78 protein-coding genes and 18 pseudogenes (1 of these 96 running past the window's edge) are annotated in these 115,343 nt (G+C 58.4%); 51 read left to right on the forward strand and 45 right to left on the reverse strand.

Translation table 11 applies throughout. From position 1 onward, the window contains the following. The first annotated feature begins 114 nt into the window (after nucleotides 1–114). Nucleotides 115–700: pseudogene (locus CCGE531_RS34980) on the forward strand (GNAT family N-acetyltransferase). Here the strand turns inward: CCGE531_RS34980 and CCGE531_RS29790 are convergent. The 4 genes and pseudogenes from CCGE531_RS29790 to CCGE531_RS29810 form a co-directional block, all read right to left on the reverse strand. Further along, complete coding sequence (locus CCGE531_RS29790) at nucleotides 649–852, reverse strand: cold-shock protein (RefSeq protein ID WP_004119863.1); 204 nt, start codon at nucleotides 850–852, stop codon at nucleotides 649–651. The pseudogene CCGE531_RS34980 and the gene CCGE531_RS29790 sit on opposite strands and share 52 nt — an antisense overlap. Before the next feature lie 140 nt (nucleotides 853–992). After that, nucleotides 993–1,445 (reverse strand): annotated as a pseudogene (locus tag CCGE531_RS29795) (DUF4172 domain-containing protein); the annotation flags it as partial. Nucleotides 1,446–1,730: 285 nt separating this feature from the next. Continuing rightward, nucleotides 1,731–2,648 carry a recombinase family protein gene (locus CCGE531_RS29800; RefSeq protein WP_120670656.1) on the reverse strand — a complete coding sequence of 306 codons (918 nt, stop codon included), beginning with the start codon at nucleotides 2,646–2,648 and terminating at the stop codon, nucleotides 1,731–1,733. Between the two features lie 657 nt (nucleotides 2,649–3,305). Further along, entirely contained in the window at nucleotides 3,306–4,976 is a 1,671-nt protein-coding gene (locus CCGE531_RS29810) for a transposase (RefSeq protein WP_120669479.1), read from the reverse strand. Nucleotides 4,977–5,236: 260 nt separating this feature from the next. Here CCGE531_RS29810 and CCGE531_RS29815 point away from each other — a divergent pair, with 260 nt between their 5' ends. Beyond that, a complete protein-coding gene (locus CCGE531_RS29815; RefSeq protein ID WP_065091799.1) occupies nucleotides 5,237–5,575 on the forward strand; it encodes a hypothetical protein in 339 nt (112 codons plus the stop codon). Between the two features lie 6 nt (nucleotides 5,576–5,581). On the opposite strand, the gene CCGE531_RS34540 is transcribed toward CCGE531_RS29815, so the two are convergent. Beyond that, entirely contained in the window at nucleotides 5,582–7,336 is a 1,755-nt protein-coding gene (locus tag CCGE531_RS34540) for a transposase (RefSeq protein WP_245459588.1), read from the reverse strand. Between the two features lie 62 nt (nucleotides 7,337–7,398). On the opposite strand from CCGE531_RS34540, the gene CCGE531_RS29825 reads away from it, so the two are divergent. Continuing rightward, a complete protein-coding gene (locus CCGE531_RS29825) occupies nucleotides 7,399–8,499 on the forward strand; it encodes an RHE_PE00001 family protein (protein WP_245459589.1) in 1,101 nt (366 codons plus the stop codon). A 217-nt stretch (nucleotides 8,500–8,716) separates the two neighbouring features. Next, nucleotides 8,717–9,700: a restriction endonuclease gene (locus CCGE531_RS29830; protein ID WP_245459590.1), complete on the forward strand. Its 984-nt coding sequence runs from the start codon at nucleotides 8,717–8,719 to the stop codon at nucleotides 9,698–9,700. Nucleotides 9,701–9,757: 57 nt separating this feature from the next. On the opposite strand, the gene CCGE531_RS29835 is transcribed toward CCGE531_RS29830, so the two are convergent. Continuing rightward, nucleotides 9,758–12,268, reverse strand: a complete 2,511-nt coding sequence (locus CCGE531_RS29835) for a DEAD/DEAH box helicase (protein ID WP_120670662.1) — start codon at nucleotides 12,266–12,268, stop codon at nucleotides 9,758–9,760. 644 nt (nucleotides 12,269–12,912) lie between these two features. Between CCGE531_RS29835 and CCGE531_RS29840 the strand changes: the two genes are divergently transcribed. Genes CCGE531_RS29840 through CCGE531_RS29850 form a run of 3 tightly spaced genes read left to right on the forward strand, consistent with a single transcriptional unit; the run spans nucleotide 12,913 to nucleotide 20,017 of the window. After that, the gene (locus CCGE531_RS29840) at nucleotides 12,913–14,838 is read left to right on the forward strand and encodes a toll/interleukin-1 receptor domain-containing protein (protein ID WP_120671000.1); all 1,926 of its coding nucleotides are present in this window, start codon (nucleotides 12,913–12,915) and stop codon (nucleotides 14,836–14,838) included. Continuing rightward, on the forward strand, nucleotides 14,835–16,388 hold the full coding sequence (locus CCGE531_RS29845; protein ID WP_120670664.1) for a hypothetical protein: 1,554 nt from the start codon (nucleotides 14,835–14,837) through the stop codon (nucleotides 16,386–16,388). Before CCGE531_RS29840 ends, CCGE531_RS29845 begins: the two co-directional genes overlap by 4 nt. A 35-nt stretch (nucleotides 16,389–16,423) precedes the next feature. Continuing rightward, nucleotides 16,424–20,017, forward strand: coding sequence for an SIR2 family protein (locus CCGE531_RS29850; RefSeq protein WP_120670666.1), 3,594 nt, complete (start codon nucleotides 16,424–16,426; stop codon nucleotides 20,015–20,017). A 118-nt stretch (nucleotides 20,018–20,135) separates the two neighbouring features. Here the strand turns inward: CCGE531_RS29850 and CCGE531_RS29855 are convergent, their stop codons facing one another. From CCGE531_RS29855 to CCGE531_RS29900, 10 genes and pseudogenes are all read right to left on the reverse strand, one after another. Beyond that, nucleotides 20,136–21,947 (reverse strand): hypothetical protein, encoded by a 1,812-nt coding sequence (locus tag CCGE531_RS29855; RefSeq protein WP_120670668.1) that lies wholly within the window; start codon nucleotides 21,945–21,947, stop codon nucleotides 20,136–20,138. A 199-nt stretch (nucleotides 21,948–22,146) separates the two neighbouring features. After that, a complete protein-coding gene (locus tag CCGE531_RS29860; protein WP_120670670.1) occupies nucleotides 22,147–24,480 on the reverse strand; it encodes a S8 family peptidase in 2,334 nt (777 codons plus the stop codon). A 7-nt stretch (nucleotides 24,481–24,487) separates the two neighbouring features. Continuing rightward, nucleotides 24,488–25,462: an ATP-binding protein gene (locus CCGE531_RS29865; RefSeq protein ID WP_245459591.1), complete on the reverse strand. Its 975-nt coding sequence runs from the start codon at nucleotides 25,460–25,462 to the stop codon at nucleotides 24,488–24,490. A 422-nt stretch (nucleotides 25,463–25,884) separates the two neighbouring features. Continuing rightward, nucleotides 25,885–27,000, reverse strand: a complete 1,116-nt coding sequence (locus tag CCGE531_RS29870) for a hypothetical protein (protein ID WP_162944122.1) — start codon at nucleotides 26,998–27,000, stop codon at nucleotides 25,885–25,887. 98 nt (nucleotides 27,001–27,098) lie between these two features. After that, on the reverse strand, nucleotides 27,099–28,442 hold the full coding sequence (locus tag CCGE531_RS29875; RefSeq protein WP_245459592.1) for a phospholipase D family protein: 1,344 nt from the start codon (nucleotides 28,440–28,442) through the stop codon (nucleotides 27,099–27,101). A 260-nt stretch (nucleotides 28,443–28,702) separates the two neighbouring features. After that, a complete protein-coding gene (arsK, locus tag CCGE531_RS29880; RefSeq protein ID WP_004119907.1) occupies nucleotides 28,703–29,938 on the reverse strand; it encodes an arsenite efflux MFS transporter ArsK in 1,236 nt (411 codons plus the stop codon). Then, nucleotides 29,935–30,132 (reverse strand): annotated as a pseudogene (locus CCGE531_RS29885) (arsenical resistance protein ArsH); the annotation flags it as partial. The gene arsK and the pseudogene CCGE531_RS29885, both read right to left, overlap by 4 nt. A 458-nt stretch (nucleotides 30,133–30,590) precedes the next feature. Next, complete coding sequence (locus CCGE531_RS29890; RefSeq protein ID WP_004119909.1) at nucleotides 30,591–30,806, reverse strand: hypothetical protein; 216 nt, start codon at nucleotides 30,804–30,806, stop codon at nucleotides 30,591–30,593. A 91-nt stretch (nucleotides 30,807–30,897) separates the two neighbouring features. Then, nucleotides 30,898–31,248: a DUF3088 domain-containing protein gene (locus CCGE531_RS29895; RefSeq protein ID WP_004119910.1), complete on the reverse strand. Its 351-nt coding sequence runs from the start codon at nucleotides 31,246–31,248 to the stop codon at nucleotides 30,898–30,900. A 279-nt stretch (nucleotides 31,249–31,527) separates the two neighbouring features. Further along, entirely contained in the window at nucleotides 31,528–31,806 is a 279-nt protein-coding gene (locus CCGE531_RS29900; protein WP_004119911.1) for a hypothetical protein, read from the reverse strand. Nucleotides 31,807–32,325: 519 nt separating this feature from the next. Between CCGE531_RS29900 and CCGE531_RS29910 the strand changes: the two genes are divergently transcribed. Next, nucleotides 32,326–33,471: an ISAs1 family transposase gene (locus CCGE531_RS29910; RefSeq protein ID WP_004112765.1), complete on the forward strand. Its 1,146-nt coding sequence runs from the start codon at nucleotides 32,326–32,328 to the stop codon at nucleotides 33,469–33,471. A 3-nt stretch (nucleotides 33,472–33,474) separates the two neighbouring features. Here the strand turns inward: CCGE531_RS29910 and CCGE531_RS29915 are convergent, their stop codons facing one another. Then, entirely contained in the window at nucleotides 33,475–34,155 is a 681-nt protein-coding gene (locus tag CCGE531_RS29915) for an argininosuccinate synthase domain-containing protein (RefSeq protein ID WP_245459593.1), read from the reverse strand. A 1-nt stretch (nucleotide 34,156) separates the two neighbouring features. On the opposite strand from CCGE531_RS29915, the pseudogene CCGE531_RS29920 reads away from it, so the two are divergent. The 3 genes and pseudogenes from CCGE531_RS29920 to CCGE531_RS29930 form a co-directional block, all read left to right on the forward strand. After that, nucleotides 34,157–34,585: pseudogene (locus CCGE531_RS29920) on the forward strand (HlyD family secretion protein); the annotation flags it as partial. Between the two features lie 386 nt (nucleotides 34,586–34,971). Further along, nucleotides 34,972–36,272 (forward strand): annotated as a pseudogene (locus CCGE531_RS29925) (M10 family metallopeptidase C-terminal domain-containing protein); the annotation flags it as partial. Between the two features lie 442 nt (nucleotides 36,273–36,714). Further along, a complete protein-coding gene (locus tag CCGE531_RS29930) occupies nucleotides 36,715–37,116 on the forward strand; it encodes a twin-arginine translocation signal domain-containing protein (protein ID WP_004119921.1) in 402 nt (133 codons plus the stop codon). A gap of 431 nt (nucleotides 37,117–37,547) precedes the next feature. Here CCGE531_RS29930 and CCGE531_RS29935 read toward each other — a convergent pair whose 3' ends face one another. Then, entirely contained in the window at nucleotides 37,548–38,597 is a 1,050-nt protein-coding gene (locus tag CCGE531_RS29935; RefSeq protein ID WP_004119923.1) for a class I SAM-dependent methyltransferase, read from the reverse strand. Nucleotides 38,598–39,635: 1,038 nt separating this feature from the next. Between CCGE531_RS29935 and msuE the strand changes: the two genes are divergently transcribed. The 9 genes and pseudogenes from msuE to CCGE531_RS29990 all read left to right on the forward strand — a co-directional run bounded on the left by msuE (nucleotide 39,636) and on the right by CCGE531_RS29990 (nucleotide 48,838). Beyond that, nucleotides 39,636–40,211 (forward strand): FMN reductase, encoded by a 576-nt coding sequence (gene msuE, locus CCGE531_RS29940; protein ID WP_028755187.1) that lies wholly within the window; start codon nucleotides 39,636–39,638, stop codon nucleotides 40,209–40,211. A 31-nt stretch (nucleotides 40,212–40,242) separates the two neighbouring features. Next, entirely contained in the window at nucleotides 40,243–41,352 is a 1,110-nt protein-coding gene (sfnG, locus tag CCGE531_RS29945) for a dimethylsulfone monooxygenase SfnG (RefSeq protein ID WP_004119927.1), read from the forward strand. A gap of 122 nt (nucleotides 41,353–41,474) precedes the next feature. Continuing rightward, nucleotides 41,475–42,386, forward strand: coding sequence for an ABC transporter ATP-binding protein (locus CCGE531_RS29950; RefSeq protein WP_120670678.1), 912 nt, complete (start codon nucleotides 41,475–41,477; stop codon nucleotides 42,384–42,386). Beyond that, a complete protein-coding gene (locus CCGE531_RS29955) occupies nucleotides 42,386–43,282 on the forward strand; it encodes a branched-chain amino acid ABC transporter permease (RefSeq protein ID WP_120670680.1) in 897 nt (298 codons plus the stop codon). The genes CCGE531_RS29950 and CCGE531_RS29955 overlap by 1 nt, the downstream gene beginning before the upstream one ends. Nucleotide 43,283: 1 nt before the next feature. Beyond that, complete coding sequence (locus tag CCGE531_RS29960; RefSeq protein WP_120670682.1) at nucleotides 43,284–44,327, forward strand: branched-chain amino acid ABC transporter permease; 1,044 nt, start codon at nucleotides 43,284–43,286, stop codon at nucleotides 44,325–44,327. 96 nt (nucleotides 44,328–44,423) lie between these two features. Beyond that, nucleotides 44,424–45,758: an ABC transporter substrate-binding protein gene (locus CCGE531_RS29965; RefSeq protein WP_120670684.1), complete on the forward strand. Its 1,335-nt coding sequence runs from the start codon at nucleotides 44,424–44,426 to the stop codon at nucleotides 45,756–45,758. Nucleotides 45,759–45,847: 89 nt separating this feature from the next. After that, nucleotides 45,848–46,639 (forward strand): annotated as a pseudogene (locus CCGE531_RS29970) (ABC transporter ATP-binding protein); the annotation flags it as partial. A gap of 46 nt (nucleotides 46,640–46,685) precedes the next feature. Then, the gene (locus CCGE531_RS29975) at nucleotides 46,686–47,933 is read left to right on the forward strand and encodes an SfnB family sulfur acquisition oxidoreductase (RefSeq protein ID WP_120670686.1); all 1,248 of its coding nucleotides are present in this window, start codon (nucleotides 46,686–46,688) and stop codon (nucleotides 47,931–47,933) included. A 689-nt stretch (nucleotides 47,934–48,622) separates the two neighbouring features. Then, on the forward strand, nucleotides 48,623–48,838 hold the full coding sequence (locus CCGE531_RS29990) for a helix-turn-helix transcriptional regulator (protein WP_245459607.1): 216 nt from the start codon (nucleotides 48,623–48,625) through the stop codon (nucleotides 48,836–48,838). Between the two features lie 768 nt (nucleotides 48,839–49,606). On the opposite strand, the gene CCGE531_RS29995 is transcribed toward CCGE531_RS29990, so the two are convergent. The 3 genes from CCGE531_RS29995 to CCGE531_RS30005 all read right to left on the reverse strand — a co-directional run bounded on the left by CCGE531_RS29995 (nucleotide 49,607) and on the right by CCGE531_RS30005 (nucleotide 52,812). Continuing rightward, on the reverse strand, nucleotides 49,607–50,422 hold the full coding sequence (locus CCGE531_RS29995) for a carbohydrate ABC transporter permease (RefSeq protein WP_120670690.1): 816 nt from the start codon (nucleotides 50,420–50,422) through the stop codon (nucleotides 49,607–49,609). After that, the gene (locus tag CCGE531_RS30000) at nucleotides 50,419–51,360 is read right to left on the reverse strand and encodes a sugar ABC transporter permease (protein WP_120670692.1); all 942 of its coding nucleotides are present in this window, start codon (nucleotides 51,358–51,360) and stop codon (nucleotides 50,419–50,421) included. Before CCGE531_RS30000 ends, CCGE531_RS29995 begins: the two co-directional genes overlap by 4 nt. 111 nt (nucleotides 51,361–51,471) lie before the next feature. Continuing rightward, nucleotides 51,472–52,812, reverse strand: a complete 1,341-nt coding sequence (locus CCGE531_RS30005) for a sugar ABC transporter substrate-binding protein (RefSeq protein ID WP_120671001.1) — start codon at nucleotides 52,810–52,812, stop codon at nucleotides 51,472–51,474. A 333-nt stretch (nucleotides 52,813–53,145) separates the two neighbouring features. Between CCGE531_RS30005 and CCGE531_RS30010 the strand changes: the two genes are divergently transcribed. From CCGE531_RS30010 to ssuD, 5 genes and pseudogenes are all read left to right on the forward strand, one after another. Next, a complete protein-coding gene (locus CCGE531_RS30010) occupies nucleotides 53,146–54,342 on the forward strand; it encodes an LLM class flavin-dependent oxidoreductase (RefSeq protein ID WP_245459595.1) in 1,197 nt (398 codons plus the stop codon). A gap of 26 nt (nucleotides 54,343–54,368) precedes the next feature. After that, nucleotides 54,369–55,637, forward strand: a complete 1,269-nt coding sequence (locus CCGE531_RS30015; RefSeq protein ID WP_120670694.1) for an SfnB family sulfur acquisition oxidoreductase — start codon at nucleotides 54,369–54,371, stop codon at nucleotides 55,635–55,637. 7 nt (nucleotides 55,638–55,644) lie between these two features. Next, the gene (locus tag CCGE531_RS30020) at nucleotides 55,645–56,907 is read left to right on the forward strand and encodes an SfnB family sulfur acquisition oxidoreductase (protein WP_120670696.1); all 1,263 of its coding nucleotides are present in this window, start codon (nucleotides 55,645–55,647) and stop codon (nucleotides 56,905–56,907) included. Between the two features lie 32 nt (nucleotides 56,908–56,939). After that, nucleotides 56,940–57,344: pseudogene (locus CCGE531_RS30025) on the forward strand (ABC transporter substrate-binding protein); the annotation flags it as partial. A gap of 598 nt (nucleotides 57,345–57,942) precedes the next feature. After that, entirely contained in the window at nucleotides 57,943–59,112 is a 1,170-nt protein-coding gene (gene ssuD, locus CCGE531_RS30030; RefSeq protein ID WP_120670698.1) for an FMNH2-dependent alkanesulfonate monooxygenase, read from the forward strand. Between the two features lie 193 nt (nucleotides 59,113–59,305). Here the strand turns inward: ssuD and CCGE531_RS30035 are convergent, their stop codons facing one another. Both CCGE531_RS30035 and CCGE531_RS34545 read right to left on the reverse strand, forming a co-directional pair. Then, nucleotides 59,306–59,779 (reverse strand): hypothetical protein, encoded by a 474-nt coding sequence (locus tag CCGE531_RS30035; RefSeq protein ID WP_245459596.1) that lies wholly within the window; start codon nucleotides 59,777–59,779, stop codon nucleotides 59,306–59,308. Between the two features lie 132 nt (nucleotides 59,780–59,911). Further along, the gene (locus CCGE531_RS34545) at nucleotides 59,912–60,358 is read right to left on the reverse strand and encodes a hypothetical protein (RefSeq protein WP_162944124.1); all 447 of its coding nucleotides are present in this window, start codon (nucleotides 60,356–60,358) and stop codon (nucleotides 59,912–59,914) included. A gap of 91 nt (nucleotides 60,359–60,449) precedes the next feature. Between CCGE531_RS34545 and CCGE531_RS30040 the strand changes: the two genes are divergently transcribed. Further along, nucleotides 60,450–60,701 carry a hypothetical protein gene (locus CCGE531_RS30040; protein WP_162944116.1) on the forward strand — a complete coding sequence of 84 codons (252 nt, stop codon included), beginning with the start codon at nucleotides 60,450–60,452 and terminating at the stop codon, nucleotides 60,699–60,701. Between the two features lie 748 nt (nucleotides 60,702–61,449). Here CCGE531_RS30040 and CCGE531_RS30055 read toward each other — a convergent pair. Beyond that, a complete protein-coding gene (locus tag CCGE531_RS30055) occupies nucleotides 61,450–61,767 on the reverse strand; it encodes an integration host factor subunit beta (RefSeq protein ID WP_004119995.1) in 318 nt (105 codons plus the stop codon). A 1,855-nt stretch (nucleotides 61,768–63,622) separates the two neighbouring features. Here CCGE531_RS30055 and CCGE531_RS34680 point away from each other — a divergent pair. From CCGE531_RS34680 to CCGE531_RS34990, 4 genes and pseudogenes are all read left to right on the forward strand, one after another. Further along, a pseudogene (locus tag CCGE531_RS34680) lies at nucleotides 63,623–63,955 on the forward strand (hypothetical protein); the annotation flags it as partial. 713 nt (nucleotides 63,956–64,668) lie between these two features. Further along, entirely contained in the window at nucleotides 64,669–65,331 is a 663-nt protein-coding gene (locus CCGE531_RS30075; protein ID WP_245459597.1) for a hypothetical protein, read from the forward strand. Nucleotides 65,332–65,364: 33 nt separating this feature from the next. Next, entirely contained in the window at nucleotides 65,365–65,664 is a 300-nt protein-coding gene (locus CCGE531_RS34985) for a helix-turn-helix transcriptional regulator (RefSeq protein WP_245459598.1), read from the forward strand. Between the two features lie 199 nt (nucleotides 65,665–65,863). Next, nucleotides 65,864–66,015 (forward strand): annotated as a pseudogene (locus CCGE531_RS34990) (transposase); the annotation flags it as partial. 598 nt (nucleotides 66,016–66,613) lie between these two features. Here CCGE531_RS34990 and ligD read toward each other — a convergent pair. Further along, nucleotides 66,614–67,678: a non-homologous end-joining DNA ligase gene (gene ligD, locus CCGE531_RS30085; RefSeq protein ID WP_120670706.1), complete on the reverse strand. Its 1,065-nt coding sequence runs from the start codon at nucleotides 67,676–67,678 to the stop codon at nucleotides 66,614–66,616. Then, nucleotides 67,675–68,055, reverse strand: a pseudogene (locus CCGE531_RS30090) (Ku protein); the annotation flags it as partial. The gene ligD and the pseudogene CCGE531_RS30090, both read right to left, overlap by 4 nt. Before the next feature lie 488 nt (nucleotides 68,056–68,543). On the opposite strand from CCGE531_RS30090, the gene CCGE531_RS30100 reads away from it, so the two are divergent. Next, nucleotides 68,544–69,041, forward strand: a complete 498-nt coding sequence (locus tag CCGE531_RS30100; RefSeq protein WP_120670710.1) for a helix-turn-helix transcriptional regulator — start codon at nucleotides 68,544–68,546, stop codon at nucleotides 69,039–69,041. 293 nt (nucleotides 69,042–69,334) lie between these two features. On the opposite strand, the pseudogene CCGE531_RS30105 reads toward CCGE531_RS30100, so the two are convergent. The 8 genes and pseudogenes from CCGE531_RS30105 to CCGE531_RS30140 all read right to left on the reverse strand — a co-directional run. Continuing rightward, a pseudogene (locus CCGE531_RS30105) lies at nucleotides 69,335–70,204 on the reverse strand (hypothetical protein); the annotation flags it as partial. Beyond that, on the reverse strand, nucleotides 70,201–71,748 hold the full coding sequence (locus CCGE531_RS30110) for a hypothetical protein (protein ID WP_120670712.1): 1,548 nt from the start codon (nucleotides 71,746–71,748) through the stop codon (nucleotides 70,201–70,203). The gene CCGE531_RS30110 and the pseudogene CCGE531_RS30105, both read right to left, overlap by 4 nt. 219 nt (nucleotides 71,749–71,967) lie before the next feature. Beyond that, nucleotides 71,968–72,966 carry a polyprenyl synthetase family protein gene (locus CCGE531_RS30115; protein WP_120670714.1) on the reverse strand — a complete coding sequence of 333 codons (999 nt, stop codon included), beginning with the start codon at nucleotides 72,964–72,966 and terminating at the stop codon, nucleotides 71,968–71,970. A gap of 103 nt (nucleotides 72,967–73,069) precedes the next feature. Further along, nucleotides 73,070–74,413 (reverse strand): cytochrome P450, encoded by a 1,344-nt coding sequence (locus CCGE531_RS30120; protein WP_120670716.1) that lies wholly within the window; start codon nucleotides 74,411–74,413, stop codon nucleotides 73,070–73,072. Beyond that, the gene (locus CCGE531_RS30125) at nucleotides 74,413–75,258 is read right to left on the reverse strand and encodes an SDR family oxidoreductase (RefSeq protein ID WP_120670718.1); all 846 of its coding nucleotides are present in this window, start codon (nucleotides 75,256–75,258) and stop codon (nucleotides 74,413–74,415) included. Before CCGE531_RS30125 ends, CCGE531_RS30120 begins: the two co-directional genes overlap by 1 nt. Further along, nucleotides 75,245–75,553, reverse strand: coding sequence for a ferredoxin (locus tag CCGE531_RS30130; protein ID WP_120671003.1), 309 nt, complete (start codon nucleotides 75,551–75,553; stop codon nucleotides 75,245–75,247). Before CCGE531_RS30130 ends, CCGE531_RS30125 begins: the two co-directional genes overlap by 14 nt. A 1-nt stretch (nucleotide 75,554) precedes the next feature. Next, nucleotides 75,555–76,847 (reverse strand): cytochrome P450, encoded by a 1,293-nt coding sequence (locus CCGE531_RS30135; RefSeq protein ID WP_120671004.1) that lies wholly within the window; start codon nucleotides 76,845–76,847, stop codon nucleotides 75,555–75,557. A gap of 90 nt (nucleotides 76,848–76,937) precedes the next feature. Continuing rightward, entirely contained in the window at nucleotides 76,938–78,140 is a 1,203-nt protein-coding gene (locus CCGE531_RS30140) for a cytochrome P450 (protein ID WP_120670720.1), read from the reverse strand. Nucleotides 78,141–79,468: 1,328 nt separating this feature from the next. Between CCGE531_RS30140 and CCGE531_RS30155 the strand changes: the two genes are divergently transcribed. From CCGE531_RS30155 to CCGE531_RS35005, 8 genes and pseudogenes are all read left to right on the forward strand, one after another. Further along, entirely contained in the window at nucleotides 79,469–79,744 is a 276-nt protein-coding gene (locus CCGE531_RS30155) for a hypothetical protein (RefSeq protein WP_004120034.1), read from the forward strand. A gap of 529 nt (nucleotides 79,745–80,273) precedes the next feature. Continuing rightward, nucleotides 80,274–80,472 (forward strand): annotated as a pseudogene (locus tag CCGE531_RS35000) (aldehyde dehydrogenase family protein); the annotation flags it as partial. A gap of 708 nt (nucleotides 80,473–81,180) precedes the next feature. Further along, nucleotides 81,181–82,437 carry a nucleotide disphospho-sugar-binding domain-containing protein gene (locus tag CCGE531_RS30170; protein WP_004120036.1) on the forward strand — a complete coding sequence of 419 codons (1,257 nt, stop codon included), beginning with the start codon at nucleotides 81,181–81,183 and terminating at the stop codon, nucleotides 82,435–82,437. A gap of 317 nt (nucleotides 82,438–82,754) precedes the next feature. Further along, a complete protein-coding gene (locus CCGE531_RS30175) occupies nucleotides 82,755–83,615 on the forward strand; it encodes an alpha/beta hydrolase (protein ID WP_004120039.1) in 861 nt (286 codons plus the stop codon). Between the two features lie 835 nt (nucleotides 83,616–84,450). Next, complete coding sequence (locus CCGE531_RS30180; RefSeq protein WP_004120041.1) at nucleotides 84,451–86,640, forward strand: prolyl oligopeptidase family serine peptidase; 2,190 nt, start codon at nucleotides 84,451–84,453, stop codon at nucleotides 86,638–86,640. Nucleotides 86,641–86,949: 309 nt separating this feature from the next. Further along, complete coding sequence (locus CCGE531_RS30185; RefSeq protein WP_004120043.1) at nucleotides 86,950–87,354, forward strand: DoxX family protein; 405 nt, start codon at nucleotides 86,950–86,952, stop codon at nucleotides 87,352–87,354. A 583-nt stretch (nucleotides 87,355–87,937) separates the two neighbouring features. Next, nucleotides 87,938–88,978 (forward strand): AraC family transcriptional regulator, encoded by a 1,041-nt coding sequence (locus CCGE531_RS30190; RefSeq protein ID WP_065091956.1) that lies wholly within the window; start codon nucleotides 87,938–87,940, stop codon nucleotides 88,976–88,978. A 575-nt stretch (nucleotides 88,979–89,553) separates the two neighbouring features. After that, a pseudogene (locus CCGE531_RS35005) lies at nucleotides 89,554–89,787 on the forward strand (fatty acid hydroxylase); the annotation flags it as partial. A gap of 260 nt (nucleotides 89,788–90,047) precedes the next feature. Here the strand turns inward: CCGE531_RS35005 and CCGE531_RS30200 are convergent. Then, complete coding sequence (locus CCGE531_RS30200) at nucleotides 90,048–91,085, reverse strand: IS110 family transposase (protein ID WP_004119987.1); 1,038 nt, start codon at nucleotides 91,083–91,085, stop codon at nucleotides 90,048–90,050. 96 nt (nucleotides 91,086–91,181) lie between these two features. Between CCGE531_RS30200 and CCGE531_RS30205 the strand changes: the two are divergent. Continuing rightward, a pseudogene (locus CCGE531_RS30205) lies at nucleotides 91,182–91,808 on the forward strand (sterol desaturase family protein); the annotation flags it as partial. Nucleotides 91,809–92,025: 217 nt separating this feature from the next. On the opposite strand, the pseudogene CCGE531_RS35010 reads toward CCGE531_RS30205, so the two are convergent. Continuing rightward, a pseudogene (locus tag CCGE531_RS35010) lies at nucleotides 92,026–92,239 on the reverse strand (hypothetical protein). 495 nt (nucleotides 92,240–92,734) lie between these two features. Here CCGE531_RS35010 and CCGE531_RS30220 point away from each other — a divergent pair. The 3 genes and pseudogenes from CCGE531_RS30220 to istB form a co-directional block, all read left to right on the forward strand. Continuing rightward, nucleotides 92,735–93,709 carry a LysR family transcriptional regulator gene (locus tag CCGE531_RS30220; protein WP_065091953.1) on the forward strand — a complete coding sequence of 325 codons (975 nt, stop codon included), beginning with the start codon at nucleotides 92,735–92,737 and terminating at the stop codon, nucleotides 93,707–93,709. 281 nt (nucleotides 93,710–93,990) lie between these two features. After that, the gene (istA, locus tag CCGE531_RS30225; RefSeq protein ID WP_162944126.1) at nucleotides 93,991–95,472 is read left to right on the forward strand and encodes an IS21 family transposase; all 1,482 of its coding nucleotides are present in this window, start codon (nucleotides 93,991–93,993) and stop codon (nucleotides 95,470–95,472) included. Next, a pseudogene (gene istB / locus CCGE531_RS30230) lies at nucleotides 95,469–96,263 on the forward strand (IS21-like element helper ATPase IstB); the annotation flags it as partial. The gene istA and the pseudogene istB, both read left to right, overlap by 4 nt. 629 nt (nucleotides 96,264–96,892) lie before the next feature. On the opposite strand, the gene CCGE531_RS30235 reads toward istB, so the two are convergent. The 4 genes from CCGE531_RS30235 to CCGE531_RS34685 form a co-directional block, all read right to left on the reverse strand. Continuing rightward, nucleotides 96,893–97,303 carry a DUF4168 domain-containing protein gene (locus CCGE531_RS30235; protein ID WP_028755370.1) on the reverse strand — a complete coding sequence of 137 codons (411 nt, stop codon included), beginning with the start codon at nucleotides 97,301–97,303 and terminating at the stop codon, nucleotides 96,893–96,895. Between the two features lie 292 nt (nucleotides 97,304–97,595). After that, nucleotides 97,596–98,624 (reverse strand): LLM class flavin-dependent oxidoreductase, encoded by a 1,029-nt coding sequence (locus CCGE531_RS30240; protein ID WP_120670724.1) that lies wholly within the window; start codon nucleotides 98,622–98,624, stop codon nucleotides 97,596–97,598. Between the two features lie 212 nt (nucleotides 98,625–98,836). Beyond that, the gene (locus tag CCGE531_RS30245) at nucleotides 98,837–99,949 is read right to left on the reverse strand and encodes a histidinol-phosphate transaminase (protein WP_004120061.1); all 1,113 of its coding nucleotides are present in this window, start codon (nucleotides 99,947–99,949) and stop codon (nucleotides 98,837–98,839) included. Nucleotides 99,950–100,367: 418 nt separating this feature from the next. Then, a complete protein-coding gene (locus CCGE531_RS34685) occupies nucleotides 100,368–100,553 on the reverse strand; it encodes a hypothetical protein (RefSeq protein WP_172831088.1) in 186 nt (61 codons plus the stop codon). Between the two features lie 756 nt (nucleotides 100,554–101,309). On the opposite strand from CCGE531_RS34685, the pseudogene CCGE531_RS30255 reads away from it, so the two are divergent. The 4 genes and pseudogenes from CCGE531_RS30255 to CCGE531_RS35015 all read left to right on the forward strand — a co-directional run. Continuing rightward, nucleotides 101,310–101,720 (forward strand): annotated as a pseudogene (locus CCGE531_RS30255) (IS5-like element ISRtr4 family transposase); the annotation flags it as partial. 489 nt (nucleotides 101,721–102,209) lie between these two features. Beyond that, nucleotides 102,210–103,532, forward strand: a complete 1,323-nt coding sequence (gene ltrA / locus CCGE531_RS30260) for a group II intron reverse transcriptase/maturase (RefSeq protein ID WP_205587002.1) — start codon at nucleotides 102,210–102,212, stop codon at nucleotides 103,530–103,532. A gap of 45 nt (nucleotides 103,533–103,577) precedes the next feature. Continuing rightward, the gene (locus CCGE531_RS30265) at nucleotides 103,578–104,066 is read left to right on the forward strand and encodes an IS5 family transposase (RefSeq protein WP_281024490.1); all 489 of its coding nucleotides are present in this window, start codon (nucleotides 103,578–103,580) and stop codon (nucleotides 104,064–104,066) included. A 431-nt stretch (nucleotides 104,067–104,497) separates the two neighbouring features. Beyond that, nucleotides 104,498–105,450: pseudogene (locus tag CCGE531_RS35015) on the forward strand (IS630 family transposase); the annotation flags it as partial. A 331-nt stretch (nucleotides 105,451–105,781) separates the two neighbouring features. On the opposite strand, the gene CCGE531_RS30285 reads toward CCGE531_RS35015, so the two are convergent. Further along, nucleotides 105,782–106,888, reverse strand: a complete 1,107-nt coding sequence (locus CCGE531_RS30285) for an IS110 family transposase (RefSeq protein ID WP_162944130.1) — start codon at nucleotides 106,886–106,888, stop codon at nucleotides 105,782–105,784. A 314-nt stretch (nucleotides 106,889–107,202) separates the two neighbouring features. On the opposite strand from CCGE531_RS30285, the gene CCGE531_RS30290 reads away from it, so the two are divergent. After that, nucleotides 107,203–108,627: an IS701 family transposase gene (locus tag CCGE531_RS30290; RefSeq protein ID WP_065091965.1), complete on the forward strand. Its 1,425-nt coding sequence runs from the start codon at nucleotides 107,203–107,205 to the stop codon at nucleotides 108,625–108,627. Nucleotides 108,628–108,765: 138 nt separating this feature from the next. Then, nucleotides 108,766–109,332: a hypothetical protein gene (locus CCGE531_RS30295; protein WP_120671006.1), complete on the forward strand. Its 567-nt coding sequence runs from the start codon at nucleotides 108,766–108,768 to the stop codon at nucleotides 109,330–109,332. Between the two features lie 264 nt (nucleotides 109,333–109,596). Here CCGE531_RS30295 and CCGE531_RS30300 read toward each other — a convergent pair whose 3' ends face one another. The 3 genes from CCGE531_RS30300 to CCGE531_RS30315 all read right to left on the reverse strand — a co-directional run bounded on the left by CCGE531_RS30300 (nucleotide 109,597) and on the right by CCGE531_RS30315 (nucleotide 112,621). Beyond that, the gene (locus tag CCGE531_RS30300; RefSeq protein WP_120670731.1) at nucleotides 109,597–110,586 is read right to left on the reverse strand and encodes a LysR family transcriptional regulator; all 990 of its coding nucleotides are present in this window, start codon (nucleotides 110,584–110,586) and stop codon (nucleotides 109,597–109,599) included. A gap of 113 nt (nucleotides 110,587–110,699) precedes the next feature. Beyond that, a complete protein-coding gene (locus CCGE531_RS30305; protein WP_004112689.1) occupies nucleotides 110,700–111,290 on the reverse strand; it encodes a NodA family N-acyltransferase in 591 nt (196 codons plus the stop codon). 575 nt (nucleotides 111,291–111,865) lie between these two features. Further along, nucleotides 111,866–112,621 (reverse strand): aquaporin, encoded by a 756-nt coding sequence (locus CCGE531_RS30315; protein WP_004112693.1) that lies wholly within the window; start codon nucleotides 112,619–112,621, stop codon nucleotides 111,866–111,868. Nucleotides 112,622–113,294: 673 nt separating this feature from the next. Between CCGE531_RS30315 and CCGE531_RS30320 the strand changes: the two genes are divergently transcribed. Both CCGE531_RS30320 and CCGE531_RS30325 read left to right on the forward strand, forming a co-directional pair. Then, on the forward strand, nucleotides 113,295–113,753 hold the full coding sequence (locus CCGE531_RS30320) for a phasin (protein WP_120670733.1): 459 nt from the start codon (nucleotides 113,295–113,297) through the stop codon (nucleotides 113,751–113,753). 626 nt (nucleotides 113,754–114,379) lie between these two features. Further along, nucleotides 114,380–114,685, forward strand: coding sequence for a DUF982 domain-containing protein (locus tag CCGE531_RS30325; protein ID WP_004112697.1), 306 nt, complete (start codon nucleotides 114,380–114,382; stop codon nucleotides 114,683–114,685). A 623-nt stretch (nucleotides 114,686–115,308) separates the two neighbouring features. On the opposite strand, the gene CCGE531_RS30330 is transcribed toward CCGE531_RS30325, so the two are convergent. Then, nucleotides 115,309–115,343: the 3' end of an ROK family transcriptional regulator gene (locus CCGE531_RS30330; protein ID WP_004112704.1), read on the reverse strand. Its footprint extends 1,219 nt past the window's final position; only the last 35 of its 1,254 coding nucleotides appear in the window; the start codon falls outside the window, past its right edge — the gene reads right to left on this strand; it ends in the stop codon at nucleotides 115,309–115,311.

The raw sequence follows: 115,343 nt of genomic DNA on the forward strand, positions 1-115,343 counted from the left end.
GCTGCAAAAAGCTGATGCTGTTTGGAGACCGCAGCAAGGTGAGATCCTGGCTTGTGGTCTCCCGAGTATCGCCGATAAGCTATCAATCTAAAGTGGGGTCGCTGAAAACAGCATATTCGAAGGGCCGTAGCCTCGGATGCAAAGAGCTGTGTAGCCTTCTGAACGAAATCATCCGGACATCCGCGCCGGCGGAACAACGGCGCTGGAGACGCTGCTTTCGGCCGCGGGGTTCGCGGAGTGGTTTATTGATCGCAAGTTACGATCGGCTGCTTGTCGGCTGTCAGTTGTTAAGCCTGTACGGCGATCCACCGTTTTGTCGACATCCCTACATTTGCACGCGCGAACCCAAAGATATCCAGCGTCGACAGCTCTTTTTACCGCAACTCGGACAACAGCCGAAGAACTCGTGTTCGAAATTCATCAATGCGACCGTACGTGCCGATAACATCATGAGTCTTGCTATTGCACCAAGATGGGGTTTGAGGGCTATGCTAGTCTCATAGACGTTCCGCTTCTGGATGTGACACCCTTCGACCGGGCCAAGAAGTTGGGCGCTGCGCCTTTGGCACAGGCCGAGATCTCGCAATTTAAGAGCAGGTGGCCCCGAGGCGCTTTTGAGCCCGTTGCCGCCGCTCCGGTCAATTGGCCTCAGAGCGGTCTGACGTTTTCCGCCTTTAACTTGCCGGTCTTCCGATCCTGACCGAGATCGTAGGAAACGGACTGTCCCTCTCTGAGATAATCGCCATATTGCAGGGCGGTGACATGCACGAAAACGTCGCCTCCTCCGCTTTCCGGCGTGATGAAACCAAAGCCTTTATCGGCGTTGAAGAACTTAACCTTGCCAGTTGGCATAACAATCCTCGTGTCTTCGCAGTTTAGGCAGCAAACTAACGACCAGCCACAGCAAGAATCAAGCCAGTCTGCTTCCGCCGAGTGATGTCGCGCTCTTTGGATAGAGTGGACGAAAGGCCGTGCCCCAGCCGTTGTTTCTATCACTCTGGCTCCGGCAGGTTTAAGGTGTAACGCGTATGTCGGCGTTCACCGCTGCGGTTCATTGCCCCCTTCTCCACCATATCATGAAGGTCTCGAGTCGCCGTTGCCCGGGAAGCCCCTGTGATCGAGATGTAATTTTCCGCGCTCAGGCCACCTTTGAAGCCTTCAATCCCTTCGCGGAACATGCGGGAGATCGCCTTGGCGATTGTTGAACTGGTCGCGGAACCGTTCATAGAACTTTGCCTTGCGGATATAAAACGCAACGCGCGTGAGAGTCGTCTGCTGCGCATCGAGAATGGTTTGCAAGAAGTAGAGTAGATGAGCCTTTCGATTATATCGAGCTTACGCTGATTTGTTTCGAGCTCTCCGTAATAAGCCTTGCGGCTCCTTTTGATCGTATATGCAAGCGAGATCAGGCTCGGTTGCCCGATGTTTTGCGCGAGCGACTTTTGAGGGCCGAACAAGCAGCCCAGCAGGTCGCCGCGCTGAAGAAAGATCGTGACGAGCCGGCATACCATCATGCGGGTTCGAGACGAGAAACCACCTCGGTCGTTGGCAGAAGGAACAATGATGACCGGCTACACCATTGAACCGGACGGGCGTCAGGTGGAGGAGGAAATCCACCTTGGCGGGGTTGGCCGAACAGGTCGTGGCAAGCACGGATTGGAAGGAGATCTCCGCCGGGAAAGGAAGCTCGCGGGGCAAAAAGCGCGGGCGCTCCCTTATGAATCAGCTACTCAAGGACGAACTAACCCGAAGCGATGTGCCTCGTCCAACAGCGCCCTAACGGAAGAGGGCTGCCACCTCCTGCCACCACGCGCCGGCCGTTCCCCCATCTGATCCAGTTGCGCGGCAATGTCGCGCAGCGACAAACTGGGGTCGGCGATGGTGATCGCGGCGACCAACTTCATCAAATGATCTTCGGGCGCGCGGCGCGGTGAGCGGGCCAGCAGCTCTGGCTCTGCAAGCTTCTCACGAACCATCCGATGCACCGCGCGGCGTAATCGTTCGACCGTCCAGTGATGACCGCGACGGTTAAGGACGCGCACGACGTTGTCCCAACTATGCTGTGGCCTGAGCTGCCTCACGGTCGGCAGCCAGGTCTGTGCCGACGAAATCAGTTCGTCGAGATAAAGTTTCTCGCGTGCTTTCGACACCGCCTTGATCGCCTCCGGTCGGCGCTCGCGCAGACCGGGATGTCCGGGAAGCTTCCCTCTGGCTTTCGCAGCCTTGATGCCAGCTTTGGTTCGTTCGGCGATCAGGGCGCGCTCAAGCTGGGCGACGGCGCCGAGCACCTGCAAGGAAAACATTCCCTGCGGCGTGGACGTATCGATCGGATCGCGCAGCGAGCGGAAATGAACTCCGCGCTTTTCGAGGTCTTCAATCACGTGAAGCAGATGGCTGACTGATCGGGCCAAGCGATCGAGACGAACGACGACTAGCACGTCGCCAGAGGTGAGATCCTTCAGCACTTTGGTGAGCACCGGTCTTGTGCGGGATAACCCGGATCCGTGCTCCTGATGAATGCGATCGCAGCCGGCGGCGCGCAACTCATCGACCTGGGCATCGTTGAGCTGATCGTCAGTCGAAACCCGGGCGTATCCGATCAGCCGGGGCCGCGGAGAGGGGGAGCTGGCGATTGCAACCTGGGGCATTCGTTCTGGCTCTTTTTTGATGGCCTTTGTACAGATAATGAATGCATGAGAAAATGGGGATTTGCAAGCGTGTTTTATGACAAAAATGGGAGGCGATAGAGAGCGTTCTATGACGTGAGGCAGGCATCGACCCATCGCCGCCCGAGAACGCACGTCAGCGGGCATCTATGGCGAAAACGCAGGGAAATCGGCTATTTCGGAAGAGGTCGCTCCGGCTCCGGCTTTTTGATGAGGTTCTGACGCCGAGAGGCGGTCGGGGAGGGGAAGAGCTCGACCGGTTCAGCACGCGTTATTTCCGCTCAATCAGGCAGAATTTCCAGCGACCCAAAATGAAAAGCCCTCAAGGGGCCCGGATTTGCGGCTTTTCCGCCAATTCTCACGGACAAATACGCTATCTCTTGCCGCCAAAAACCATCACCTATCGATACGCAGTACTTATCGGAAGTGAGGCATGGCCTGGAGCATCCTACCCAGTGCCAGACGCTAACTATGAGATAGCGTCCGTTTAACGAATCATTTACCATGAATTCAATGCGTTACGATTTGGTCACTTTGCCCCTGAACAGCCTGCTGCGGGTACGTGGGGCAGATTTGGTGGCGGTGCCGGTTCATTGGGCAACGGTGGTGGCGCAGTCGAGCCGAAGCGGCCCCGGGTGTTCAAGCCCGAGCGAGAATGATCGCTGACAGGGGCGGAACCGGTTGGCCGATGTTGCCAATACCAAGCCGGTCACCGAGATAGTGGTAAAAGGACAGCCCAAGCTTCTGGCAGGTCTTCATAAGACCAAGCATGACGTCGCGCGCAACACGGCCGTCGCGGCTCATCGTGCCGCCGGAGATTTTTCGCTTCGTGACAAAACTCCGCAGATCATTTTCGGATGCATTGGTGTGCAGCGGAATCTCGGGATGATCGAGCACCTTCAGCAGCTCGGTCTTCCTTCGATGCAGCCGCTCAAGCAGCTTGTCGAGTGCCTCATAACCGGTGCGCAGGCTGAAGATTCGGTCAAACCGTCGTCGGAAGGCCGGAACGGCCCGCGGTGAAGGGTTCTGCTTGTAGGCTTTCAGCGCCTTGTAGAAACGCCAGACGAGATCGCGGGCCATGGTGAGCGACCGCTCCTCTTTTGCGGTTCCTGGCATCAGCTTTTGCAGAAGACGTTCGGCATGAACCCAGCACAGCGCGTGATTGCCGACGCGGAACTGGCCGGCGTCGTCGGACACGATCACCGTGTTGCCCATCAGGCCGTGGTGACGGATAGAACCCCACAGGCCGGCCTCGGCATGCGTGCCGATCTCCTGCCGGTCGAAGATGTCGATACCCTTGTCGGCCAGATGCGCCATGAACGGCACCTGGTTGCAGAAGCGCTGCGGTTCAAGAGCGCGAAGTCCGGCAGTAATGGCCGCATCCGCACGGCGTTCTTTCAGATAATCGAACGCGGCATCGTTGAGCACATAATCCTGGTAATTGCCGCGCAGTAGCGACAGGAAATTCAGGCGGGACTTCGATTTTGTGGTGCGAAAGACAGTAAAATTCGGGCCGCCGATGTGTGTGGCGTAACAGTTATTATGGCAATGTCGGGCGCCGGTGTCGTCGACGGTGACATAAGACGACGACACCAGACCGGCATGCAGCACCGCCGCGTCCTCGGCAACAAAGCCATCCAGCTGCTGGGTCAAAAGCCGGACGATCTGGCGTTTTGAGATGTCGAGACCAATGTCATTGAGCAATGTCGTCAGACGCGCGGTCGTTACCTGCCCTTGTGCATGGAGCATCAGGCAAAGCCGCCTGAGGTTGGTGCCATAGCCGCCGATGATCCCCGCCGGCAAGGGTGCCAGCACCGTCTTTCCATCCGGCGTTACCCAGCATTCGCGACGGTAATGCACGAGCTCCGCCTTGAGCACCAGGTCGCGAACATAGACGCTTTTGTATCCTTTGAAGCGCGACCCGGCCGGAGCATCGACGCGCAGGATCTCCTGTCGGCTCACCCGCTTGACATCCAACTTTGGGCCGCGTGGTTTCTTCTTTGTCTGGGCTTTGACAGCGGATTTGGCATCCGTCGCCTTGTCCATACCGGAGGAGCGAAACGGCGGGCGCGGCGGCAGGTTTTTCAATCGCGCGATCTCGTCGCGCAGCAACTGGTTGTCGAGTTTCAGGCGGGTGTTCTCGAGCCGAAGGGCGGCGTTTTCCTCGCGCAGCTGGACGGTCTCGGCCTCAAGCTTCGCAAGCCGGGCTTCCGCCTGCTGCGACCGCTCCAACAGACCGGACACAAGACTGCGCAACGCATTCAGCGACAGCGTGTCGGCATGCTCGGGGGAGGGGAGCCGTTTCGTCATGACAGAATCGAATCATGATTTGCCCCGGCAGGAGAATCCCCAGGCCATAAATCAATTCTCAAAACGCCGGGTTATGCACACTTCTATGCTCGCTCACCGAAACGCTGCCACCGATTTTGCCCCACGTACCTGCTGCGGGTAAAAGGGGCTGATTTGTGGGCGCTGCTGAAGCGCTGGGCAATTGTGCCGTTGATGCTCTTCTACCATAATCGGTGTCGGAGCATAAGACGCGATCAGGATGAGAGACGGGGAGCAGCACAATGGGCGGGATCGATATCGAGGGGCTCGACGAAGCAACGCTGATGGAACTGCATGGACGCATCGTCGAGCGGCTCCACTTCCTGCATCAGCAAAAGACCGCGGCTGCCCTGCAAGAGATCAAGATCGGCAGCGGCGTAACGTTCGAAGGGCCGGATGGAAGAGCGATCAGGGGCATCGTCATCCGACGCAATCGCAAGACGGTGACGGTTCATACCGACGATGAGAAGCACTGGAATGTCTCGCCGTCATTGCTGACGCTTGTGGGCCGCCATGGTCTCGATGGAGAGGCGTCCAAAGACGGCCGTGTCGTGCCGTTTACGAAGCCCGGCACCAGATAGCAGCACTCAGGCTTTTGCGGCGACAAGGCCTGCCAGCGGCGGGATGGCCTGGCCGCAGTGCGACGCGATCATGGCAGGCGATGACGCTGGGATGCCGAACCGGTCGCCGAGATAGTGGTAAAAGGACAGTCCGAGCTTTTGGCAGGTCTTCATCAGACCGAGCATGGTGTCGCGCGCAACACGGCCGTCCCGGCTCATCGTACCGCCGGAGATTTTTCGCTTGGTGACGAAACTGCGCAGATCATTCTCTGACGCGTTGGTGTGTAACGGGATTTCTGGTCGCTCGAGCACGCGCAGCAGTTCGGCTTTGCGGCGGTGCAACCGCACCAGCAATGCGTCGAGGGCATCATAGCCGGTACGCAGGGTAAAGATCCTGTCGAACCGTCGTCGGAAGCCCGGGATTGCCTGTGATAAAGGCTTTTGTTTCCAGACCTTCAGCATCTTGTAGAATCGCCAGACGAGATCGCGGATAAGCGCGACCGATCGCGCCTCCTTTGGCTTTGCCGGCATCAGCTTTTGCAGAAGGCGCTCGCTATGGACCCAGCACAGGGCATGATTGCCAACCCGGAACTGTCCGGCATCGTCGGAGACAATCACCATGTCGCCCAGAAGACCGTGATGGCGGATGGAACCCCAGAGACCGGCTTCGGCCAGGACCCCGATCCCCTGCCTGTCGAAAATATCGATGCCCTTGCCGGCCAAATATTCCAGGAATGGTACCTGATTGCAGAAGCCTTGCAGCTCGAAAGTGCGCAGTCTGGCAACGAGGCCTGGATCGCCACGGCGCTCTTCCAGATAGTCGAACGCTGCGTCATTGAGGACATAGTCCTGGTAGTTGCCGCGCAGCAGCGACAGGAAGTTCAGTCGCGATTTCGATTTCGTCGTTCGGAAGACGGTAAAATGCTCACCCCCGATTTGGGTGGTGTAAAAATTATCATGAGCATGGCGGGCACCGGTGTCGTCGACCGTGACATAAGTGGACGACACCAGGCCGGCATGCAGCACCGCCGCGTCCTCGGCAACAAACCCATCCAGCTCTTTGGTCAGAAGGCGAACGACCTGGCGTTTCGAGATCTCGATGCCGATATCATTTAGCAACGTCATCAGCCGCCCCGTCGTCACTTGCCCCTGCGCGTGCAACATCAGGCAGAGCCGCCGGAGGTTCGGTCCGTAGCCGCCCATAATTCCCGTCGGCAACGGTGCGATCACCGTCTTCCCATCAGGTGTGATCCAGCACTCGCGGCGATAATGCACGAGCTCGGCCGACAGCACCAATTCCCGCACGAAACAACCTTTATAGCCTTTGAACCGCGAACCGGCCGGAATGGTTGCACGTAAAATCTCTTCCCGGCTGACCCGCTTCACATCGAGCTTCGGGCCGCGCGGCTTCTTCTTGCTCGCCTGTTTGTCGCCGGATTTGATATCAGTTGCCTTGTCCATGCCGGACGGGCGAAACGGCGGTCGCGGCGGCAAGCTCTTCAGTCGGGCGATCTCGTCGCGCAGCAGTTGGTTTTCGACCTTCAGGCGGGTGTTTTCCAGGCGGAGCTCCGCGTTTTCTGCGCGAAGGGCTACGTTCTCGGATTCAAGTTTCGCGAGGCGAACTTCAGCCTGTTCAGCTCGTTCCAGCAGACCAGTCACCAAACTTCGCAACGCCTTCAGTGAAAGCGTATCGGCATGCTCAGGTGAGGGGAGCCGTCTCTTTGCCATGTCGAGACTGAATCTGATTTGCTCCGCCCGCGGAATCCCAACGCTGGAAATCAACTCGCAGACCAAGCCCTTATGCACACTTCTCTATGCCCTTCGGAGAGAGCCCGCCAACCAAAATGCCCCACTTACTGCTGCGGCCAATTTCGGACGCCGCATCTTCTCTGTCACGTCTCGACGAGCGCATCGCCCGATCAATGGTCGGTCCGGGCTGGATCGAGCGAGCCCATTTTAGCGACGCGTGCGCCTCGTTGTGGATCGATGGCGAGCTCGTCCATCTCGAGGACCTGGTGCTCCACGACGCCCACCTCGACGTCCGTGCCCCGACCCATGAGCTGACCATCGCCATCGACGTGCTGCGCAGCCGCCGGCGGATCGCCGGGCAGCCCGCCGCCTGGGCACTGAGCCCTGAGGGGATCAGGATACTCCGCAGTCATGGAGACGATATGACACCTGGGACTGGTGCGCGAGGCAGCGCCGAGGTCGCCTCTGGGCAACCGGCCGCGATTGCGCCGAGCGAGGAGGGGCCGGACATTTCCGATCCACTCGCTGTTGAGATTGCCGCGATGGACGCGGTCTTGGCCAGGTCGGATGCGGCGCTGACAAAGGCAAGGGCGCCGGGGCCAATTGCCGCCCTCGAAAAGGATGCGCTGGTCTACGATCTTGACTGGGACGAGGACGAGCGGCTGGAGGAATGGCGGGTCGTGGTGGACGGGACCGAAGGCCTGCCGCCGGTATTGCGCGCGGCGCTGTTGCTCGATGCCTGGAACGAGCTGCAGGTCCTGCAGCATGCCTCGTGGCTTGGCCGCCTGCTCGCCGCGGAGACGCTGCGGGAAGAGGGTCTGACGACGACGGCGCATCTGGCCGCGGTCAATCTCGGTCTCAAATCGATTGCCGTCGAGCGTCGCCGGCATCGCACGCGCGACACCCGGCTGCTGGCGATCGTCAACGGGATCATTGCGGCCGCCGAATTCGGGCTCAGGGAGCACGACCGGCTGGCGCTGGCGCGGACGATGCTGGAGCGGCGCCTGGTCGGCCGGCGCTCATCCTCAAATCTGCCGGGTCTGATCGAGCTCGTTATGTCGCGGCCACTGGTCTCGGCCGGGATGGTTGCCGAAACGCTCGGGGTGACGCCGCGGGCGGCGCTCCGGATCGTTGAGGAACTAGGTTTGCGCGAGATGACCGGGAGGGGGAGGTTTCGTGCCTGGGGGGTGATATAATGCCCACGCCCCTTTTTGCGGCGGTAGTGGGTCCGCGAGATCCTGGTGCCAAGCGTGCATGTCGCACCTTTGCTGGGCAGAAGCGACTTGTTGTTAAATTGACGCCAACACTTTCAAATTCGGCTTTCTCAACCCTCAAGTCAGGCTCTACGGGTATCACCAAATCCGTTTGGTGATTAGGTATGGAAATATTGGAAAGAGCACACGGTTGGGGCGATTGTTGAGAAAACTAAGTGCAGAGGAGTGCGATGCACTCGATCTCGAGCTCACTAAACTGCGGGCGGACGAAAGCCTCGATCCGCAAGAGTCGGAATTGGTCCTGGGCCGCGTGTTGGAGCCGCTTTTTGGGATCGAAGGCTACGAGGTTGAGCATACTGGCGGATTGAACGATCAGGGAATCGATTTCCGCGCCTCTCGTACGGCGGATGAGGCCAGTTCGACACCCGCCGAGACCATCGGAGTTCAGGCCAAGTTTTACAGGAAGACTGTTCGCCGCGTGGGGATGGCGGATCTGCAGAAGTTGATCGGCGCTGCGTTGTTGCAGGATCTCACTCGCGTCGTGCTGGTGAGCAACGGCGAATTTCCGCGGGAGGCGCATGCCGCAGTCGAGAAAAGCTTGCCGCTTCGGATCGAATTGCTCGACATTGGCGGACTGCGTGCCTGGATCAGTCGCCTGCGCGAAGAGAAGGTCGATGTGGAGACTGAGGTTCGGATCATGCTGCGCGATCTCAGCAGCGGGCTGGCGCGATTGATCGCGAAGAGTCCGGATGCCCTGGATCATCTCGAATGGCGCATGGTCGAGCAGGTCGTCGCAGAGGTGTTCGAAGGGTTGGGTTTTGTTGTGACGCTTACGCCCGGGTCGAAGGATGGTGGAAAGGATGTCATCCTGACGTGCACGGTGAAGGGTAAGCTCGCTGAGTATTACGTGGAGATCAAACATTGGCGTTCATCCACGAAGGTCGGATCGACGGCCGTGGAAAAGCTCTTGAAGATCATCGTCGAAGAAAAGAAAGACGGTGGCCTCTTCCTGTCGACATACGGTTTCACGTCGAATGCGTTCGAGCAGCTCACGACTATTGACAAGCAGAAGCTGAAATTTGGCGATCAGGAGAAGATCGTCACCTTTTGCCAAACCTACGTTAAGGCCAAGGCTGGACTATGGTCGCCGCCGGAGAACCTCACCGAGATGCTTTTCGCGTGATGTCAAAATGCGGCGGGCACGCCGCCGCCAAAAATCCGCGGGAGAGGGCGGGAATGCTCACCTGAATTCAGTCAAATAGATCGCCTTGATGCCGTCCGGCGTTAGGCCAGTACGCCGCAATTCAGCTTCGCAGCGCTCCTGAAGGACCTCCCTGTCTCCAGGTTGCCCTATCAGATAGACATAGAGGTTGCGAACGGCCCCGACGAGCTTTGTCACCTCCTCCAATTTGAGGGCATACGTTCCCTGGGGGCTCGCTTTCAGATCGGCTACGGGTTCAGGAAGCGCCGAAACCCGCAAAGACTGCCTCTGGGGATAGCATCGCCTGAACCATTGCTCGGCTTCCAGGAGCTGAGCATGGTCGTTCTTGTAGAGCGGGTTGTCCTTTTCCTTGTCGCTTTTGGCTTCTATGACGAAGTCGAACAAACCGCTCGTTCTCCACAAGACGTCAGGGCCTGTTTTGTGCACCGCTTCCGGCCGCTCGGCGTCGAATCCAAGATATGCTCCAAGGTTCTTTAACGCTTCCTCATATTGGAATGGGGAGGCGTCGGGCACCAGCGCCGAGACCGCTTCGTTATAAGCAGGAATGAGCGATCCACGACGTTGATATTCGAGGATTCGGCTAACAATCGCGATCGATTGCGGTCCTGCCATTGGTCGTGGAATGTAGGCGGGTCGGATGCGAGGTGGGATATGATTGTTGTTTGTGGAAAAAGCTGAGGTCTGAAGTCGCTGACCCTTGTGGTTATCATTCATCTGGAAGGCAATGCGAGCAGCCAACGAAGAAAGCCACGCTCTTCTCTGGCCATCCTGGGCTAGGTCTGTTGAAGAAATCAGCTGTTCGAGTTCTTGAATTGCGCTTTCATACTGTCCCACTCTTTCCAATCGGAAAGCTCTGCGCTCAGCACCGGCGACCTTCAGCGAGAGTTCGTCAATTCCCGGCGGCCGGGTGGCGGCTGCGAGCTCTGACGCATGGTAGGCGACCCAATCTGGATCCCTGTTCAAACACTTGAGCATGGTTTCGCCAATTTCCTGATAGCTGGTGACTGCCTCGCTCACTTCTTGTCCCACGTTGAGCTGCACCCGGCTGCTTGCGGTCAAATGCTCAAGGTTCTTCTTGCGTCCGATCCATGCGACCAAGTCGCTTCCCGTCAGGACGACCACGCAGAAATCGCCGCCACCCCGGGAGCCGCGCCCTATGCCCTGCTCGATCCGCTGCGCCAACAACGAGTTAACCGCAGAATCAGCAAGAACATTCGTCCGGAACATATCGTAATCGGTTGTGCCCTGTGGCAGGCCGTCCATGATCAGCAGGCGGCAAGACTGGCCGGCCAAATCTATGCCGTCATACCGGTTAGCAAGAACGATCGGACCCTTGAACGATCCGGCCTGCATATCCTTTATGCGTTGGCTTACCGCTTCGCTGGTCTCCGGGTATTCTGCAGTATCCCACCATTCTTTGGCAACGGTTCCAGACGGCGCCAAAATCGCGACACCGGCGTAACCGGCGATCCATTTCGCGATCTGTTTTACCATCGGCGTGATCGCGACATTGCCGAGCGGCATCAACTCAGGCACCAAGATCATACGCTCGCCTACACCCGCGAGCGATGAGGACTGAATTGGTCTGCCAACCGCAGCAGGAGAGGCACCAAATGTGCGAACAATCTCGCTGTCGTCAGAAATCGTAGCAGACATATAGATCCGCCGTTTAGCATCATCGAACGTCGGAATAAGATCAACCGGCGGAAAGGTGGGGGTGATCGTCACCGATTTGCGGCTGAAGAGGCAGTGGCACATCGCCAGATTGTCGCGCAGGAGAGGCCATATGTAGGGATCGACGCTCTCGACATGGTGTGAAAGAAATTCCCGAACTTCCGGGACCTTGGACAACCAGGCCCAGCTCGGAACCTCGATCACGCCGAAGTCTTTCCCCCTGGTGATGTCCGCAAAGGCGCCGCCTCGTCCGACTTCGTCGAACGCGCCCCTGAAGCGATCTGCCAACTCCTGATAAAACTTGAGGTGGTCTTTCGATGTGATCGTAAGGCTGAATGCTTTACGAACCGAGGAAAGTGCGACGTGCGCGTCGTCCAAGATGATGCCGCCGACTTTCACCGCCGGCTTGGCGGAACCCCGAACACCAAACTTGCTTCGGCCACTGAAAAGGCTCTCGTAGGCTCCTACAAGAACGGCGTTACCATCCAGAAACTCGGAGGCTAAAGGTTGCCCCTTCGTGTATGGCACCGCGCGGATTCCATATTCAGTGGCTTTGGCGATAACCTGTTCGACGAGCTGGGTCGTTGGCGCGAGATAGAGGACGGGTTCACCGAGTTCATTCATGGTTGATTGTGCCATGAGAAGCGCAACCAGGGTCTTTCCTCCGCCCGTATGCAGTTTTACGACGACATCCTTGTCGTTCTTTCGGGACGGATACCAAGCATCGAGGGCCTCGGCCTGGCTAACATAGAGATCATTGATCCCGACGGCTTTCGGGAGGGAATGAAAGATATCTCGCGGGGCGATGGGCTTCGGTTTTGCCTTGTCCTCGCGAAGCTTTTTGAAATCGACCACCTTGTATCCCCCAATTATGAACAGTCCATCTTTCTAAGATGTAAGCGCAAGGCGGAGGATTTGAGAATACTGACTCGTAATAAAACTCACCGACTTGATTTTGCGCCGGGCGTTCCTGGTGCCCCAATGAAGTCGCCGGACCGGAGAGACGGATCTGCCCTAAGGACCCGCGCGACGGAGCTCCTTGTCTCAAAAGCTTCGCCATCAAAACTCGTAAGAAACCGCTCGCTTCGGATAACAACAATGCCTGTGGGATTGAGGCGAGATGATGCTCGTTACGAGTGTCTCGGCCTTTGATTGGGTCGAAGAGGATGGTTTGGTGCGCGGTAGCCGTTCTACGGGGCACTATTCGCTCCGAGATTTTGTCACCGCCAATCCCAGCTACAGCACGGCAGTGTCTGCTACCTAGGGACAGGTGGGGGCCCTACCTGCCGATCCGTCCTCGTAGTGGGAACCGGGCGGGCTCAGTTTTCGGGAGCTTGTGTGTTCGGTTCCACGAGGGGCTCAGAGGAGAGCGACTCTGGCGAAACGGAACTGCAGTCAGCGCTTTCACGCGATCAGAGTTGTTGGTAACCGCTCTACAACTGAGAAGACATCTATTGATGCCTTGACGCCTAGTATTGTCGCGACCCATCATCCGACAAATGAAGTATGATTTCTCAACACTTTCTCCGGATGACTTCGAGAACCTGAGTCGCGATCTTGTGGGCGCCGAAACCGGCGTTCGGTTCGAAGCCTTCACCGTTGGCGCAGATGACGGTATGGATGGACGCCACGCCAAAGCCGATGGTTCGATCATCCTCCAGGCCAAGCACTATCTCCGATCTGGCTTCTCGAAACTCAAGTCAAAGATGCGAGAAGAACGTATTTCAATCGACGAACTGGCCCCGCAACGATACATTCTGACGACGTCCGTACCGCTTACCCCGGCAAACAAGGCCACGCTGTCGGAAATCATCGGACCAAGCCTAGTCGGACCCGGCGACATATTCGGCGCGGACGACCTCAACGGCTTGCTCAGATCCTATCCTGAGATCGTGAAGGCTCACGAAGGGCTCTGGGCACACAGCACCCCAGTGCTCGAAGAGGTCGTCACCAACGCGGTGCGCAAGGCAATGGCGCCGGCGGAGGTTCCCAAAACGCTCGCTCGCCTAATGCCGCCACCCGGGGCAGCGACCGATGCTCAGATCGAGCCCGTAAAGCGCGATACGATCTTCATAATCAAGGCGTCACCCATCGACGACGAGTTCACGCTATGGCTTGCTCCAAAGCTTGAGGCCGAGGGCTACCAGGTCTTTGCCGACGTGCTCACCCTCATGCCTGGCGAACGTTGGCGACGGGAGATAACCAGTGCGCTGCGCCATCGCGCGGTCAAGGTCCTGCTTCTCTGCCGTGATTCCAGTCTTGAGGATAGCAGCATCCAGGACGACCTCGACATTGCTATAGAAACGGGAAAGGAACTCGGTGATCAGCGGTTTGTCATTCCGCTACGCATGGAGACGTTTCGGAAGATCAAAGGTCTCGGTGACACTGTCGCGGTCGATTTCGTTCGAAATTGGGGAGAAGGCCTGCTCAAGCTCATCGATACCCTGCAACGGCAAAAAGTCCAGCGCAGCATCGACACGATGATAAACCCCAACTGGGAGATCTATCGCCGGCGTGGCGCCGTGCCGATCATCGAAATTCCTGAGCGACTGACCTCAAACTGGCTTCGGGTCGCCGAGGTGCCAGATTTCATCCGATACTTCGAATGCTCGGGATCGATCAACAAAGGGCGCCTCCAGGGAGCGATCGACAGCTATGGACATCCTTGCGCATTGGTCGGGGGATCAGGTTTTCTGGCATTCGGTGGCGTGCCGGAAATCGAAATGGCATTCGAAGCCGTCGGCCGCTTCAAGCTGAAACATGAAATTCCGCTCGTGGAATTCACGGAGGGCGGCTTTCAGCGACTGCGAATTGACCGCCAGACGGCCTCCAACCTCATTGTAGCGATGCTCAAGAAGGCCTGGTTCAACTACTGCAAACGCAACGGGTTCATTGAACACGGATATTCGAATGGCATCGGCTTCCACGCGTCACCAGAACAGGCGCCGACGGGCAAGCGAATTCCGTGGGGCAACCAGGCCGAAAAGAAGCGGTCATCGATGCTGCGCAATTCCGCTAAGGGCCATATCTGGCAATTCGGTGTGACTGCCATGCCAGCGTTCTGGCCGTTCTGGCACTTCAAGCTGAAGTCGAGGGTGCTGTTTGCGCAAGATAACGACACCCCAGCCGGCCTTGTTGTCGACGATCCCAAGAAGCTCCACCGCTTGAGGCGATCGGTCTGTAAGGGATGGCGCAACAAGCAGTGGTACGGGCGGCTTCTCGCGTTTTTAGAATTGCTTTCCGGAGAGTCGGCTTTTGTGCGCCTCCCTCTTTCCGAGACGGAAACCTTCGTTCTCGAGGCATCGCCGATGCTGTTTTCATCTCCGGTCAGTACCGTTCTTCCAAACGACCTAGATGACGACGACGAGGAACTGGATGATAGCACTCTCGGCCGACCTGACAACGATGAGGAGGTCGGCGAATGAAATTTCTGGAACGATCGCTTGAGGTCGATCATATCCATGAGCCGGAACTTGAGTTTGCCTTCGGTCAGAAGAGCGCCCATCCAAAAGACGGCCTCCACCTTTACGGACCCCATCTCAAGGGGAAAAAGGCGAAAGAAATCCGCGTCGGTGTCATCGGCACAAGTGAAGGCATCGGTCACTTCCGGACGTGGAGCCGGGACCTCCAATCCATTGTCAAGGTACCCCCGCCCGGGAAGGGCGAAAAGGCGAACCGGCTGCACCTCGCGAACTTCCCGGGATTGGAAGAGACCTTTGGAATTTTCTACGACCCAGACGAGCTCAGCGCACTATCGATCCCGCTCGCGGATATCGATCGCGCGACGCGGGTGACAAACCAGCACGAAGCAGTGGACAAGGTCGCGAAGCTTTATATCGAGCGTGTAAACAAACATCTCCACAACGAGGAGCGCGCGGTAGACATCTGGGTGCTGGTGCTTCCTGAGATCGTCTACGAAAGGTGCCGACCAAATTCCAAGCGCACTGGTCTGCCAACGGAGAAAGGGGATTTCGCCAAGAAGCAGAAGAAGCGCGAAAGCCTGCCGCTCTTGGCAGGTATTATCGATCAAAGTGGTGAGACCATTTTTGACGACGTTCCGGATTTTCATCGGCGCATCAAAGCTGATTTCTTGAACATCGCGCCGACGCAGCTCATTCGAGAAACCACGCTTGCGCCAGGCGCGTTTCTTAATACGGCAGGTTTCCCGACCCGCAAGACGCAGGATCGTGCCACGGTTGCCTGGAATCTCGGCACTGGCCTGTACTATAAAACACAGCCGCGCCCACCCTGGCGGTTATCGACGATCCGGCCCGGCGTTTGCTACCTCGGCATGGTCTACAAGAGCCTGCCCAATGATCCCGATGGCCACGCGTGCTGCGCGGCGCAAATGTTTCTCAACGAGGGCGACGGCGTCGTTTTCCGTGGCGCAAACGGCCCCTGGAAGACCGGGGACTACGACTATCATTTGAAGGCTCCCGCAGCCAAAGATCTCCTGAAGCTCGTTCTTGACAGCTATGTCGGCACCCACGGTGAGGCGCCCAAGGAGCTCTTCATTCATGGCCAGACCTACTTCAACGATGAGGAGTGGAACGCGTTTGCCGATGCGGCGCCGAAGGGGACAAATGTTGTAGGCGTGCGAATCCGCCCAACGGGTGGCGAAACGAAGCTCTTCCGCGATGGAGACTATCCTGTGCTGCGCGGCACAGCCTTGATCCTCGACGCGCAGACCGCCTACATCTGGACGACAGGATACGTTCCGCAGCTTGATACCTACATCGGTCCGGAAACTCCAAATCCGCTACATGTCACCGTAACGCGCAGCAAGGACGCCAAACCCGAGATTCGTGACGTCCTGTCCGACATCATGGGACTGACCAAGATCAACTACAATTCTTGCAACTTCAACGATGGCCTTCCAGTCACGGTGCGGTTCGCTCGTATGGTCGGCGATGTCCTTACGATGGGATCGGCGGTCAAAGGCGAGAAGAAACAGCCCTTTAAATTTTACATATAGTCCCAACTCAACTTGAAAGAGCCTGTCAGAGTGCCATGAGACTTCATCACCTCGGTCCCGATTTCCCAGAAGCGCTCGTCGACGAACTGCTCGAAGGCAATGTCGTATTTCTCTGCGGTGCAGGGGTCAGCGCGCCGCAACTGCCAAATTTTCGTGACCTCGTTCTCAACGTCTATAATCGATTGGGCGAAGAGCGCACGCCTGCCGAAGACCATGCTTTCCAGGCGTCTCGCTATGAAGAAGTTTTGGGTGCCCTGTCACGGCGCCTTGTACGATCAGAGGATGTTATAGACGCTGCGGCCGCAGAACTGCAGGTTCCCGCAAATCCTGATACCACGCATCACGACGTTATCCTTCGGCTATCACGTGATCAGGTTGGAAGGCCGATTATCGTCACCACGAACTTTGACACGCTGTTCGAGCGGTCACTCATGGTTTCGCATTCGGCAGCTTTCGCGACGCAGGAGAGCGCGGCGGGACAGGATATACCCGCTCCGGGAAGCGCGAGGTTCACGGGTGTCGTCCACATCCACGGCCGGCTGACTGACGATGAGCTCGATCTTTCGAAAACAGAACTGGTACTGACCAGCGCTCAGTATGGGGAGGCATATCTGCGAGCCGGCTGGGCCGCTCGCTTCCTTTTCGATCTCATGCGTTGTCGCACCTTGGTTTTGGTGGGCTATACTGCGAACGATGCTCCGGTGCGCTACATTCTGAACGTTCTGGAAGGTGACAGGGAGCGTTTTGCCGATCTCAGGCGCGTATATGCGCTCAGCTCATCAAATGGCGACCCCCAAGCCGCGGGCGCCCCGTGGCAGGCTCTGGCGGTGGAGCCGCTCCTATTCGAACCAGAACGCGGCAATCCATACGGCCCACTATGGTCAAGTCTTGAAGGCCTGGCCAACCTCGTGGAGAATCCCGATGTTCGTCGTCGTGAGATGATCGCCGCCATCGTCTCGGGCCCCGTATCCGAAACTACGGACCACGATATTCGCACCCTCAAATGGGCGCTGGGCGCCAGGGCCGACCTTTTCGAGCACTTCATTACGCGATGCGAAGATGCTGCATGGTTCGACACACTTGCCGTGGAGATCCGAGCTTTCGGCGAACGCGCGCGAGCCTGGATGCTTGCCCGATGGTTCGCAAGAGGATGGGATGACAGGGTCAGATACCTAACCGCCATTAAACATCTGGGGAGGGGATCACAGGAGCTCTCCGATGCCCTATTTCGCGAACTCGATCAAAACCGTCCACAGGATGCGACATGGGAGAAAGCCTGGCGCTTGCTCGCCGAAGCGGCCGCGGCGGCATCACACGACAGTTTGCGCGACTATCAGCTGCGTCACCGGCTGAACCGAGGACCGATCGTGGAGTCTGACCTCGGACACTTGGTCAATGCCATCGGACCGCACCTGACAATCGAGGCGCCGTTTCGCGATGAGGATCCTTCTGAGCACCCAAATCAGCTCTCGGATATTGCTCGTTTTTCGATGGAGAGCGAGCATCAGGAGTTCTTGCGGGATGTTTTGGCGTCCCCCGCCGGCAACGCGGAAAACATCCTGCGGCTGCTCGAGCGGGGTTCGCAGCGACTTTCTTGCCAGCTCCGGACTGCGCGCGATGCTGAACTGATCGGGCAGGGACGCGATGTTACAGATTTTGGTGTACCGTCTGTTGTCAATCATCAGCAAAATCAGCATCGCCGCGGGTTTGTTCCGCTCACCGTGTTGATCACATCCGCGTTGCCCATGGCCGCTCAAGGCAATTTGGAGGGGACGAAAAGGGTGGTCGAGGGATGGCGGGCGGAACCGTTCAACTTGACCACTCGGCTTTGGATGCACGCACTTACTCATCAAGGTCTTTTCACCGCCGACGAGGCGATTGACGCGCTAGCAGCCAGTAGTGAGGTGGGCTTCTGGTCCTTCGCGCTGGAGTTCGTCGCCATTGTTCGCGCTCGCATTGCTCAGGCAAGCGGGGAGGCCGTCGAACGTCTTGTTCGGCGCCTCCTTGTCGAGGGACCACAACGATATGCCGACCGGGAACAGAGTGCTGACGGCATCGACTGGCAGGACCGTGCACGTGACCGCGATGTTTGGGTTCGATTGACCGCTATCAGTGAGCATGTAGTTCTCCCGCAGGAGGCGGAAACCCTGCTGCATGAAATCCGCGAGCGGCGCACATACCTGTCGCGTGAAATCGACGAGCGGGATCTGTTCCGCACTTGGAGCTCGGGAGTTAGGGCTGTTCGCGGGCGCACGGCGCAAATCGTGTCGGCACAGCCAAGCGAACGCCTCACGATCGCCGATCGGCTCGAGGAAAGCAGCGACATTGAAGATCGAGAGGGCTGGGGAGAATATTGTCGAGAGGATCCGGTCGGAGCGTATGCTGCGCTCCGTTCTCGTCCCCTCGAAATTGGCGTCGTTGCACGTTGGGCGACGTGGCTCGAGATCGTTCCCAATCGCGGGAATATGACAAGCTCCGAGTGGCTGCGTGTCATACAGGAAGCGGTCGACCTTCTCGGAGAGGCAGATGATGAGATCGTCAACGCGCTTGTCGGTCCCCTGGCTCGAATGACAGAAAACGCCCGGCACCTTCAACTCGCTCTCCCCGCGAACTGGTGGGATCGCCTGTGGCAAGCTGCTGAGGGCGAGCCCGAGGTTGATTGGGGCGATGATGTCGAAACCTATGACCGCGTCATCAACTCGACTGGTGGATCACTTGCGGAAGCACTGCTTCAAGGAATCAGCTCTCAAAGGGAAAACGGAGGTGACGTGAACGCCGCGGACCTTCAACGTCTGCAGTGCATGATCGTGTCGACGACCTATTCCGGCGAAATGGCACGTGCAGCGTGCGTCCGGTACCTGTCCTTCGTTTTCAGCGTTTCGAACGAAATTACTCTCAACCATCTGAGAGCCTTCATTGCCGCGGACAATGATGAGGGTAGGCGACTGCGCGGGGTCTTGGTCGAATACAATAGCTTTGTTGCGGATGCTGAAATCAGTTTTGCCGATCTCATTCTGCAGGGAGTTCGAGAGAGCCGGCAAAAGGATGTCTCGGCGGCCAATGCCGCCTCGCATCTTGTCCGAGCGGTGGTAGCGTCCTTTGACGAACCAAATGTGGCCAGGGGTATCTCGCCGCAACAGGCGCGGCAGACGCTTCGGGAGGCTGCCGCGGACATACGCGTCGGAGCCGTGAAAATCATGACAAACTGGCTTGAGGAAAATCCCGACGAGGACCGAGCTTCCGCTTGGACTGACTTATATGGCCCAACGTTCCAGGCGATCTGGCCGCGCGATCGCAGCTATCTTTCAAATGGCGTGAGCAAGGAAGTATTCTCATTAGCAACGGCGGCCGGCGCAGCGTTTGACGCTGCGGTTGAGGCCCTTTTACCGTATGTCTCGACGTTCGAGGGTGACTGGCTCAGCCTTCATGATCTCGAACGCAATAACGCCGAGCTCGCCACGCGCTTCCCAGCCGCTGCCCTCAGATTGGTGTGGGCTGCATGCGGGCCGCCCTGCAAGGGCCGCACATCGGATATGACCACCATTCTGGATGCTATCGCCGCGGCCAATCCGGCTCTGGCCGTCGATCGCAGGGTGCATAAGCTTCGGCTTTTGGCCGTCAGTCATTGAGGTATCTTCCGGCTCCCGAGGGGAAGAATTCAAGCATCGCCCCCGGCATTTCTGCCGGGGGCGATGCTGTGATGGGTAGTCTAGTCGGTTGGCGGCGAGCCTCGGCAGATCACGTCGGCTAAGGCCTGCAGACAGTCACCCGGAAAAAGCTACCGGCGGCAAATTCCTCACTTGCCGATCTTAATGCGCTCAAATCGTTTAGCCCATCCCGATCCGTCAAAACGATCACTTCCTCATAAGTCTCAAGCAGCTCAGTAACCGGAGCTTCCAACGCGTTTATGTCGCCTTGGATGCTACGCAGCCGCTCGACCGCCTGCTCGACCGAAATTGCGGTGTGGACACGTCGATCGATGGGAAAGATTTCAGAGGCGTGCGGCGCCACCGCAATCGCGGCCAGCGCGGAGCTGAATCGAGGATCGCTGAGAACTGGAGCCATGGAACGCGAAACATCGACCGCGACAGCACTTTTCGCCCGGGTTGTCCCTCCAATCTCGAGCGCCGCCCGCACTGGCCATCCAATCACCTTTCGAACCAAGCCTCGAAATTCCTCCCTGGCTTTCCGGTTGAGGGCAGTCAGGTGCTCGACGGTAACGCAACGAGCCTTCGCGCTGAGCGGGACGCAGTCTAGAATGTCGCCGATCGGGCCGTAGTTGACCAGAACGATCGGCGCATTCGGGTGAGCGGCCGCATAGTCGGTCATTACTTCCGAAAACGACTTCTTCGCGGTGCGTTTATAGTGCTTCACCTCGACCACCAGAGCGCAGTGCTCGGCGCCCGGATCGCGTGACCAAAGTCCGAAATCCGGCTGGACATTGCCAGTTCGGCCAGCGCCGACTGGATTTGCAATTGGGGAGCGACGCTCCGTTATCATATCGATCGGTGGTCGAGCCGACGTGACAGTGGCAAGTCGAGACTCTCGGAACTCGAAGGCGATCCTACCTTGGTCGTGATATATCTCTAAATCGTGCTCATTCGCAGCCGCAGCCATTTCTGTGAATACCCAGACAGCATAGATCTCGTGGCGCTTCTGCCAGACCGGCAATGACAAAAACCGGTCGAGATCGTTCAAGGAGACGCTTGCATTCAGCTTGCGAGTTGGCAGACCCTCGAACGCATTTTGGAGAACGCGGGCGATCCTGCTTCTGCTTTCAGGCGCGATCGCCTTTGCCAGCGCCAGGCCTGCGACAGCTGTCCCCAGCCAGTTGTCCGTATCGAGGAAGGCAAGTTGGTTGACTGAAAAAGCATCACTGCCCTTCAACGTTCGCCAATCGAATTGCGACCGCAACACAGCTCGGTTCTGACTAAACGCCACCAATCCCTCATGAACTGTGGCGACCAGTGCGGCCAATTCTCGGAATCCTGGGTCCTGTTGTTCTAATAGCACCGATATTGGAAGGGGATTGATTTGGCCCGATCGGTAGTCGACGAGCCACCGATCGACGTCGGCAATTCCGAGCTCAGCAGATTCTCGCGCCGCCTTGTTGGCGAGGTTTCCTAGTTGCGGATATGCTTCCCAGGCAAGCCAAACAACGCCAAAGTCTTCATGTCCCAATGCCGGAACATTGATCTCACCGGGAACGCCGTCCCACATCCGCACGAAATCTTCAAAGTCAGACAGCTCGAAGTGCTTTTCGCTAATCCCAATCCGCCATTGGTCCCGCCCGTATTTTGCGCCGGCTGTTGTGAAAAACCGTAGGATTTCACGGTACATTTCTGAGAAAGGCTGGAGGGCACGAAAGAACACCTGGATCAGCTGATCTGTCGTCACTTTCGCGAGCGCGTCCCCGAGATCAGTTCCTATCGGGTCCAGCATCTTGCAGACCGCCCCGGCGAACTCTTTGTCGCGGCCGTCAATGTCGAGGGCTCCGCATTTGACCAGCTGCGACCATGCGTCAGCGGCAGAGCGGTTAATTTGTATAGATTGAGACATTTGACGTTCCATATACCGTTTGGGCATGACTGGTGAGAGGACCGCATAACGCCACAACGTGCGGTTACCTCACGACGCCATAGTGCGACACGAATGCTCAACTATTTTCAAAACGCTGGCTATGCGTCCGTCAAAAGCTGAAACGCTCTATTCGGCCATTCAGTCCGTTTCGCAGGAGTCTACTATTTCAGATGTTCTGTTATGCTCGAATGCGCTGACGCAGGCGCTCGTATAGCCGGACTTCAGCCTTCTGAAGCAGCTCTACGACAACGGCAAACGGCTGGCGATCCACATGGGTCGCCCAACCACTCTCGCAGCGCACGACGAGGTAGTAGCTGTCGCCGTATTGCTCGATTCCGCGCTTGAACGTGATGCTGGCGCGTTGGACTGAGCACTTCTCTCTTACCTTCGGTCCAGGCTCGAGCTTGCAGTTGAAGCGGTTCTCCATTTCGGGAAAGGGGCCTTCAACCTCCGCTCTCTTGCGATAGTGCTCGAAGATGAAATTCGGCTCGCACCCGCGCACCAGCCGAAAGCTCATCCCGACGCCAGCATAATCGTTCCGGGTATGGCGGACGGGAGGGTCATAGGCGAGCGTTACGCGAATTGTGCGCTCGGTGTTTCCTTCCTGAAAGACCTCAGGGATTGGGATGCGATAGACAGCGAAATGATCGAGCGGAAGCTCATCTTCCGTATACAATGTCACACGGGCATCATCAGAAAAACCGGCGCGCTCAAGGTCGATGAGACCGTGGCCGCAAACCGAACGCACCGCCTCGCTTCCCAGCACTTGAAGGCGCTCGCTTGCTTCCTGCGGGACCTCTGCAGAATTTATCAGCAGTGCACGGACCAGGTTCGCAGAAGCGTCGGGAAAGCGAGCAAGAATTTGGCCGGCACTGAACCCGACGCGGGGCGCCGAGTAGGATGTGCCGGATCCGGCCGTGAAAAGACGGTTGAGATAGTTGTGGTTCAGGGTGAGTACGCCAGCACTTGGCCGATCCTCGCCGCCTCGAAGGCGGGCGACGACGGCGTCAAAGATTAATGTCCCACCAACGTCGACAAGGTCCGGTTTGGTGCCACCACCAAGACCTGGCCCCACCCGCGAAAACGGAGAAGGTTCGTTCGCGCGGGTGATCGGGCGCACTCGCACATCGTCCACCATATTGGCGTCTAGGCCCTCGCCCTGCGCAATCGAACCGACCGTGATTACATTCATGGCGCCGGCGGGCTCAAGAAGGCGATTGTTTGCCTCGAGCAAGTAGCTCGGATACTCGGTGACGCCTTGCTCTACGCGGTTACCGGCGCGGGGCCCACGGTTTCCAGCCGAAACGATAATAACGACATTGCGCTCTCGCGCGAGTTCGTCGAGTGTCGCGGCCCAAGTCCCGACCTTGCCACCGTCGAAAACCCGCTTCTTGTCGCCGAGCGAGATGACAAAAATCCGGCAACCAAATTCTTCGTTGAGCCGTGTAATTGCCTCGCGCATCTGGGAAGGGACGAGGCGCCGGTCGTCAAAGCTGCCTGCATCGTTCGTGACTTTCGCTGCACAAATCCTGGAACCACGACGAAGTTCACCCGTCGCCAATTGCGCCCGCAGATCTCCGAAGGCGGCGATACCGGCAACCCGTGTTCCATGCCCCCACACATCGGCCGTGCCGAGATTTTCGGGGACCGCGATGCTGCCGGCTACGATCCCATCAAGGAAGGGATGAGCATTGAGGCCGCTATCGATGATGCCTATAACAGGGGCCGCCTGATCGACCGCATTGAGGGGAGGGGTCTCCGCAAGGACCATGTCCATCGCCTCGGCGGTGACAAGGTCGGGGCTTGGCGGAAGGTCCACCGAAGCCACTTCCTCAATGGTCAGCAACGTCCGGACGAGCTCTCCGCTCAAGCGGGCGCGGAGCATCGAGATAGAGGGACCGATATACTGGTCGAAAACCTCGCCCCCACGAGCCTCGATGTAGCGAACGATGTCGTCGAGCTTGCGTTCGCGAAGACGTCGCTCACCGAGATCCCATACCTCGATATCGACGAGATAGGCTTGCACATCCTGGAAATCGGCCGTTTCGACAAAGCCGTCCTCGCGGAAACGAATTCCTATGCGGTCACGCGGCTCGACCGACCCGATCGTTTCGATACCGCCGATGAAATTGTTATAGGGGGCGTTCTTTTGGCCCGCAGGCGCGCCACGCTGGTAGGCATCCAGTCGGGTTCTGAACTCAGTCATCTCGTCATTGGATGCGAACAACACGAGCGTTCGATCGGCGTCGCTGGACAGCACGGTAAGACCGAGCTGCTCCCAGTCTGCCTCCTGCAGTGCTCCTGTCATCTGGACGCGAAGGATCAGCGCTGGATCGACGAATTCCGGCTTGCGTCGCCGGCGTTGCTCATCTCGGGCTGCGTTTAGCTCATCTCTTAGCTTTGCGCTGTGTCGGGGACCATCCCTATCGGGCGGCGGGCCACCCCCGCCGTGCTTGCGACGTTCAAATCGTTCGGGAAGTCGGACGAGTTCGAGATGGTCGTACTGGGCCACGGCGGCCTCAGATCATCGGTGCAAGACGGGCTTGTCCGGCACGCCGCCGCGCCTCGTCCTGAAGTGCGCGGTTGAAGTCCCGCTCCTGGACTTGCTTGCGACGCTCTATGATCATCGCCTTGATCGCCTGAGTGCAGACGCGCTCAATTTCGGCGAAGGAGTATCCCGCAAGCGCAGCCGAATGCCTGGCAGGCTCGAACGCGAGGGGAACATTCTTGAACTTTAACTTCAGGAATCTTCCGATCATCGCAGCGTCGGGTTTGTCAAACCAGAGGACCTCATCGAAACGCCGCCAGATAGCTGCGTCGAGAGATCGGTCGAGGTTTGTCGCTGCAATCAGGAAGCCCTTAGGCTGCATGTTGTCGATGAAGAGCAGCAGGCTGTTGACGACGCGGCGAAGCTCGTTGTGTTCGCCACTGTCGTCGCGGGTTCTCGCAAGGGCGTCAAATTCATCGAAAAACAGGACGCAAGGCTGCTTGCGAGCGAACTCGAACGTCTTTCGGATATTGGTCGCCGTCTCACCGAGGTAGGAAGAGATAAGGCGATCAAGCTTCACCCGGAACAGCGGGAGTCCCAGCTCGGCGGCAAAAATTTCCGCGCAAAGCGTTTTTCCACAACCTGGCGGTCCGCAGAAAAGCATTTTCGAGCGAACCTTGAGACCGTGCTGGCGAATCTCGTTTGCGCGACGGAATTCTTTGACCAAGCCTAGAAGGACCCTGACGTTCGCGGCGCTCAGAACGATGTCGTTGCGATTGTGCTCGGGTTCAATGCGTTCGACGAAATCTGCGGCGGCTTCGGGGAATGGGATGAGGGGGGCAAGAGCTTTCGGAGCAGATGGGGTCCGCTGAGGACCGGCCTCGAGCGTTTTCCGCAATGTCCGTGCCAAGGCGCGGTTGTTCTTTTTCTCTTCCTCGTCGATGATCTGCTCGGCAACGGCGCGAAAATCCTCATCGCGCCCGTAGCTAGCCAGCAATTTTTTCATCAACTCGCCCCGTGCCATCTGTTGTCCGTCTATTCCCTTGTGCTCGAATCACAGCTCGATATCATCTTTTCAGGATGATGTTACCACCTGATTTAGACAATAACCTTGGTACGGATTTAGTTTTGTCGCCAGCGAATTCAGCTTGTCCGAAGGGATTGTCCACGTCGTTCAACAAGGTCGAGGGCAGCCTTTCCGTTTTTCGTAACCGGCTCGATTTGATGAGCGAAACGCCCGGAGGGGGCGCAGCCAATCCCGCGGCCCCTTCGGACCACTATGTTGCCGTTCCTGCGGCTGCTTTTTCCCAGCCTTAGCGTGACGCGAATTCCCGCTTTCCCGCGCGTGCGCGTCGCTATGCTGAACGCTCCGATACGCTCCACTTTGGTTCGCGGCGCAGCGCGATAGTGGCAATGTCAGCGTGCGAGCTATCTCCTGTGCAGGATCCTTCCCTCCGCCTCTGTGGTCCAATCACGGATCGGATCCGAACTCTCGCCTTTGAAGCTTGGCGGGGGACGTCGTCCGGCGAGAGCTAACTGCTTAAACGTCAATTCTGCCAAAGCCTCGGCATCCCTCCTGGGCCACCATTCGCGCAGGACGTTCTCAATGTCGTTCTTCAAGCTCTCTTCTTCACGAACTAGCGAGAAAAGGACCCGAGCTATGTTGGCGAGACGTTCATCGCCCGTCGCAAATAGGAAACGACGCGAACTGTCCCCGGTTAGGGCATCCTGCACCCGCTTCAAAAAATCACTAAGATGCGTCATGTCCCAAGCAGCATTTTTGATGCCGGCAATAGCCCGGTCGCGGGCAGGGGAACGAAGTTGCTTGAAGAGGTCCGCTTTTCGGGCGATCGGGCCAAGAAACATCATCCCATAGAGAAGGCCAGGCCCCGCCACGAAATAATCCTTCTCCATCCATTCGAGCAACGATACGGCCCGCTCTGTCGGTGTCAGGTCAGCAAGCTCCAGATCGCCCACTTTCAGAGCAACCAGGTAATTACGTCGCCATCGGCTCAGCGGCGCGGCAAGGTCAAGTTCCAGTAGCTCACCCGGATTGAACGAACGAAGCTTTGATGTTCGCCCCATCGCGAGCTCAATCCACGCGTCGGCTTGACCTTGATCGGCGCCTCTGAAGTGCGAAAGTTCGAGATTTGCAATTTCATTGCCGCTCATGTGGGCAAGTTCGTGAAAGGAAACGGAAGGCTCAATTTCTATGTCCATGGCCTGGGCGTATGCCATCAGGTCGACCGCTAACTGCGCCGTCTTCTCGAAGGGATGGAGCTCGCGCCCGCTCGCAACCCGTGCCATACGCGAGACGATGTTCCGATCAGGAAGAAGCACAAATGAGCAACCGGACAGTTTTTCGAATTTCATTGCACCCACGTTGAGCATGCCCACGGAAGGGGGGATGTAGCCGGCAACGAGCGCCTTGGAAGCGTCCAATCGAGCGGCGATAATATTGACTTCCTCAAGAGGAAATCGAGCATCCACATAGATTTCTACATGATCAGCTGACGCGTCCACTGCCTGATCGTTCCTCACCAATGGCCGAAAGTCCGGTTACAGTCCCAACGGAGATAGCTTGATCAAACAACACGGTTCACGGAAATAAGTTATTGAATTACATTATAGAGCAGATGAACCTAGCCCACGTGAACTGTGACGTCGTAGCCGAGCGATCGAAGCGCCTTGCTTGTTCTCCCATTGCGCGGAGGATACCTGTCCGGCAGAGCCCAGCCAACGATTTCGCCGAGAGCGCTCACGCCAATCAGCTCGATTTTCCTTTTTGGGTCAACAATCGCGTTCCATAGCCGGAGCGGTACGTCCTCAATTCGTCCATCATAGAGAACGTAGTTCAAAGTCTCCAATGCGGAGACGCCCCCGCGATTTGGTGCCTTGTAGATATGCCTCGCCAAAGCATCAACTTTCTCCGGTATGTCATATGGGCGTCCGCTTTTTAGCCCGATGAGGCGGTTCGGTGCTCTACGAGCAAACTCCCGTGTTGCATGGATTTTACCAAGCACCTGAATGAACTCGTCCTCCGTCAAACGTTGAAGACGGTCTTCCGCAAATGCCCGCCGCAGGGCTGGGGCCGTCTTGTTCAGCATTCGGTTTTCGTCCGAACTGTCAGGCCGCTTCTGCCACCACTGTATTGCTGTCTCAACCGCAGTATCTGGGTCAGATCTGTTTCTTTCAAAATGCGTCTCGAAATCTGCCCTCCTGCCGTCGAACGTATTTTGGTAATAATGAGCGTGGAGAAACTGATCGGCATGGGCTCCCAATGGCGCGGTTGCGCTCACCCAAGAGGGCCTCTTGCCATCGACAGAAATTTTGACCGAGATGTCTCGTATGATTTGGAGAGTGCTGTTCCACTCGTCCAAAAACGCTTGTCTTCTCTTCTCACCCGCTGATTTCGTGCTTGATCGCGCTAACCCAGGAAAATGGGGAACAAGCGTGGTCGCGACGAATGCCTCGTCCGCCTCCTTCTGAGTGATCTTGCGCCGGGTCAGTTCCTTGTTCCTGGCTAACAACAGATCAAACAGTTCCTGAGTTAGTGGCGCGGCGTGCGTTTCGATCTCTGTGAAAAATTGCTCGAGTTGGAGATCGTGTCCGCCATCGACGAGCTCGTCCTCGGTGAGAAAAACCCCTGCCTCAACGTTATTCCACCATGCACTTTGGGTTAGGTTCGCAGACCCTATGTATGCGCCGGCGCCGCGCCACCAGATCACCTTTGGATGGAAGTGGCGCACGAGTTTGCAGACGTATCGCCCTGACCGTCGGGCAAGAAAACGTTCGAGGACGGGAATGCTTACAGGTACTTGTTCGTCAAAGCGTCCCCAGAAGCGTAGAGGTAATTTGTTATTCCAACACCAATCAAAGAGAAGGTCGCTTTCGGTCGCGTAAGCGACTGCGGCATCAACTCGTTCAGTATCTTTGGCGGCATTTAACAGGATGTTTCGTAGATAGTTGCCATTGATACCGTTCAAGAGCAATTCCAAAGTCATTTCTCCCCGATGTCACGCACTGAGGTCTACACTCTTAGAAGTTGTCCAGTCAAACGACTATCCATTGTCGAGGCTTTCCACTGAGATCAATATCTTAGTTATTCGCGCGATAAGAACGACAGTTCGATTCCCATCAAGGCGTGCGAGGTTGGCGATATGGCGATCCTTGCGGCACCGTCGAGGACATCTCGAGATCTGTTGAGCGGACTGTCTTCGATCCTTCGCAAAGGCTGTTGAAAAGATCAGGTCTCGGCACGGTTAAGAGCGAGATGCGAAGGGTCAGGCAGGTGCGCCAGCCGGCTGATTGCGACGAACGCAAATACGGCAATCGCGCCGACAGTGGCGGCAACCGTTAGTGACCAGAACACCCCGACGTTCGTCATCAGGAATGCCAGGATAAAGGGCGCCGTCGACGAGACCACCAGACGGATGGCCAATACCTGTCCCTGTCGTTGGCCGTAACCCTCACTGCCGAAGAGCGCCAACGGCAAGGTTCCCTGCACGATGCTGCTCAAGCCCGAGCCGAGGCCAAAGACCACGGCGAACACCAGTGCGCCTGGCACGGAGGGGGCGGTGACAATCAGGATGACCAGCGCGGCCGGCAACAGCACGGCGGAGATCAGCGCCAGCACCAGCTGCGGTAGGCCGCCTCCGAAGACCATGTTGATGAACCGGCTCAGCACCTGCGACGGGCCGAACAGCGTGCCTACCATGAGCGCCATCGCTCCGAGCCCAAGTCCCGACAGAACCGGGACCATGTGGACGAGGAGCGCGGCATTGACAAAGCTCTCCAGCGCAAAGCCTGTTACCATTAGCATGAAGGCTGGCGAGCGGATCGACGGAGAGAGACTTGGCTCGACATGCTTTGCAGGCTCGGCCGATGCACGCTTGCGGCTTCTGGTGACGCTGGACGACAGCCACGCATGGATCGGCAGGCAGACAGCGACATTGAGCGCAGCGAAGACCAGATAGACATTCTGCCACGACATATGCGCGTTGAGCGCCGTCGTGATCGGCCAGAAGATCGTCGAGGCGAAGCCGGCGATCAGCGTCAGGTAGGTAATGCTGCGCTGGGCGACCTTTGGTCTGATCTGAACGAGAAGCGCGAAGGCCGCACCGTACTGCACGAGATTGGAAGCCGTCTCAAGCGCGATCAGGGCGGCGACGAAGGCAATCTTGCCAGAGGCAAACGCACAAGCCACAAGGGCGGCGGCGGCAATCGCCGAGCCGGCTGTCATGACGCGACCGGCACCAAAGCGGTCGATCCACTTGCCCATGGCTGGGGCCGCCAAGCCGCCGATCAGGAGACCGGCCGACAACGCGCCAAAAATCCATTTCGACGACCATTTCAGATCCCGCGCTATGCCCGGTGCGAGGATGCTGAAGCTGTAATAGAGCGATCCGTACCCGATGATCTGCGTGAGACCGAGGGCAAGGATAGCCGCGACGGGCGGTCGTTCGGTGCTGATCATCGTCATATGGATTTGAGGCTCACGCGCTGTTCGAGTTTTTCGGCCTCCTCTTTCCGCTCGCTGTAGCGGTCTGTCAGGTAGCCGGACGCATCACGCGTCAGCCAGGTGAACTTTGCCAGCTCCTCGCAGACATCGACGACACGGTCATAATAGGAGGATGGCTTCATCCGGCCCTTGGCATCGAATTCCTGGAAAGCCTTTCGAGTGCTGCGGCAACCTCCCGCTCGCCCCAACCGGCGTCGACCGCCTTGCTGACAAGGCGAAGGACAGATGCAGCGCGTACTGGCACCAAAGGTGCCGGTCCGGATCTGAACTCTCACAGCGAGGAGGTTGAATATAGTCATCTCTGAAATGTCGCGATTATCTTTCTCCGCGTCAAGTGATGGCCGCCTTGCCACCAGGATATGCGCACAGTTGAACTTGGATATCCGCCACACCGGTAGTGCTTTCCTACAACCCCTGATCAACCTAATTATGCGCGATTTGCAAGTCATTTACTGTCGCTGCAAGACCATTGGTATGGATGGAGGGGGCTGCGTATGCCAGCCTCGGGCTCAGGTCTAAGTGATTTGCCAGCAGGTTCCTCTTTAACCGATTGGCTATCTTCCGAGACCTCATCGCGAGCAGGGGCCATGGCCCCACCCACGCCTCAGAGCATCTATTTCCGCAACAATGCTTGGTTGGCTTTGTCCAGGCAGACGGCGGCGAATGCCAACAGGATCGTGCAAATCGATGAATAGATGGTGCTACGGAACACGTCGGCCATGCCCACATCGATCCTCAGAAATTCAAGTGTGGCGCCGATCATAAAGAAGATTGCGCCAAGGCCGAGCACCAAGACTGCGGCATTCAAGGTCAGGCGTACCAGTCTCATCCGTTCATGTCCTCTCCCTTTAGGCGTCACGACACCGAAGTGGTGATTCTGTCCGGCTTTTGAGAACGAGTGAAGAACCGCTTTTCACTGGTTATGGATGTGGGAGCGGAAAGCAGTGCCGATCCGATAGCGCGGCAAGGATCTTGTCTTTCTCTGCGATGAAGATGCGCCCCTCATAAACCCCTGTTTGATGAGGCGAGCTGTCTCCCTCCGCTAGTACCAGCAAGGGCAAGGACTGGTTTTGCTCTCCAACAAGGGCGATGACGCTTTGTCTGGGTCTCGGCCATTCTATGCGCTCGACATTAAGCTTCATCGCCAAATCCGGGAACGAGGCCAGCACCCCCTCCAGAAGGGCGCAGTGCCAGCAATAAAACTGCTGACCTGGATAGGCAGAATCGTCAAAGCCCGGGCGCAGCAAGAACAGTCGGTCGCGGTTCGCCATTTCATTTCCTTTCCGATTTCAGTGCATTGTAGAGCGCGGGCTTGCCAATCTTCAAGTGCGCGGCAGCCTCTTGCACGGCCCGCAAAACGTCCGTTTGTCGGACAGGCTTTTTCCAGTTCGCCACACCTCCGCAACGAAATTGAAAGATTAGGCAAAGGTGCGGTATGGGTCAATTTAGGCCGAATAGGCTGTCCGAAATATCTCCTCTGTTCGAAAGCCTGCCAAGATAATTTATGACCAGGTCATTTTGCCCCGTACGGACAGTTATTGGACTGCGTGTCAGTTTCTGCAGTCGCTGCCAGTGATCAAGTCCCTGATCGGAAACATATCTTCGCCGTAGTGGTGAAGCCGGGTGTGATGCCGTCGGCATAACCACCGCACCCTTAAAGGCTCATCGTATTGATCATGATGGGCATCGACCGCTTCGATCCCGCAAACCTCGCATATTTGCTTTTCTAGCTCGCCTGCCTTCACCGCTCGCTGCACAGCAAGGTGAGCATCGTATTTGCCTGGATTGGCACGGCGCCAATTCGCTTGGCGGGTATCGGTTTTCAGCATCACAGCATCCTGCTTGTCTATCCCTGCATCACCTATGAAACGAGGTGCCGTGAATAGGCATAGCACGGCGTAAATCGTTCTTCATTTGTTTTCCCATCGGTGCCACGTGATTTCACAGGCACGTCCTTCGGACCAGGCTCTATTCCGCCGCAGCCTTGCTGCAGCTCCACGGAACCCCTGACGGGTTGGTGTTCCCACAGGTGGCGGTCCGTAATGTATTTAGGCGTGCTGGCTATGATGGACCGAGGTAGAAAGCGCGTGTTGTCGACTATGTAGCTGACGCTTCCGCTGACGCCCTCGAGTGCGGATGCTATGGCCCGATCGCACATCCTGTGAATAGTACTGCCCCATGCACCTGAAACCGCCTCCTGGGACCAGGCTTGCTCCAGCCCTTGCTTCAACACGATTGATCCGACGTCAAGGGAAGCGGTTTCGATGCACGGCTCTGAACTCGGGTTAACGTTTCTTCCCTGAACGGTTTGGGTGTGATTCGAGAGTGTCGGTGATTTGGAGGCCGACATGTTTGAAGACGATCGCCCGCGGCTGCGGGTTTTGCTGGACCATTTTAGTCTCGTTGAGGATGAGCGGGAGCAATGGCGGGTCGCCCATCCGTTACCCGAGGTGCTTCTTCTGGTCGTTTGCGGGACGATCGGCGCATGCGACGATTTTGACGAGATCGTCGAATGGGGAGAGGATAACCTGGCGTTTTTACGTCGGTTTCTTCCCTATCACCATGGCATACCGGGTTCGCGCTGGCTGCGCATTCTGCTCAACCGGATCGATCCGGACCTGTTTTCGAACTGCTTCATATCCTGGGCGGCGACGCTTCGACCCGATGCTCCGGCGCTGGTGGCGATTGACGGAAAGACCTCGCGCGGCAGTCATGACCGGGCCAACGGCCGGGCGGCGCTGCATCTCGTCTCGGCTTTCGCCACCCGTGAACGGCTGGTTCTCGGACAAGAGGCAGTGGCAACGACAAGCTGTGAGCAGGACACCATCCCCTTGCTGCTGGAACGGCTGGCCGAAAAGGATCGCCTGAAAGGCGCGCTCGTGACCATCGACGCCATTGCCTGCAATGCCAAAACCGCCCAGGCGGTGCTCGATGCAGGCGCTGATTACCTCCTGGCGGCCAAGGCCAATCAGCCCGGCCTGATGGGTGAGATCGAGCGCTTCTTTGCCGACGCTCCGGCAAACCTCACCTCAACCGTGACCGAAGTCGACAAGGGCCATGGCCGGGTCGAAGAGCGGCGGGTCACCGTCTCCACTCAAATCGACTGGCTCTCCGGCGACAGGCGCTTTCCCGGCGAATACCGCTTCCCGTCCATCGCCACCATCGTCAAGGTGCAAGCACAAGTCTATGAAAAGTCCAGGCAAAGCAGCCAGGTCCGCTTCTATATCTCCTCGCGGTCGATGACCGCGCTCCAGTTCGCCGAGGCCATACGTGGCCATTGGGCCATCGAGAACTCCCTCCATTGGGTACTCGACGTCACCTTCAACGAGGATGCCGCCCGATCTCGAACCGGGCATGGACCAGCCAACATGGCCGTCGTCCGACACTTCGCCATCAACATGGTTCGAAGCCATAACGACAAGCGCAGTATCAAACTCAGACGAAACAAAGCAGGCAGAAACCCACAATACATGGCCGAAATCATCCGAGCATAACTGTTAACCCGGATTCAGAGCCGTGGTTTCGAGGTGCCGCAGCGCGTCCATGATGATGGCCGCCGCGGGCGCCTCGCGGACCTCGAGAACCTTTTCACCGGTTGAAATGTGTTCGAGCCCGACAAAGCGGCCGTGTCCGAATTTACCAACTGTTTTATTTAGGAGCGGGATTGTGTCGATCAGTGCAACGTCATGGTCATCAATTGACACGAGATTTCCGTCGATAAACCCCAGTTTGATCTCTGCCGGCTGCTGCGCGGCAATGTTACGGGTCCAATCAAACGCCTCTTCCGGGATAGAAAAGTTCTCGGGATCGTCCAAAGGTCCAGACTCAAATTCCCGGCACCAGAGGTTTTCGTCCCCGCTCCACGTGCGATCCGTCACAAAAGTCAGTCCGAACTTGGAGAGGGCGGCGGCCTTCTGCTGCCGGCAAATCACCGAGCATTCATACGGACTGCCGAAGTTATCGGAGTCCACGCGATAGATTTCCGACGCGGTGAGCGACACAGCACCGTAACCTTTGGTCCTGATGGTCTGGGGTGCCTGAACAACCGCAATTTGCTTAGCACCCGAGGAAAAGAACTGACCTATCTGGGATTGGGTCCAATATTGCGCTCCTTGCCCTTTTGATGCGCCGCGAACAAAAGCGAGAATCCCATCCTCGGTGGATACGAGATTCCACATGCGGCTCTACCAGCTCGCAGTCCACACCATCAACGGCGTCGTCATGGCAGGCGAGACGCTGATGCTCGTCGTACCGGAGGCAGATGATCTGACCGTCGAAGCCCGGGTGGCCACCCGTGACATCGACCAGATCCACGTCGGGCAGTTGGTCGAGATCCGCTTCAGCGCCTTTAACCAGCGCACCACGCCCGACGTCGAGGCGGAGGTCGTGACGGTCGCTCCCGACCTCGTAACCGATGAGCGCACCGGGGCCACCTATTATCCGCTGCGCATCCACCCCAAACCGGAAAGCCTCGCCAAGCTCAAGGGCCTTTCGCTCTACCCCGGCATGCCCGCCGAGGTCTTCATCAAGATCGCCGACCGTACCGTCATCTCCTACCTGACAAAGCCGCTCACCGACCAGATGCAGCATGCGTTTCGGGAGGATTGAGCAGCGCGTGGCTGGAGCGGCGAGTAGGTATCGGCGAATGAGGTGGGCGCCTCGGGCGGGGCAGCGGTTTTTAAGAACGATGCGTTCCGGGGGAATGCTTCGTCGGCGTATGGGGGTTCGCAGCGCCTCACGTGCAGGCTGTGGCTCATATGTAATTGGGGTTAGGACAGGAGCAGTTCAAAATCCTGCGCTAAGGACGAATGGATCATGAACATCGGTTATTGGCCTCTGAGTAGCAACGGTACAGAAAACCTAAGCGATCGGGCGGTTTATGGTGAGGTCAATCCTTCTCTACTGTGCGTCCTCCAAACTGGTACCGGAAGTCTTGACCCCTGCAGAACGGTACAGCCGTAACTGCGCACAATCGAAGAGAGAGGAATCCCAAGATGCCGCATCCAAGCCAGACCGGAAAACCAAGCCAGACGAGCGACGACTGGTGGATTAACGACCAGACGCCCGACAACCCATATGGCAAGAGCGAGGATTATGAGTCCTTTATCGACCATCTTGGGTCATTGCCCAGTTGGCTGACGCCCGAGATCGCTGCGGGAACGGTGAGGATCAATCTCTACGAACTCAACAACCACCCGGAATACAAGGCCGCCGCGATCGGCGCCTTAGAGATGTGGGCGTCTGTCACACCCCTGAAATTCGAAATCATCGACGACGCGCCGTTCGACGGCACCACGGACCAGATTGAGGTTGTCAGCCCCGAACTTGGCGAGGAGGACGATGGCATGGCCTATTCGAACGGTCACCATGTCAGCATCGGCCAGGGTTTCGACGACAAGGAAGCCCACAAGACCGATGTCGGCGGCTATGTCTTCCAAGCCTTCATGCATGAATTCGGCCATCAATTCGGTCCGAATCATCCTGGAGACTACAATTACAGCGGTCCCGACGGCGCGAGCCGATCACCTATCGGAACGATGCGACCTGGATATATGATCGGTGGCAATACAGCGTCATGTCCTATTTCGATAGCAACGCTGTCGGCGAAACCAGCCTCTGGTTTGCGTCGACGCCGCTTATGGCCGACATCGAGGCCTTCATTCGCCGCCTTTTTTCAACCGTTGACGCGAATGGAGTGCGCACCTACCAGCACATCGACCTCAACACAGAGAACAATATCTACGGCTTCGGGAGCCCACAGCGTAGCTACCAGCTGACCTCCTCTGGCAAGCAGCATGACATCGGCTTCGCGATCCATGATACCGGCGGGACCGACACGATCGATTTCTCCGGCTCGACGGCGGGTACGATCCTCGACTTGCGCGCCGGACATTTCTCCAGCGTCAACGGTTGCAGCAACAATGTTTCGATCTTCGCTGGACACAACGCGGATGCGACCGACTATTACGTCGAGAACGGCATCGGCAGCAGCCATGACGATGTCCTGATCGGCAACGACGGCGCCAACGTCCTCGACGGCCGCGGCGGCGCCGACCGCATGGCTGGCAACGGCGGCGACGATATCTATTTCGTCGATTCCCCGGACGACGTCATTCACGAGAAGGCCAACGGCGGGAACGACACCGTCATCCTCCTGTCCAAGAACCTGAAAATTCCGCAAATCGCCAACGTCGAACACATCATCTACGCCGACGAATTGCCTGGCAACGATGGCAACATCCTCTGTGGCGGAGCTGGCGAGGACACGCTGACCGGCGGCGAGGGTCAGGATACATTCCGCTTCTCGCCTGAGCTTGGGAACGGTAATGTCGAGCGGATCAAGGACTTCAGGGTGATCAACGACATGATCCTGCTGGACAGTCTCGTCTTTGAGAGCGGCGGTGGAGACGGCGCTCTCGCCTTGGGCGCGTTCCACGGGAGCGCGGAGGGCATCGCTCATAACGCAGGCGACCGCATCATCTACAACACCGATAGCGGCGCCTTGTCATATGACGTCGACGGAGGCGGAGAGCTTGCGGCCATTCAGGTTGCGCAGCTGACCCCAAATCTGAGGCTTTCGGCAGCCGACTTCATTGTCATCTAACTCGATACCAGGAGGGGCGCTTGCAGGCGCCCCTTCCGATACTACATTTGCAGTGGTTTATCTTTTCGAGCCCTTAGCTGAGCGGCAATCTCGCTACCGCAGGGCCTTGCGAGGCAATCATGGAGAGTGTGCGATGAAGCACCGGACCGACCGCCGCACAGTATTACAGGCCGTTGGGGCTGCGGCTGTTGCGGCGGTCGCCGGACCAGTCGCTGCTCAATCGTCGGATATTCGCGGCACGGTCACGTTCGAGGGCGGCGCGGTGATACCGAAGGGTCGTCTTGAGATTTATCTCGAGGACCGTGCCATTCAAAATAATGCGCGACGTCGCGCCACGGAAACGCGCATCAGAAGCGACGGCGGGTCAAAGGCGATAGCCTTTTCCTTGTCCCTGCCCGCAAGCTCGGCTGCTTCGAGAACGCTGCAGATCGTCGCGCGCTTGGAGCGTGCGGATGGCCTGCTGGTGGCGCGCGGGAGCACCCAGCTCAAGGCGGCTTCGCCTGTCGACGTCACACTCAACATCGTGATGTATTAAGGGGGCAAGACCAATGACTGACGACAGAACTCGTCTCGAAAATCGATGTCGACAGGTGACCGCCTGACTCGCGCGTAGACACTGGCTAATAGCGGCAGGCTTTGCTCCACCAAACTGGCGCACCATCAAATCCCAGGTTGAGAGATCGATCTGCGGGTGAGGGCACCCAAGGGCTAGGGACTTTGGTTGTTCGGCCGCCTTTCAGAAGGGGCGTGTGAGCTGCTCATAGGTCCGCCGGTACAAGGCGTCGCCAAACAGCCGCAGGACAGCGTTCCGGATCGCACTCGAACCCGGCCTAAGTTTATCGCAAGCGCGCGATTTCTCCTGTACCCAGCAGACGCGACCAAATTTCAAGGGCGGCTACCCGCTTTCCGACGTCACGCGCAGAGCGCCTGCCCCATCTGGCCGGACCGATGCGTCACTCATTCTCGTCAGGTTGCTTCGAGCACCATGTTGAGGGGCGTCTGGGCTGCACGCCGGATATGAGTGAAGCCGCCTGAGCGGATCACCTCGGCCAATCGCCGCTCTCCAGCTTGCGCACCGAGCGCGAGCCCTGTCTCCTGGGCAAGCGAGGTCGGAACGCAGATCATCGTCGAGGCTGAGTAGTAGAGCCGTCCAACCGGATTGATATTCTCCTCCAGGGTATCTCCGGCCGTTGGTTCGACCACCATCCAGACCCCGCCTTTTTTTAACGCCTTTCGGATATGAGCCGCAGCGGCTTTCGGGTCGCCCATGTCGTGCAAACAGTCGAAGCAGGTGATCAAATCGAAATCTCCGCCGTCGAAATCCTGCGCCCGGCCAACCTCGAAGTGCAGGTTCGTCAACCCGTGTGCCTGGGCGTGCGCGATCGCAGCGGCAATCGAGCCTGCATGGAAGTCGTAGCCCACAAAGCGGGAATTGGGAAACGCCTGCGCCAGAAGGATCGTGGATAGCCCGTGCCCACATCCGACGTCCGCCACCTTCGCGCCCGTTTCCAATCTATCGATTACACCGTGGAGTGCCGGCAGCCAGTCCTGCACAAGGGAATTAATATAACCTGGGCGGAATAGTCGCGCGACGGCGCAGAACATGCAGCCAGCCTGATCTCCCCAGGCAACGCCTCGGCCGGTTTTGAAGGCGGACTGCACCTTCGGCTGGTTTTCGACCATCGCAGCAGCGATATCGAACGCGCCAACGAGATTGACCGCGCTGTCCGGCTCGGCAAACACGAAGGCCTGCTCCGGCGTCAGCGAGAACAATCCTCGCTCATGATGCACATAACCTGAGGCTGCCTGTGCCGCCAGCCACTCCCGCACATAACGAGGTGCGCATCCCGAGGCATCGGCAAGTTCGTCGGCCTTCACCGGCCCGACTGCCTTCAGCGTCCTGTATAGCCCGAGAGCATCTCCAATCCGTACCAGCGGCACGCTGAGCGCTCCGCCAAGGTCGTCAAGGACGCGGCTCACGAGTTCATTGAGCGTTGTTTCGTTGATTTCTGTCATGTGAAATTCCTCGTGATTTGTGGCGGCCTCATGCGCCGCTTGTGGTTCAAGGGGTCGGAAACAGATGAACTCGATGCCCTCGATTTCGGATGTATGCACCGCCTACGCTTTGCGTAGACGCTCATCTAGAACCTGCGCATCCCTCTAACTGCATGGCCTTCTCGCACGACAGTAACGCGTAGACGCTTGCGGTGCGCAAACTGGGCGGTTTAATCGCCATCCGTTTTCAGCGAATAATGCCGCCGATGGTACCTCCGTCGCGCTCTTGGGTTTAGCCCCCCGGCTTCTTCTGAGCACTACTCGTGCCAATCAGGTCGCCCCCGCAACCGTCCGAGATTGCGGATGTTTCATCGGGGGGGTGTAGGGTTGCGGACATGTCGTGTCGCAATCCGCCCCCGATCAGTGCCACGATGAAGAGGAAGTTTTGGGAGGGGCGACAACAAATGGGCGAAGACGGTATTAACGAACGCCCGGATCTCGATGCAAGCTGCGGGTCTGAAAGCCGAGGAACTGAGAATGGCCAACACTGATCTAATTCCGGCATCACTGCTCGCACGCAAGGCTGTCGTATGTCTGCGGCAGTCACAACCAGAGGTCATGTCTAACTTAGAATCATAAGCGGCCGAAGAATTCGTTTTTCTTTCCCAACCTGATTTCGCGATTCAAAGGTGCAGACGGACAGGCTGGTTGCGATTTCGCTCACTGGGGCGACCAGCCATAATCCCCATCGGCCTCCCCAACGCGTGCACTGGGTTGGACGCCGGGCGATCAACGGCCAATATAAAGTTTGTAAGGCGCTTAAGAAAATGACTGCCCTCAGAGCTCGTATGTCGATCAGTCCCCGCACTTCGGCGTCAGTTCTTCAGCACCCATCGTGCCATGCACGACAGATTGCGTTTGAGAAAATTCTTCCGATAAGCCATCGCTCAAAACAGTAATTCAATCCATTTTGCTCGGAAGATTAGAACATCTTCGCCTTTCTAAAAGCTACTAAATATATAGGGTAAATTATCTAATCAATCGGGACTCCTGGTCATCATGAACATCCTCGCGCTGAGTGGCAATGTCAAAAGACCGTCCCGCACGGCGTCCTTGGTGAAGGTCGCCGCCGATCGCCTGCGGCAGCGCGTTGGTGGCCACGTGCAGTGCATCGAGCTTGTCGATGCAGCACCGGTGCTCTTTCGGGCGCTCAGAGCTGATCAGCTCGATACCGAGGGCAGGGCGGTCATTGCCGCGGTGGAAGGAGCCGATATCATCATCGCCGGATCACCCGTTTATCGGGCGTCCTACAGCGGCGCGCTGAAGCATCTGTTTGACCTTGTCGATCATCGAGCGCTGACGGGCAAGCGCGTCGTCCTCGCCGCAACCGGCGGCACGCCGTTGCATGGCCTGATGCTTGAGCACCAATTGCGGCCGCTCTTCGGCTTCTTCAATGCGCTGACCGTCCCGACCTCGATCTATGCGCTTGAGGCCGACTTTACCGATCACGAGCTCAGGAATCCTGCCGTCCTCGAGCGCGTGGATCGAGCCGTCGAAGAGGTTTCTGAAATCACGCCGGCGCTCGACATCGGAGCGATCGCGGCCTCGGCAAAACACAGCGGATTGGCAGCTTAGCCATAGAACGAAATTCCAGAGGGAGCCTTACATGACTTTTTCCAATGCCTCAAACGATCCGGTCAAATTTGCCTATTGGGTGCCGAATGTCTCGGGAGGACTGGTGATTTCGAATATCGAACAGCGCACAAGCTGGACGATCGAATACAACAGAAAGCTTGCGCAGATCGCCGAAGCGAGCGGTTTCGACTATGCCCTAAGCCAGATCCGTTTCACGGCAGGCTATGGAGCGGAATTTCAGCATGAGTCCGTTTCGTTCAGTCAGGCCCTTCTTGAATCGACGACGACATTGAAGGTGATCGCAGCGATCCTGCCTGGTCCTTGGAATCCGGCCGTTGCCGCCAAGCAGATTGCCACCATCAATCACCTGACCAACGGGCGCGTCGCAGTCAATATTGTCAGCGGCTGGTTCCGCGGTGAATTTGCCGCCATTGGCGAGCACTGGCTTGATCATGACGAGCGCTATCGCCGCTCGGAGGAGTTCATCCGTGCGCTTCGCGGTATCTGGACCGAGGATAATTTCACCTTCCGCGGCGATTTCTATCGCTTCAACAATTATTCGCTGAAGCCGAAGCCGATCGATCCGCAGCCGGAAATCTTCCAGGGCGGCTCCTCACGCGCAGCTCGCGACATGGCGGCGCGTGTGTCGGACTGGTACTTCACCAACGGCAATACGCCGGCCGAGATCCGCAAGCAGGTTGACGACATCCAATCGAAGGCCAAGGAGAATGGCCATTCAGTGCGGATCGGGGTGAACGCCTTCGCAATCGTGCGCGAAACCGAGGAAGAAGCCAAGGCAGTGCTTGCCGAGATCATCGAGAAGGCCAATCCCGAGGCGGTCAATGCTTTCGGGCATGAAGTTAAGAACGCCGGCAAGGCGTCGCCGGAAGGCGAAGGAAACTGGGCGAAATCTTCTTTCGAAGACCTCGTTCAATATAATGATGGCTTCCGCTCGAACCTCATCGGCACGCCACGGCAGGTTGCCGAGCGGGTTGTGGCGCTGAAGCAGGCGGGTGCGGATCTGATTCTGCTGGGCTTCCTGCATTTCCAGGAGGAGGTCGAGTATTTCGGCAAGCATGTGATTCCGCTGGTTCGTGAGCTCGAAGAGGCCGCCAGCACGCAGCCAGTGGCGGCCGAATAGGCCTCGCTGCAGCAAAATACCTCGTAAAGTGAAACATGATGGGTGCGTGGGCCGATTGGTCCACGCCGACGGGATTGGCGTGCCATGTTCAAGCCGCGCCCGAGCCGAATGGAGGACACTGAATGCCTGCCGCGACCTATTCCCTTGACGTGCTGGATCCCGGTACGCTGCGGGACTCCGGCGACCAGATTGCCCGCGCGTTGCCACCGGGCAAGACCGGCGGCATCCCGCAGCATGACGAAGAGACCCATGCTCTCTCTTTGCATGGCATCAGCCTGTCATTCGGTGGCGTCGCTGCCTTGGTCAATGTAGACCTTTCTGTTGAGCCGGGGGAGATCCGGGCGATTATCGGTCCAAATGGCGCAGGCAAGAGTTCGCTGATCAACGTCATCAGCGGTGTCTATCGCTCGAACCATGGCCATGTTCGTATCGGCTCCAACACCTATCGTCATGTGCCGACGGAGCGATTGGCATCGCTTGGCGTTGCGCGCACGTTCCAGAACCTCGCCTTGTTCAAGGGCTTGAGTGTCACTGATAACGTCATCGCCGGTCGAGCCTATACCGTGCGCTCGACCTTTGCCGAACAGATCCTCGGGCTTGGCCGCGCGCGCCGCGAAGAGGCGGATGCACGCGAGCGGGCGGCCCGTATTCTCGAGTTCCTGCATCTGGGCCAGGTCAGTCATCGTCTCGTAGGCACGCTGCCCTACGGACTGCAAAAACGCGTCGAGCTCGCCCGCGCGCTGGTGGCGGAACCGAAGATCCTGCTTTTGGACGAGCCCATGGCGGGAATGACGGCGAGCGAAAAGAACGACATGGCCGACTTCATCCGGTCTGCCCGAGATCTGTATGACACGACGGTGATCCTCATCGAACACGACATCGGCGTGGTCATGCAGCTTTCCGACCGGATCGCAGTCCTCGACTACGGCCGCAAGATCGCCGAGGGCAGCCCGGACGAAATTCGTGCCGACGAGCGCGTCATCGACGCCTATCTCGGCGTCGTTGCGGAAAACGAGGATGAGGAGGGCATCTGATGGCAGATTTCGACTGTCCGTTTCTGATCGAAGTGCTGATTGGCGGCCTGCTGTCGGGCGTCATGTATTCGCTCGTCGCCATCGGTTTCGTGCTGATCTACAAGACGTCGGGCGTGCTCAATTTCGCTCAAGGGGCAATGTTGCTGTTTGCCGCGCTGACCTTTGTCAGCCTTCTTGAGCGCGGCGTTCCCTTTGCCTTGGCGCTCGTCGTTACATTCGCTGTCATGGTGCTGATCGGCATTGCCATCGAGCGTACCGTGCTGCGACCATTGACCAACAAACCGCCGATCACGCTTTTCATGGCGACGCTCGGGCTCTCCTATATCATCGAGGGGGCGGCTCAACTCATCTGGGGCACGCAGGTCCACGGTCTGGAGCTCGGGATCGAGGATGTTCCCTTCGACATTGGCGGCGTGTTCATCAGCCAGTTCGATCTATTTGCGGCGGCAGTCGCTGCCGCGATGGTGGCGGCGCTGTCCGCCTTCTTCCGCTACACCCGAATTGGGCTGGCATTCCGGGCTGTGGCGGACGATCAGTTCGCTGCGCTTGCCGTCGGACTGAAACTGCCCTGGATTTGGGCGACGGTCTGGGCGGCTGCCGGTGTCGTGGCACTGGTGGCTGGCCTGCTATGGGGCGCGCGGCTCGGCGTGCAGTTCTCTCTGTCGCTGGTGGTGCTGAAAGCGCTGCCCGTTCTCGTGCTTGGCGGCTTTGATTCCATTCTGGGTGCGATCGTCGGCGGTCTGCTGATCGGCGCGACAGAGAAGCTCGCGGAAGTCTACATCGGCGAATATTTCGGCGGCGGCATCGAAGGCTGGATTGCCTATGTCGTAGCACTCGCCTTCCTGCTCATCCGCCCCTCCGGCCTGTTTGGGCAAAAGCTCGTGGAAAGGGTCTGATATGGCCGTCGTTACCGCCGATCTTCATCCCACATGGCTCTTCAGCCGCTGGCTGACGCCGATTGCCATCCTTGCTGGCGCCTACCTCGTGGTTCTCTTTGTCGGTTCGACCTATTTGTTCGAGGCGATCCTTTTGCCGTTCCTGGCGCTCAGTCTTGCCGGCGTCGGGCTGAATCTGCTTACCGGCTATGCAGGCCAAGTCTCGCTCGGAAGCGCCGCCTTCATGGCCGTCGGTGCCTTTGCCGCTTACAATTTCAATCTGCGCGTCGATGGCCTGCCTTTGATCGTCAGCATCCTGCTGGCCGGCCTTCTGGCGGCGGTGATCGGCATCATTTTCGGCCTGCCTAGCCTCAGATTGAAGGGCTTTTATCTCGCGGTGTCGACGCTGGCTGCGCAGTTCTTCGTGCAGTGGGCTCTCACCAAGTTTAGCTGGTTTTCCAACGACTCTGCCTCTGGGGTCATCGATGCGCCGCCTCTGACGCTTGCGGGCGTCGAGTTTACGAGCCCGGCAGGTCGCTATCTCTTTTCACTTACGATCGTGGTGGTGCTGACCTTCCTGGCGCATCGGCTGACGACATCTCAAACCGGCCGCAACTTCATCGCCGTTCGGGATAATGAGACAGCGGCGCGCATCATCGGTGTGCCCGTGCTGGGAACCAAGTTGCTGGCCTTTGCTATCTCCTCTTTCATCATCGCCGTCGCAGGGGCGCTTTGGGCCTTTGCCTATCTGAGGACCGTCGAGCCGGCTGGCTTTAATCTCGACCGATCGTTCCAGATCCTTTTCATCATCATCATCGGCGGCCTTGCCTCGACGCGGGGCGCCTTTCTCGGCGCCGCTCTGATCGTCGTCTTCCCGCTCGTGCTATCCCGACTGGGCTCGTTCCTGCTCGGCGATGTCTTCGATTCCGGCGTGCTCGACATGAGCCAGCGCATCGTGCTCGGCGCCTTGATCATTCTGTTTCTTATCCTCGAACCGGACGGGCTTTCCTCGCTCTGGGGCAAGATCCGAAGGCGGTTGGGCTCTGCCATCGACAGGCCGGCCTGACCAAGCCGGGGCACAAGCTCCGAAAACACCAAACCCACTGCTCGTTCAACCCAGTTCCGGCCATCACACCGGACAATACCCGGAGTGTATCCAAATATGACCATGCTAGCGAAATTGAAGGCCGGCGTCATTGCGGCTGGACTAGCCGTCTCGGCCGCGATACCGGCCGCCCATGCCGATGAACAATATTTCCCGCTGCAGAGCTACCGCGTCGGGCCCTATGCGGCCGGCGGCACGGGTTTCTTCGGTGGTTTTATCGACTACCTGAACCTCATCAACACGCGGGATGGCGGCGTCAACGGCGTCAAGCTAACCTGGTCGGAGGCGGAAACGCAATACGAGGTTGAACGCGGCGTCGAGGCCTATGAGCGTCTCAAGAGCAATCCGAATATAGCCGCCTGGAACCCGCTTTCCGTCGGTATCGCTTATGCCATGATCGACCGCATCACGCAGGACAAGGTGCCGTTGATCACCATCAACCATGGTCGCACGGATTCCACTGATGGCCGCGTTTTCCCCTATGTCTTTCCGCTGCTGCTCAATCCCTATAGCGAGACCTCGGGCATCGTGAACTACATCGCCTCGAAGCTCGGCGGTCTCGACAAGCTGAAGGGCAAGAAGATCGTCGTGCTCTATCACGGCTCGCCCTATGGCAAGGAAACGATCCCGATCTATGAACTCTTGTCGCAGAAATATGGCTTCGAACTGCAGCAGATCGAAGTGCCGCATCCGGGCAACGAGCAACAGGCACAATGGCTGACGATCCGCCGCGCCAAGCCGGATTACGTCGTGCTGCGAGGCTGGGGTGTCATGAACCCGGTCGCCCTGAAAACCGCGGCCAAGACCGGCTTTCCTGCAGACCATATTATCGGCAATGTCTGGTCGAACTCGGAAGAGGACGTGATCCCGGCCGGTGATGCCGCGAAGGGATATACCGCCATCACCACCCAGGCTTCCGGCACGGAGTATCCGATCGTGCAGGAGATCGTCAAGACGCTCTACGACAACGGCAAGGGTAATCTCGAAGACAAAAAGCGTATCGGCTCCGTCTATCACAATCTCGGCATCGTCAACGGCATCCTGAATGTGGAAGCGATCCGTATTGCCCAGGAAAAGTTCGGACACCGAACCCTGACCGGCGACGAGGTTCGCTGGGGCTTCGAGCATCTGCAGCTTGATCCGGCTCGCGTCGAGGCGCTTGGCGCTAACGGCCTGTTCCATTCCATCAACGTCAGCTGGGACAATCACGAGGGCAATGGCTACGTGACCTTCCAGCAGTGGGACGGCAAGAAATGGAACGTCGTCTCCGATTGGATTGCGCCGGACTGGGCACTGCTCCGGCCGATCATTGAGAAATCGTCGGAAGCCTATGCCAAGGAAAAGGGCATCAAGTTGCGAACGTCTGAAGACGCACAGGCCGTGACGAACTGAGCCCCGTGGCTGGGCATCGGCAGCGCGGCCATGCTGCTGTTTGCCGGTGCCCGGCTCGCCTACGAAACCGCACTGAAATTGGGTGGACCATGGCAGGAAAAGACGTTCTGCTAAGCGTGGACGGAATCAAAGCGACCTATAATGGAGCAATCACGGCGCTTCACGGTGTAAGCTTCACACTGCGCCGCGGCGAGATTCTGGCGCTGCTGGGTGCTAACGGCGCCGGCAAGACGACGACGCTGAAGGCGATTTCGAATCTGCTTCCGGCCGAGCGCGGCGAGATTACCGCCGGTGGCGTCCTATACGAGGGCCGCGACATCACCACCGCAACGCCGGCCGAATTGGTCCGCGCCGGTCTCGTCCAGGTCCTTGAGGGCCGGCATTGCTTTCGTAACTTGACCATCGAGGAAAATCTCGTTTCCGGCGGCCTTGGACGGAGCGGCTCGCGCGCCGAGATCACCGCGGATCTGGAGAGAATCTACATGATTTTTCCCCGGCTGAAGGAGAAGCGCTGCGCGCCGGCCGGCCTTACTTCAGGCGGTGAACAGCAAATGACGGCGATCGGCCGTGCGCTGATGTCCCGTCCCAAGCTTTTGGTGCTCGACGAACCGTCCATGGGGCTGGCGCCGATCGTCGTGCAGGACATTTTTCGGACGCTGCGGCGGCTCAATGTTGAAAGCGGCCTTTCCATTCTCGTTGCCGAACAGAATTCGGCGATTGCTCTGCGCTATGCCGACCGCGCGACAGTCCTCGAAAACGGCGCTGCCGTGCTTTCGGGAGATGCGGCTGAGTTGCGCGGACGCGACGACGTCAAGGCATTTTATCTCGGTCAGAAATCCGCACCGGCATCCGCACCCGCCACAACAAGCCTCCAACCGGCCTCCAACCGGCCTGATCGGCCGCCATCGTCAACCAGGAGAAACCATCATGACGCTCTCACAGGTCAATACCGAAAATGCCGTCAAGGCCGTACCGGCGGTTCCTCGCCCGGCCGAGCCTGCCCATGTCATCAAGGACGATGCCGAGGCAATCGCTGTTGCCCGCGGGCTTGCCGCCGAATTCGTGAAGGAATCCGCCAAGCGCGACCGAGAACGCATTTGGCCCGTCGCCGAGCTGGATGCCTTCTCGCAAAGCGGCTTGTGGTCCATCAACGTGCCAAAAGCCTTCGGCGGGCCGGAGGTTTCATACGCAACGCTCGCAAAGGTCATCGAAATCATATCGGCAGCGGATTCCTCAATCGGCCAGATCGCCCAGAACCATCTGGGCGTCGTCGCTGCCATCCGGACCGTATCGGATCCCGCCCAGCAGAAGTTTCTGTTCACCGAAGTGCTGAAAGGTGCCCGCTTCGGCAACGCTTTTTCGGAATTCGGTTCCAAACGGGCGGTCGATTTCGAGACGCGCTTCACCGATGCCGGCGATCACGTCGTCGTCAACGGGCGCAAGTTCTACTCCTCTGGCGCACTGCTCGCGCATCTGGTACCGATCGTCGCGCTCGATGACGAGGGGCGAGCTTGGTATGCGATTGCCGAGCGGGATGCGCCTGGGCTCACCGTCATCGATGACTGGTCCTCGTTCGGGCAGCGAACGACGCTCTCCGGCACCGTGTTGCTCGACAACGTCAAGGTGCCCAAGACCCATCTTGTGCCCGGATACAAGGGCTATGAAGTGCCGACCGCAGATGGTGCGATCTTCCAGATCATCCAGGTTGCGGTCGACACCGGCATCGCACAGGCCGCAATCGACGAGACCGTCGCCTTCGTGCGCACCAAGAGCCGGGCATGGGTAGATAGCGGCCAGGATCATGCCTGGGAGGATCCTTATACGATCCAGGCGGTCGGCGACCTGACCTTGCGCCTGCATGCAGCGCAGGCACTTTTGGAAAAAGCCGGCTATGCAATCGACCGCGCCGTACTGAACCCCAATGCGGAGACGGTCGCCGAAGCGCAGATCGTGACGGCCGAGGCCAAGATCCTGTCGACCGAAATCGCCATTGCGGCGACCAACAAGCTGTTCGAACTCGCGGGCACTCGCTCAACACTCGCCGAGCACAACCTCGATCGCCATTGGCGCAATGCGCGCACCCATACGCTCCATGACCCTGTGCGCTGGAAATACGCCATTCTTGGACGATATTTCCTGAACGGCGAAAATCCCCCGCTGCATGCGTGGAGTTGACGATCCGCAAAATCTCTTGCGCCGTCACGGCGTGAGAGACTTCAAGCTTCGTGGCAAAGTGAGCCAAATGCGGCCTCTGCCAAACACATGTCGGAGGCGCTGACGAATAAGGCACTATCAAAAGCCGGAGCAGCCGATCGCGCGGATGGATTCGTCTTTGCGCCGCATTTACCTCCTGGCGGCTTTGCCGAATTCGTCGGAAAGGTCGTGCCGCTTTTGCAGGAGCGGGGCGTGTATCCGCACCGAACGCGGAGAAGAGACGGTCCATGCCAACCTCGGCTTGCCTAAACAGTTGGCGGCGGCTGCCCCGTCAGGCTTGGCGGCGGTAATATGAATGATGGCGGCCGCCGGCTGTTGCGAGATCGCCAGCGCTTTCGCTGCGACATCCGGCCCTTCGACACGAAAGGCTCTTCTTTTTGAGGGGGTACTTTGGTCAGGCGGCCGGTTCAACCGTCAGTCGCTCGTGAGTCGGTTCAGAGATTGCTCATCTCGCCATCGAAACCGATTTCAATTGTCACTTATCGGCCCCTCCACTGAGGTTTCACCGCATTTTGGCGCCACAGTGGACGGTCTGGCACAATTCTTGGCTCTCGCTTTGTGATCGATCACGGTGACAAGCGCATTGTCCCTTCCGAACCTCTTGCCGGCTCAAGACTCCACCTAGGAACCACACGATGCAAAACTCGGCCATGAACACGGAATATCCAGCCATCTCAAACCGTGAGAAAGCATGCCTCGCATGGACGGCGAAAGGTAAATCATCGTGGGCGATCGGGAAGACATTGAGCATATCGGAGCACACGGTAAATTTTCATCTTAGGAATGCCATGCGAAAGCTAAACTGCAGCAGCAGAATGGCTGCTGCATTGAAAGCTGTTGAGCTCGGAATCATTGGATGTCATTAGGAATCTGTAATTCGCATCGGGAAGTGCAGGACTAACCGGAATTTGAGTAGAGGTTCGATGAACGAGAAATATCTTCCCATCGGGCCAGCAGGTCAGATGCTCAGAACGCAGGCGGAACTCGCCTTAACCCCCCTCCGGCGGGGGGCGGATATATTAACTTCTGCCTTATCGAAGATCGACAAATGGGCAGGTCTCCCCGACCTATGAAACTATCTTGCGGCTAGCAAGTTGGCCTTGAGGTCAATATTGCTGAACTGGTTCGAAGCTAAATAAGAGATCTTGCGCAGGGGGACGGATCACTGTCACGGGAAGCGGTTCAGGTATGCGAAAAGAACACGCCGGTACGCATGGGAGATGCTCGCCTCGGATCTGGCGACGAAGCAGTTCACTCCCTTTGTCATAAGACTGGACAATAGGTCGGTCGAGGAGTTCATTGAACTCGAGGCACATTCCGGCGAAAAATTCCTGTACGTACTCTCCGGGCGATCCATACTGAACATTATTCGCCACTTCACCTCTCCCCCAGCCCACCCGTATTCGGTAAACAGCGGAGGTCGGTGGAACTCACGATATTGTCGCCAGCCTTTGCTCGCGTTCTGCACGGCTAAAGGCGCAGGCCGCCTGACCGAGGCGAGCCGCTGTGTGAGAACGTCGGTGGGGGCGGTGCGGAGGCGGGTATGGATGCGCCCCAGCTTCTCTAGCGATGGTGACGGCTCGGAGGAACAATCCGGCCCATTCCTCGGGATTCTCGTGCTTGCACCGTCTCCGTCATTTGAGGCCGCCATGGGCAAGACCTGCAACGAAATAACGCTGTAGGAAGAGTGCCACCAGATAGACTGGTGCGATGCCCGCGAGAGAAGCAGCCGCCATCTGTCCGAAATTGACCAGCCGATCCCCCTGGAAGAGCGAGATACCGACAGGAAGCGTGCGCGTCTCGTCGGAAAAGGTAAAGGCGGAGGCAAAGAGGAACTCGTTATAGGCGAGGACCGAGACAATGATCAGCGTCGCCACAATGCCGGGTACAATGATCGGTGCGACGATATGAACAAGGATCCGAAGAGGGCCGGCTCCGTCGAGTGCCGCCGCCTGTTCGATCTCCAGCGGCATGCGCCGGAGAAAAGGGGTGAGAAGCCAGAAGGCGACGGGGATATTGGCAAAGCCGTAGAGCATCACGAGGCCGGCATGGGTGTTGAGGAGCCCGGTTGCCTTGAGAAGATAGAACAGCGGAATGAGAGCCACGATCGGTGGCGCCATGTAGCTCGACAGAGTGAGATCACCGAGCCACTTGCCACCGATGCCGAGTCGCAGCACGGCGTACGCGGCGGGGAGGGTTAGCAGCAATGTCAAGGCGCCGGCGAGCAGCGATACGGCAACGGAGTTGGCTATGAATCCTGAAAGACAGGCAGCCTCGAAGGCGGCCGGCCAATTGTCGAGCGTCGGGCTTGTCGGCAGGAAGTGGCCGCTCAGCACGTCGTCCGTGGTCTTGAAGGAAACCGACACGAGATAGGCGATCGGCAGGGTGAAGAAGACGAACACCGGTGCAGTCGCGGCAACGAGCAGGATGTCGGAGCGGTTGATCTTCATGCGTCTTTCCTCTCGAGATGCTGGTGAATGCGGATGACCGGCCACAACACCGCGCCAATCACCAGACTGTAGATCAGGGTCTCGGCGGCGGCGCGGCCGACATCGAACTGTTCCAATGCGCGGCGATAGATGGAGAAGCCGGTCGTCGTAGTGGCAAAGCCCGGACCGCCGAACGTCAGGACATAGACGAGGTCGAAGACCTTGAAGGAGAGAATGAGCTTCAGGAGATAAATTGAGGAGAGCGGCGCCGCCACGAGCGGAAGCGTGATGTGCCAGAAGCGTTGCAGAGGTGATGCTCCATCAATGATCGATGCCTCGTGGACGCCTTCGGGAATGGTCGAAAGGGCGGCGAAGCTAAGAATGACGACGAAGGGCGTCCATTGCCAGACATCGGCAACTGCGATCGCGAACCAGGCAAAGACAGGATCGCCCAGGAAGCTTACGGGCGCGTCGACAATGCCAAGGTTCAGGAGCACCCCGTTCAGGAGCCCACCGGCCGGCGCGAGGATCAACTTCCATGCGACTCCCACCATCACCGGCGGCGTCATGAGCGGCAGCAGGATTAGGCTTACCAGGAACCGTCCGGCCTTCAGGAGCTGGCTGAAGAGCAAGGCGATCAAAAAGCCGATAACCAGCTGGATGCTCGCCGTGATGAAAGCATAGGCGATGCTCTTGGTCAGAGAGGTCACAAACAGCGGATCCTGGAGGATGTCCCGCACATGCCGCAATCCGACAAAACTGCGGAAGGGTTTCCCGAGCGTACTTTTGCTGAGCGCAAGGGCCACCAGGAAGAGTGTGGGATAGACCAGGGTCGAGGCGAGCCCGAGCAAGATCGGCGAGATCCATAGCCAACCGATGACGCGGTGTGCCGAAATGCCGTGATCTGCCGTCGTTGAGGCGGCTCGTCTTCGAGCGGGGAGGAATTCGATCGCAGTCATGTCATCGCGCCTGTGGTCTTTGTCGTTCTTCTCTGGAAAGGCGTGCCCCCTCGGCCGCGAGCCACGCCTTTGGGACTGGTATGCGACGTCCGCAGGCGGGCCGGGCAATGATCAGCCATTGGCTTCGATGATGTTCGTCCAGGACTTATGGGCATCGGCGATAGCCTGTTCGGCATTTTTGGTGCCGGCAAGGGCGAGGGAGAGTTCATCGGTTAGCGCGTTTTCCAGCTTAGGGGCATAGACGGCCGTGGGCCAGGCGAGGCTGTTTTCAAGTGCACCGTCTGCCAGCAGCGGCTGGACGAGCGGCTGGAAGGCCTTGAACTTTTCGGAGTTAAGGCCGGAGTGACGGTCGGGATCGATCCCGGAGCCGGTCAGCGTGAGCAGTTGTTCGTGGTAGCCCTTGCTGGTCGCGAGCTTGATCAGGTCCCAGGCGACGTCCTTGTTCTTCGACCCGCTGGTGATTGCGAAGCCGAAACCGGCGTTGAAGGCGAGACGCGGTGTCTTGTTGGCGCCACCGACTGGAATGCGGGTGACGCCCCACTTGTCGACGATCTTCGAGCCCTTGGGATCCTGGGCGTAGCCGCCGAGGTCAGTCCAAAAGTCGATCTGGGCGGCCTTACCGCTGAGGAAGGCGGGTAGACCTTCCTCGAAGCGCGTCTCGAGCGGCGTCGGCAATGCATGCGGTGCGGATGCAAGGAGCGACTTCAGCGCTTCCACGGCTTCGGCGCTGTCGAGGGCCGAGGTGCCGTCTGCTTTCAGGAAGTTGCCGCCAAAGCCGGTGAGGCGGTTGGCATAGGTCGACAGGATGATCACCGGGATCTTCGCGCCCAGGACTGCAGCACCGTAGATACCGTTCTTTGATTCCGCGTCGGTGATGATCTTGGCGTTTTCATTGTATTCGTCCCAGGTCGTTGGTGGCTTGAGGCCATGACGATCGAACAGTTCCTTGTTGTAGAACAGAAGTTGGCTGTCGCCGTCATAAGGCAGGCCATAGCGACGGCCTTCATGCAGCGTGTACTGGTCATAGATCGTCTGGATGAAGTCGTCGGGTTGGATTTCGGCCTTATCTCGCTCGATCAAGTCGGTCACGTCCTCGATCACGCCGTCCTCGGCGAGTTGGCCCTTGTACGTATAAAAATAGTCGATGACGTCGAATTCTCCGGCTCCGGACTGAAAGTCGAGGGTCGCCTTGACGCTGACCTGGTCGTAGGGAACCGCGGTCACGTTGACCTTCGCACCCGTCAGCTTCTCGAAATCCTCGGCGATCTTCTTGCCCGTGACGACATGCGGCTGAATGATCAGGAGATTGAGGGAGCGGCCGGCGAACCGATTGTCCGCGGCCAGGGCGGACGAGAAGGCGCCCGATGAGAGAAGAGGGAGCGCTCCTGATGCCAGCAGGGTCTTCAAGACCGTGCGGCGTCGATATGCTTGGTCGATGATGGGATTGGCCATGAATTGATCCTCGGTTGCGACGGTGCCGGCCGCAGGAATGACCACGGAGCGGTATTCCGTGTGGCAGTCTGCGTCGGCCGTGGGGGAGATCATTCGACAGATCACTCGCGCCGTTAACCAACAGGAATTTAAAGTAGACAAAAAACATAGAATTTCTTTTCGGGCGCGACGCTTCGAGCGGTTGGAGCCGAAGTGGGGACGCACGATCGGATGCTGTCAAATAGGTCGTTCATCGCGCGATAACCGAGACGAGAGCCATTCACTGCCCATCAAAGTCCGAGAAAAAGATTCCACGGAATAGCCTATAAAAAACATATAATAACTGTTAAATGAATGCAGTGTCTGGATGCTTCGGGGCCAAGCCTGAATGATCCGATCCAACTCGCGGTCCCGATTGCGCTCGCCACCGAACATCTCGGCATCGGCATCACCGCCTCGATCTCGTTTGAGCACCCCTATCCCTTCGCACGGCGTCTGGCCACCGCCGACCACCTGACAAAGGGGCGCGTCGGCTGGAATATCGTGACCTCCTATCTGGAGAGCGGTGCCAAGAACATCGGACAAGGCGGATTGCGTGCGCATGATAACCGCTACGAAGTGGCGAGCGAATATCTCGAGGTCATCTACAAGCTCCTTGAGGGTTCCTGGGAAGAAGGTGCCGTACTGCGCGACCGCGACAAACGCATCTTCACCGATCCGTCGAAGGTGCACGAGATCGGCCACAAGGGCCGCTTCTTCGAAGTGCCGGGCAACGCCCTGACCGAGCCGTCGCCGCAGCGTACCCCGGTGCTCTATCAGGCCGGCGCTTCCGGGCCGGGCAAGCAATTCGCGGCGGAGCATGCAGAATGCGTCTTCGTTGCGGCACAGACTAGGACCATTCTGAAGAACTATGTGCGCGATGTCCGGCTGCGGGCGGCGACAGTCGGGCGCGATGCGTCCAAGTTCCGCATCTACAATCTGATGACCGTCATCGTGGACGAGACCGACGAGAAGGCGCGCGCCAAATTCCGCGACTATCTCGATTACGTTTCCTATGATGGCTCGCTGGTTTTCATGTCCGGCTGGACGGGCGTCGACTTTTCGCGCTACGCACCGGACGACCTCGTGCGCAAGGTCGAGACCAACGCCATCCACTCGGCGATCGAGAGCCTTTCGGAAGGCGATCCGAATAAGCGCTGGACGATCAGGGAGCTCGCCGAATGGGGCGGTATCGGCGGTATGGGACCGGTGGTCGTGGGATCGCCCTCCACCATAGCCGACGAGCTGCAGGCCTGGGTTGAGGAGACCGACGTTGACGGTTTCAACCTCGCTTACGCCGTAACTCCCGAGACCTTTGAGGATATCGTCGGCTATCTGGTGCCGGAACTACAGAAGCGCGGGGTCTATCCGACCGGCTACCGCCCCGGAACGCTGCGGGAGAAGCTGTTCGGCGAGGGACCCCATTTGCCTAAGGCCCATCCGGCCGACCGTTACCGCGACATCGAATCCTTCAAACGCAACCAGGCAATTACGCTGGCCAATGCCAGCTGAAGTCCTTACCCGACGAGGTTTTTCCCATGGGAAGCATCACCGAGACCAAGGTTGATCACAGCGTCCATCCGCGCGTCAATTCAACAGACCCGTTGTCGCCCCGTCCGCGCCCGGAAAAGCCGGCGCATGTGATCAGGAGCGAAGAGGAGGCCATCCAGATAGCCGAGAAGCTGGCCTCGAGCTTCAAGGTCGGGGCGGCGCTGCGTGACCGAGAGGGGCTGCTTCCGATCGCCGAGCTCGACGCGTATTCGCAAAGCGGTCTCTGGAGCATCAACGTGCCGAAAGCTTATGGCGGCCCGGAAGTCTCTTATGCCACGCTCGCAAAGGTGATCGCCATCATCGCTGCGGCCGATCCGGCCATCGCGCAGATCACTCAGAACCACCTGGCGATCGTCGCGACCGTCGATCTCGACGGCACGGAAGGGCAGAAGAAAGTGTTCTTCGGCTGGGCGCTCGAAGGGATCCGTTACGGCAACGCCTTCTCCGAACTGAAGAGCAAGACCGTCGCCGATTTCGAGACCAAGGTCGTTCATGATGGCGACGACGTGGTCGTCAACGGCGAGAAATTCTACACGACTGGCGCGCTCCTTGCCCATATCGTGCCGATCGTCGGCGTCGACGAGACTGGCCAGGGCTATCTCGTCTTTGCCGACCGCGACGCCCCCGGTCTCACCGTCACCAACAACTGGTCGAGCTTCGGTCAGCGCACCACCGCGTCGGGTTCGGTCAAGATCGAAAACGTGCGCGTGCCTAAGGCTCGGGCGCTAAAGGTCACCTCTTTCGACCATCCGACAGTCGGCGGCCCTGTCTCGCAGATCATCCAGTCGGCGATCGATGTCGGCATCGCCCGGGGCACGATCGACGATACGATCGAGTTCGTCAGCAAGTATAGCCGGCCCTGGATCGACAGCGGCAAGGCGACCGCCGGCGAAGACCTGTTCACCATCGCCCAGATCGGCGACCTGAAGATCAAGCTGCATGCGGCCGAAGCGCTGCTAGAGATCGCCGGGCACGCCATCGATGTGGCGCGCGCCAATCCGACGCTGGAGACGGTCTCGGAGGCAACGATCAAGACAGGCGAGTCCAAGGTTCTGACGACGGAGATTGCGATCCTGTCAACGAACAAGCTGTTCGAACTTGCAGGAACCCGCTCGACCCTCGCCGAGCATGGACTTGACCGCCACTGGCGCAATGCCCGCGTCCATACGCTGCATGATCCAGTGCGCTGGAAGTTCTACCATGTCGGCAATTATTATCTGAACGGGGTCCACCCGCCGCGCCACGCCTGGAACTGACCCCAAGATGAGCACGAATGATCGCAAGCTGCACCGGGAGGCAGCGCTCACCGCCGGCCGTCCCGCGCCGCGCATCGCCGCGCGCGGGGCCCCGGCCCATGTCATCCGCGATGATGCGGAGGCCATCCAGATCGCGACGGACCTTGCGCTTGAATTCGCGGTCGGTGCCGCTCAGCGTGACCGCGAACGACGCCTTCCGCTTGCGGAGATCGACCGCTTCTCGCAGAGCGGTCTCTGGGCAATCACCATCCCGAAGGAATATGGCGGCGCCGGCGTCTCTGCGGTGACGCTTGCCGAGGTCACCGCCATCATCTCGGCTGCGGACTCTTCAATCGGGCAGATCCCGCAAAATCATTTCTACATGGTAGAGGCGCTGCGACTGACCGGCAGCGAGGAGCAGAAGCAGCACTATTTCCGGAACGTGCTGCAGGGTGACCGTCTTGGCAACGCCTTTACTGAGATCGGCACGAAAACGCCGGTCGACTTTAAGACGCATTTCGCCGAGCGCGACGGAAAACTCTATCTGAACGGTCAGAAGTTTTACGCGACCGGCTCACTGTTCGCCCACATCGTCGTCGCTGTGGCGAAGGGACCGAATGGCCGCGTCCATTTGGTCTTCATGGACCGGGATGCTCCGGGGCTCGGCTTCGTCGACGACTGGTCGTCCTTCGGGCAGCGTTCGACAGGGAGCGGGACCGTCACCTTCGACGACGTCGAGGTGGCGCCGTTTCAGATCGTTGACCATGATGGAAGCTTCGAACAGCCTACGCCGATGGGTCCTTTTGCGCAGATTATCCATGCTGCTGTGCAAGTCGGCATCGCGCGCGGGGCGCTCGCGGAGACGATTTCCTACGTTCGTGCCCATGCACGGCCATTTTTCGAACTGACGATCGAGCACGGTTATGAGGACCCGCACACCATACATGGCGTCGGCGACGTCGCGATCAGAGTGCATGCGGCCGATGCGCTGCTCGCAAGGGCGGGGCGGATCATCGACCGCGCCATCGCTGAACCGACGGCGGCGAGCGTAGCGCAGGCATCCGTTGCTGTCGCGGAGGTTAAGGCGCTCGGGACGGAAGTGGCACAGCTTGCCGCCACCAAGCTTATCGAGTTCGGTGGTGCGCGCTCGACCCTCGAAGGCTATGGGCTCGACCGCTTTTGGCGCAATGCCCGCACGCATTCCCTGCATGATCCGGTGCGCTGGAAATATCACCATATCGGAAACTTCTACCTGAATGGCATCCTGCCCCCGCGCCATGGCGCCCTCTGATTTTCAGAATATCGAATTGTGTGGAGATACGAATGAGAGCGCTGCGCGGCATTGCCCTTGGCGCTCTGATATCGGTGACCGCTCTTGGTCAGGCTCTTGCGGGCGACCTGAGCGAAATCCACATTGACTGGGCGACCTATAACCCCGTCAGCCTCATAATGAAGAATGACCGCCTTTTTGAAAAGGAGTTCGGAAAGGACGGCATCAAGGTGACGTGGGTTCAGTCCGCCGGCTCGAACAAGGCACTCGAATTTCTCGATGCATCGTCGCTTGATTTCGGCTCGACGGCCGGCGCTGCCGCACTGATCGGCAAGATCAACGGCAACCCGATCAAGTCGATCTACGTTTATTCGCGCCCCGAGTGAACCGCCCTGGTCACTCGCAAGGACACGGGTATTACCAAGGTCGAGGATTTGCAGGGAAAGTCGATCGCCGTCCGCTTGCAGGCTGTCGACTGATCCGAGATTCGAGCCGATCCAGCCGCAAACTTGAGATCCTCGCCGCTTCAGTAGCGGCTGTTGAGAGAACCGGCTCCAGCTTCAAGGTGAGCCTACGACAACGGCACAGGCGAGATAGCCGGGAAATCATGGTCGAGACCATCGTCGTGACAACAGGGCCGGGCATGGCGCTATTCTCGAGAGCCAGGATTTTTTACGCGACCTTAGCGTCGCCGGCTCCTGCAGCCATGCCCGACGTGGCTCGGTATCGCCTGCAATGGTAAAGCACATCCGATCTCTCGAGGCGGTGAAGCCGTATCTGATGCGCTCATTGCCGGCCCCTTGGCCCGAGGAACTTTGGTGAACTGATGGGTCTGCCCCAGGTCACCGAACACGCCGTGTTCGTTGCGAACCGTATCAGACCGACACTTGCTGATCAGTTCGGTCACCGCCCGCCGATGCATTCTGAAGACCCCCGCAAGAGAACCGATCTTTTCGAAGCAGCGCAATAGTTGGAAGAAAATTGCTTATGAAAACTATAGAATTTAATAATATCGCGAAAACTGTAACGGTTCTGCCGCTTTTGACAGGAATGGGAATGATGGCAATCGATAGGCCTCTCGACTTTCTTTGGTTCATCCCTTCGTCCGGTGACGGTGCGTATCTGGGGTCGGACGATCTCAGCCGCCCGGCGCATCCCGCCTATTTCCGCGAGATCGCGAAGGCTGCCGACCGGCTGGGATATTCCGGCGTGCTTATCCCAACGGGGGCGGCGTGCGAAGAATCCTTCATTCTGGCCGCCGATCTCGCCGCCCATACCGAGCGACTGAAATTTCTGGTGGCCATTCGGCCGGGTACGGCATCGCCGGCTTATTATGCGCGCCTTGCCGCGACGCTCGACCGCGTTTCCAATGGCCGTCTGCTGATTAACATCGTGGTCGGCGGCAGTGCCCAGGAGCTCGCCGGTGACGGCATTTTCCTGCCGCATGACGAACGCTATGATCATGCGGGCGAGTTCTTCCAGGTGTTCAACTCGCTGGTCGAGACCGGAAAGGCCAACCTCGACGGCAAGCACATCAAGGCCATTGATGCGAGACTTGGCCTGCCGCCTATACAGGAACCGCGCCCTCCGCTCTATTTCGGCGGATCGTCCGACGCTGCAATTGCGTTTTCCGGCGGTATCACCGACAAGTACCTGACCTGGGGCGAACCGCCGGCCCAAGTGGAAGAGAAGATTGCCAAGGTCCGCCAGGCCGCCGCGGCGAAGGGCAAGCACGTCAGCTTCGGCATCCGTCTTCACTTCATCGTTCGCGAGACCGATGAAGAGGCCTGGGCCGCGGCCGACAGGCTGATTTCCAAGCTTTCCGACGAAACGATTGCCGCAGCGCAGGAAGTGTTCGCGAAGAGCTCGGATTCGGTCGGCCAGGCGCGCATGGTCGCCCTGCATCAGGGACGCCGCGAAAAGCTTGAAGTCTCTCCCAATCTCTGGGCGGGGATTGGTCTCGTCCGCACGGGTGCGGGGACCGCACTGGTCGGATCTCCGAAGACCATCGCGGAACGTCTCCGGGAATATCAGGAGCTCGGGATCGATACCGTCATCGCCTCCGGCTATCCGCACCTGGAAGAAGCCTACCGGGTTTCCGAGTTGCTCTTCCCCGAAATCGGCCTGCCCGGCCCTCATGGGCAGATCCGCTCCTCCTTCGGCGAACGCCGGGTCTTTGGGGGAGGCGGACATGGCGGGAACGTGAAGATCGCATCCGCCTGCTGAAGAATTTACCGGCGAGCTCCTCCTGTCTGGCAGGAGCGCACAATGGCTGCCGCTGGGAGCCGAACCAGAAACCGACGCGGCGGAGAAGTCGATCCACGGGCCCCGTTGGGATCTTTCATTACACCTCGTTATTGAGGAGGAGACGGGAGTTTCACTCTAACGCCCCAAATTGCATGGGAAAGGTCGGCTTGCGCTAAATATTGCCTCCCGAAAGCAGCCAGGTTCTGCCGGATAAGTCGTCATGGTGAAAATAACGCGGCCGATCGGGCGGCAGCGAGATCTCCCAGGATGACAGCCATGGAACGGCTTCCCAATCGACGTCTTCGAGGGGAATGGATGGCGGGGTGCGCATTGGCAACTCCAGCCACCGCTCGATGTTCTCGAGTTTTCGGTTGCTGACCCTGAGAGGACCCCGGCCGGCCCTCCAGTCGTGATCCTTATGTGCATCGCGGCAAAGGGCCTCGACGGACGCGGCCAGAGACGCATCAACCGGGTCGCGCCTCTTCACTAACCATCCAGAAGCATCCTGGGCCGAGCGCAACAATGCGGTTACCGTCTTGTCCGTGGTGTCGGCAACTTCAAGCCGGACTCCGATTTTAGCGAGATCCGCCGCCAGCGATGGATCGGCCTGCATAAGATAGCGGTTCACACGGAGAATATCTGGCAAGCCATGCAATCCCTGCGCGTTTCCCCAGGCCGTCAGCAACACTTAGCGAAATGTTCTGCGATGGGTAACGGAAGAGAATGTCAGCAGCGGATTGGAAGGCGGGCGACAGCAACGCCATAAAGCGAATCGGACTCAGTCCATATTGCTTAGCGTCCGCGAGCTTAATGGGATCACGCGCAGCCACAATGCCATGCTAAGGGTGGTGGAACAGAAACTTGGCAGTTGAGACGCAAGAGTGATGTTCGCGTTTGGCAGTTGCGCCTGATTGTCCATGGCTGCTCTTAAAATACTGACACCAATATAGACCATGGTACAATTTCGGCGCAAAGGTCTAAAGAATTTCCCTGCTTTGAACAGCGCTTGTTTGCAATACCTTGCACCGAGCGAAATACACCGGATCGGGGTTGCCGTTGCTTGCGCTGACGCTTTGCATATTGTGCACGCATTCCCGTCTGAACCGAGCGCAGCCGTCTGGCTGCACTGATATTTTTTGACGATCTTGACGGTCGGCGTAGGCTCTGAGAGATCGTCGATGCAGCCGTGAATGAACTGCTCGTGTCTGAGCAGGCGTCGTTGCATTGAGCTGTCACAACACTGCGATAATTCCGGCAAACCGGCTACTTCGTCTTCTTTGATAACAACGATGTTCGATTAATGTCGCTCGGGAGATGTGACGGCCAGTGCATCATTCGATATGGTGTCCGGCATCTTAATCGTCAGGCACAGGTTTATGGAGATCCATGCCATGCAAAGATATGCGCTAGTTGAAGATGAAGATCATACCTACGCCGTCGTCGACGCTCGTTCCTTCGAAACAGTTGTGCGATCCGGTATCATACTTGAGCATCTGTCTCCGCAAGTAGCTGAAGGAATCATCCCGGTGCTTGAGTCGCTGGATCGCCACAGGGAAATGCCCAATTGATCCACAGGGCAGGGCCGATCGGGCTTTGTTTTCCACCGCAATTGGCGAGACAATCGCCAGTCGACGATATCGATTCCCGATTTCGGTATATTCGAGGCCCCTGGTGTTTTTCCTAGGGATGAGCACGGACGAGCATTATAGCAGGGCCGGCCAAGAGCGTCAGACCAATCAAGAGCGAAACACTGAACTTCAATATCTTGATACGCCGTGTTCTGGCGCCGTTCCAATAATATGCCGCGTAGAACCTCACGCGCGAAACAAAAAGGTTTGGCCATAGATAATGGTTGCAAGCGGACCGCCCAAGTGAAATCTCCACTTATTGGCCTTTCGTTGTAAGGCGAAGCGAAAAGACAAGGCAACACTCGAATTTAAAGGCCGGAAAGCAACCGGGCCAGCTTCAGGCTTGCCGTAGTCCCCATTTCCTTTCGAATTCGTCCGTAAAATCGTTCGGCAGCTCCTTCATCGTTCGGGCGGGGGACTTTGGATCAGCGCGGATAGTCACTGCGAGAGCTCTTTTGCCGACCTTTTTGCCGTCTTCACTCTCAAGAGTATAGGCAATGGGTACGCCTGGCGTCAGATGAGGCAGCTTCGCCTTCATAACTTCACTGAGATGCACGAAAATATCCGGGCCACCATCGTCAGTTTTATAAAGCCGTACTTCTTGTTCGCGTCAAACCATTTGACTTTCCCTCTTGCCATAACCTTCCCCATGTTGGCTTTATTGGTTGGAGTGCGAGCGCTATCGCAGCTAACCTCTTGAAGCAATTCTTCGGGCATCGAGGTTGCTCGCGGCGTTCAGGCGATACTGTATGTCTTTTCCCGCCTTGAAAAAGGGAACCCACTTCTCCTCGACGAATATCGATGTGTTCGTCTTTGGGTTTCTGCCTGATTTCGACAAGCGATGGCGGACACTGAACGCGCCGAACCCTCTTAGCTCAACCCTGTCGCCACGCATCAGCGCTTCAGCCATTTCCTCGAGGATCGCATCAACGATCCTTTCCGCATCCTTCAAATGCAGAAAGGGTCTGCGATGAGCGACAATTTCGATAAGTTCGGATTTGATCATGTTCCAATCTCATGTACGGAAAACTTGACGTTCGTTAAAACAGGCAACCTAGCCGGCACCGGGCGGAACTGCGAAGCGGCACGGCACTTTGTCGAAAGTCCCTCTTGCGTGAGAATTTTGCAAGAGACGAAGCACCGTCATGGGCAGATATGCTTACTTGCTGCGAGCCTTGCAGGCGGATTTTCCCTACTGTGGCTATCGAGCGAGTGTGGGCAGACATCAGCCTGCACGTAGGCCCAGCCGTCCTCGCCAGAGCTTCCAGATAACCCACGATATGCACGCAGTCAGAAATGATGTGAACATATTAGCCTGACTGTCGTGACGAGTGCGCGGCGGAAGAAGCGCCATCGGTCATCGCGCTGAACATGTGGGCTGCGAGTGCCGTTGTACTGGAGTTTATCGCCCGTGCTTTTCCATTCCGTCATGATGGGACGGCAGCCATAGCAAGGAGTGTTTTCATGCTCGTGCGGCGAGGACCGCTTCGCAGAGGAGAGTTTTGAAAAATGGCGCTCCGGCTGTTGGCGTGATTTGTCGCGCTACGCCAAGGACAGGAGTGAAACTGCCCGCGAAGACCCTCAAAACGCCTTCCACCATCCATTGCTTAGATCATTGCGATCCAACCAATCAATTTTACCGATCTTTCGGAGATGCTTATTAGAGGTCGAAACTGAAAATCAAGGCGCCGAATTGCCGGACCATGAGAGTAAATATGAAGTTAAATCGGATAGTTGGGATCGATGTGGCTCGTTCATGTGCGATTTTCCTGGCTATGGGAAGTCACGTCTTGGCGGTGTCCAAATTGGCAGACGTTTTTAAGGGAGCCTATGTTGATGGTCTTAAATTAATGATGGCGCTTGCAACGCCAACGTTCATTGTTCTTTTCGGAACGATGCTTGAAGTCGTATACAGACCACGATTTGATACCGACAGGCGCAGTATATCGATCGCTCGTCTGTGGTCGCGGGCCATTCAATGCTGGCTGTTATACAGTCTTTCCGTCGTCGTTCTTTTTTTCGCGAAGTCGGAATACTCGTTCTTCTTTTCCCTATCGACGATCTTCATGCTGGGGGTGACCCCATTCACTGACATTCTGAAGTTTTACGCAATCGCACTGACTGTGGCTCCCGCCCTTTTATGGACGCGCAATCGCCTGGGCCTAGTTCCGCTTCTGATCCTGGCCGTCGCCATTCACATTCTTCATCCGGTCTTGCGCGGGCTGCCAAGCCCCGTAGTATTTGGCTTGCCAACGGAAGTGGACCGTCTCGCGATGTTCCTGTTCGGAATAGGGGGAGCCAAGCTCGGTGGCCCCTCCGTCCTGCATGGCATGACGCTTGTCATATCCGGAATGGCCCTCGGGAAAATTCTGATGGGCTCGGCTTCGGGTGTGGCCGCAGGGATGACTCGGCGCGCTTGGCTTGTGCTCCTTGGCACCGGACTGTCGCTCATCGCGGGCGCGTGGATACTCGATAGCGAAACGAAGAGAGGCCTTGGGAACATGGCCATGCGACTGGACAGCCATCCGCTTTACTTCGCCGCCGGCATTCTCGGTGCTTTTGCCGTTACGGCCGCCGCTGTCCTGCTTACCCTGCGCCAGTCGATTGCGCCGACCGCGCTGTGGAGATCGCTAACGTTCTTCGGTCGCACGAGCCTCTTCACCTTCGCCTTTGGCAACATGCTGCTCTATTGCGTGCCATTTGAACCAACCACCATAACCCAGTCGGCTCTGCTCACAGTGCTCCTGATGGCGGCGATTACGTTGCTGAGCTTCTGTTTCGACAGAGCATCGCAGCAGGACGGCCGGATGGCGAAGACCGTTTCCGGCGTCCAAACCTCCATCCACCGACTGGCGACGATGTTGTCAGACCAAGGATTGCGTTTGATTGCCAGATGAGGAGCGGAGATGATCAGGGTCGCCGGAACCTACGATGATTCCGTTAAGGAGGCTGCACGGGTCGCCGAGGCCAATGAGTGGATTATCGTCTCCGACACGTCGTGGCGATGCTCGAATGCTACGAGCCGTCGCTGTCGCCTGGCGGATACTGGCGCGTGTTGCCGACGCATTCATGACGGTGGATGAGGACGACGCTGTCGCGACAATGAAGCGTCTGGCCAATCCAATTGTCGGAGACCCCGCGGTAGTGCGGGCGAAGGCGGCGGCGTGGGCCTTGCGGGGCTCATCAGCGCTCTGCGGATCCGGAAGCCAAGAAAGCTTCGCCTCGATCAGGATCGCCCCGGCGCCCAAGAGACCGGCGCCCTTTGCAGCCCAATCCCGCGACGAGCCGGCGCCCTAGCGTTCTCCTGCAACGATCACCGTATCCAGTCCGCCTTTTGATATCGTTGGCCTACCTCCCATAACGGGCCTACCTCGCCTTAAGCGCTATGGATCGTGTGGCGCGCGGATCGGCCGTCGATGAGGAGGTTGGCCGCCATTCCGTTGTGGGAAAGTCCTTTGACCATCGCTTTCCAGTTTCCGCGTCGGGTGGCATAGACGTTCAGGGTCGTCTGCAGGATTGCCCTCGACGATCAAATGCCTGCCCGCTTCGCTGCCGGCGGATATCTGGCCTGCCGGCGATATGTGGTCGGTTGTCATATCATCGCCGAGGACAAGCAGTGGATGGGCGACGAAGTTGCCGAGACGGTCTGATCGCCGAGGCTGTCGATCATGGCGAGCGAAACTGGCGAATTGCTTCTTGGTTTGTCGTCAGTGATACGCGTCTTGCTCGCGCCATGAGCGGCCCGCTTGCTCAAAGGTCAAATAGCTTCGTCCGAGGAAGAGACATGCGCGAAATAGCCTGAAATGGCTATTTGAGGTCAATCAATTTTTCATTAGAAGCTGACAGGGGGCCAGTTGTTTGCCGTCACTCCAAGCGCGCGACAAAACAGTGAATTTGGTGGAGCAAGTTGACCGAAATTCTGACGCTTAAGCTCGAGGCGACGTCGCTCACAACCAGTGAGGTCTCCGAATGGCTTAACGGTGAAAAGCACGACAATTTCTATCGGCCTCTCAGTAGCGATAGCCGCGGTCTTTTCTCATTCGGTGTCCATGGCGCCGGCGAGATGGTGGGCTGGACGGGATCGACTTCAACGGACCGCGCCTTTTCCGTCACGATCGAGAATGATGACTTCATGTTCTTTGTCGAGCATGGAACCTGCTATGACCTGGCAACAGGCGGCATAAGTCATGCTATCACGCCCTGCACGGGACTGCTGACGACGGCCGACCGCTATTCCGCGGTGAACATTCACGCAGGCTCTGTTGCGGAGGGATTCTGCATCCCAAGGAGCGCAGTAAACGCCGCTCTGATCAGCACCTTCGAACGCCTGCCACCTGTCGATTTCGAATTCGCTCCCCTGCAGGACCTGACAGCGGGACCGGCGGCACCTCTTTTAAAACTCATGCGTTTCTTCCGAGATGAGATCTGCGCCGATCAAAACCTAGAGGTTTCTCCCCTTGCCCTGACGAGCTTCCAAGAGATGTTCTGTCTGCTGATGGTGCAGAATCTGCCTCACACGTTTTCGCAGACGAAATCGCCGGTGCAGACCATTGCGCCTCGCCAGCTTTGAAGAGCGCTGGAGTTTGCCAGAGCACATATCGCAATGCCTATCACGATTGCGGACATGGCAGCGGCAGCGGGCGTCAGCGTGCGGGCACTTCAGATCAATTTTCGACGTTTTTTGAACGTCACTCCAATGGCTTATCTGAGGCAGCTCCGCCTTGATGGCGCACGTCGCGATCTTTTAACTGCCACGCCATCTGCGACGGTCAGTGAAATCGCGCGTCGCTGGGGGTTTATACAGATGGGCCGCTTCTCTCAGGAGTATCGTGCGGCTTTCGGCGTCCTGCCGAAATACGATCTAGGGCGCAGCTATGATAAGAATCGGACTACGGCGTTATAAAGCGCATGTTGACACCCGTTCCATGTCGACGCGTGTTCGCGGATTGATAATGGACAGATCGAAGGCGATGGATCTGCCAGCTAGAGAAACTGAGCTCTCTGGGCAATTGCACCTGCTATTTCGCTCGGGCTGAATTCCCACGCAGGTACCCTTCGTTCCAAGAGCGCTTTCCGACCCCCCATGGTCGGGGCGAACATACATAACGCGATCACTGTCAAGCCGAGAGCGCCATCGTCGCTCGTCGATGGCCGAGAGCTTGTCATTGCTTAGGAAAGTTGTGAGCCAGATGTAACGGGTAGCATAGTTGCCCGGCGCCATCGCATCGGGCCGAACCCGTTATTCACCTGGCGCACATCACCAGATCTAGAAACAAAATTTCTCACAAATGTCATTGCCTGGAAACATTCAGACGTCCCCGGCCGCCGGCAATAATCTAGGATATCGAGGCTCTTTCAGAGCGGCAGCTCTCAGATCGCTTTAGTCAATTCTGACATATAAGAGATTCGTTACGGAGCCTGATTGCCGATGTATCAACCTGAATGTTATCGTCAATAACGCTCTGATCCCGGAATTCTCCAATATGTCGGACAGCACGTTGCCTGTGATGGCAAGGGCATATTCGATGTTGGTCAAGGCGCAGGAACGGGATTCTCTGATGGCCTTATACGGCTATGCCCGTCGGACTGAAGCCAAGCTTCATGTAGCCTCTATTGATTGCCAGCTTCACTACGATATGTCCGATCCGTTCAATGAAACATATATGCGTTCGATTTTCGACCTTGGCACGCGGGAAATGTTGTCAGACGCCTTATGGAAAGACGAGCCCCTGTTTACGGTCGCCGCGTCTCCATACGGCGGTCAACTGCTGGCAGTAATCCTCCCATCCATCCGAGAGCCAGGCTACTATTCCCCCGGAGGTAATGCGGTACTCCCCAAAGCCTCGAGCGCTCTATTCGCTTGGCGCAGGCCGCTCGGCAATGTCGAAGACTGCGGCGTTGTCCTGGATTTCCCTTAGACCCTTGTAGGAGGCGTGACGAAGGCTGCCGTCATGTGTCCAGCCGCGGAACTCGATTTCGGCAATCAGCGTCGGCTGAGCAAAGACGAGATTCTTGCCCTTCAGCGGCACGACCGGCCTGGCTGTCTTCAGCTTATCGAGGGTCTTGCGCAGGTATTCGGCATCTTTCGTGTTGAAGCCGGTTCCGACCGAGCCGACATAGGCCCAATCATAACCTTTCCGCGCGGCGAGCAGCAGGCTGCCGATGCCGCCGCGTGCCGAGGACGACTGTTCATAGCCGACGACCATGAAGCTCTCGCTTTGGATGCACTTGATCTTCTGCCAATCGCCGGTGCGCCCGGAGCGATATGGCCGGTCGCGGTGCTTGGCGATGATGCCCTCAAGCCCTGCCCGGCATGCGTGCTCCAGCAGGACCTCGCCGTCCAAAGCCATCTCCTGCGACAGGCGAACGGCGCCGTCGCTTGTCGGTGAAATGAGATCCTCCAGCAGATGCCGCCGCACCGAAAGCTCGGTGCCGGTCAAGTCGTGGCCGTCAAGATAGAGAAGGTCGAACGCATATAGGATCGCTTCGTCTGACGCCTTTTTGCCGCCGCGGCCACCAAGCGAGCGCTGTAGTGCCCCGAAGTCGGAGCGGCCTTGATCGTCAAGCACGACGGCTTCGCCGTCGAGAATGGCGCTGTTGAACCCGAGTGCACGCGCCGCATCCACAATTGCCGGAAAGCGGTGCGTCCAGTCGTGGCCTCCGCGAGTGATGACCTTCACATCCTTCCGATCGATGTGGAGCGCCAGACGGTATCCGTCCCACTTCACCTCGAACAGCCAGTCGGCTCCCTTCGGTGGTGTCGGCTTCAGAAGGGCCAGGCACGGCTCGATGCGCTCGGGCATCGGATCGAAGGGCAGGCTTGGCTGGGCCGGATCGCGCTTTCGAACCGGGCGCGACTGAAGGGTCGAGGCGGATTCGTTCAGCAGCGGCGTCGAGGCTTTGCGTCTTGTCGTCATCTCGTCGATTGCTTCCCTGAACCCTGTTCGTTGTCGATGGACTTGCGCAACGCATCCATGATGTTGATGACATTGCCCGTCGAAGCTTCAGCCTTCTTCTTCGGCATGGCTTTCGACGGTTTCTTCAATTGCTCTTCTTTGTGTTCATGATGTCAAGCAGCGTCTCCTGCATCGGATCGGCGACCATCTTCGGGCTCCAGTGCTGAGTCTGTATCTTGATCGGCTGTTGCACGAGCGGCATCAGCTCCGCTTCTGGCTCTTCATCATCGATTGCCGCAAAATAGTTTCTCATCCCGCACCTCATCACCATAGCGCAGCGTCCAGAACACGATACCCTTGCCCCGTGGCTCAAGCATGACGGCGCGTGCCCGCCGCGAAGTCTCTCGATATGCCGACCACCATGTTCTCTGCGCCCAAGCCGTCTGGCAAACTTTGAACGCTGCCGGTCCAGAGGAGGGTGAATGTGCGACCGTTGGCCCTTTGCGGGTACACTGGAATGACGACCAGCGGCAGCAATTGTCGGAGCCGAAATCGGCCCCAACATGATGGGAAACGGGGAGCGTTGATCCCTTATCGTGTACATTTTTCGGCACGACACTTGTTCCATAAAGAGACGACAAAAGCATAGCGACGCGAGTCGGTATCGTCTTGTCAGACCGTTGGTCAGTTTGAAGGTCGACGTGTTCCGGCCAACCGCGCAATGGCGATCCGTTCGCGGCGCAGCGGACGGACAGAATCACTCCCAAAGCTGGGCGCGATCGGGTGACGTGCTTTGCGGCAGAACTCGCCGAAGTCGTGAATTTCGCATCAAGAATTTGTAATCGCATCACAAATTTGAAAGTCGAGACGTCTGGTTGCCCCTATCATGCCCTTTTGCGACCTTAAGGGAGCCGGCATGAGTGATATCACAGACTTCGAACCTAGTTTCACGCGGCAAAGGCCGTCGCCATTGGATGCGAGGATCCATCCCGTCGATCGCCACGTCGGACAACAGATCCGCATTCTCCGAATTCAAGCCAATTTATCGCAGAACGAGTTGGGCAAGGGCGTCGGCGTCAGCTTCCAACAGATGCAAAAATACGAAAGCGGCAAAAACCGCGTCAGTGCTTCGATGCTCTATGAAATAGGAAGTTGCCTGCATGTGCCAGTGACGCGGTTTTTCGAAGGCCTGCCGGAGCCGGGCAGCGGAGTTCCCCACCAAGAAGCCGCGGAGATTGACGAACGTATCGCATACCTGTCGACGGCTGACGGTCGCCGACTGATCGAAGGCATTTTGCGTCTGTCGCCCCGAATCAGGAACCGGGTTCTTTCGATTGTCGGTATTCTCGCCGAGGAACAGGAACAGGCCGGCGAGTGCGGTTGATTGTCATAGCTTTTGCTTTCGTTGGTTGATTGCGCCGATAGTACATTCCGCACGAATGCGAATGGAGAGGCCTGTCCTGCCCAACACGGATCGGAGCGGGCCCGGCATGGATGGCAACACGAGGTTCGCTTAGGAAGGCCGCCACTCATGGCAGCCGGTCAACCCGAAAGCCTATGCCGAAGCTCCTCCCAGATCGCTATAAGCCATCCTTGTTTGCCATTGACCGACGGCAGCGCGCGCATGTCGCCGCTTGCCGCGCGTTTAGGCCTGCGCACTGCGCATTCCCCCGCAGCGTCATTGCGGTAGCGGCTGGTGGAGGTCTGATAGTACTGGGCGCGGAGGGCCGCCATTGCCTCGATTAGCGGTCCCCACGGCGCCGGAAAGCATTCTTCCGCCATCACCTGGTGCAGCATGCGCGTATGGCCGGCCAACTCGTCGTTGAGGAACTCTACCACAGGCATAGCCGGGTAGCGCTGCGACAGCAGGATCGCCGCGTTGTCGGCCTCGCCGCCCGACCTGTCCTTCTCGCGTCCATGCAGATCGTTCTGCAGGCGCCCTATCGCGGAAATGAGCCGTAGGACCTGGCGGAACGCCGGACGCGCGCGCAACGTCGCCATGTCCAGCCCCCAGAGCAATGACATGCAACAGAACACGTTCGCGTAGGCGATCGAATCGACGCCGTTGTGCAGGTATTCGGTGTAGGACCAGCGTTCCGCCCATTGCGCCTGCGCGCGTCCGGCGCGCAGAGCCGCGCAGTAGTACCGGGTATCGTCGAGAAGCTGAGCATAGTCACGACAATCGTAGGCGAGCGCGGCCAGCGAACCCCGCAGCGTAGCGCAGCCCTCGAATCCAGGGAGCGCGCACGGCACACCCTGTCCCAGCGCCCACTCCACCGCGGCGAGCTGCTCTGGCGTGATCAGGCCAAGGTCGTTACAATCGTCGAGCCAGAACAGCAGCGCCAGTTCGCGATAGAACGCCACAATCAGGGTTTCGTCCTGCGGATCGCGGCCCGTGCGAACGCTAATGTCTCGCAGGCTCGGGTCGATGCACTGCAGGATGTACTTGCCGCCCCTGACCGCTTCGACGGCATGCTCGTCGGCGAACCCGGTCAGGGAACGACCCCACTCCAGCACCTGCTGCAGCGCGCCTTCGGTCTGGATCATGGCGCTGCTCCTGCTTCCTCGGCAGCGCGCCGCCCCCAACTGAGCGCCAACCATAATCCGGCGAGTTCGGCCACGCGCACGACCCGGGTCGGGCAATACAGTTCCTTGCCGATCCACAGCGGCGTCTGCGGCAATCTATGCGCCGCATGGCGGGCGAGCATCCATTCCAGCGCACGCGCCACCACCTGAGCGATGCGCGCGCGCCCTATGGGTTCTTCCCTCCCATCCATCACATGTAACGCGAACAGCGCATAGGCGGTTTCCTCGAATGTGGACGCACGACCGGCGCCCCAGCCGCCGTCGTCGCGCTGCGCCTGCAGCAGCGCCGCCAGCGCGTGCTCGTCGCGCCACTGTTGCTTGCCTTGCGCCAGCGCAGCGAGCGCATGTGCGGTGGGATACAGCCATGAAACGTGCCATTTTTCGTTGTCCCATAGTCCGTGCGGGTTGCGATTGGCCTCGACATAGGCGCTGGTGCCGGCGGCGCGCTTTCCCAACAGTCGCAACGCATGCAGGGCATGGATGTTGGTCGACACCGAGGCATTGCGCTCGCCGGGGAAGGTGACGAACAGCCCGCCAGTTTCGAACTGGCGCAACGCGTCGACTGCCGGGTCGCGGCCTGCAAGGCGCAGGACGCACAACACAACGGCGGTGTCGTCCGCGTCGGCGGCGAAGTGCAAGGCCGGCCCTAGACCGCGTACGCCAAGGTGGGTTTCGAGCTGCGCAACGATTTCGCGCACCGCGTCTGCGAGCGCGGGATGCGCGAACAGCCCCGCCAGATGCAGGGTGTACAACGACCAGCATGGCTCAAACACATTGATCGGCCAGACATTAGGAACGACACCTTCGATGCCGCTGCGCGTCGCCCGCGATGCCGCCTGCAGATACGCGTCCGCGCGCCCGACCTGCGGCGTGCTCCCCTGTACCACGGCGTGCGCACGCCATGCGGCGGTGGCCGCCGGGCTGATGCCGATGCTGCCGTACTCATCCGGGCATGCGGTGCTTGGCGACGTCCCCCAGGCTTCCCAGGTGTGCAGCAACGGATGGCCGCTCGGCGACATTGCCATCGCCCCCAGCTTGACCAGGCACTCTTGCCGCAACGGCAACAGCGCCGAGTAGCGCGGAAACGCCACGCCGCCCGGCAAGGATGCGGCCTCGCCGCAAAGCTGCGGCAGGATCAGCTCCGCACCGATCGGCGCATCTTCCGGCACCGCGTGCGCGTAGGGATCGGGCTGGCGCCGGAGGAACCGGGTTGCAGCCTGGACTGCGTCGGCAGCACCGGGAAGAGGATTGGCACGCTGCAATGCCAGCAAAGCCGCCCACGTGGGCGCATGGCGGAACAGCGGGAAGTCCGCGCTTCCCCATCCGCCATCAGGCTGTTGCTGCGCGATGAGCCACGCGTACGCGTCCTGCCAACCGGCGACGTTGCCGCGGAACTGCAGAGCTCGCGCCGTGTCGTAGACGGAGGGACCGACGCTGCCGCCATCGCTCATCTCGCTCAGCAGGTGGCGCAATTCGGAAAGGATCTGTTCGGACAGCGCGTTCACGCGGGATGTTCCTTCTGCAGACGGTTGACGAAAACCAGAATCGGGCAGACGACGCGCACGTCGGCGCGTGCCCGTCGCGGTCCGCCGCATAGACCTGCGCGTAGCGCGCCGCGGCTGTGCTAGGCAACCGCTGCGATCGGCGACGCGGACTCGGAAACCGCACAGCATGCACCGCTGCTGCCACCGATCGCAGCGGCACAGGGGCGGTTCCACGCGGGCTCATGCGCATGGCGCGTGCGTGAACAGATATGCGTTGGCCCGCTGCAGGATCTGCGCCAACCGTTCCGCACGCGGCCCCAGCGGGGCGATGGCATCCTCCGCGTCGCGCAACAGATCCGCGACGAACTGGCGCGCTGCCTTTAGCCCCATGATCGACGCGCAGGTCGGCTTCTGCGCCGCCGCGTCCTTGCCGGGCGTCTTGCCCAGGGTCGCTTTATCCGCTGTCGCGTCGAGAATGTCGTCGACCACCTGCAACGCCAGGCCGAAACAGGCGCTGTAGCGATCGAGCGCACAGTACAGCTCAGCGTTGGCGGCATCCTCCGCGATGGCGCATAGTGCGCCCATGCGAACGGACGCGCGCACTAGCGCTCCGGTCTTCATGCGGTGCATCGCCAAGATCCTGCCCAGCTCAACGTGCTTTCCAACCAGCGACAGATCTATGGCCTGCCCGCCTGCGGCACCCTCGGCGGACACCGCCTGCGCCAGTTCGCGCACGAGCGCGATACGGTTGTCGCCCGGGGCATCAAGGCTCGCCAGGGTCAGGAAGGCGTGCGCCTGCAGTGCATCCCCGACCAGGATCGCAGTTGCTTCGCCGAACTTGACGTGCACGGTCGGAAGGCCGCGGCGAAGCACGTCGTCGTCCATTGCGGGCAGGTCGTCGTGGACCAGGGTACAGGCGTGCATCATCTCGATGGCGGCGCCGACGACGTCGAGCATGTGCGCCGGGGTGTCGGCCAGTTCGCCGGCAGCCAGACAGAGCAAGGCGCGGGTGCGCTTCCCGCCATGCAAGGTAGCGTAGCGCATCGCCGCCATCAGCTCGGTCTCACCGTCGTCCTCGGGGCAGAGAAGACGCGTCAGCGCCTGTTCGACCCGCTTTGCGCCGTCCTGCATCCAGATCTCCGGCAGCAGCCTGCCGGATGCGCCGGGCGCCTGCGCGCCCAATCCGCCGAGCGCGGAAATGCCAGTTTGGTCATCGTGTAGCGTGGAACCGGTCTGCATGTTTTATGTCCTTGTTCCTGACAGGAGAGGGCCACGGCGAGCGGCGAACCGCCTTAGCGTTGCCGGCGTCGCTGCCACGCCACGCGGAGCATGCGACGCCAGCTCATGAGAATCCGATGCGGATTTTCATGGAGGGCTGTGCTGTCGGGTAATAGCGCTGGCCTTTTTCAGCGTCGCTCAGCAACCGCGGCCGCACCCCGGCCTTGTGCATGGTCAGTGCCAAGGCGATGCCGAACTGCACCAGTTCCAGCCATACCAGGTGGTAGCCGATGCAGACGTGTGGGCCGCTGCCGAACTGCAGCATGTCCACCGGCCGGATCGGCCCCGTGCGTTGTAGCCACCGCGTCAGGCGGAACTGATCAGGCGCCTCGTGCAGCAGCGGTGAGGTCGAGAAATGCAGCAGCGGGATGCCCAGACTGGTGCCCGCAGGAATGCGCCGCTGGCCGAGTTGTAATTCCTGCGTCGCGCGACGCGGTAAGAGCGAGGACGCCGGATGCATGCGCAGCGTCTCGCGAAACAGCGCCTCGGCGACCGGGCACTGCGACAGGTCCGCGTGCCGGGTCGGCACCGCGCCCACGCGTTGCGCCTCCTCGACGAGGGAGTCCCACAGCTCAGGCTGCCGCGCCAGCTCGATCACCATCCAGGCCATCGTTGAGGCGGTGGTCTCGTGACCGGCAAGCAGCAGCAAGCGAACGTTGGCGACCAGGACGTCATCGGAGAGCGCGCCTTCGCTGCGATCGAACGCGCTCACCATGTCGTTGATCAACCCGGTGCGCGCGGCATGCGCGCGCGCGCCGCGGATGAACTGGCGCGACTGCGCGTCGATCCAGTCGCGGGCGGCGCGGCCGCGCCGAAAGGGCGTTCCGGGCAGGTCGATCGGTGGCACGAGCATCAACTGCAGCAGTTGCCGGTACTTGCGATGCCACTCCGGCAGGTCTTGGGCGGGGATGCCCATGAGATAAAAGGTGAGCTTCAGCATCAAGTCGCCGGTCTCGGGCAGGATAGTTACTTCACCGCGCTCGCGCCATGCCTGCACCCGGGCCCGGATGACGGGCTCGAATAGCTCGCCAATGCCGGCCTCGGTCAGGCCCCTCGGCAGGAATGCCGACTTGATCCCATCGCGCGCCTGCCGATGCGCGCTACCGTTCAGAGTGACCAACGTTCCGCCAAGGATTTCGGGTGCAATCTCTTCAATCAGTGCCGAGGACACGTCCTTGTGCCGGAGCAACGCGAACGCATCCGGATCCAGGCACGTCATCAGTTGTCCGGCAGGGCCAAAATCCAGCCAGAAATGGCTGCCCAGCGTCCGTTCCGCGCGCCGCAGCAGGCGCGGCAGGTCACAAACGATGGCGGGAAGATGCCCGACCAGGGGGAAAGCGCCGGGCATGACCGGGATGTCGTCCCGCAGCCGGTGCCGACGGTTCAGCGGGTTGAGCAGCATGTCTATTACCTCTCTGGCGCCGCGGCCGCTTCGGCGGTGTCACTGGTCGGCCGCGCGGCACGGCTGTTGCCACCATCGGCGTATGTCGGCACATGCGTCAGCATGCCGCCGTCGATGCACACGACTTGGCCGGTGATGAACGCAGCATCGTCGGAGAGCAGGAAAGCCACCAGCGCGGCCACGTCCTCGGGGCGGCCGACGTGCCGCAGGAGCTGGTGCCGGCGCAGATGCCGTTGCATGCACTCGTCCAACTTGTCGAGGAGACGTTCGGTCATGATAAGACCCGGCGCAACCGCGTTGCAGCGGATCTGCGCGTGACCATATTGGGTGGCGAGCGAGGCCGACAGCATGTTCATCGCGGCCTTCGACGCGGCGTAGGAGGTCAGCGCGGTGTCACCGCTGAGCCCCTGGCACGAGGACATGTTGACGATCGCGCCACCGCCACGGGCGATCATTCGCGGAATGGCCTGGCGGCAGCAGAGCAGCGTGCCGCGCAGATTAGTCGCCATCGTCTCATCCCAAACCGCCAGGTCCAGATCGAGGATCGCGCGGTCGCATAGGGTCAGATGCATGGCGCTCGCGTTGTTCACCAGCAGATCGACCCCACCGAAGTGCCGCTCCGCCGCCTCAAATAGCGCGGCCACCGCCTGAGCATCGGCGATGTCCATGGCCAAGGCCAGCGCGTGGCCAGCTTCGGCCGCGATCTGCGCCGTGCACGCGGTGGCCGCTGAGCCGTCAATGTCGGCCACCACCACCCTGCCGCCCTCGCGCGCAATGGCGAGGGCGCATGACTTCCCGATGCCGGCGCCGGCGCCGGTCACCACGGCCACCTTGCCCTCAAACCGTCCCATCGTGTCCTCCTGGATTGCATTGGTCTTTCGTGGCATGTCGCTCGGCCTCTGCCAGAGAAGGCGTAGGGTCGGCCCGGGCTGGCTCGCCATCCCCAGCGTCGCTTTCGATGACCCAAATGGCGGCAACTGGGCACTGGCTGGCAGCGAGCCGCACGGCGGCGTGCAGCGCTTGGGGGACCGTCACCACGCACACTTCGGCCACGCCGTCCAGTTCGCGCTGGCGAAAGACGCCCGGCAGGGTTAGCACACACTGCCCAGTGGTTCCGCAAAGATCCTGGTCGACCACAACGCGCATCTCAGCGCCCCGCCTGCGCATGCAGCCGCACGGGCAGGGCGCGGAATGTCCTAAGGAACGCGGATGGCTCCAGGGTCGGCTGATCGGCGAGTACGAGCGTAGGGAAGCGCGCCTCGATCCGCGGCAGGCTCTCGGCTAATTGCACCCGGGCCAGTTGCGCCCCGAGGCAGAAGTGGATGCCGTGGCCGAAGCTCAGCATGATCTTCCCGTCAATCGACATGCCAGGACTGGTGCCGTAGAACCGTACGGGGTCGAAGCGGTCGGGATCGGCAAAGGCGTCCGGGTCACGATTGCCGGCGGCGATCAGCACGCGCACGTCCGCGTTCTTCGGGATCACCACGCCGCCCAGTTCGATGTCGCGCTGTGCGATTCGCGGAATGGAGCTGAACATGGCGGGCGCGTTGCAGCGCAAGACTTCTTCGACGAATGCCTCGACCCCCTTGGCATCTCCCTGCAGCCAGTGCCGCTGTTCGGGATACGCCAGCATCGCCAGGACCGCATGGTCAATGGTCGCAGCAGTGGTGGCGAAGCCACCCAGCAGCATGCCCCATAGCATGCTGATCAACTCCACATCCGACAGCATATCGGAATCATCGCCGTGTGCGCCGACCAGCATCGACACGACGTCCTGGCGGGGATCGGTGCGCCTGCGCTGTATGAGGTCGCCGAAGTAGGCCTTAACTTTGGCGCTGGCTGCGTCCGCCTCGGCGAGCTGGGGATCGCTGGCGTGCGGGCTCAGGCCTTCCAGGATGGCGCCGATGTTGGCGGCGAGCCCGAACATGTCCTCCTGGGGTATGCCGAACAGTTCGGCAAAGACCAGCATTGGCAAGGCAAGCGCGAATTCGCGATGCAGGTCCACTGCCTCCCCGCGCTCAAGCGCGTGCGCCATGCCGTCCAGGCGCGCTGCGACGATGCGCACTATGCTCGGCCGCAGGTTGTCGATCTCGCGCATCGTGAAATCGCGGGAGATCAGCCGGCGCAGACGCGTATGCGCCGGTGGATCCTTCATCGCTAAAGTGGACGCCAGCAGATTGAGCGACAGGCTGGTTGCCGCACGCGGGAAATAGCGCGCCAGTTCGCCCGGCGCCGGTCCCCGAAACGCATCGCCCGTGGCCTTGAGTGCCCAGTAGATGTCGGCGTGGCGGCTCAACAGAAAGAGGCCTGACGCTGCCCGGTGCACCGGATCGTGCTCGCGCAACCACCGCATGAACGGATATGGGTCGTGGATGCACGCCGGCGACGCGAGTTCGGCGAAGGCGTCCCGGCATACCGCGGTTGTTTCTTTCACGTCCATCTTGGTTACCTGTTGGTTTGCTGATCTGACCGGCGCGCCAGGCGCGCCGGCCATGCGGAGAAGATTACGATTCCCAGCGGCTTCCACGCATCACCAGAACACCGGAAACTCCTCGAACCCGCCGGTGATGATCTCCTTGCGCAACTTCAGTTCTTCGGGCGCCAAGGCGAGGCGCAGCGCGGGAAAGCGCTGAAAGATCGAACCGAACACCGCCTTGAGTTCCAGCCTCGCTAGCGCAACGCCGATGCAATAGTGCGGCCCGTAGGAGAACGCCAAGTGGGGCTTTCCTTCGCGTCCGATGTCGAAGATTTCCGGGTCCTCGAAATGGCGCGGATCGAACGACGTCGCCGGCAGGCCGACCAGCACCTTGCTCTCCGCGGGAATATGCACGCCCGCTATGGTCACGTCGGTTCTCGGGTAGCGCATGACGCCGTCCCAGCCCGCGCCCGGGGGGTACATGCGCAGGATTTCCTCCACTGCCTTGTCCATAAGGGTTGGATCGCCGACCAGGCGTTCGCGCTGTTGCGGATGACGGAACATCGCCAGCAGGCCGAATTCGATCTGCGCGACGGTGCTCTCGTGCCCCGCCACCAGCATGCCCGCCGCCAGGCCGATCGCCTCTTCCTCGGTCGCTTTGCCTTGGTCGACCGCCGCGAGCAGATCCGTCAGCAGGTTGTCGCCGGGATCCTCGCGCTTGTCCCGCATCTTGCCGCGAATGTAGGCGCGCAGCTCTTCCCAGGCCAGGCGCGACGCGCTGCGCGGGCCGCTTTCATGCTGGTGCGTCATCACCTCGTCGGACAGCCCGGCGAAAAAGGCGTGATCCTCATAGAGCACGCCCATCAGCGCGCTGATGACAATGGCCGGAAGCGGAAAGGAGAGGTGGAGCCGCAGGTCGGCGGGCTGGGGCTGGGCCGCCAGCGTCTCAAACAACTGCGCGGCGATCGCCTCGACCTTCTGCGCGAGCAGCTCCATATTGCGGTCGCTGAAGGCCCGTCCCACGATCGTGCGTAACCGTGCATGCTCGTCCCCCTCGTGCGAGACCAGCCACCCCGGCGAACCGAGAATCACCGAATCCGGGGTAAATGCCGCCGGCGGCATCCCCGCGGGTCGGAATGCAGTGTCGGAGAGCACCGCCTTGGCCTCGTCGTAGCCTGTCACCCACCAGCCTTCGTGCCCGGACGGGAAGCGCACGCGATGGATCGGACCGTTGGCGCTTAGCGTTAGCATCTCGGTTGAGGGCTCGATGTGATTGAGGCGCCACATCGGCAGCGTCGGCAAGGGTTGTTCGGACATGGTGGCAGTTCACTCTCTAAGCGATGGAAAGGGCGGAAGGTGACTGGCAGGCGACGGGCAGCAAACGACGGAAGACGGCATGGAGGCGATGTCCTCCACGGCGATTGTCAGCGCCAGGTCGTGCAGCGGCACGAACGGCGCGGGGAAGGTGCACCATAATTCTAGGCGCGCCGGCGCAGCGCCCAGGCGGAATTCCGACGCTTCGCCGAGCGACAGGTGCGGGTTGTGCAAGATGACGTCGAACCTGTCGGAGTCGGCATAGATTGCCTAGTCGTAGGGATTGGTGAAAGAGGTTCGACCCTACCCGCCAGCGACGTCTCCGCCAACACGACCTCCGGCCCAGTCCCACACCGCCGGTGGCAGTTAAACTAGATCGCATCCAACACGTCCCTGCATTTTCTCGGGGTCCACAACCACGCGCCAAGTCATTCCCACAGCGAACCGTCGGATCAGACGCGAACAGCGACGCGGCGCCGTGTCCGTCCCAAAGACCATCGCACTGCGATTGGTGATGATGCCGCAAACAGAGCAAATCGCGTGCCGAAGTGAATTCGCAGGCTCAGCAGGCACTTCCTAGCGGCGCGTAGTGTCAGGTTACTGACATTGAGTCTCAATGCCGACAACCGGCGGAGCAAGTGCCCGACAAAGGCCTGCTCGTGCGCTGAATGTGAGGAGCTGTCCTTGCGCGATATTTCGAGCATCCGGATTGCCTGCAACAGGCGTGGTTTGCTGGAAACCACTCCGATGTCGGCGGCAACGATCAGGAAAATGAAACCCGCTCTCCGACATCTCGCCGGGTCGGATGGGCATGCGACGCGGAAGCCGCAGGGTCGGGTCGCCGAGCTTGGGAACCTACCTGCCTTGGTAGTTCGCGCACGCGAAATGCGACTGGTATATTCCATATCGTGCATACGCTCCAACTAGCGACATGCTACCCGACTTTGCCCTGTCGAAGTAGGTAGTCGCGGGAAAAGCCGGACGATCTGCAAGCGCGTTCGGTTTTTTCTTTGTTAGGTTCTTCCCTCAAATAATGCGGTGAATGGACTATCAGCGGGCGCGTTGCTATCTGCTACATGCGAACGAAATAGAAAGGGAGACCCGACACACGGGTCAGAGTTCCGGGTATCACCCTTCAAGTTGAAGGAAATTGGATTGTTTGCGCCGTCGCGGAAGGCGATGAATGGAACTCTTCTCGCTTTGCCATGAATCTTACATCCTCTCTAGTTGAGATATTTCTAAAGTATCATCCTTGCCGATTGTCGTTCGAGGCGTGACAGGAGAGAGCGAATCTGCTTCTTCCTAATCAAAGCATTTTGGAAGACGCCAATATGGATGAAGCAGAAAACGACCTGCGTTTGATCGCCGTTATGCGGCGCTACTTCGCTGTTAGGGACGAGCTGGCAGGTTTGAAGTCCGCGCTTGAGGACAAGCGAAAAGCGGCGGGAATCGCGGTCGGCGAATTTTATCACGTGCGCGCCGACAACCAGCATGCAAAGGATGTAAGTCGCACCGTCGCGCTGAGACGGGAGCTGGAGTTTCTGATGAGCCTTGCCGAAGGCTGGTCCCGGGGAGACATCATTCATCTCGCCCCATCAGCCGAATGATCTGGCAAGCGCCGATGCTGCGGCGTGTCCTGTCGGGTTAGGAACGACCCCTCGCCGGGTCGCTCCTCCCTAAGACCGTACGCGCAGTTTCCCCGCATACGGCTCAAGCCTCCACTAGGCCCTGTTTGACCAGAGCCGCCAGTTCCTGTTTATCGGCAGAGTGGGCGGTTCCATCAGGCCGATCCGTAGTTTCCGAGGGCAGACCACGGCTGCGGCGAAGTAGCGGTCCCACATCGGATCAAACGGATTCGCTTCGGCCCGGATTTTGCGGTGGCGACGAATAGGAACGTCGGGTGTATGGAGTAACCGCCGGAACGTGATATTTCCGGCAGTATCCTCGACTGCTGCGCGGAATACCCAGTCTCGCCCTCGCTATCGGCCCAGTGATCGGATGCGGCGCCATGTGAGGACTGCGTCTGGACCCGGAGGCGAGATTGATTGCTGGCGGGAAGCGTTAGCGGCTCAACCCGAAAAATAATGGCCATCCGAGTTCGCGAGCTTTCGGAAAGGCGAGTCAAGGAATCCGCCGGGATGGAAAATGGTCTCTGCGCTTGCTGCGGGAAACGCCATCGTCCTTGCACCTTCGGAACTGCGGCCGTTCTCCATACCTCTACATCCCGACATCGCCAAGTGAGATTTACGGAATCGACCGCCGCCGGCGGCGCGATCATGAAACGATCGCATCCACCCAAATCAAACTGATGACGCTCGAGCTCGGAGGCAAGAGTCTTCCGCGGACTTGAAGGTCGCGGCCCGCTTCGTCGCCCGCTTCGGCAGGCGTTGCGAGCGTCGCGGACGTTGCTCGTCGACATGACTTGGTGCCGCAGCGGATTTACACCTGGCGCCGGCAGTTTGCGAAGAGGGCAGAAGTGCCCGGTGACGATTGGGCCAAGCAGCGAGTTTGAGGAACGCCAGAGACATGCCGGCCGCGAATTGTATTCATTCAAACAATCAATTTTACGCAGCGCCCCGAACGCCTTAAAAATTGCAGGACAGATGGAGTCGAACGAAACCTGAGCGGGTAAGTCATTGAGTTCGCTGCCCGCGAGCTGAAGACGACCGGGGAGTCTTCAAGTCCATCCGCAGATGCGTGCGACGGACGTAAGTTCGCAAGACGATATCACCTTTGTCGAGGTCGGCTAAGCAGCTAGACCTTTCCGGCCGATTGTGCCAACTCCCGACCAGGTTGAGCTGTGTGCAATCGGGGAGTCCTTTCGGGTTTACGGCACCTGCTAGAACGTGTGTGACGGCCGCAAGGGAGCATCATCTTTCTAACCGGAAAGTTCCCGCTGAGGGAAGTTTCCGGGGAGTGTGTTGCATCGCCCCGCCTCCGATTGTGACAGCGGCAGAACTCGACACGACGCACCAATTATCGATCACCTATTGCAGCCTCCGATTACGACGAAATTTGGCTTCAAACACGATTGAGGTGAGGCATGTTGTATAACTTCCTGCTTGCGTCCTGGGGGACGTCGGGTAATCTGGGCCCGTTGCTGACTGCAGCTCGACAACTGCAACGGGTTGGCCATAGCGCCCGCATTATGGCTGATCCAGAGATGCGGCGTGAAGTGGCTGCGGCGGGTTTCGACTTCGTCTCCTGGCGGCGTGCCCCGATGGGGATCGACGCGGATCCTGCCTGCTTTTCAGACATGCAGGACTGGTTCCAAAAGGCGGTGTTCGGCCCGGCGCCAGCCTACGCAGCCGACGTCCAGGATGAGATCGGCCGCATACCGACGGATGCTGTCATTGCCATCGATATGTTGTTTGGTGCCGTGTTGGGCGCCGAAGCCGCTGGCGTGCCGATCGCAATGTTGTCACCCCATGTGAGCCTTCGCCCTTTGCCAGGAATTCCGCCGGCCGCCAGCGGATTGGCGCAGCCGCAGACGCCAGAAGAGCGGATCGCGATCGCGGCGGCGAACGAAAATTGGGCTTGCTTCCTGGACCAATTCCTTTCGCTTCTAAACGAGGCGCGTGCCGGCCTCGGCCTGTCCGGTTTGGCCAGGACGGTGGATTTATTTGAGTGTGCCGATCGGTACTTGCTGGCGATCAGCCGGACCTTCGATTTTGAGGCCGACCTTCTACCGGACAACGTTCGTTATGTTGGGCCACTGCTGGAGCAGCCAAATTGGTCAAGGAGCTGGAAGGCGCCTTGGCCTGTGGACGCCAATCGACCTCGTGTGCTCGTCGCCTGCAGCTCCGGCGCTCAGGGTCAAGACGACTTGGTTCAACGGATCATTTGCGCATTGGGTACGCTGGACGTGCACGCGGTGGCGACCATCGGACCTCATGTTGACGCGGGGAAGCTGGTCGCCCCCGCGAACGTGCATCTGTTGCACGGCGCTCCGCATGACACAGTGATGAAGGAAGTCTGCCTTTTGATAACGCAGGGCGGCCACGGCACCGTCAGCCGGGGGCTGATAAACGGTCTACCGCAACTGGTGCTCCCCAACGGGCGCGACCAGGGGGATAATGCTGCACGAGTTGTGTCGAAGGGAGCTGGTCTTCGACTACCCCCGAGTGCTAGCGAAGCCGAGATCGCCCATGCCGTCAGTGGCCTGTTACAGGAGCCGCGCTATCGCGATGCGGCGCGCCGCTTGGGCGATGGCATCAAAGCTGAAATCGCCGCCTCCGGTCTCATTGACGAATTGGAGGCTATGGTGGCAAATAAATCCATTGTTGGATCGGCGACCTGATGCGGGCGGCTTGATCGTGCATTCGGATTGTTCGATTTTATCGTCGGTGCGCTCAGGCATTTCCTCCATGGGGATTTAGGCACCGATATCTTTCCTTCGATGCTTGCCTACCGGGCAAGTCGATCTTCGTCTCCGGCTTGGTGCCGCTCACAGTTCATCATGTTCAAGTGCTGCCCCATTTGCCACGGGCATTCTCAACTGGATCAGTTTGCAATCGGCAAGCCATTGCTCTCGCGGTCTGAGTGCCGCGGGTCGTTCCCCTCTATGACACAAACACTCTACCCTTTGCTGGCGAGCCCAAAAAAGAGCCGAACCCCATGAATGTAGCCGAATCGAGCCCCGTCCTGATGAACCGCGCCGGGGTGTGCCTTGCGCACTTCGAAGCAATATCGGCTTCGCCCCTAAGTCCGCCGCTCGTCCTGATTCACGGCTGGACCGGCGATCACAGGATATTCACGCCGCAGATCGAATATTTTGCTAAAAGTCGGCACGTCATGGCGGTAAACCTCCGCGGTCACGGAGACAGCGACGCGCCGAAGCAGGAGTACACGATCGAGGATTTTGCTGACGACGTAGCGTGGCAATGCAGCGAGCGGAACCTGGTGAAACCGCTGATCATCGGCCACAGCATGGGTGGATCGGTCGCACTCGAGCTGTGCGGCCGCCATCCTGAGCTGGCCTCTGGTGTGGTGATGATCGATTCTATTGTCACGCCCCGGTGGGCGCTTCGCGACAGCCCCGAAATTGATCAGTTCCTGGATGCAATTTCGAGCTCAAACTATCGGGAGGTTTTGCGAAAAAACGCGTGGTCCATGGCCCTCGACTACGACGACCCTTCCAGGCGCGAGAGCATCCACAACACCTATATCCGCGCCTCGTGCGAGAAGACACCGCAGCATGTGGCGTATTCTGCAATGCGCAATTTCATCCTCAACTATGATGCGTCTCCTGCGGCAACGCGTTGCAAGGTCCCGATGGCCTACATCGCTGCCGATGTGCCGCTGGTGAGCGCTGCATGTGATCTCGACTGGCTAAAGGTTCGCTGCTCCCAACTCGTTTTGGCCAAGACGCTGTTGGCTGGCCATTTCAATACCATCGAGGTGGCTGACCAGGTAAATGCGATGCTCGACCGCTTCTTAGCAGTCGGCCTTAGGCCGCGCCCCACCACCCGGATGTAACGGATGTGCCTAATAGACTGGTTTGCGATGCTATGCCGACCGAGGCCAGCCGAATTCGTGTAGGGTCCGCTGTCGCGACCGACATGAAATCTGGCGGGGAGTGTAAAGGCGTTCTCAAGGCAAGCGGCGCTTGATCGTCGTTAATGTAACCGTGGTGCGGATTGCCCGGCACGACCTGTCATGCCATGAAAGTTTCGCCTCGTTGCTCGCCAAGCGGGCATTAGACCTGATCTGTGTTTCGATGACGCGCTCTATACCGCGGGTCGAACGGCCGGTTACAACAGCCGCACGCGCATCGCCCACAGCCGCACCATCTTCTTGTCATTTGACCGCTAACCATCGCCATCACGGCCGCATTTGCGTATTCGCCTGACCTTTGCGCCTCCTTGCAGGCGTGAATCGTACGCATGTTTCTTGGGAGGCTAGCGAGACGAAAATGGTCGCTCTCCGCTCCGTGACCAAATATGTGGTCGCTCGCCGCCATCACCGGGCAGGGCAATCCATTCGTCACGTGATGGCCGACCAAGCACTCCTGAGAGCCTCGGCGAGGCGCACCTTCCCGCCCGTGCACTCAATACCAGGCCTGGTGACCTATGCGCGCCTTCGCCCTTGTGGGGAAATCAGTACGAGGATCGTCTCAGAGCCATATGGAAGTGACAAACCTGGAGCGGTTGCGACATTGCAGTGCGACTTATCCTACAAGGCCTTCATGCTCCCAAGCCTTTGATTCCAGAGGGTCAGTTCAGATGCGCTTGATTGGCACAGCTCTTGCCGAGACGAGAGGCGGAGCGGTTTGTTTCAACCGCTTGGACGTTGGATTTCGGCGAGGTAAATTATGCGCGGTACATTTCTGAATAGATTGGTGTTGGCTATGGTTTTGGCGATGGCATTCACCATGGCGGCTTCTGCCAAGGCGCCGATGACCACTGTTGCCAAGCCGATCGATTCCAACCCTAACAACGCTCCCAACGACGCCGCCGACCCTCGCGCCTATCTGAATGAGATTGACGGCGAAAAGGCGATGGTCTGGGTGAAGGCGCATAACCAATCAACCGTCAACAAACTGTCGAAAGATCCACGCTATGGCGAATATCAGGCTGACATTCTGAAGATCTTGCAAGCCACCGATCGCATTGTTCGGCCCGGCTTCGCGCATGGCAGCACGATCGACAACTTTTGGCAGGACGGCACGCACGTGCAGGGTCTGTGGCGGCGGACGAGCTGGGAAGCCTACAGGTCTGGAAGCCCTCAATGGCGCGTCATTCTCGATGTCGAGGCGCTGTCCAAACTCGAGGATAAGACCTGGGTGCTCAGAAGCGAGAACTGCCTGCCGCCCGTCGACAATCTCTGCCTGCTCAGCCTGTCTGATGGCGGCAAGGATGCAGATGTGGTGCGCGAATTCGACATCGCCAGGGGCCAGTTCGTTAAGGAAGGCTTCGTCCTGCCTGAGGGCAAGCAGTCGGCGACTTGGGTGGACGAGAACACCATCTACGTGACTCGGGAATGGACGCCGGGCGAAGTGACGGATTCCGGCTACGGCTACGTCACCAAGGTGCTGAAGCGGGGCCAGAGCCTCGATCAGGCGGTCGAGATTTTTCGCGGCGACAAGAAAGACGTCTCGTCTCGCCGCAGCGTGATGCGCGACATTGATGGCAAGTATGTGATGGACATCTCCTATCGCGACCTCGACTCGTTCAACACAGAACTAGCCTTCTACCCGAACGGTCACACCGATAACCGCAAGGTCGTTCTGCCATTCCCGACCACAGCTGCTTTAAGTGGCTACTACAAGGGCCAGGCAATCTACAATTTGAAGTCGGACTGGGCCTCGGCCAATGGCACCGTCTTCCACAATGGCGCGCTAATCGCTTTCGATCTCCGCGCGGCGCTCGCCGATCCGGCGCACGTTGAACCACTTGTGCTGTTCATGCCGAACGACCACCAGTCTGTCCAAGGGATTACCCAGACGAAAAATCATCTTGTGCTGTCGATCCAGTCGAATGTCAGCAGCGAGGTACGCAGCTTTGATTTCGGCAAGAATGGCTGGTCGTCCTTTAAATTGGCCCTGCCGGAAAATTCGACTTTGTCCGTGACGTCGAGCGACAATGAGAGCGATCACCTGTTCATCTTCTCGGAAGGTTTCCTCGAACCCTCCACCCTTTTTTACGCGGATGCTGCAAGCGGCAATGTCGAGAAGCTCAAGTCGAGCCCGGAACGCTTCGATGCTGAAGACCTGCAAGTACAGCAGTTCTGGGCGACCTCGGAGGATGGAACGAAAGTTCCCTACTTCCTCGTGGCGCGCAAAGATATTAAGCTCGACGGCACGAACCCCACCATCCTCTATGCTTATGGCGGTTTTGAAATTTCAATGCGTCCCACCTATTTGGCAACACTTGGCAAGTTGTGGTTGGAAAAGGGGGGTGCCTACGCGCTGGCCAATATACGAGGGGGTGGCGAATTCGGACCAAAATGGCACGAGGCCGGTTTGAAAACCCATCGTCAGCGTGTCTATGACGACTTCCAGGCCGTGGCGCAGGACCTGATCGCGAAGAAGGTTACCTCGGCACCGCATCTCGGGATCATGGGTGGTTCGAACGGCGGCCTGCTGATGGGCGTGCAACTGACCGAGCGCCCTGATCTATGGAACGCGGCCGTGATCCAGGTGCCGCTTCTCGACATGGTCAACTTCACCCACATGTCGGCAGGAGCCTCGTGGCAGGGCGAATATGGCAATCCGGACGATCCTGTCGAAGGCGCCTTTCTGCGCTCGATCTCGCCATATCATAACGTAAGGGCGGGTGTGGGTTATCCGGAGCCTTTCTTCGAAACCTCGACCAAAGATGACCGCGTCGGTCCGGCGCACGCGCGCAAAATGGCCGCCCTGTTCGAAGATATGAGTCTGCCCTTCTACTATTACGAAAACATCGAGGGCGGCCACGCCGCTGCCGCCAACCTGCAGGAACGCGCGCGCCTCTACGCGCTCGAATACACCTACATGTCTCAAAAACTCATGGACAATAAGTGAGCATGGATCCTCGCGATTGGAACGGATTTGCAATCCGGTTCGAGTAAAGGATCGGACCGTTGCCGCGTGCGTTTCTTTGGCGGCGGACACGCACGACAAAATCGGGTTGTATCAAGCCCCAATGCTTCTTCCGCGCTCAGAAGACCTATCTGGTCTTACGCAAGATCGCCTTACGTCCCTCGATAATTTCTTGGCACCGTATTTGCGCGAACTGATCAACCCAGGTTCGTTCCTATCGATCCGGCGTCCTGATCCGAATGCCGATCGACCGGAATTAGGACGAGACAACTGGAAAAACTGGAGACTGCTTTGGAGGATGCTTCAAAACACGCGCAGACGGCACTCGCCGTGCTCCGAATCGTTACCGCCCTGCTGCTCATTGAACATGGCGCCATGAAGCTAGCCGGATTCCCCGCGTTCGGCGTTGGCGGAGCAGGGGACGAAGCCAATTTATCCACTCTGATGCTGATTTTTAGCCTTCGGGAGGTGTTCGGCGGCCTGGCTGTGCTGACTGGCCTCCTGACCAGACCGGTTGCATTCCTTTTATCCGGGCAGATGGGCCTCGGCTATTGGACTACCAATTTCTCAGGCAAGAGCGCCTTTCCCGTGCCGAACGGCGGCGATGGTACGCTCCTGTTTTGCTTCATCTTTCTTTATCTGGCCTCTACAGGGCCCGGGGCTTGGAGCTTTGACGCAAAGATGAAGCGAATATGAGAGGGGCTTCGTGACTGCAGCGGGAAGAATCGTACGTCCGGAACCACCATCGTTGAATTCCCCGCTTTGGATCGTATCGGGAAGTCACCGTATGACATCTGGTCAGCAAACATGCTGAAGAGTAAGTGACGACTGACCTAGAGAAGCTCTCCTTCTTTATTCAGAATATACCACGAACTTATTGGGGATCGCGAGCGTCAACCTTTGCGGTTGACAATGCCGATTGCCTGTCGACATAGGTATACAACAACATTAGGTCGACAAGAAGCGGCGTCGAGGTGGAACCCGCCACGGGCGAATGCTAGTAGACGAAACCAAAAACAACCGCTCTCCGAGCGCCGTAATCGGCCAACCCTTCAGTCCACGCCTAAGAGGCGAAGGCGACTGAAGATCCTGAGGCAGATGTCATGCCTGCCAACACTCGGATAAGAGTGGAGAGGAAATAAACCGCCTCGTCACTGGAGGTTTCGGGCGCCGGGCAAGCTATGTTCAATTAAAAAATGGTTGTCGCAAGCTCTATGAAACTCGAGAGACGATCTTGTATGAACCGACAAGATCGATGTCGCTGGCACCTGGAGAACACATGATGGAAAATAGCGCCGATGATGCCGTTTTTCGATATTGCGGCTCAACGTTCGATAGCATGATCGAAACTCTCAGCGAGGTTTTCGGGACATTCGACGCTGAACTCGTAAGTCGCTCCCAAGAGTTCCATTGGGGGATCGATCTTTCGACTTGTGAAGGCGCCGTGTTGATTACCGGTTCCCATCAGGATGGGTTTCAGTTCCGCACGGAATGGTGCTCGGGTGCAACGGAGCATCTATCGATCGTGGTGCCGCGCAGCGGTGGCATGGGGGTTACGTACGGTCGGCGCACCGCCGAGGCAGCACAAGGGAAATTGCTGCTTTACCGGAATTTCGAGCCTGACGGCATCGTGATGCACGGGCAAGCCAATCTAATAGATGAGTTGGTGCTTGATTGGGCCTTATTCCAACGGACAATTTGCGAGACTTTTGACGTGCCTTTCAATGGCTCCCTTGACCTCCTGCCTGAGCTGGATCTGTCAACGCCAGTTGGCCGCACGATCGGCAATCTCGCCGAAACAATCATCGACGGAATGCGCGCTAATGGTCCGCTTTTGCAGTCTCCTATAGCCATGGCACATATTTCGCAGGCGCTCGCCGATGTGGTGATAAGGATGGTGCCTCATCGGCTATTGCATCTGCTGGATAAGAAACCCAGCATGATCGCTCCCAGACATGTTCGACGCGGGATCGAGTTCATGCGGGCCAATATCGACCAGCCGATTACAATGCCGATGGTGGCAGACGCAGCGGAGGTTTCCACCCGAGCGCTCGAAGCTGGTTTTCGTGCTTTTAAGGACATGACACCCGCAGCCTATCTACAAATGCTTCGGTTGCGGGCAGCACGGGAAGACCTGCTAGATCCAGAGAACCGCATGCTTTTGAAAGACATCTGCCTGAAATGGGGGTTCTTTCAGTTCGGGAGGTTTTCCGCAGTTTATAGGGCGCACTATGGAGAAAATCCGTCTGAAACAAGGAGAGGCGCTTGCGGGTTGCATTCTTTTAGCGCCCCGGGACGAAAAAAGATTGGCTGGAAATGACGGACCGATTGTTTTCAAGGCGAAACGATCATGTTGGATTTCAACCGCTACCTTGTCTTCGTCATTCTTGCCATCGGTTCCACAGCGTTGGAACTCCCGTCAGTACGCGATAAAAAAATTAAGCCGCAGACCCGCGAATTGCGGACACACTGTATCGGCACAAAACGAACGTCCGGTGTCCGAACGTTGTTTCGATAAACGCTCGGTTGGGTCTGCACCCAGCGGTCAAATAACCAGGCCGCCGACAGAAAGTGAGTGAGACCTGCCAGGTTGAAGAGCACCAGTGCCCTACGAGGACTGGAATACCGCCGCTTTCAAAAAGACGTGGTCTCCTGTGGCGCAGTTTCTGCCCGCCAACCGCTTGTGCCGGCCGATATCCCCTTACTGTAAGGCGACGGCCAGGGTGGCAGCAGTCAAGAAGCATGACTCCGGCGGCTTGCCGATTACTGCGGCGGCTCGTGGATTGGCGATAGCCATTTGCGAAACGAATTGGTCTTATCCAAACAATCGATTTTCAATCGCCGCCGACATCGCATACGGCAATTACGTCGTTCCAATTCGTCGGAGCAATTCTAATGTACGTTCTCGATTTAGAGGAGATGGCCCAGTTCTTCGTGAAATCGTTCACGCTGGTTGCGATATTTGCTACGACATGCGTCGTACTCGAGGTGATCTTTCCGGCTTATCGATATAGCTTTGCCTCGTACGTTCGCGGCGCGCGGAATTGGGTTATTCGCATTGGATGCGGTGCTGTAATCTGGCACTTGTATGCTCTGGGTTTGCAATTGTTAGGGATTAAACCGCTCCTTCTGTAACGGGCTGTCCCGAGTCAATCCCTTTTGAGCTTAATCCCTCGCCGAGTGCTTGCTTCTGTCCGCAGTCGACGCCGGGGTCGCTGCTTTATGGGGTCTGCTGAGGACCGGCTGGCCAATCTAAGGACGCGCAGTCACCTCAGTGCTGCTTGCGGTTCATCGGCCTATCCGCTCCATCGTCCCGGCGAAGGGACCTTGCTCCGGTGGGCTGATGGTGGTGCCCGCCCGAAACCTTGTCTTGTTGTCTCGCTTCCTGCTCAGGCGGTCATGGCTGACGCCGCCTTGTGGGGAATGAAGTTGGTTTTATCCCTGAGCATGTGGTGCAACACCACCGCCAGCTTACGGGCCAGCGCAACACGCGCCTTTCTGGGTCCCGCACGTCTTGCAACCGCCAGCGCCCAGCTTTTGAGATCCGAACCCTTCACGGGGCGCGTCAGGATGACATTGGCCGCCTCGTAGAGCGCGGTTCGTACGCCCGCATCACCGATCTTCGAGATGCGGCCGCTATAATCGGTTTCGCCCGATTGATACTTCTTGGGCGTCAATCCGAAATGCGGCCCCACCGCTCGTGATGATCGGAAGCGCTCAGGCGCGTCAACAGCCGACACGAATGTCAGCGCCACCAGCACGCCAACGCCGGGCGTCGTCATCAGCCGACGTGCATTATCGTCCTGACGGGCCATGACACGCAGCTTTCGTTCAAAACCTGCAAATTCGTCCATAAGCGCGTCGCGCACCTTCAACAGTGAAACGGTGATCGCCTCCAAGGTCGGATGACCTTCAATCAGCTCGCGGATCCGTGCCGCATAGGTGCGCCGCGTGGTCGGCCCTACCTTGAGGCCGAAACCGCGCAGAATGCCCCGGAGGCTCATCTCGATGTCGTGAAGTTTTCCCTGGATGAGCTTGCGTGCGGTCAGCAGCGCTCGCACCTCCTGGGCCGGAAGAGATTTGCAGTGGACCGGCCTGAACCAGCCAAGCCGCATTAACTGCGCAATACCCCGTGCGTCCTTCTTGTCGGTCTTCACGGGCATCGTCTTGAAGGCCGCCCGCACGTGGCGCGTCTCGATCAGTTCGACCGCCAGATCCGCCTTCGCCATTTCCGCGTAAAGCCATTGCGACAAGGGGCCAGCCTCAAGACCAATTCGTTCCATCGCCGCGCCCTGCTCGCCAAACCAGGCGATCAGCGCATCGGGTTCACTGTGGACCTTTGCCTCGCGCACGATGCGGCCATCCGCATCCACCACGCACACACTCGAGTATTCCAACGAGACATCGATTCCGGCATACTGCTTCATGGTCGTCTCTCCGTGATGCTATGGAGCAGGCCACTCCTGACTCCGCGACACCATCATTGTGAGGGACGACCACCAAGCCTTCAAACTCGCCTGGCTGGGATCCGCCCGTTACACCATCTAACGGTCAATTTTGGTGCCTTGCTTCACTCTAGCAATCCGCTCATCAACACGGGGCTCGCCGTCCTTTCAGGTGTGCTCGTCGCGATAGCCGGTGACTTCTTCTATTATTGGATGCATCGCGCCCAACACGCCGTTCCGTTCCTTTGGCGCCTGCATGCCACTCATCACTCAATTCGTGAACTGACGGCCTGGAATTGCAATCATCATTTTACCGAGCCATTTGTATACGCATTGTTTGTCACGCTACCACTTACGCTGGTTAACTTCGAATCAGGCGTCGTGCCCGTCGTTGCCATGACCCTAATTACCTTTCAGGCCCACCTTTCTCACTCTAGCACACGAGTCAACCTTGGGCCGCTCCGATACATTATCGGCGACAACAAATTCCACCGCATTCACCACTCGATGGAACCGCATCATCGGCATCGAAACTATGGGTTCTTTACGACGGTATGGGACACGATTTTCCGCACGGCATATTGGCCGAAAAAGGACGAGTGGCCGCAAGTTGGTCTCCGAGATCAGTCCGAACCACTCACCGTACGTGACTATTTTATGTTTCCGTTTGATAAGCGACGTTGGATCAGAACCAAGGTCGGAAATGGTATGCGGGGAGTTGAGGCTGGCGGATTGAACGCGGCGGAAAGAGATGGACCTGTTCGTTCGGATATCAGTTCCGCAGCTTGAAGTTCAAAGAGTTGGGTCTGATCTAAACTTGGTGGCGGCCTTGATCAGGAGGCTGCTTAGCGAGAAGATCTGCAAGGCTGCGGCCCACCGTTTGGTGATGATCCTATCCGGCAAGTTGAGCACGAGGGTCGGCTCAGATCCGTTTCATCTTAGCATCAAAGCTCCCCGGCCCGGCCAAGACCAGATACAGGACGACGAAGCAAAACAGGATTAAGCCATCGCCGCCGCCTGCGGGCAGCATTGGCGAAAACCAACTGTCCTGCCGGTGCCTCGCCGCCTGAGGGGAAGCCAAATAGTTTCACAGTGCCATGTTCAGTGAATAGCCGCGCGGCAACAATCCAGAGCACGGCAAGTGCCGTCTGCGTGTTTTGAAACGTTCCTTCAAATTAGTATTGAGCCTCTTCGCCGCATCATAAACTCCCGCTCAATCGGGATCCGGATCAGAAGGCGCTCGACCGCTGGGATGAACCGAATTGATCTCTGGCAAATATCACGCCAATAGAAATTCGCAGAGGACGTGAAACCATTGTTACGCATGGAAAGGTCTTTCCGGGCGCCGAAGGGGATTGCCCTCCGAACAGATCGACTACCGATATAGCGATGACAAAAGGCCTGCCGTTCACTCGCTGAAGTTCACCAGGATGCTGTGCGGATCGCTCTTTCTTTCCCACCAAATGGGCCCGCTGTCGGACTGCGCGATATTCAATTTTCCGCCCACTATGCGATTTGCGAAGAAAGTTTTCACAGAGCGTCTTTGCGCTGTGAAAACGTCAATTTGTATTACTAATGAGGAGTACTGATAGGTTTGTAGGGCGTACATACACGCTGTGGATAGATAAGTTATGCGGTTCAATGGTCTTGACCTAAATCTCCTAGTCGCGCTCGACGCCCTGATGAGCGAACGCAATCTGACGGCGGCGGCGCGCAGCATCAACCTGAGCCAGCCAGCCATGAGCGCGGCGGTCGCACGGTTGCGCACCTATTTCCAAGATGAGCTGTTTACGATGGCCGGCCGCGAATTTATCCCCACCCGGCGGGCTGAAGGTATCGCGCCGGCGGTGCGCGAGGCTCTGCTGCAGATTCAGCTCTCCATTATTTCGAGGGAGCCGTTTGACCCGGCTAGGTCGGATCGCCGCTTCAAAATTGTGCTTTCCGATTACGTTACACTCGTGTTTTTCGAAAGGATTGCGGAGCGTGTCGCGCGAGAAGCTCCCGGCATCAGCTTCGAATTTCTTCCCCCCGGCGATGATAATGAAGACCTTCTTCGGCGCGGCGACGTTGATTTTTTCATTCTGCCGGAAATATTCTTATCAAACGCCCATCCCCAAGCGAGACTGTTCGATGATGTCCACGTGTGCGTAGGCTGCACCTCGAACAAGCAACTGGAAGAGCCGTTTACGTTCGAGAGATACATGTCGATGGGGCACGTTGTGGCCAAATTCTATACGCGGAGGCCGGGACTCGAGGATTCGTGCCTCCTCGAGCACGGTCGCGAGAGACGGATCGACGTCGTCGTACATGGCTTCAGTATGATTCCGTCCATGGTTTCGGGCAATGAGCGCATAGGAACCATGCCCTTACGGCTGGCGCAGCACTTCGCAAGAACAATGCCGCTGCGCATCGTCGAGCTTCCGCTGCCACGACACCTTCCGTTCACCGAAGCCGTTCAATGGCATGAACTTCACAATAGTGATCCGGGAAGCGTCTGGATGCGCGAAATGCTGTTTGAGGAGGCGTCCCGCATGGTTTCGCCGATTGCCACGACCGCGCCGCTCAGCAACTCAAACCAGCACGAATGTTGTCCTGCGCACATGTGATCCGAAAACTTCATCGGGCCATGACTATTATATGGCTGCCATAGCGCCGTTTCGGGCGCCGCGTGCCGCGCGACGATCAAGGTGGAATTCCAGCGTCAATCAAGATGGGACTGTGCGGGTGGTGGGCGTAACGGAGTGAGGGCGTAGCCCGATCGAAGTTATGCCCACCACCCGCGGCGCCAAATTCAGGCCTGCCTTGCGCCTGTGATCGCGGTCAATCTGGCGATTTTCCATAACTGGAGAATCACTTTGTGCCAGGTCGCCATATAAACGATCATCAGATGAGGCTTTTCATGAAGTTACGTCAAAATCATTCGGTCACGGTTGCTGCCGCCAAGGCTTCGATCGGTCGGACAACAGCTTTTCGCATCGAGAAGGATTCACGTCTCCCGTCTCAAAAGACAAAACCACGAGAGCGCCGGCGACCAGATCCACTTGCCCATATCTTTGATGCCGAGATCGTCCCGCTGCTTCAGGCTGCTCCCGGGATACGGGCGGTGGCAATTTTCGAGGAGATGCTACGCCGCCATCCGGAGCTCGGAGATGGCATTCGTCGGACAATGGAACGGCGCATTCGCTCCTGGCGTGCTGTGCATGGCGCAGAGCAGGAGGTCATCTTCCGGCAGGTTCACGAGCCCGGCCGGTTGGGCCTTTCGGATTTTACCAACATGGATAGTCTGGAGGTCACGATCGCCGGGCAGTTGCTCGATCATCTGCTGTATCACTTCCGCCTTGCCTATTCCGGCTTCGAACATGGCCATGTCATCCTCGGCGGCGAGAGCTACGTCGCCCTGGCGGAAGGGCTGCAGAACGCCCTGTGGTTCCTTGGTGGCGCGCCGCACGACCATCGTAGCGACAGCCTGTCGGCCGCATTCCGCAACCTGACCACCGATGAGCGGGAGGACCTGACGCGTCGATATGAGGAGCTTTGCGCCCACTACCACATGAAGCCGACGCGCAACAATAAAGGCATCGCCCACGAGAACGGCTCGATCGAGAGCGTGCACGGGCATATAAAGGCAGCAATCCGCGACGCGCTGCTTATGCGCGGCAGCAACGACTTCGACGATCTTGCCGCTTACCGTGCCTTTGTCGATGAGATCGTCAGCCGCCGCAATGCCCACAACCTCAAGCGCATCGAAGCCGAAAGGCCTCATCTGCAGGAACTGCCACAGCGCAGGACGACAGACTTCGAGGAGGTCGTCGTCAGGGTCATGCGCACCGGCGGCTTCACCCTGCGCAAGGTCTTCTACAGCGTGCCTTCACGCCTGATCGGTCACCAGCTACGGGTGCGCCTCTTCGATGACCGGCTCGATGTGTTCGTCGGCGGCACCTATCTCATGACACTCTCCAGGGGGCGGGCACATCCAGACGGCCGCCACAGCCAGGTCGTCAATTACCGGCACGTCATTCATTCCCTCCGTCAGAAGCCGATGGCGTTGTTGCGGCTCGTCTATCGAGACCAGCTCTTCCCGAGGCTGGAATATCGCCAAACCTTCGAGGCTTTGCTGGAACGATTGACCGACAAGCAAGCCTGCAAGACCATGGTCGAGATCCTGGCGCTGGCCCATGAGCGGACCTGCGAACGTGAACTCGCCGAACGGCTGGCCAGAACCCTCGATGCCGGAGAGCTTCCCGATATGGCCGAATTGCGCAAGCACTTCGCACCAGATCCTGCCACCTTGCCCGTCGTTTCCGTGCATCTCGCACCGTTGAGTGGATACGAGACGCTGGTCGCTGGCCATGCAGGAGAACGCGCATGACCAATCCCAACGATATCGATGCCGGCCGCCTGAGCATTTTGCTGAACGAGCTTCGCCTGCCAGCAATCAAGATGCTCTGGGCAGACTTCGCCGAACAGGCCGACAGAGAGGGCTGGCCTGCTGCCCGTTTCCTGTCGGTCATAACGGAGCATGAACTTGCCGAACGCGACAGGCGCAGGATCGAGCGCCATTTGTCAGAGGCCAGATTACCGCCTGGCAAGACCCTCGACAGCTTTGCCTTCGACGCCGTGCCGATGATCTCCAAGGCACAGATCATGGCGATGACGGCGGGCGATAGCTGGTTGGCGAAGGGGGCCAATGTCCTCATGTTCGGGCCGCCGGGCGGCGGCAAGAGCCATCTTGCGGCAGCCATCGGCCTGGCGCTAGTCGAGAACGGCTGGCGCGTGCTGTTCACCAGGACGACAGACCTCGTTCAAAAGCTGCAGGTCGCACGACGCGAGTTGGAACTGGAATCCGCCATCAACAAGCTCGATAAGTTCGATCTGCTTATCCTCGACGATCTCGCCTATGTGGCAAAGGACCAGGCAGAGACCAGCGTTCTCTTCGAGCTCATCTCGGCACGCTACGAGCGGCGATCCATCCTGCTGACCGCAAATCAGCCTTTTGGCGAATGGAATCGAGTTTTCCCGGATCCCGCCATGACGCTCGCCGCGGTGGACCGCCTCGTTCATCACGCCACGATCTTCGAGATGAACGTCGAGAGCTATCGTCGCCGCTCCGCCATGGAAGCAAAACGACAGCGCGCGCGGCCTCCGGTCTACGCGACAATCAACGAGGCGGCCCAGATTGACGCTCCGCGACAATTAGAAGAGCAAAGACCGCTTGCCAGCGTCAATCAGGCTGCTAAATTGGCAACCGTCCGCGACACAACAGTCCCATCCAGATTGTCGCGCAAGTTCCTCCCAGATCGCCGCGCTATACGCCGCGCGTTAATGCTGCCGGCAAGCTTATACGTTCCGGCGCCCGCTCGCCGACCGCTTTGACGATAGTGGGATTAGCTTAACACCGGGGACGCTAGTTTAGGGTAGCCGATCGCGAACATCGCTCATCCATGACCTCACGTTTTGCCGGTCTGTCTGCCGCTCAACGATGTCGGAGATGCGACTACGCCGTGAGGGCCACTTGGGTGATCTTGTTGGACAGTGGCACTTTGAGCCATCGGCAGATCCGGATAATGCACGCGCCCCGCCGAAGAGTAGATGATTGCGTCCATCGCTCGTATGTGACTGCTGGGCTGCCGGACAATTGCCGCAGGGTATCTTGTCGACGTGCTCACTGCCCAGTTGGATCAATGTCGCGGACATGGTCATGAAGAACCCCCGGTCAACGCCGTGCCAAGATTGTAGGACTCGGCGCGGCGATGGCGGGTGATCAAATTGATCGGTGATCGTGGGGTTGCTCACTGCTTTGCGGGCGCGGATTTCTGCAGTTTGTCGTCAAGTTTCTTCACGAGAACAGGATCCTTCTGTGCAGCGGCCAGAATTTCGTTGTATTCGTCCACTGAAATATTGGGAGAGGTCTGAACGGCCTGTATCATCTGTTTTCTTGCCTCGCTCCGTAGCTCTTGCTTCGCTGTCTCATCCGGCGCCGCCTTGATCTTGGCCGCGTACTCCTGCCTAATCTTGTCCACCTGGAGATAGGCGACGGCAAAAGCTTCGATCTTCTGGTCACTGATGGCCGCAGCCGCACCATTGCCATCTGGTTGCCCTTGGGCGGGTTGCGTCTCTTGCGCCGCTGCAGGATTGCTGAGAAACATCAAGCCCAAAACTGCAGCGGTCAACGATGCGGCAGAGATGTAACGATCGATCATTTTAATTCCTCTCATATAGTGCGGGGGACAAGGCTTCTTTCCCAGCGTAAAGCCAAAAGCGGTGATATAGCCGGCTTCGGTCGACGAGGATTCGGCGACAATGTGGCCTTCAATGCTTGCCATAGGACGATAGCGAGGCGATCATGATACCATGAACGGGGCGCTGCCGAGAACTTTGCCATCATCAGGAGCATATGAACCGGATGCGACGGCGAGGAGCTTGACGTTTAGCATCCAACTGGACGGCCAGCACGGCGCAGGAAAAGTTGTTGGGGCTCCAAATTATGGCGCATCAGTTAAGACGAGCCATAAATTCGGATTGAATAGTGGCTGCTGTGTAAAGGGAAGCATCCAGCGGCAGGGTCCCAAATGCAAGTTGACACAGAAGATAGTTGGCGCCTGCCTCTTCTACCTGGCTAAGTAATGTTTGTCTCACCGACGCCGCCGACCCTGCGATGCATAACTCGTTCTCAACCGCCTCGTCGAAAGTCAGCGGCAGGTTTGGTGGAGTCTGCAGGTCATTTAGCTCGTAAAGGAATTCAAAGCTGGCGAGCCAGTGTTCGTAAGCCGGCGCTGCGAGCACCCAGGCTTCGCGGTCAGAACGCCCAATCACGATCATGCGAAGCAAGCCACGAAACGAGGATTGATCATCTTCGCCCGTGTTCTCTTTTCGATGGGCGCGGAAGGCGTCAGTAATTTTGCGGACAGAAGAGGACGGTCCCAGGCACGCGATGTTTGCGCCGTTCGCAGCGGCCCAGCGGGCCGATTCGGGTCTACCTGTGGCAATCCACATCGGTGGATGCGGGCTTTGATGAGGTTTTAGTGTCAAAGGTATGTTGCTCAGCTCAAAATGCTGGCCCTTATGGGACAACGTGCCGCCTCTCATCGCATTAAGAAGAATTTCACTGGCTTCCGCATAGCAGCCTGGTGCCGCGTCCGCACACATCCCGAAATAACTTAATTCGATCGGGAGAGAACCGCGTCCAATCCCGACCTCAACTCTGCCGCCGCTCAATTGGTCCAGCATACAGATTTCTTCAAAAGCACGCAGCGGGTGATAAAGGGGCAGCAGCATGACAAGTGGCCCGATACGAATCCAACGCGTACGCTGCGCGACGCTCGATAAAAACAGATTTGGCGATGGCCCTCTCCCATGTGGAGTACAGTGGTGCTCAGCAAGGTGATAAGCGTAAAAACCAAGGCCGTCGCACGCCTCGGCTAACCTCAGGCGATCTGAGTACTGCTGGGCTATGTTGCAGCCGTTGTCGTCCAGATGATCGAAGATGCCGAAGGTCAGATTAGAAGGAATGGCATTTCCCATTCGATTGTCTCCAATGTTAGATGAAAGATGTCGATTCAAGCGATGAAGAGGCGGTCTATGCTCCGGCCGTGGTTCTCCACGACGAGGCATCAAAAGGCACCAGGGTCAGTGCAATCGCCGACACCGGTTGTGTCGACCTCATTTGGTGCGGAGATCTGGGTATCCCGGCCAAATCGACTTGGCTGTTTCTGTGGTGTCGGCAAAAACAAAGATTAGCCGTGCGTGACCGGCTGCATCTTCAGGCTTTTAGAAATGTCAGCGGCGGCTGATAGGAATGCATCCATTTGGGTTTTTGAACCGACGCTTACGCGAATATGATTTTCCAGGCCGTCATCGGGAAAGACGGCAACAAGTATCTTTCGTCTTCTCAACGATGCTTGCCACCACGTGCCGTTTTGCCCAGGTGGTGCGCGAGCAAGCAAGAAATTTGCATGAGACGGGGTCACCGAAAATCCGAGTTTAGAGAGTGCGGCCGTGGTTCGGTGTCTTTCATCTTTGATATGTTTGTGGTTCTCGGCGTAGGCGGCGCGGTGCGAGAGGATGCTGGTGCCGACCGCGTGGGCAATAAGATTCATATTGAAGAGATTTTGGCTGTTACGCAGCCTTCCGATAAGTTCAGGATGACCGAAGCCGAAACCAATGCGAATACCGGCGGCGGCGTAGCTTTTAGAAAATGTTCTTAAGACCAGCAGGTTCGAATGGCGATTGATAAGTCGTAGAGCATCGTCGGGCGCAAAATCGACATACGCCTCATCCAACACTATCAAACGGTCGGATTGCGCAGCGAGCCTGTCGATCTCGGCTATTGGAACAAAGGTTCCGCTCGGGTTATTCGGATTGGCCAGCAGGATGAACTTTGCCTCTTTTGCGGGACCGAGAAGCAATTGCTCTATCGGCAACGAATAAGCTTTGCTCCATTCGATTTCGAGAAATTGAGCACCCTGCAACAAGGCTAGTTTGCGGTTGAACGAAAAACCTGGCGACATCATCGCCACGCTATCACCCGGAGCAAGGAAAGCCCTGTAGATTAGCCCCAGCAGTTCAGACGATCCATTGCCGGCGATCACCTGATCGCGGGAGAGGCCATACGCATTGGCGGCCGCTTCCCGCAAGCAGCGATTATCATCCTCCGGATAAAGGTAATGCCGTTTGAGGGCGGCAATCGCGCTTCGCATCACCAGCATTGGCAACGGAAATGGATTCTCATTCGTGTCCAGCTTAACGCAATTGGCTTCAGGACCCGGCTGTTTAGCCGGAATAGCGTCGAGCTGTCTCACCGTCTGCGAAAGAGCCGAAAGCACACTTTGCAGTTTTGCATCAGACATATCTTTTCTCCGTATCAGTTAGTCGAACCCGCTAGCATGTGATCGGCAGTCCTAGCTGAAGCCCATGTATCTTCGTTCCGCTTCGACGACGGCAGCAACGATCATCCTGTCCGCAGATCGCCACGCAACGCTAACCCTCTAAAACCGCAATTTGCTCAAGCCTTTGAAATTAGAGCGGCGCCTTTGGACCAGCCGCCTCTCACGATGTGATTTGGCGGCCAATGCCGCCAGCTTGCCCCCGCCGTTTTCGAATGCGGCTCTCACCCGGCCCATCCCCTAAAGTGGTAGTCTCGGCAAAACTCCGAAGGCAGCTGACGGGATCGCAATCGCGACCGACCGCGTCGAGACCGGCAGAAACGTGCAGCTCGCTTGGACGATCACCACGGAAATCTTCATGAGGGCCTCCTGGAGCATGAAATTACAAGCCGAGAGCTACGGACTGGATCGAGACCTCAAACACGACCATGCGAGCGAGATCGATACCGTCCGTCGGCGGATTGGGTATTCTGATCTGCCCAATACCTTCGCCACTGATGAGCCGGCCGTCGCCAGTGGGATCAATGGGGACATCGTCGACATCCCTGCCGAGGAGGCTTATCGTCATGTGAACCACCACTGATTAGCATCGCCGACCCCACCGTCGGTGGAGCACTTCACCGCCTATTTACGCTTGATCGGCCCATCGGGATAATCGATTGATTTAATAGGACTCATCCAAATGTCGGATGGTTGCGGCAAGCTTCGCATCACAGCGGTGAAAATCGACCAGGGCAGGTGTCGTCGGTTCGTGCCCGCGGCGGCGTCGCTCGTGGCAGCGCAATAGACTGCCGGCCATGGCTCTCGCGGGCTCCTCGACTCACCGCCGCATCGACATTGCAATGTCCTAATCATCGTCTCGGCACGATTTGCTGCAGGCGATGTTCAGGCCGTCATTCCAACGCGATCGGAAGTACAGGCTCTCCCTTGAGTCTGATGCGGGCACTATCTCGCGATTTTCATTGGAGGATTAGGTTATCGTCGAATTTGGCGGCGATCGCCGGCTCCGCTCGTGCTGTCGGCACCCTCGCCGGCATTGGCGAGAAGACCGACCGGCGGGACTGGGTGTTCGAGGAAGCTGCGGGACTATAGCGCGGGCTTAATGCGAGCCTGGCTCGCGGGCAAATGACATATTTTGATGCAAGCGCCGCTGCGAGCAACCTCCCAGCGTCGAGAAGCATGTTGCCTCCAGCTGCAGCTCCTGATCCGCCTTTCCTTCGGATAGAGACGTAGCCGCAAATGCTTAGAGGCTGCCTCAAAAAGAGGTGGGTGATTTCAGCAGGTTATGATTCCTTCGGATTTGCGAGATTCGATGGAGAACACGATGGCCTGGACCAAAATCACCCGTCGGCAATATGCCCGGCGAACGGCACGCTACGCAAGCGATATGACGGATCGGGAATGGGGTCTGGTTCAGCCTTTCCTGCCAATGCCGCGCCGCTTGGGCCGCCCGCGGACCACGGATTTGCGAGAGGTGGTGAATGCCCTGCTTTACATCGCCACAACTGGTTGCCAATGGCGGATGCTGCCGAAGGATTTTCCACCCTGCTCGACCGTCCAGCGCTATTTCTATGAATGGAGAGCGTTGGGACTTTGGCCACGCATCAACCATCGTCTCGTGATGGAAACGCGCGAGTTGGAGGGCAAGGAGGCAAGCCCGACGGCCGGTGTGATCGATAGCCAGAGCGTCAAAACCACCGAAAGCGGCGGCATCCGGGGCTATGACGCGGGCAAGAGTGCGCCTCGAAGGCGCGTGTCACCAATGGAGGAAGGTTCCATCCAGAGAGTTGTCGATTGATCTGGTAGCTGACGAGCGGATCGGTCGGGTAACCGGCCGGTTCGAAGCCTCGTGACAAAGGCCGCCTTGGGCGGTTGAGCAATCCAGTGGGCCGTAACGCGAGTGAAGTCCGAGCAGGCCTCGAAAGAGTCGATGCAGATGCCGACCCGTCTCTTACCCGGGGAAGGCCGTGCGAACAGGGAAGCAATCGTCACAAGCACCTGTTCGGTCTGCCGGGGTATTGGGCACGGCACGCGGGAAGGGTGATGCGGGTAATCGAGGGAGACCCGTGCGGTCGGAGGTCGCGGCTTCGACATCGCTGATGGCGATGGACCGGACGGGAGTCGGACAGGGTCGTAAGACTGTCGATGCCGGGCAATGCCGGCGGAGGAAAGGACCCTGACTTCTGGCATGCTTTCGAAGATGGTGAGGAAAGGGTGATTGGCGATGAGCCTCGAAACACCTGAAAAGATCAGGAACCTACAGAGAAAGCTCTATTGTAAGGCGAAGGCGGAGCCCGCTTTCCGCTTCTATTTGCTCTACGACAAGATTTGCCGTGAAGACATTCTGCGCCATGCCTATGCGCTGGCCCGCGCCAATGCGGGAGCGCCTGGCGTCGACGGAGTGACCTTTACGCAGATCGAGGCGTCGGGCGTGGATGCGTGGTTGGCGGGCCTGCGCGAAGAACTCGTTTCGAAGACGTACCGACCCGATCCGGTGCGGCGGGTGATGATACCGAAGCCTGGGGGAGGCGAGCGTGCGCTCGGCATTCCCTCTATCCGCTGTCGCGTCATCCAGACCGCTGCCAAGCTCGTACTGGAACCAATCTTCGAGGCGGACTTCGAGGACGGTGCTTATGGTTATCGGCCGCGTCGCAGCGCGGTCGATGCAGTCAAGGAAACGCACCGGCTGATGTGCCGGGGCTACACCGACGTTGTCGACGCTGATTTGTCGAAATATTTTGACACGATCCCGCATTCGGACCTCCTCAAATCGGTGGCCCGACGCATCGTCGATCGGAGCGTGCTGCGGCTGATCAGGCTGTGGCTGCGAGCACCGGTCGAGGAGCGGGATGGCGACGGGAAACGGCGCATGACTGGCGGCAAGAGCAGCACACACGGCACGCCCCAAGGGGGTGTCGTCAGTCCGCTGCTCTCGGTCATCTACATGAACCGGTTCCTGAAGCACTGGCGTCTCAGCGGTCGGGGTGAAGAGTTCCGCGCGCACGTCATCTCTTATGCCGATGACTTCGTCATTCTCAGCCGCGATCATGCGGCCGAGGCGCTGGCGTGGACAAGGACGGTGATGACGAAACTCGGGCTGTCGCTCAACGAGGCGAAAACCTCGGTGAAGGATGCCCGGCGCGAACACTTCGACTTCCTTGGCTACTCGCTTGGACCACGTCATCTGCCCAACGGCGGCCGGTGGTACCTGGGAGCGAGCCCGTCCAGGAAGAGCGTGCAGCGGATCAAGACCAAGGTCAGCGCGCTGCTGACGCCGGGCAACAAGGGCACATGGCCTGAAGTTCGCAAGCGATTGAACCGCCTCCTGGGCGGTTGGGCCGCATACTTCTCCTATGGCGCTCTCGCATCGGCCTATGAAGGCGTCGATCGACACGTCTATGACCGCGTCACGAACTTCCTGTGCAGACGGCACAAAGTGCAAGGACGCAGCACGCGTCGATTCCCACGTGAACATGTTTACGGGGAATTGGGCGTGCTGTGTCTTCGACGCGAGCGCGGCAAGCAGTCGCCGTGGGCCTTACGATGAAGCCAGTCGGAAAGCCGGATGCGGGAAATCCGCACGTCCGGTTTGATGAGCGGGGAAAGGAAACGGAGCGAGCCTCGCAAGGGCCAGCCACCGCGCCTTTCCTCGACTCTACAGACCAAAGGCCGCAAGCGCCATATCATCGTCGATACGCTCGGCCTGATGGTCGCTCTCATGGTGCACAGCGCCGACATCCAGGATCGCGACGGTGCTCCCGATCTCCTGAAATCCATCCGCCACAGGTGGCCATGGTTACTGCATGTCTTCGCCGATGGTGGCTATGCGGGCGATAAGTTGAAGCGGCGACTGAAAAAGATCGGGCGCTGGACGATCGAGATCATCAAGCGCTCAGACAAGGCGAAAGGCTTCGAGGTTCTGCCGCGTCGATGGGTGGTCGAACGGACCTTCGCCTGGCTTGGCAGATGCCGCAGATTGGCCAAAGACGTCGAACGCTCGATCGCATCAGCCGAAGCGTGGATCATGATCGCCCACATTCGTCTCATCACCAGACGGCTAGCAAGGTATGGATATCGTTGAACGCTTTTCGAATCCGACTCTTAGCGCGACAGGGCCGACAAATATAACCGTCGGTTCTTTGCTTGGTGATTGGCACGGTTGTTGCGTCGTCTCAGGAAGACAGTGCACTAAGGAAAGGTCATGATGATTCATGGATGCTCGATGGCGATGGTCCTTGTCGGTGGATACCTTCTTGCTGCATCCGCAGGGGACTTGGCGGCGCTGAGGATGGTTTATCTGCGTCGCCATTGTCGATGGCTGATATATCCAATTTCGATACTTTCATGGTTCGCAGCCCACCGATTTCACTCGGCCTGGATCCGTTTTATGCCAAGTATGCTGACGCAGCAGGCATACCTATTCTTACTGATACCGCGTCCCGTTTAACTTGACTCTTTGGCCTTCCCAAAACGCGGTGAATCTGAATCTCTGGAGCAAACCGGAGGTCTGCGATGCGATCAGGGATTTCATTGCGTGAGGATTTTGACGGAGAAGGTCTGCGGCGGCTGGCGCGGCAGACGAAGGACGCCGCCCAGGCACGACGTTTGTTGGCGCTCGCGTCGATCTATGACGGAGGCTCGCGTTCCGATGCCGCCCGTCTCGGCAATGTCACGCTCCAGATCGTTCGGGACTGGGTCATGCGCTTCAACGAGCGTGGTCCCCAAGGCCTGATCAACGGCAAGGCTCCCGGTCCGCAGTCGCGATTAAACGATCAGCAGCGTGCGGCCTTGGCACAGGCCATCGAGCGCGGACCGACGCCCTATCTTGACGGCGTTGTGCGTTGGCGTCTGTGCGATCTGGTTCAATGGCTTTGGGAAGAGTTTCGCATCTCGGTGAGCGAGCAAACGCTGAGCCGTGAGGTGCGAGCCATGGGCTATCGCAAGCTTGCCGCACGGCCCAAACATCACGCGCAAGACCCCCAAGCCATTGAGGAATTTAAAAAAAGTTCCCCGCCGCGGTGGCAGAAATTGCCGCTGGAGCGGCACGAGGCAAGCAAATAGAAATCTGGTTCGAGGACGAAGCTCGCATCGGTCAGAAGAACAAGATCACGCGCCGGTGGGCCAAGCGCGGAACGCGACCTTCAGCGCCGCATGATCAACGCACCAGATCGGCCTACATCTTTGGCGCAATCTGCCCGAAGCTCGGCAAAGCGGCAGCGCTGGTCATGCCGTGGTGCGACACCTACGCGATGACGCAGCATCTGGCCGAAATCGCCCGTCATGTCGCCGATGACGCCCATGCCATCCTCATCATGGATCAGGCGGGATGGCACATGTCCAACAATCTCGTCGTGCCCGAAAACATAACGATCCTGCCGCTCCCGCCGAAATCGCCAGAGTTGAACCCGGTCGAAAACCTCTGGCTCTTCATGCGCGAGAATTGGCTCTCGAACCGAGTCTTCAAATCCTCTTATGTTCGTTGTCAAGTGGTCTAGGCATGACTGTGTCCCTTCCATCAGTGGTGATGAAGCCGTGTAGATGTAGCTGATATACAAAGTTGGAGGCAGAGCTTTCGACGACGGTTGGCATACTCTTATGCGCGGGTTGTTTACCGCATTTCCGTAGGTTCGTCCGGGGCTGCCTCTGTCTACGATCGGGCATGAGCTCAACGCTTGCCACGTGGATTTGGCGAGGATTCCCCACCGGGGCTCTGCCCCCAAGTTTATACATCAGCAGATATATGCGAATGCTGATTAGCTGCTTCCTTTCATGTGTTTAGGTTGGCGTTGATCATGCTTATGCGGCGGGAGCCACCTCTTGACCGATAGCCCACAGGAACGCCGCCATTTCCCGAGCGATGGCGATGATGGCTACTGCCTTGAGCTTCCCCGCGCCGATAAGTTGACGGTAGCGCGCGCATAGCCGAATCTGAGCTTTCCAGGCGATTTCGCGGACCGGCCGTGGCAGCCCTTCCAGTCTTACCTGAATGGCCCGACTTATCCGGGCCGGGTATCTATACGTCCACGCGCCCTCGATCAGAACACGGCGGGCCCGCGTACTTCCCGCCTTGGTGATACCCTTGCGTTTCACCCGTTCGCCCGTCGAGCTCTCGGACGGCACAAGCCCCAGATACGCCATCAGCTGCGGAGCCGTTTCGAAGCGCCTGACGTCGCCGATTTCAACCACGAAAGTCACCGCGGTGAGGAGCGAGACGCCGCGCATTGCCTGATAGGCTTCGACGACTGACGCCATCGACCAGGAGGCCACAGTGGCGGCGACCTGTTTGGTCAGCCGCTCTACCCGAACCTCGGCGTCTTCGATGGCCTGAATGTATTCTGCCAGAACGATGTGGTGGGCGGGATGGGTGAACGACAGCGCTGCCAACCATCGCCGATGGATTTGTGTCCAGGGCGAGCGGCCGCTATAAATATGACCGCGGCGCAGCAGGAAAGCCTGCAACTGCTGGCGGGATTTCTTCAGGGCATCGTTTGCAGCCTCACGAGCCCGGACCAGATCGCGGATCGCCTCATGGGTCTCGTCTGGAACCCAAACTCCCGTCAGTTCCCCCGCCCGGTGCAATCGCGCCAGGCTCACGGCGTCTCGCCGGTTGGTCTTGACCCGATCGCCTGACCGCTTGGGAATGAGCGATGGCGCAACAACCTCGCAAGTATGGCCAAGCTCAATGATCTGCCGATAAAGCTCGTATCCGGTCGGCCCCGCTTCGTAGCAGAAATGCAACCGCGAAGCTCGCTTCGCCAGCTTCTCCACCATCGAGGCGACCGATCCCGGATCCGACGAGATGTCTCCGTAAAACTTCACCTCACCGTTCCGCCCGCCGTCGGCGACCGCCACTGAGATCTTCAATTTCGATGTATCCAGCCCGATGAAAAGTTCGCTATCCATGTCCACGGTCCGTCCTCGCTTGAGCATGGGGCTCGGCACCGGCTCGTCCGGTGCGGCCGCCGTTTCATGCTTACTACGAAGGCGGGCTGCCTTCACCGTGCGAACATACGGTCTACGACGATATCGTCAATCACTGTTGCGACGCATGGCGAAAACTCGAAAGTCAGCCCTGGCGCATCATGTCCATCGGACGCAGAGAATGGGCCAATGCGTTCTGATCAATGAGAAGCCGTATGAGTCACAAAAAACGGGAGATTCGCGGTTTGCGATGATGTGCTAGCGTGGCGATTCGTGGTCAGCAGGAGCAAGCTGAGATGAATGGCCTGAGCGGAAGAAGTGAATCAGACTTTGCGGATTATGTCGAGAGGCTTGTCGATGTGATCGGCCATGCCGATCGGGCAGAGCCGCTGAAGGATTACTGCCTTGGCCTCATGCTGCCGGTGGAGCGCAAGAGTGTCGAGCCTCTGGCAGCGGTAACGGCACCGGCGAGGGTTTCGTCCAAGCATCAGTCGTTACTGCATTTCGTCGGTCAGGCGCCGTGGTCGGACGAGGCGCTTCTGCGGCGGATTGGCGATTTGGTGCTGCCGCTGATCGAGCGACATGGGCCGATCGAGGCGTGGATTGTAGATGACACCGGCTTTCCCAAGAAGGGCAGGCATTCGGTCGGGGTGGCGCGGCAATATTGTGGCCAACTCGGCAAGCAGGACAACTGCCAAGTCGCGGTCAGCTTGTCGATCGCCAACGTCGCAGCGAGCTTGCCGATTGCCTACCGGCTGTATCTACCCGAGATCTGGGCCGACGATGCCGAGCGGCGGCGCAAGGCGAAGATCCCTGACAGCGTCGCATTCCAGACCAAACCGGCCATCGCGCTGGAGCAGATCCGAGCCGCCCAGGCAGCCGGAGTGGCGCCCGGTGTGGTGTTGGCCGATGCCGGCTATGGCGTGGACGGCGCATTCCGCGCCGGCCTGTCGGCACTCGGCCTCGACTATGTCGTGGGCGTGCAGCCGACACTCAGCGTCTGGCGACCCGGCGAGGGACCATTGCCACCCGAGCCCTGGCGCGGAAAGGGGCGGCCAACCTCGCTGATGCGCCGCAGCCCCGAGCACAGCCCGATATCGGCCAAGGCGTTGGCGCAGGAACTGCCGCAAGATGCCTGGCAGATCATCGGCTGGCGGGAAGGAACCAACACTGACCTCAACTCTCGCTTCGCCGCCGTGCGCGTCAGGCCCGCGTCCAGGGATTACAAATTGACCGAGCCCCGCGCCGAGGAATGGCTGCTGATCGAATGGCCCGAGGGTGATGCCGAACCACTCAAATACTGGCTCTCCACTCTCCCGGCCGCCGCTTCGCTCGCAAAGCTCGTCAGCACCGCCAAGCTGCGCTGGCGCATCGAGCGCGACTATCAGGAACTCAAACAGGAACTCGGGCTCGGCCACTATGAGGGACGCGGTTGGCGCGGCTTCCATCATCATGCAAGCCTCTGCATTGCCGCTTACGGATTCCTCATCTCCCAAAGGGAGACGATTCCCCCCTCAGCGCCGCCCGAAACCAAAAACCGCCCGCAATCTGGCCTTCCCCAGGGTTATCGACCCCGCGGAGCCCCCGATCCGACCCGAGCGACACGTGTCGAATTCGATCGCCACAATCCGAAGGCACTTGACCGTCGCACTCAGTCGCAACCTCCAGCGATGTCCATGCTGCTCCCGGATGAAGGATCGATAAAATCCACAAATTTGTGACGCAGTAAGACTATTATCTCGTCCGAAAAGGTTCCAGACACGGCACTTTTAATCGCACGTGACATTGTCCTATACATGTTGTCAGAACGTCGTGATGTTCGCGATGCCTTAATCTGGGCCGGGGCGCGGGTGGGCATCATGGCGATCGACGAGACGACGACTGACATTCCGGAGCAGCGGGATTGGAAGAAGCCGGCGCCCGATGATCCCCGCCTCACCCCCGACGAACGGCGGAATTACGCCAACACGATCGACAAGATGACTGCCCGGGAATACTGGGCCCAACGGGCACGCGGCATGGGCGGGCTCTACACGACGGGGGCCGTGGAAAATTTGATGGGCGTGCCTGGCACTCGCTATTACGGAGGAAACATTCTTGTTCACGAATTCTCACATAATATCTTCAACGCGCTTCGCACGGTGGATCCTGATCTCGTCGCGCGAGTTGAAAAAGCCTATTTCCACGCCCGCGAGAAAGGACTCTGGGCGCGTTCGTATATGGAGAACACCGTCGATGAGTATTGGGCCGAAGGCACGCGGTTTTGGTTCAATACGAATACAGCTTACAGCCATGGTGCACTCACCGTCGCCACATCAGACGAGTTCGAGGCTCACGATCCAGAGCTCTACAATATCATGGCTGAAGTCTACCGCCATGATCACCACATTCTGGCGGATGTCTTTTACCGGCACTCTGCAAAGTAACGGCTAACGTCGATCGCCTCGGTAACGGGTGCTGAGCCTTATGCCTGCAGTCCGCAAAGGCGACCCGAGTTATGGCAGCTCGTCCTTCCTGTCGATCGGACCGCTGCAATTATTCGAGTTTTCGTTCAACTGGAGCATCCATGCTGTTCCGCTGCGCCCGGACGCAAAATAGCGTTGCGACCGGTTATCGCCGTGCGGTCGAACCCAATTGGCTTGTGTAAATCTTAAAGTGAAGGGCAAAGCACGTGACTTCTCCGCCCGTTATCAAGTTCGCCGATCGCAGGTGAGCCGGTCAGGGCCGGTGCTAATCCGGTGCATATGAGGTTCGGCCGCGCCCGGCGGCGAAATCATGTGGGACGCCTCCTTGAATAAGAGTTCGCGTATCCAGAGGCTTGCCGGATCACTATTGTGCAGAGCGGGCCATTGTACGGCTTCGGTGAACGGAAGGAGTAGTGGTAGCGGAAGCTCAACGATTTGCAGGGGTATGGTTTTTGCGAAATGCTGCGCCAGCCGTAAGGGCATGGTTCCTATGCGTTCGTTGCCCGAAACCATCGGCGGGATCATGCTGAAGCCATGCACGACGACGTCGATGCGTCTCTTGTGACCATATTCGAGCAAATACCATTCCTCGATGCCAGGCCTACGGACATTCCCAAACTTGACCACAACGTGTCCCATCGACATGTATCTCTCGAACGTAAACGGCTCTTCCAGTTGCTTGTTCGAGGTGCAGCCTACGCACACGTGGACATCATCGAACAGCCCTGCTCGGGGATGGGTGTTCGACGCGAACACTTCCGGCAAAATGAGAAGATCGACGTCGCCGCGCCGGAGTAAATCATCAGTGTCATCGCCCGGGGGCCGAAATTCGAAGCTGACAGCAGGAGCTTCCCGCGCCGCGCGCTCAACGACTTTTTCGAAAAATACGAGCGCGACGTAATCGGAAAGGATAACTTTGAAGCGACGATCCGATTGGGCGGGGTCAAACGGCTCTCTGGAAATAATGGAGAGCTGAACATGGAGCAGAGCATCTCGCAAGGCGGGTGCCAGGCTTTCTGCCCTAGGTGTGGGGATAAATTCGCGCCCAGCGATCGTAAACAGCTCATCTTGGAAGAAGGTGCGCAGCCGTGCGACCGCCGCGCTCATGGCTGGCTGGCTCAGGTTAATGCTGCGCGCCGCCGCCGTCAGATTACGTTCGCTCATCAGGGCGTCGAGCGCAACCAGAAGATTGAGATCAAGGCCATTGAACCGCATATTTCTTCATCCGATGGCGGCCGATATGATCCTGCCGATGACCGGACCGGATTGCGCTTGGGACAGTGAGCTCCACGAGGAGCCTGAGCACTTCCGCTAGCAGTCGAGGTAGCTCATAACTCCGGTCCGTTCCGGTCGATCATCGTACCGGCTGGCCAGGCGGAGATGGGCTGTCCAATCGGCATAATGATGACAAGCGGATCCTCGACACGGGTGGGCGGCAAGTCGATGCGTGCGTGTGGCAGCGTAGATCGTACGCTCACCTGCGACACAACAGTCAGTGGACTGTGTCGGCCGAATCTTTCAATGTGTTTCCGCAGCTCGGGTCGAACCGTACCGAAGGCGAATGGAACTTGAAACTTCTGCAATGTGGGAAGCATAACCTGAATCGAATGGGCGATGCCGAGCCCCTCGAGATCCGGACGCACTCCATATAAACCTAGCTCAGCCACCAAAAGGTCTACCCCGTCAACTTTGATGAAGCGGCGCAGCAAGCCCAGATGGGCCGCAACACCGATCGAGTCGTACGCGATCGCACGAAGCTCCGGTCTTGCTCCGGCCCAGCTTTGACTGCCTTGGAACGGCTTTGCATTAAACGCGCCAGTCGGCCCGTATGTCTTCCGAAAGAACTCGGCGAGTTCGACATGATCGGAGAGTTGCAACTCATTTTCCCAGCACAATTTCCACTGCACGTCTGCGCGCATTCAAAGACCTCTTCTTTTGACGCTGGCCGGACGATTTACGGCCTAAGGGTTGTTATTATATCGCTACGACAAGCAATGGTAGTATATCGGCACAAGTGCTGGCCGATGGCTTTCCTGCAAGGCTGATGCTCTTCGTCCTATGGACGCGGGCGAGGCGATATCCTTGACCCCAGCGGCCAATATCATGAGGCGAACCAAAACTGAAATGGCATTCCTTCATGGATCCATGAGCAGCGCTCATAATGGTGAGCAGAGAGTGTTTGCAGGTGAAGCCAAAAAGTGCTCGCGTTCGAACCGCTCACAGAGGACTCCTGAAGGAGCATCAGCCGCAATATCGATCGGACGTATTTTCGGCCGTTGGGCTAGGTCTGAATGGACCCAAGTTTTTTCCAATACTGGCCGCGGTCCGATTTTCCTCTCGGGAAAGAAGGTCGATGCGCCCTAAAGACGAGATTGGAACCGGCTTAGGTGACAATGAAACGGCGGAAATGGAATCACGTGACATGTAGCCCCATACTGGCTCGGGGGCGGGGCGGTTCGCCGCCAAGGAAATGTGAAGTCCGTCGAAATCCCGGTCAGGGGCGCGGTTGGAAGTGGCGAGCTGCATCAGCTCTACTTCGCCCTGCAAGAGTAGCGCCATTGCGCTTCAGCGAGTTGCTTGTTGGTCGAAACGCGAGAACTTCAGTGAGTTGCAGAAGGCCCGCCGCAACAGCACCGAGCATCGGTGCAATTATATAGAGCCAGAGCTGTGAGCGCGCCGTCTCCCCTGCAAAGAGCGCCGGGCCGAGCGACCGTGCAGGGTTTACAGAAGCACCCGAAACCGAAATGCCGGCCAGATGGATTGCGACTAAGGTAAGACCAATTGCAAAACCTGCGACAGTGCCCGCCCCTTCCTCGGTGGTGCTTTTGAGAAATACCGTTACAAACAGGAACGTGGAGATGAACTCAAACAGGAACACAGATCTGACCCCATAAGCTCCCCAGCCGTTTTGGGCGAAACCTTCTACGGCAATGTCGTAGCCACCGACTTTGTCCATGGCTATCACATAGAGAGCGCCTGCGGCCGCTATAGCCCCCGCACTTTGAGCCAAGACATACGCGAGGAAGTCCCACAGTCCAAACCGTCGCGAAACAAGAAAACCGAGGCTGACCGCGGGATTGAGATGAGCGCCTGATACTGGGCCAATCGCGTAGGCCATCGCCACCACTGTCATCCCGAAGGCAAGAGCGACACCGAGGGGGCCCACCTCGGAACGCATAAAGACGAGTGTGCCGCAGCCGAAGAAAATGAGCGCAAACGTTCCTAGTAATTCGCAAAAATATCTATTCATCCTTAACTCCGTTGATTGCATCTCTGCGGATATTTGTCGTCAACCTCGACATTCTCGCTGCCGACTGGGTTTTTGGCAGGTTATCGATGCAGTGTTCGCCAGAACCCTTTGACGCCCACAGGATCAATCGTCCGGTCCGTTCTGTGCCCTATGTCGTTGACTTCAATTTTGTGACGACCAGCCGAGATCAGGACCGGTGCCCTTGCTGCGGCTTGCTCCCGGCGGTCTGCGATAAACACACAAGTTTCGTGCCAAACAAAAGTGGGTCTACGGCAGAGCGATCACTCCGAGGGTCGATCTATCTGGCGTTCAAAAAAGTCTTGAGTCCGACAATAAGCGACATAGCAGACGCGTTGCAGTCTGAAGATTTGCGCGCAAGCGGCAGAACAATACTCGGAAACACCTTTTTGAAAGCGTATGCCTAGTTGGCATCGAGTTTGCACGTACTCGTCGTTAGGCGGCAAGAAGCAGCCAAGTATATGGCCGCCTTCCTAAACCAGGCGGTAACGGAGCCAATTCGGATCTCTCGGATCCGTTTCTGAAGAACGGCCGTCAAACTGAGTTCCGCATTTGTCCATGTCCAAACTGCCAGGTGATACTCTCAGGATCAAATTTTTCAACAATATCGCCGTGCCTAGCGACATTAACAAACAACGTGAGAAGGAATAGCACTATGAGCACCAAGGTTTCAGAAAGGTCCTTTGAAACAATCGAAAATTCAGCATCATCGCCTCTGAAGGTGGCCGATCAAATCGGGGCATCCGTAGAAAAGGGGAACAAACAGTTGACCGAAGCTTTCTTTAAATTCGCGTCGAGCGCTGAAGAGGCGCAAAAAATACTCACTCCGATCTTCGAAACCGCAACGCTGGCCGGCCGCGAATTGTCGCTTAAGTCCGTCGCTGCGTTGCAGGCGAATGCGGTGGCCGGTTTCTCGCATTTGCAAGCGTTGTTCGGCGCGAACTCGCCGTCACAAGTCTTCGAACTCCAATCGGCGTTCCTGCACAAGCGCGTAGACACCAGCATCGAGAATGCCAAGGAATTCCGGGCACTGGCGAGCAAGGCAGTGGCTGAGATCGCCAAGCCGATCAACAATGCATTTGACAAATTTTTGGCGGACCTCAAGGCAGTATAAATTGGCTGGCCAGTGCAACAACGTCCTATGGGACTGTTGTACCCTCCGTCTTAATTAGGAGGAAGACGAGCGCTACCCTACGATCTGTTGTGTTCGCAATTTCAATCGACGGATCATGATCCTAGTTTCGTTTAGAGAATCCAAGGCCACTAAAGAATTGTTTGACAGAAGGAGCCGTGGGATGTGATAGCGCTTAATTGCCGAAGCAAGGAAACTGACGCGGTCGCAGCCTCGGCAATAACCGCTTTTTTGAAGTGGTCGTCGGGAGGCGCGCGGCTAGCAAGGGCTTAGTTGCTCGATACCTTGCGCCATCCTGATCATCGCAGCTAACGACGACTCTCCCGTTCTACGATCGTCAGTCGGTGCGATCTTCGCAAGGGAGCGGCTTGGTTGGCCGCACCACGCACGATCAGAGAAAAGGCTTTGCGATTATTGCCGTAGGCGGTGGCAAGTTTCACGATATCGCGTCGCATCGTAACAGGCGACGTTTGCCACCCGCTCTGCCTTGAGGGTCGCCCCCTGCTGGCTCGATCAAGGCGACTTCGCGTCGTTCCGACTCTTGAACGCGCGAAAGTTATTCCAATATTTGCCGGATGGTCACAGGTGACATTGGAAAGGAAAATAGGATGCCGATAACCGATGTCTCCTGGACTCGTCTGGTCACTATCCGACTGCAGTGTGGTCTTGAGCGGACGTTTGCGGGCGTTTACGATGCTTTGGATTTTCTCGAAAACGAATGGCCATTGCGTTATGGCGAGCGCCATCAGCGTGCCATCAGGACCTGTCGCGGTGCCCTCAATGGCGGCGTAGCCGCCGTCGTTGCACGAGAGGCATTCATGGCCGCTTGCCTCGAAGCCGGCATGGTGGCCCCTTTGAAAGCCAAGCCGAACGCCCACCCGGGACGAATCGCTCGGCGGGCTCTCGTCCAATGATTTGGATGGTCCCGCTTTGCTCAAGGCTGGACTTGCGCTTTCAAGTCCAATCCAGATCGCCCCCGTCGACCGTCTGATGAAGGCTAGTTCCTTGGCGGTGTGGTCGACCTTGGCGACAACGGCCGGTTGATCATGCACCGAAACGAGCAAGGTGTGAATGAGTGCGCTTGCCGAGCAGCTTCGCGTAGCGCAGACGTATCTCCTTCTTGTCGATCTCACATTCGATACATTATTCAACGAGCACGGCAAATTCGCAGTCGTCTATCGGAGTTGCACGAGCGCGCGCGTGCAATCGACGTTCTGCAATCTAGCGATCGCCGGCACTGCATGTTGTCGTTCCCCCGATCGAACTAAGAGCCGCTGGGATAGCAATCCGATCAAGCGATCAAGCAGCCGCTACTTGAAGCAATACGCAGACCATGATTGGCCCTTACGCCCTTATCGATTGCCTCACGGAACTTTCATTGGGTATCCGAGATTGTGCTGGAGAAAGACCCCTCCCAGACAAAGCGCGAGCGGCCCGCTTGTGCGGCGAGATCGATAGTTTTGTGACCTCCCGACAATTGAAACCACAATGGCTCAGCCGCGTCGTTGGCCGTTTCGCCGCCGGGATCGTATCCCGCCTAGATGACGAGCTTCAGGTGGCTGGACAAGACCA

Source organism: Rhizobium sp. CCGE531 (genome assembly GCF_003627795.1).
Classification (GTDB): Bacteria; Pseudomonadota; Alphaproteobacteria; order Rhizobiales; family Rhizobiaceae; genus Rhizobium.

Excerpts from the sequence above, each read along its gene's own strand:
- CCGE531_RS29890 (WP_004119909.1), bottom strand. The coding sequence starts at position 30,806 with ATGAGACTGGTACGCCTGACCTTGAATGCCGCAGTCTTGGTGCTCGGC.
- CCGE531_RS29990 (WP_245459607.1), top strand. The coding sequence starts at position 48,623 with ATGAACACGGAATATCCAGCCATCTCAAACCGTGAGAAAGCATGCCTC.
- istA (WP_162944126.1), top strand. The coding sequence starts at position 93,991 with ATGAGGCTTTTCATGAAGTTACGTCAAAATCATTCGGTCACGGTTGCT.
- CCGE531_RS30015 (WP_120670694.1), top strand. The coding sequence starts at position 54,369 with ATGGGAAGCATCACCGAGACCAAGGTTGATCACAGCGTCCATCCGCGC.
- CCGE531_RS30055 (WP_004119995.1), bottom strand. The coding sequence starts at position 61,767 with ATGATCAAATCCGAACTTATCGAAATTGTCGCTCATCGCAGACCCTTT.
- CCGE531_RS30170 (WP_004120036.1), top strand. The coding sequence starts at position 81,181 with ATGTTGTATAACTTCCTGCTTGCGTCCTGGGGGACGTCGGGTAATCTG.
- CCGE531_RS29995 (WP_120670690.1), bottom strand. The coding sequence starts at position 50,422 with ATGAAGATCAACCGCTCCGACATCCTGCTCGTTGCCGCGACTGCACCG.
- CCGE531_RS29815 (WP_065091799.1), top strand. The coding sequence starts at position 5,237 with ATGGGCGGGATCGATATCGAGGGGCTCGACGAAGCAACGCTGATGGAA.
- CCGE531_RS30135 (WP_120671004.1), bottom strand. The coding sequence starts at position 76,847 with ATGGACGTGAAAGAAACAACCGCGGTATGCCGGGACGCCTTCGCCGAA.
- CCGE531_RS30265 (WP_281024490.1), top strand. The coding sequence starts at position 103,578 with ATGAGCGGGGAAAGGAAACGGAGCGAGCCTCGCAAGGGCCAGCCACCG.
- CCGE531_RS30235 (WP_028755370.1), bottom strand. The coding sequence starts at position 97,303 with ATGATCGATCGTTACATCTCTGCCGCATCGTTGACCGCTGCAGTTTTG.
- CCGE531_RS30315 (WP_004112693.1), bottom strand. The coding sequence starts at position 112,621 with ATGAATAGATATTTTTGCGAATTACTAGGAACGTTTGCGCTCATTTTC.
- CCGE531_RS30320 (WP_120670733.1), top strand. The coding sequence starts at position 113,295 with ATGAGCACCAAGGTTTCAGAAAGGTCCTTTGAAACAATCGAAAATTCA.
- CCGE531_RS30175 (WP_004120039.1), top strand. The coding sequence starts at position 82,755 with ATGAATGTAGCCGAATCGAGCCCCGTCCTGATGAACCGCGCCGGGGTG.
- CCGE531_RS30100 (WP_120670710.1), top strand. The coding sequence starts at position 68,544 with ATGCCCTTTTGCGACCTTAAGGGAGCCGGCATGAGTGATATCACAGAC.
- CCGE531_RS30200 (WP_004119987.1), bottom strand. The coding sequence starts at position 91,085 with ATGAAGCAGTATGCCGGAATCGATGTCTCGTTGGAATACTCGAGTGTG.
- CCGE531_RS29810 (WP_120669479.1), bottom strand. The coding sequence starts at position 4,976 with ATGACGAAACGGCTCCCCTCCCCCGAGCATGCCGACACGCTGTCGCTG.
- ltrA (WP_205587002.1), top strand. The coding sequence starts at position 102,210 with ATGAGCCTCGAAACACCTGAAAAGATCAGGAACCTACAGAGAAAGCTC.
- CCGE531_RS30325 (WP_004112697.1), top strand. The coding sequence starts at position 114,380 with ATGCCGATAACCGATGTCTCCTGGACTCGTCTGGTCACTATCCGACTG.
- CCGE531_RS30125 (WP_120670718.1), bottom strand. The coding sequence starts at position 75,258 with ATGGGACGGTTTGAGGGCAAGGTGGCCGTGGTGACCGGCGCCGGCGCC.
- CCGE531_RS30155 (WP_004120034.1), top strand. The coding sequence starts at position 79,469 with ATGGATGAAGCAGAAAACGACCTGCGTTTGATCGCCGTTATGCGGCGC.
- CCGE531_RS29855 (WP_120670668.1), bottom strand. The coding sequence starts at position 21,947 with ATGTCTCAATCTATACAAATTAACCGCTCTGCCGCTGACGCATGGTCG.
- ssuD (WP_120670698.1), top strand. The coding sequence starts at position 57,943 with ATGATGGCAATCGATAGGCCTCTCGACTTTCTTTGGTTCATCCCTTCG.
- CCGE531_RS29960 (WP_120670682.1), top strand. The coding sequence starts at position 43,284 with ATGGCCGTCGTTACCGCCGATCTTCATCCCACATGGCTCTTCAGCCGC.
- CCGE531_RS30020 (WP_120670696.1), top strand. The coding sequence starts at position 55,645 with ATGAGCACGAATGATCGCAAGCTGCACCGGGAGGCAGCGCTCACCGCC.
- CCGE531_RS30220 (WP_065091953.1), top strand. The coding sequence starts at position 92,735 with ATGCGGTTCAATGGTCTTGACCTAAATCTCCTAGTCGCGCTCGACGCC.
- CCGE531_RS29825 (WP_245459589.1), top strand. The coding sequence starts at position 7,399 with ATGCCCCACTTACTGCTGCGGCCAATTTCGGACGCCGCATCTTCTCTG.
- CCGE531_RS30010 (WP_245459595.1), top strand. The coding sequence starts at position 53,146 with ATGCAGTGTCTGGATGCTTCGGGGCCAAGCCTGAATGATCCGATCCAA.
- CCGE531_RS29800 (WP_120670656.1), bottom strand. The coding sequence starts at position 2,648 with ATGCCCCAGGTTGCAATCGCCAGCTCCCCCTCTCCGCGGCCCCGGCTG.
- CCGE531_RS29895 (WP_004119910.1), bottom strand. The coding sequence starts at position 31,248 with ATGGCGAACCGCGACCGACTGTTCTTGCTGCGCCCGGGCTTTGACGAT.
- CCGE531_RS30285 (WP_162944130.1), bottom strand. The coding sequence starts at position 106,888 with ATGGATAGCGAACTTTTCATCGGGCTGGATACATCGAAATTGAAGATC.
- CCGE531_RS30000 (WP_120670692.1), bottom strand. The coding sequence starts at position 51,360 with ATGACTGCGATCGAATTCCTCCCCGCTCGAAGACGAGCCGCCTCAACG.
- msuE (WP_028755187.1), top strand. The coding sequence starts at position 39,636 with ATGAACATCCTCGCGCTGAGTGGCAATGTCAAAAGACCGTCCCGCACG.
- CCGE531_RS29935 (WP_004119923.1), bottom strand. The coding sequence starts at position 38,597 with ATGACAGAAATCAACGAAACAACGCTCAATGAACTCGTGAGCCGCGTC.
- CCGE531_RS30190 (WP_065091956.1), top strand. The coding sequence starts at position 87,938 with ATGATGGAAAATAGCGCCGATGATGCCGTTTTTCGATATTGCGGCTCA.
- CCGE531_RS29930 (WP_004119921.1), top strand. The coding sequence starts at position 36,715 with ATGAAGCACCGGACCGACCGCCGCACAGTATTACAGGCCGTTGGGGCT.
- sfnG (WP_004119927.1), top strand. The coding sequence starts at position 40,243 with ATGACTTTTTCCAATGCCTCAAACGATCCGGTCAAATTTGCCTATTGG.
- CCGE531_RS30245 (WP_004120061.1), bottom strand. The coding sequence starts at position 99,949 with ATGTCTGATGCAAAACTGCAAAGTGTGCTTTCGGCTCTTTCGCAGACG.
- CCGE531_RS29965 (WP_120670684.1), top strand. The coding sequence starts at position 44,424 with ATGACCATGCTAGCGAAATTGAAGGCCGGCGTCATTGCGGCTGGACTA.
- CCGE531_RS30005 (WP_120671001.1), bottom strand. The coding sequence starts at position 52,812 with ATGGCCAATCCCATCATCGACCAAGCATATCGACGCCGCACGGTCTTG.
- CCGE531_RS29955 (WP_120670680.1), top strand. The coding sequence starts at position 42,386 with ATGGCAGATTTCGACTGTCCGTTTCTGATCGAAGTGCTGATTGGCGGC.
- CCGE531_RS30305 (WP_004112689.1), bottom strand. The coding sequence starts at position 111,290 with ATGCGCGCAGACGTGCAGTGGAAATTGTGCTGGGAAAATGAGTTGCAA.
- CCGE531_RS29850 (WP_120670666.1), top strand. The coding sequence starts at position 16,424 with ATGAGACTTCATCACCTCGGTCCCGATTTCCCAGAAGCGCTCGTCGAC.
- CCGE531_RS29790 (WP_004119863.1), bottom strand. The coding sequence starts at position 852 with ATGCCAACTGGCAAGGTTAAGTTCTTCAACGCCGATAAAGGCTTTGGT.
- CCGE531_RS30130 (WP_120671003.1), bottom strand. The coding sequence starts at position 75,553 with ATGCGCGTTGTGGTCGACCAGGATCTTTGCGGAACCACTGGGCAGTGT.
- CCGE531_RS29915 (WP_245459593.1), bottom strand. The coding sequence starts at position 34,155 with ATGTGGAATCTCGTATCCACCGAGGATGGGATTCTCGCTTTTGTTCGC.
- CCGE531_RS30240 (WP_120670724.1), bottom strand. The coding sequence starts at position 98,624 with ATGGGAAATGCCATTCCTTCTAATCTGACCTTCGGCATCTTCGATCAT.
- CCGE531_RS29950 (WP_120670678.1), top strand. The coding sequence starts at position 41,475 with ATGCCTGCCGCGACCTATTCCCTTGACGTGCTGGATCCCGGTACGCTG.
- CCGE531_RS29910 (WP_004112765.1), top strand. The coding sequence starts at position 32,326 with ATGTTTGAAGACGATCGCCCGCGGCTGCGGGTTTTGCTGGACCATTTT.
- CCGE531_RS29975 (WP_120670686.1), top strand. The coding sequence starts at position 46,686 with ATGACGCTCTCACAGGTCAATACCGAAAATGCCGTCAAGGCCGTACCG.
- CCGE531_RS30115 (WP_120670714.1), bottom strand. The coding sequence starts at position 72,966 with ATGCAGACCGGTTCCACGCTACACGATGACCAAACTGGCATTTCCGCG.
- CCGE531_RS29900 (WP_004119911.1), bottom strand. The coding sequence starts at position 31,806 with ATGCTGAAAACCGATACCCGCCAAGCGAATTGGCGCCGTGCCAATCCA.
- CCGE531_RS29865 (WP_245459591.1), bottom strand. The coding sequence starts at position 25,462 with ATGAAAAAATTGCTGGCTAGCTACGGGCGCGATGAGGATTTTCGCGCC.
- CCGE531_RS34685 (WP_172831088.1), bottom strand. The coding sequence starts at position 100,553 with ATGACGATAAGCCTCCTCGGCAGGGATGTCGACGATGTCCCCATTGAT.
- CCGE531_RS29840 (WP_120671000.1), top strand. The coding sequence starts at position 12,913 with ATGAAGTATGATTTCTCAACACTTTCTCCGGATGACTTCGAGAACCTG.
- CCGE531_RS30300 (WP_120670731.1), bottom strand. The coding sequence starts at position 110,586 with ATGCGGTTCAATGGCCTTGATCTCAATCTTCTGGTTGCGCTCGACGCC.
- CCGE531_RS30290 (WP_065091965.1), top strand. The coding sequence starts at position 107,203 with ATGAATGGCCTGAGCGGAAGAAGTGAATCAGACTTTGCGGATTATGTC.
- CCGE531_RS30140 (WP_120670720.1), bottom strand. The coding sequence starts at position 78,140 with ATGTCCGAACAACCCTTGCCGACGCTGCCGATGTGGCGCCTCAATCAC.
- arsK (WP_004119907.1), bottom strand. The coding sequence starts at position 29,938 with ATGACGATGATCAGCACCGAACGACCGCCCGTCGCGGCTATCCTTGCC.
- CCGE531_RS34985 (WP_245459598.1), top strand. The coding sequence starts at position 65,365 with ATGCCTATCACGATTGCGGACATGGCAGCGGCAGCGGGCGTCAGCGTG.
- CCGE531_RS29845 (WP_120670664.1), top strand. The coding sequence starts at position 14,835 with ATGAAATTTCTGGAACGATCGCTTGAGGTCGATCATATCCATGAGCCG.
- ligD (WP_120670706.1), bottom strand. The coding sequence starts at position 67,678 with ATGACGACAAGACGCAAAGCCTCGACGCCGCTGCTGAACGAATCCGCC.
- CCGE531_RS30180 (WP_004120041.1), top strand. The coding sequence starts at position 84,451 with ATGCGCGGTACATTTCTGAATAGATTGGTGTTGGCTATGGTTTTGGCG.
- CCGE531_RS30295 (WP_120671006.1), top strand. The coding sequence starts at position 108,766 with ATGGCGATCGACGAGACGACGACTGACATTCCGGAGCAGCGGGATTGG.
- CCGE531_RS34545 (WP_162944124.1), bottom strand. The coding sequence starts at position 60,358 with ATGCAACGACGCCTGCTCAGACACGAGCAGTTCATTCACGGCTGCATC.